Genomic DNA, 108735 nt, shown 5'->3' on the forward strand with positions numbered 1-108735 from the left:
CCGGCCTCGGTCACGGTATAGCCGGCACCGGTCAGCGCGATGCGGATCGCCATGCGCAGGCTGGCGGAATCATCTACGGCGAGAATGGAAGCGGTCATTGCAGCGGGACTCCGTGGAACCAGAAGGCGTTGTCGTCGGGGGTCATCGCGTCGGTGAACCCGCCGCGATGCAGAAGGGCGGTCAGCGCTTCGCCGGCGGGCGTGGACAGGCGGACCTCGCCGCCCTGCGCCGTGGCTTCGCTGCGGAGGCTATGGATCAGTTGCACGACGCTCAGGTCAGGCGCGGCAAGGGCGGAGACGTCGAGCAGCACATCGTCGCCGAGCGGCAGCGCGCGCAGGTCGTCCGCCACGGCAGCGACCGATGTCATGCTGAGGTCAGCAGGCAGGGAAAAGGTACACGTCATACGAATTCGACCCCGAAAAACCGGAGTCTTCGTCGCACGTAGCGATTAATATCGATTTAAATGCGCAATTCGCCTGTGGAATCGTGGATTCGCGGTCGCAAATTACGTGGCCGGGAAAATCCGGGCATTAACCATGCGTTGCGGATCGAACGGCGGCGGTCGCGCTTGCCGCGGCGGAACCGTCGGAGGCTGAATCCCGCAATAAATCGGACCCGGTGGGCAAAACGTCGGCTGCCCGCATTCGGGCGGGGCTTGGCGCGGTCGTGGCGACTCGCGTCAGCGCCGCGGCAGGCGGCGGGCAATCAGGACCAGGAGCAGGCCCAGGGCCGCAATCACCGATCCGCTGACGACCCAGAGATACTGGTCGATCATGAACGAACTGGCGGGCCAGCGGATGATTCCCATCCCCTGACCCAGCCAGAACAGTCCGACGAACGCAAAGATCGCACCTACGATCATCAATGTGCGCCGGACGATGCGCATATCAGCGCTGACCCACGGGCACGTAGTCGCGCTGCGTTGGGCCGGTATAGAGCTGCCGCGGGCGGCCGATCTTCTGTTCGGGGTCCGAGATCATCTCGTTCCACTGCGCGACCCAGCCGACGGTGCGGGCGAGCGCGAACAGCGCGGTGAACATGGTGGTCGGGAACCCGATCGCCGACAGGATGACGCCCGAATAGAAGTCGACGTTCGGGAACAGCTTCTTCTCGCGGAAGTAATCGTCGTTGAGCGCAATTTCCTCCAGCTGCAGCGCGGTTTCGAACACCGGATCGTTGACGCCAAGCGAGTCGAACACTTCGCGCACGGTCTTCTGCATGACGGTCGCGCGCGGATCGTAATTCTTGTACACGCGGTGGCCGAAGCCCATCAGGCGGAACGGATCGTCCTTGTTCTTCGCACGGGCGATATATTCCGGGATGCGGTCGGGGGTGCCGATCTCGCGCAGCATGTTGAGCGCGGCTTCGTTGGCACCGCCATGTGCCGGACCCCACAGGCAGGCGATGCCCGCCGCGATGCAGGCGAACGGATTGGCACCCGACGACCCGGCCAGACGCACGGTCGAGGTCGATGCGTTCTGTTCATGGTCGGCGTGCAGGATGAAGATGCGGTCGAGCGCCTTTTCGACGACCGGGTTCACTTCATATTCCTCCGCCGGCACGCCGAAGGTCATGCGCAGGAAGTTGCCGGTGTAGCTCAGGTCGTTCTTCGGATAGATGAACGGCTGCCCCACGCTGTACTTGTACGCCATGGCGGCGATCGTCGGCATCTTCGCGATCAGGCGATGCGACGCGACCATCCGCTGGTGCGGATCGGTGATGTCGGTCGAATCGTGGTAGAAGGCCGACAGCGCGCCGACCACGCCGCACATCACCGCCATCGGGTGCGCGTCGCGACGGAAACCCCGATAAAAGCCCGCCAGCTGTTCGTGCAGCATGGTGTGGCGGGTGATCGTGCCGGTGAACTTGTTCAGTTCGTCGCCCGACGGCAGTTCGCCGTTCAGCAGCAGATAGGCGACTTCCATGAAGCTCGACTCTTCGGCCAGCTGCCCGATCGGATAGCCGCGGTGCAGCAGCACCCCTTCATCACCGTCGATATAGGTCAGCGCCGAGTCGCAGCTCGCGGTCGAGGTGAAGCCCGGATCGTAGGTGAAGGTGCCGGTCTGGGCATAGAGCTTGCGGATGTCGATCACGTCGGGACCGATGGTGCCCGACCGTACCGGATATTGGACGTCCTTGCCCGCAACGTGCAGCTTAGCGTCTTCGGCCATTCGGCGTCTCCTGTTACGTTATGCGGCCGATTTGGCCATCTGGTCTTCGATGCGGCCCAGGCTTTCGGCGCGGCCGAGCAGGGCCAGTACGTCGAAAATGCCCGGTGAGGTGCGCGAACCCGTCAGCGCGGCGCGAAGCGGTTGCGCGGCGGCACCCAGCTTCAACCCCGCCGCCTCCGCCACTTCGCGTACCGCAGCTTCGATCGCCTCCGTATCCCATGCTGCGAGTGCGTCAAGCTTGGCGTGCAGCTGCGTAAGGATCGCGCGTGCTTCGGGCGTCAGCAGCGTGGTTGCGCCGTCGTCCATCGCCAGCGGGCGCGAGCGGAAAAAGAACGCTGCATTGGCTGCCAGTTCGTTGATGTCCGCCGCACGGACCTTCAGCACCGGCATGGCGCGTTGCAGCAGATCGCGGTCGATCCCTTGCGGAAGACGCTGCACGACCAGTTCAGTCAGGCGGACATCGTCTGCCTCGCGGATATAGTGGCCGTTGAGGTTCAGCAGCTTCTTCGTATCGAAACGGGACGGGGAACGTCCGACGCCGGACAGGTCGAACACCTCGGTCGCGCGCTCGCGGCTGATGATCTCTTCATCGCCATGCCCCCAGCCGAGGCGCAGGAGATAGTTGTTGAGCGCCTCGGGCAGGACGCCCAGTTCGTCGCGATAGGCCTCGACGCCCAGCGCTCCGTGCCGTTTCGACAGCTTCGCTCCGTCGGCGCCGTGGATCAGCGGGACATGAGCATAGACCGGATCGGGCCAACCGCCCTCTACCGTGTCCATCGCGCGGATCAGCGCGAGCTGGCGGAAAGCATTGTTGAGGTGATCGTCACCGCGGATGACATGGGTCACGCCCATGTCGTGATCGTCGACGACGACCGCGAGCATATAGGTCGGCGTGCCGTCGGAACGCAGCAGCACGAAATCGTCCAGCTCGGCATTGGCGACGGTGACGTCACCCTGCACCTGGTCGGAGATCGTGACCGCTCCTTCCTTCGGTGCCTTCAACCGGACGACGAACGGCGCGCCTGTCGGGGCATCCTCGGGCGAACGGTCGCGCCAGCGGCCGTCATAACGGATCGGCTTGCCGGCGGCGCGCTGTTCGTCGCGTAGCGCCGTCAGCTCCTCAGGCGTCGCGTAGCAGCGATAGGCGTGGCCGGCGTCGAGCAACTGGTGCGCGACCGCGGCATGGCGGTCGGCGCGGGCGAACTGGAATACGGCGTCGCCGTCCCAGTCGAGGCCGAGCCAGCGCATTCCTTCCAGAATGGCGTCGATCGCCGGCTGGGTCGACCGCGCGCGATCGGTATCCTCGATGCGCAGCAGGAACCGGCCGCCGTGGCGACGGGCATAGAGCCAGTTGAACAGCGCGGTGCGCGCGCCGCCGATATGCAGAAAGCCCGTCGGGGACGGTGCGAAACGGGTGACGACAGGCGTCGCGGAATTGGTTGCGCCCAAGCGCGGATACCCCCAGACATCGGGTGAAACATGATGGCCCATTCAGCCGCGACCGCCCCTAGCATGGCACCCGGCACGCTTCAAACCGTGCGCCCCCCGCATCGGTTCCTTGGCGCGATGGAGGCGCTGGCGGAGGCGGAACGGGGGCAATTGCCGCTGTGGATGCCGGTCGCGCTGGGGGCGGGTATTGCGGCATGGTTCGTGTTGCCGGGGCAGGGGGCGTGGGTCGCGTTCCTGTTGCTGGCACTGTCGATCGTGCTGGCGGGGGCCGTGCTGCCCTGGGGCACGCGCACCGCGCGGGCGGTGACGATGGCCGGGACGCTAGCGATGCTGGGCTGTGCGCTGGTGTGGTGGCGCGCCGAACGGGTCGCCGCGCCGGTGCTGGCCCGGCCGGTGGTGGCAGCGTTCGAGGGCATGGTCGAGCGGGTTGAGCCACTGCCGGCACGTGAGGCGGTGCGGCTGACGCTCAGACCCGACGTCGCCGCCGCATTGCCGCCGCGGATCCGCGTCAACCTGGCCGAACAGGATGTGCCGAGAGGCGTGGTTCCGGGCGCGCGGATCGCGCTCAGGGCGCGGTTGATGCCGCCGCCGACCGCCGCCGTGCCGAGCGCCTATGACTTCGCGCGGGCGGCGTGGTTTCAGGGGCTGGGTGCGACCGGGCGGGGCTTTGCGCCGGTGCGGGTGGTCGCTGCGGGTGATCCGGGCAATACGGCGCTGCGCGACCGGCTGACCCACCATATCCTGTCGCGGGTGGAGGGCAGCACTGGCGGGATCGCCGCTGCCTTCGTCACCGGTGACCGGGGCGCGATTGCCGAGGACGATGCCGAGGCGATGCGGCGGTCGGGCCTCGCCCATCTGTTGTCGATCAGCGGGTTGCACGTCACGGCGGTCGTGGTGGCGACGATGACGCTGGTGCTGAAGCTGCTGGCGCTGTTCCCGCCACTGGCGCTCCGGGTGCGGTTGCCGGTCGTGGCGGCTGGGGCGGGGGCGTGCGCCGCGCTGTTCTATACCTGGCTGTCGGGGGCGGACGTGCCGACAGTGCGGTCGTGCATCGCGGCGCTGCTGGTGCTGGCGGCGCTGTCGCTGGGGCGGGAGGCGATAACGCTGCGGATGATCGCGACGGGCGCGTTGCTGGTGTTGCTGGTCCTGCCGGAATCGCTTGCCGGACCCAGTTTCCAGCTGAGCTTTGTCGCCGTCACCGCGATCGTCGCGCTGCACGAGCATCCGGCGGTGCGCGGCTGGTTCCTGAAGCGTGAGGAGGCGATCGGCTGGCGGCTGCTGCGCGAGCTGGGGTCGCTGCTGCTGACCGGTGTCGCGGTCGAGGCGGCGTTGATGCCGATCGGTCTGTATCACTTCCACACCGCCGGGCTGTACGGCGCGCTGGCCAATATCTTTGCGATCCCGCTGACGACCTTCGTCACCATGCCGTTGGAGGCGCTGGCGCTGCTGCTCGATCCGGTCGGGTTGGGCGCGCCGGCATGGTGGGCGGTCGAGCGGTCGCTGGCGTTGCTGTTGTGGATCGCGCACCTGGTATCGTCGGCGCCGGGGTCGGTCGCGGCGCTGCCGGCGATGCCCGACGGAGCGTTTGCGCTGATGGTCGCGGGCGGGTTGTGGATCGCGCTGTGGCGGACGCGATGGCGACGCTGGGGCGTCGTGCCGTTGATTGCGGGGGCGGTCTGGGCCTTGGCGACGCCTGCGCCCGATTTGCTGGTGACGGGGGACGGTCGGCATCTGGCGTTGGCGACCGACGATGGCGGCATGGCGATATTGCGCGACCGGGCGGGGGAGTATGTCCGATCGACGCTGGGCGAGGGCGGCGGCGTGATCGGCGAACTCCCGCCGCTGTCCGAACAGCCCGGCGCCCGGTGCAGCCCGGACCTGTGCATCGCGCGGCGGACGGCCGGTGGACGGATGTGGACGATCCTCGCCACACGGAGCGGCTATGCGGTGCCGTGGGCGGAGTTGATCGTCGCCTGTGCCCGTGCCGACATCGTGGTCAGCGAGCGGCGGCTGCCCGACAAATGTACCCCGCGCTGGCTGAAGCTCGACCGCGCGACGCTGGCGCGGACCGGCGGCGTGGCGGTGACGTTATCGGCCGGGCGAGTGACGACGGTGCGACGCGGCGGGCAGCATCCATGGGAAGCGCCGCCGACGATCGGGCCGCCGCGCCTGCCCTATCGCGAGCGGCGGAACGGGCGGAACGGTGGCGTCTCCGACGCCCGCCGATGATCGTTGATCGCAACCCGTGCGCAGACGAACGCGAACCATGCGATCAGCGCACTTCCGATCCCGAACGCCCAGGGCAGCGGTAACCGGGGGGCGAACAGCGCGAGGATCGGCAGCACCGCAACCGATCGCATGGCGCCGCTGCGCGCGGTCCAGTGGCGCCCGATCATCGTCAGAGCCGCGGCAGGGTCACGCCGCGCTGGCCCATATATTTCCCGGCACGGTCGGCATAGCTGGTGCCGCAGGGCTGGTCGCCCTTCAGGAACAGGAACTGGCACGCGCCTTCGTTGGCGTAGATTTTGGCGGGCAGCGGGGTGGTGTTGGAAAACTCCAGCGTCACATGACCTTCCCATTCCGGTTCCAGCGGGGTCACGTTCACGATGATGCCGCACCGGGCATAGGTCGACTTGCCGAGGCAGATGACCAGCACGTCGCGGGGCACGCGGAAATATTCGACGGTGCGGGCCAGCGCAAAACTGTTGGGCGGAATGATGCACACATCGGTCTTGCGATCGACGAAGCTGTTCTGGGCAAAGTCCTTGGGGTCGACCACCGCCGAATCGACATTGGTGAAGATCTTGAACTCGTCCGACACCCGCGCGTCATAGCCATAGGACGACAGGCCGTAGCTGATGCAGCCCTCGCGCCGCTGCGATTCGACGAAGGGTTCGATCATCCCCGTCGCCAGCGCCTGTTCGCGAATCCAATGGTCCGACAGGATGGTCATGCTTTTCCCCCAATGCCCAGATCGCCCGGCCCGAAGGCGTGCGGCAACAGATCGGCCAGCCGATGCGTCTCGATGTCGCCGCCGCCAAGGCCGGAACAGTAAACCGCCAGATCGCGCCCGCCCATCTGGGCCGCTTCGTTCAGCACCTGCCGGCAGCGGCCGCAGGGACGGATCGGCGCGGTATCCGCTTCGCCCATCCGCCCGCCGACGATGCCGACCGCGACGATCTGGTCGAGCTTGCCAGCACCGCTGGCGGTCGCGGTCGCGACCGTTTCGGCGCACAGCGACAGGCCGTAGCTGGCGTTTTCGAAATTGGTGCCGGTGACGATCGACCCGTCGGTCAGCAGCAGCGCGGCCCCGACGGCGAAGCGCGAATAGGGCGCGTGGGCATGGGCGGCGGCGGCGCGTGCCGCCTCGATCAATTGGGCGGGTTCGGTCATTGGGCGGCTACACTCCAGGCGACAGGATGGGCGACGCCATCGACGTTGCGCGCGGGGTTCGCCTGCCACATCCGCCACGGCCGCGCCAGATAGTCGGGTTCGAAGAAACGGCGCGTCGCCCATAGCGGCCGGACGATCGCCTCGCTCACCCGATATTCGCGTTCGAACGCGGGTGAAATGCGCAGCATCATCGGCCGCCCGTCATGATATTCGGCGGGGCCGAGAAACCCGCGGATGGCGGTCATCACCTGCGCACGGGTCGGCCGCACGTCGCAGTCATCGGCGAAGTCGAGCGCCAGGGTGGCGGGCAGCGCGTCGGCGGCACGCGGCACGGTGGTCAGATAGGCGGTCACCTGATCGGCGGTCGGTTCGCACAGCGAAAGGACGTGCAGCGCGCCGTGGCGCAGCCCGGCATCATGCGCGCCGTTCCAATTGGCCTCGAACGCCGGATCACGGGTCGCACCGTTCGAGGCGGTGACGAAGGCGAAGTCCGCTCCGCGCGCCCGCACCATGCCCCAATCGACCGGGCCGCTGCCGGCCGAAACCGTCAGGCCCTGCACGGGAAAGCGTTTCTGGTCCGGATGCCAGCCAAGTGCCCACCGCCACGCCATGATGAACAGCAGTGGGAGCAGGACCAGCAGGATCGCGATATTCCGGTTCTTGGTCATCCCTTGATATGCAGCACGCAGATCAGGGTGAACAGGCGGCGGGCGGTGTCGAAATCGATTTCGACCTTGCCGTCCAGCCGTGCGCGCAATGCCTCCGCCGCTTCGTTGTGGATGCCGCGACGGGCCATGTCGATCGTCTCGATCTCGTGCGGGGTCGCCTGGCGGATGGCTTTGTAATAGCTGTCGCAGATCGCGAAATAGTCGCGGATCGGACGGCGCAGCCGCGCCATGCCCAGTACCAGCGTTTCGACCAGCGTGCCGTCTTCGCGCGATATGTCGATCGCCAGCCGCCCCTCCGGCACCGACAGCGCGACGCGATAGGGACCGGCATAATTGTCCGGCGTCTCGCGTTGCGGGGCGAAGTGATTCGCCTCCAGCAGGTCGAAGATCGCGATGCGGCGTTCCTGTTCAATGTCGGCACTGCGCCACAGGATCGTGCGCTCGTCGAGGGTGACATCGATGATCCGCGGGTCGGCCATCCGCCGCACTTAGCGAGTTGTCGGTCGTTTCCCCAGCCCCTTTCGCTTGCCGCGAAACGCCGGGAATGGGAGAGGGGGATATGGCTACTGTTCACAGCATCGGCGGGGGTACTCCCCCGCAACCCCCGCGCGTGCCCCACAATGTCGATGCGGAGGCCGCCCTGCTGGGCGCGATGCTGATCGACAACGGCCTTGCCGACGACATGGTCGAGCGGCTGGACATCGAACATTTCTACGATCCCGCGCACGCCCGCATCTTCGAACGCATCCGCGACGTGCGCCGTACCGGCATGATCGCCAGTCCCGTGACGCTTCGGCCGATGTTCGATGGCGACGAATTGCTCGCGCCACGCGGCGGCACGCAATATCTGGTGGAGATTACCGGCAGCAACGCCAGCCTGATCGGCGCACGACAGTTCGCGCAGCAGATCTACGACCTGGCGCAGCTGCGCGCGCTCATCACCGTTGGCCGCACGCTGGTGGAAAATGCCACCGACACCTCGACCGAGGTCGATCCCAAGAAGCAGATCGAGGCGGCGGAAGAGGCGCTGTTCAAGGTCGCGGCGGAGGGGACGACCGCCAATGCGGTCAAGTCGTTCGCGCAGGCGACGACCATGGCGGTCCGCATGGCCGAACGGGCGATGAATTCGGGCGGCGGCCTGTCTGGCGTCACCACCGGCCTCGATTCGGTCAACGGCCGGATCGGCGGTATGCACCACAGCGATCTCATCATCCTGGCCGGCCGTCCCGGCATGGGGAAGACGTCGCTCGCCACCAACATCGCCTTCAATGCGGCGCAGCGGTACATGGACGACCAGCGCGCGGGCATGGAAAAGGGCAAGTCGGTCGGCGCGAAGGTCGCGTTCTTCAGCCTCGAAATGTCCGCCGACCAGCTCGCGACGCGTATCATGGCAGAGCAGGCGGCGATCAGTTCCGAAGCGCTCCGCATGGGCAAGATCCGCAAGGAGGATTTCACCCGTCTCGCCAATGCCGCCGCCGATCTGGAGCAGTTGCCGCTCTATATCGACGATACCGCCGGCCTTTCCATCTCCGGCCTGCATACCCGCGTTCGCCGGTTGCAGCGCAAGCTGGATGGCGAGCTGGGGCTGGTGGTCGTCGACTATCTTCAGCTGTTGCAGGGATCGGGCAAGGGCAGCGACAACCGCGTGCAGGAAATCTCGGAGATTTCCCGCGGATTGAAGACGCTGGCCAAGGACATCGGTGTGCCGGTGATGGCGCTGTCGCAGCTGTCGCGCGCGGTCGAACAGCGCGAGGACAAACGGCCGCAGCTGTCCGATCTACGCGAATCCGGCTCGATCGAGCAGGACGCCGACATGGTGTGGTTCGTGTACCGTGAGGATTATTACGTCGCGGCGAAGGAGCCGAAGCGCCCGCGTGACGGCGACGACGCAAAGATTTTCGAGGATCACGCCAAATGGGCGATGGATATGGAACGGGTCTATGGCCTGGCCGAGCTTATCATCGCCAAGCAGCGTCACGGCGCGACGGGGAAGGTCACCCTGAAGTTCGAGCCGCAGATCACCAAGTTCAGCGATTATGCCGGCGGCGGGTTCAGCGGGCTGGAGGAATAGGGGACTATCTCGTCATGCCAGCGAAGGCTGGCATCGCTTCGCGATAGTGCGCGGCAAGGCCGTTCGAGACCCCGGTCTGCTCTGGGGTGACGGCAGCAGGTCGGAACGCTGGAAAGCCCAAAAGAAATGGGGAGGCGCCGCGCGGGCACCTCCCCAGTCGTTCCGCTCCGGGGCTTAGATGCGGAACAGCACGCCGACCACGATACGACGGTCGTTCAGGAAGCTGAACCGGTCGTACAACTGGCCGCTGGCATCGATATAGGACCGCGCCTTGCTCTTGGTGTCGAGGATGTTGGCGATCGATCCGCGGATCTGCAGGTTGTCGATGTTGAACTTCAGCGAGGCGTCGAGGAAGCCGGCCGCCGAGTTGTAGATCGGGTTGCCCGTCACATAATCACGATATGTCGTCAGGTACGACGAACGCCAGTTATAGGCGAGCCGCGCCTCGACGATCTTGTCCTGATAGATGCCGACCGCGTTGGCGATGTGCTTCGACTGGCCCAGCAGGTCGTCGACGCCCCAGCGGAACACGGTGGTCACGTCGTCCGGCACGCCGTCGCCATCGCTGTCCACGCCATTGGCGGGCGGCGTCGTCTTGGCATCGATGAACGTGTAGTTCCCCTGGAACCCCAGATGCTTCAGCGGTCCGGGCAGGAAGTCGAAGAACTGCTGATAGCCGATCTCGACGCCCTTCACGGTCGCCTTCGCCTGGTTCACCGGACCGTTATAGATGATCGGCACCTGCCGCCCATCCAGCGTCACCGATCCCAGCGGCAGGTCGCCATTGGTAATGATGTTGCGCAGATCCTTGTAGAAGCCCGCGACCGACAGATAGCCGCCCTTGAAATACCATTCGTACGACAGGTCGAAGCTGTCGGCGGTGGTCGGTTTCAGGAACGGGTTGCCGCGGCTGACGCGGATTTCGGCCGGCGTGATGCTCTGCGCACCGCGATCGATGCCGAACAGCGGATCGTTGCGATCGGTGATCTGCGGGAACGCGATACGGGTGACCGTGGGCACATATTCCTGCGACGCGCGCAGGTCCTGCACGTTCGGCCGGCTCAACCCCTTGCTATAGGCGGCGCGGAACAGCATCTCGCGGTTCAGGTTCCATTTCAGGTTGAACGACGGCAGCCAATGCTCGTCCTTCAGCTTGAGGGTGCGCGGGATGGCGTTCTGTGCGGCATAGGCCACCGTCTGTGGCAGGAAGTCGCGTGGATCGTCGCGGCTTTCCGCATCGTCGGTGCGGGTACGTACGCCGTTGGTGACCGCCGGCGTCTGGATGTCTTCGACGAACGGGCGGAACGCCTGGAAACCCGAGGAGTCGAGATCGGTGCGAACGTAGCGGACGCCGATATTGCCATCGACCGACATGTCGTTGTCGAACTCATGCTTGAAATCGACGCGGACATAGGCGTTGCGCGTCTTTTCGGCGATGTTCGACGTGTCTTCCGGACGGAAGATCGGATTGCCGAAGCGCGAACCGTCCGACGTGCCGCGCGGAACCCAGCCGTAGTTGTTGTTCGCCAGCTGTGGTTCGCTGTTCAGATAGTTGCGGAAGTTCGCATAGCTCGACAACAGGTCTTGGTTCACGAACACGAACGAATTGTTCGCGCCCTGCACAACGCCGCCACGGAAGAAGTCGTTGAAGCTGACCGCCTCGAACCCCTTTGACGGGTTCTGGAAGGTGCCGGCCACCGCGAAGCCGCCGCGGCCGTCCCATGCCGGCGCGATCGAGCCCCAGTTGAGTGCCATTTCCGAGTTGACCTGGCTGCGTTCCGAATAACGCGCGCCGAATTTCACGCTGTCGAACCAGCTGGCCAGACCTTCGCCGCCCGACACGTCATAGGCGAGGTCGCCACGGAAGGCCTTCAGGTCGCCGGTGCCGACCTGGAACTGATCGGCGGCGAACTGCCACGTCGACCCGTTGAAGTCGGCGGTGCTGGTCGGCGTCGGGATGAATACGCCGGCGGTGGTCCCGCTGGCGGCGCTATCGCCGGTGAAGCGAGTATTGCCCGGATTGAACCGGTGCTGCGGGTCGATCAGGAATTCGATCGACGGATTGTCGAGGTCGTGCCGGATTTTCCAGTTGAGATAGGTGTTCATCCCGCCCCAGATCGAGCGCTGGCGCGCGTCGGCCTTGGTGTACTGACCGTCGAGGGTGATGAACAGGCGGTCGGTCGCGTTCCATTTCAGGTTGAGGCTGAAATCCTCGGTCGTCGCTTCCTCGATCTTGCCGATGCCGAGCGAACCGACCGGCGAACCGCGCGCGCCGGTCCACGAATCGGCGTTGTTGGTGACATAGCCCGATTCCATCAGGCCGCCGCGCACCGGGATCAGCCGTTCGCAGTCACCGGGATTGGACGGGAAGCCACCGGGGCCGCTGCACATCGGGGTGCCGGCCGAACCCCAATTCTTGTTGATGACGATATCCGACACGCCGGCGGTGGTGCCGGTGTCGTGTTCGGGGAACCATTCGAAGGTGCGTTCGATGCTGTTGATCTTGTTTTCGGCGCGAATGTACTTGCCGGTCAGCTGAAGGCCATCGGTCTTCCACTGGGCCGCGACGTAATAGCTGATGCGTTCGCGATCGACATCGTTCGTGCGCAGCTGGAAACCGGGGGTGATGCCGACGATCTGCGACGGATCGACACCGGTGAACTCGTTGACCTTGTTCGCGCCCGTGAAAGTCGTTTCAGGCACCTGGCCCGCGGCGTTCAGCACGCGCGGCATCGGCGCGTTCTGCTGCCAGCCATGGATGCGCGAATCGAGGCGCGAGCGCGAATAGGAGCCGAGGATGCCGAATTCGCCGATCCCGGTGTTCCAGCGCTTGCCCGCGGTGATGCTGGCCTGTGGCGACCATTTCTTGCGCAGGTCGGAATAGGTGCCGTCGACCGCGACGACGAACAGGTCCTTCTTGCTGTCGAACGGTTCCAGCGTGCGCAGGTTGATCGACCCGCCGATGCCGCCTTCGATCAGGTCGGCGCTCTGATTCTTGTACACGTCGACGCCGCCGACCAGTTCGGGCGGGATGCTGGAGAAGTCGAGGCTGCGGCCGCCATTTGCCGAAAAGGCGTCACGCCCGTTGAATTCCGACCGTACGAAGCCGAGGCCGCGCACGAGGTTGCCGCGACCTTCGGGTGAGGGGAAGTCGGGGCTGGCGCCGCCGGTGGGGAAGCGCGAGATGGTGACGCCGGGAATACGGCCGATCGCTTCGGCGACCGACAGATCGGGCAGGGTCGCGATGTCCGATGCGGTGATCGAATCGACGAAGGTCGACGACTTGCGCTTGATTTCCTTGGCCGATTCCAGCGCGGCCCGAATACCGGTGACCACGATTTCGGTGTCGGTGGTCGTCTGCGGCCCCTGCGAGGTGACGGCCGGTTCGCCTTCCGGATCGGTCGCGGCGGTCTGTGCCGCGGCGATCGATGGCGTCAGTGCCAAGGTCAGCGCCGACGTCGCCATCAGCAGGCACTTGGCCGAGCCGGAGCGCAAGCGGAATCCCTGTGTTCTCATCGCAATATCCCCTCCCTGAAGCGGTCCGTTGTTCCGGCCGTCCTGGTTTCCCCTGTGTCCGGTCCCTTTCGGTCGAATATCGTGGCGTGACACGACGTCGACCGACAGGATCGGCTACGATTCACCGCATAACTGATCCAATTTAGTCGGACAAGATAGCGGTAACATTTTTCATGACTACGTTGACAATTTCGTACGAAACCGCCCTTTCATAAGGGAGGAACATTGATCTCAACTGTGACTATTGTTGCGATGCGGCAAATTATTCCGGTTGTAATTGAAATCGACATGTATTGTTAAAGGGACGGCTGGGGGTCGAGTGATGCGGGTGGAGGCATTTGTCGGGGTTGATGCCATATGACCAGCGACCGGATCGCTTCGGTCTGCATCGTCGGTGGCGGCACGGCGGGGTGGATGACCGCCGCTGCGCTTGCGAACAGGTTGGCAGGTCTGAACGTCGCGGTTCGGCTGATCGAATCGGAGGAGATCGGCACGGTCGGCGTCGGTGAAGCCACGCTGCCGCATATCCGGGCGTTCAATACGACGCTGGGCATCGCCGAACCGGAACTGATGCGCGCGACCGAAGCGACCTACAAGCTAGGTATCGAGTTCCGCGACTGGGGCCGAATCGGCGACCGCTATATCCATCCGTTCGGCAATTACGGGCCGAGCGACGACGCCATCCCCTTCTATCACCAATGGCTGCGGCTGCGTGGCCTGGGAGATGCCGGTCGGCTGGACGATTATTCGTATCCGATCGTCGCCGCCGAACAGAACCGCTTCCGTCATCCTGCCAGCGTGCCCGGACGGGTCGAATCGAGCTTCGGCTATGCCTATCAGTTCGACGCCGCGCTCTACGCCAGGTTCCTGCGCCACTATGCCGAAGCGCGGGGTGTCGAGCGGATCGAGGGGAAGGTGGTGGATGTCGCACTGGATGGCGAGAGCGGCTTCGTCCGCACCGTCACGCTGGCCGATGGGCGCGTGACCGGTGGTGAGCTGTTCATCGATTGTTCGGGGTTTCGCGGCCTGTTGATCGAGGGCGCGTTGCAGTCGGGCTATGACGACTGGAGCCGGTGGCTGCCGTGCAACCGTGCCGTGGCGGTGCCGACCGAGAGCCGTGGGCCGCTCGGCCCCTATACGCGGGCGACGGCGCGGACGGCGGGGTGGCAATGGCGCATCCCGTTGCAGCACCGGGTCGGCAACGGCCATGTCTATTGCAGCGACTTCATCTCGGACGACGATGCGCAGCAGCAGCTGGTCGATAATCTCGACGCGCCGATGCAGGCGGAGCCACGCCGGTTGCGTTTCACGACGGGGCGGCGGCGCGATTTCTGGAAACGCAACGTCGTGGCGATCGGACTGGCCGGCGGGTTCCTCGAACCGCTCGAATCGACGTCCATCCATCTGATCCAGGACGGGATCACCGAGTTGCTGGCGCTGTTCCCCGATCAGGGATTCGCGGCGGAGGATGTCGACGAATATAACCGGCGGATGGCGCTGCATTACGAACGGGTCCGCGACTTCCTGCTGCTGCACTATGTCGCGACGCAGCGTGACGACAGCCCGATGTGGCGCCATTTCCGCGCGCTGGCCCTGCCCGACAGTCTGCAGCACAAGATCGATCTGTGGCGGACGCGGGGCTATATCGTACCCTATCAGTTCGGACTGTTCCTGCCGCCCAGCTGGGTCGCGGTGATGGTGGGGCAGGGGCTGGTGCCCGATGCCCATGACCCGCGGGTCGCAGGAATCGACGCCGGCGCGCTGGCGAAGCGGGCGGCGGCGCTCAGGGCGGAGGTCGCGGACGCGGTACGCGCGACCCCGGATCATGCCGACTATATCCGGCGATCGCCCGCCGCCGCCGGGTTGGCCGCGTAATGGCTGACATGGACGCTGGTGCGTCGATTGGGCGGGTGCTGGTCTGTGGCGATGGGTTGGCGGCGCGGATGACGCTGGCGGCGCTGGCGCGGCAATTGCCGGCTTCGACCGCGATCGCATGGGTACGCGCCGGCGAGCAGGAGGCGAACGACCTGTTCTATGGCAACGTCACCGGGCCGTCGGCCTATGCCTTCAACCTGTCGGCGGGGGTGGATGAGCGGCAGGTGATGCTCGACAGCGCGACGGCCTTTTCCTGGGGCACGCGCTATGCCGGCTGGGGCGCGGGGCAGGCGTGGATGCAGTCGTTCGCGCTGCCCTTTCCGGTCGTCGATGGCGTGCAGTTCCACCAATATCTGGGGTTGGCCGGCGCGGGAGGGATCGATCCGTTCGTCGCCGGATTGCAGGCGGCGCGGCGGGGCGTGTTCGTGCATCCGCCGCGCGCCGCCGCCGACGGTACGCCGCACCCGCTGTCGCGCGCCGAATATGGCTATCAGTTCGATCCGGCGGACTATGCGCGATTGTTCGCGGTAGCGGACCGGGTAGAGCGGGTCACCGGTCGCTTGGCCGTGGTCGAGGTGACGGACGGCCGGATCGCGGGCGTGGCCATGGACGACGGGCGCGTCGTGACCGCCGACCTCTATCTCGACGTATCGGGGCCGGATGCGCGGCTGCTGTCCGCGGTGGCCGACGACGCCCCGGCCGGACGCCGGATCGCGATCGCGACAAGCGACCTGCCATCCGATGATCAGGCACCGCTCAGGACGGTGCGCGCCACGGACCGGGGATGGGAAAGCGATACCCCGCTGAAAGGACGCACCCGGCGGACGGTCGTCGGCGCAGCCGGCGATGTGGCGGGGGCGGAGGCGATCGTCGGACGACGCCGCCATGGGTGGATCGGCAACTGCGTGGCACTGGGGCAGGCGGCGGCTGTGATCGAACCGCTGACGCCCGCGCCGATGCTGCTGCTGGAGCGGGATATCGAGCGGTTGCTGACGCTGATCCCGGTATCGGCGGCGAAGGTTGTCGAGGCGGCGGAATATAATCGCCGCTTCGTCGAGGATTACGACCATGCCGCGCTGTTCCAGCAGGCGTTCTTTGTTGCGGACGGACTGCCGGATGGTGCCTATTGGCAGGCGGCACGCGGCGAACCCGTTGCCGAGAAGCTGGCGCGCAAGCTGACCATGTTCGAACGGCGTGGGGTGCTGGTCGCCTATGATCTCGAACCCTTTCATCCGGAGGACTGGTTGATCCTGCAGATGGGCATGGGCCGTCGTCCGGCACGGCACGACCCGCTGGCGGCCCGTGCGGACAAGGCGCAGGTCGCGGCGTTCCTGTCCAACATGGCGCGGGAGATCGAACAGGGGGTGGCGACGCTGCCCCCGGCGCGCGTCTATCGCACGCAGCTGGAGCAATATCTGCGAAAGGCCGCATCGTGAGCGCGCCGCTGCTCCGCCGGATCGTGATCGTCGGCGGCGGGTCGGCGGGATGGATGACCGCTGCCGCACTGTCGAGCCTGCTGGACCCGAAGGACGTCGCGATAACGCTGGTCGAATCGGATGCGATCGGCACGATCGGCGTAGGTGAGGCGACGATCCCCGACATCCTGGCCTTCAACCAGATGCTTGGCGTGAACGAGGCCGAGTTCATGGCCGCGACGCAGGCGACGTTCAAGCTGGGGATCGAGTTCGTCGACTGGGGCGCGATGGGCGACCGCTATATCCATCCGTTCGGCCAGCATGGCGTCGACATGCAGGGGATCGATTTCCATCAATATTGGCTGCGCGCGCGCGAGGACGGCGCAACCGATCCCATCGAGGCATACAGCCTGTGCGCGGTGGCGGCACAGGCCGGGCGGTTCGCGTTGCCCGATCCCAATCCACGGTCGGTTCTGTCGCAGATCCGCTATGCCTATCATTTCGACGCGACGCTCTATGCCGCCTTCCTGCGGCGTTATGCCGAGGCGCGCGGCGTCGTGCGGTTCGAGGGGATCGTGGGGCAGGTTCGGCAGGATGCGCGCGGCGACATTGCCGGGCTGACGCTGAACGCCGGGCAGACGGTCGATGGCGATTTCTTCTTCGACTGTACCGGGTTCCGTGCGCTGTTGAGCGGCGACACGCTCGGCGCCGGGTTCGTCGACTGGAGCCAGTGGCTGCCCTGCGATACCGCGCTGGCGGTGCCGAGCGGCCATGCCGCGCCGCCGGCGCCCTATACCCGGTCGACCGCGCGCGACGCCGGGTGGCAATGGCGCATCCCGACGCAGCGCCGGGTCGGCAACGGCCATATCTTTGCGAGCTCCTTCCAGTCGGAAGAGGCGGCGCGCGACGTGCTGCTCGCCAATCTCGACGCGCCGCCGCTCGCCGATCCGCGCCGCATCGCGTTCAAGGCTGGATGCCGCGAGGCGTTCTGGCAGGGCAACTGCATCGCGATCGGGCTGGCGGCCGGGTTCCTTGAACCGCTGGAATCGACGTCGATCTATCTCATCCAAGAGGGGATCAGCCGCTTCATCTCGCTGTTCCCGCGCGGCGACATTCCCGACATCCTGCGTACCGAATATAATCGCCATATGCGGACCGAGTTCGAGCAGGTGCGCGACTTCATCATTCTGCATTATGCGGCGACGACCCGCGACGACACGCCGTTCTGGAACTATTGCCGGACCATGACCCTGCCCGATACGCTGCTGCACAAGATCGCGTTGTTCCGCGAAACCGGGCGCGTGTTCCGCTATAATGACGAACTGTTCGCTCGGCCGAGCTGGGTCGCGGTGATGCTGGGGCAGGGGATCGTGCCCGTCGCGTCCGACCCGATCGTCGCCAACCTGCCGCGCAACGATGTCGCGCACAGCCTGGCGTCGATGCGGAGCGCCATGGCGGCAGCGGTGCAGCGGATGCCGACCCATGCCGAGTTCCTGTCACGCTATTGCCCGGCGGCGGCGGCATGAAGGACGGCAATATCCGCAGCATCACCATCGTCGGCGGCGGCACCGCCGGGTGGATGGCGGCCGCTGCCTTCTCGCGCATCCTGTCGGGCAGCGGCATCGCGATCCGCGTGGTCGAATCCGAAGCGATCGGAACGGTCGGCGTGGGCGAGGCGACGATCCCGCATATCCAGTATTTCAACCGTCTGCTGGGCATCGACGAGGACGAGTTCGTCCGACGGACCTGCGCCACCTTCAAGCTCGGCATCGAGTTCGTCGACTGGGGTCGGATTGGCGAACGCTATATCCACCCGTTCGGCAGCTATGGGCAGGAGATGGAGGGCCTGCACTTCCATCATTTCTGGTACCGGCAGGCACAGATGGGCGGGGCGTTGCCGCTCGACCGCTACAGCATCGGCGTCGGCGCGGCGCGGGCGGGCAAGTTCCAGCGTCCCGACCATAGCCGGCCGGGATCGCCGCTGGGCGGCATCTCCTACGCGTTCCAGTTCGATGCCGCGCTCTATGCCCGGTTCCTGCGCGAACGGGCCGAGGCGGCGGGTGTGGAGCGGATTGAGGGACGGATCGTCGATGTCGCGCTGAACGGCGCGAACGGCCATGTCGATCATGTGATGCTGGACGATGGCCGCAGCGTGGGCGGCGATCTGTTCATCGACTGCTCGGGCTTTCGCGGGCTGCTGATCGAAGGGGCGCTGAAGGCCGGCTATGACGACTGGCGCGCATGGTTGCCATGCGACCGCGCGGTGGCGCGGCCGTGCGTGCGGGTGGCCGATCCGACGCCCTACACCCGCGCGACAGCGACCAGCGTCGGGTGGCGCTGGCGCATCCCGCTCCAGTCGCGCACCGGCAACGGTCATGTCTATTGTTCGGACCACGTCGATGACGAAACCGCGCTGGCGATGCTCGACGCGGGGCTGGACGGCGCGCCGCTGGCCGGGCCGAATTTCCTGCGCTTCACTGCGGGCGTGCGGCGCAAGGCGTGGGACCGCAACGTCGTCGCGCTGGGGCTGGCGTCGGGATTCCTCGAACCACTCGAGTCGACCTCGATCCACCTGATCCAGTCAGGGATTGCCCGGCTGCTGACCAACTTTCCCGACCGCTCGTTCAACCAGCCCGACATCGATTATTACAACCGGCGGACGCGCGCGGAATATGAACAGATCCGCGACTTCCTGATCCTGCATTACAAGGCGACCGCGCGCGACGACAGCCCGTTCTGGCGCCGGTGCCGCGACATGGTGATCCCCGAATCGCTGGCGGAGCGGATCGCGATCTTTCGCGAGAATGCACGGCTGTACCGCCACGATAACGAACTGTTCAGCGAGACGAGCTGGCTGGCGGTGCTGCATGGGCAGAACATTGCGCCCAAGCGCCACCATCCCATCGCCGACCTGCTGAGCGATGCCGAACTGGACGACCGCATGACCCGGATCGCGGCGGCGATGGATTCGGGGGTGCGGGCGATGCCGGACCATATGGCGTTCATCGATCGCCACTGCCGCAGCATGGATCAGTGAACGTTATCAACGTCAGGTACGTGCCGCTGGCCATCGAATACCGTAAAAGCTGTGGAACCGGTTACATTGGCCTTTACAGCGCTGTCATATCTACTTAGCCTCCGCGTCAATTAAGCAGACAAAACCGCGGAGGGGATGGTGCATGGCCATAGCGGAGGGTGTTGGACGTCGCAGTCGCGCGTCGGTCGATGGCGGGATGACCGTCCGGCTGAGCGCATTGATGTTCATGCAGTTTTTCATCTGGGGGGCGTGGCAGGTCACGCTCGGTCTGGTGATGCAGACGGTCGGTATCGGCAACCTGATCGGTGACGCGTTCTCGATGGGGCCGATCGCGTCGATCGTCGGATCGCTGCTGCTGGGCATGGTCGCCACGCGCTATGTCGCGCCCAAGATGCTGATGGTGATCCTGCATCTGGTCGGTGGCGTGCTGCTGTTCCTGATGCCCTCGCTCATCACGCCCGAACGCGGCGGCACGTTCGTCTGGCTGCTGCTCGGCTATATGATCCTCTACATGCCGACCGTCGGCCTCGCGAACACGATCGCGCTGAAGAGCTTTGGCGAGCGGACGGATAATTTCCCGTTTGTGCGCGCGTTCGGTACGATCGGCTGGATCGCGTCGGGCCTCATCATCGGGTGGGCCGGACTGTCGGCCAGCCCGCAGATCTTTACCGTCGCGGCGGTCGTGTCGGTGGCGCTCGGCCTGTACAGCATCACCCTGCCGACGGTCGAAGCGGACAAGCCGCAGGGCGGCAGCGTGCTACGCCAGGTGTTCTGCGTCGAGGCGTTCGGCCTGATGAAGCAGAAGTCGTTCCTGATCTTCATCCTGTGCGCCACCCTGATCTCGGTGCCGCTGGCGATGTATTATGCCTATGCCTCGCCCTATGTTGGGGCGGCGGGGATCGAGAATGTCGGCGGTACGCTCGCCATCGGGCAGATGTCCGAACTGGTCTTCATGTTCTCGATGCCGTGGCTGTATCGCCGCTTCGGGGTGAAGCCGCTGCTGCTGGTCGGCATGGCCGCATGGGCGCTGCGCTATGCGCTGTTCGCGATCGGAGACGGCGGGTCGGGCCTCTGGGCGGTGTATCTGGGCGTCGCCCTGCATGGCGTGTGCTACGATTTCTTCTTCGTCGCCGGCGCCATCTACACCGGCATCATCGCCGCGCCGAAGGGCGTGAATGCGCAGGCGCAGGGGATGCTGACGCTGTTCACCTATGGCGTCGGGATGTTGCTCGGATCGCAGATCGGCGCCCTGCTCTATGCGCAGCTGCCGGCCACCCCGACCATCGCCGACTGGCAGGGCATGTGGGTCTATCCCGCCGTCGCCGCCGCCGCGATCGCGCTGCTGTTTCAACTGACCTTCCGTGACGACCGCAAGGAGACGCTGGCATGACGGGAATGAAGGGACCGGGCATCTTCCTCGCCCAGTTCATGGGCAACGAAGCCCCGTTCGACAGCCTTGAGAACATGGCCGAATGGGCCGCCGGGCTTGGCTATGTCGGGGTGCAGATTCCGTGCGACAGCCGGCTGATCGACCTGAAGACCGCATCGGAAAGCCAGGATTATTGCGACGAGCTGACCGGCAAGCTGGCCGAGCACGGCATCGAGGTGACCGAGCTGTCGACCCATTTGCAGGGGCAGCTGGTGGCGGTCCATCCCGCCTATGACACGCTGTTCGACGGCTTTGCGCCGGCGCAAGTCCATGGCAAGCCTGCCGAGCGGCAAATCTGGGCGGTCGATCAGGTCAAGATGGCGGCAAAGGCCAGCGCGAAGCTGGGCCTGAAGGCGCACGCGACCTTTTCCGGCGCGCTTGCCTGGCCCTATGTCTATCCATGGCCGCAGCGTCCGGCGGGACTGGTCGAGGAAGCGTTCGCCGAACTGGCGCGGCGCTGGACCCCGATCCTCGACGTGTTCGAGGAGAATGGCGTGCATTGCGCGTTCGAGGTCCATGCTGGCGAGGACCTGCACGACGGCGCCACCTGGGAGCGCTTTCTCGAGGCGGTTAAGGGCCATAATGCCGCGCGGCTGCTGTTCGACCCGTCGCATTATGTGCTGCAACAGCTCGACTATCTCGACTTCATCGACCGCTATCACGACCGCATCTCGTGCTTCCATGTGAAGGATGCGGAGTTCAATCCGACCGGCCGGTCGGGCGTCTATGGCGGGTACCAGAACTGGGTCGATCGCGCCGGGCGCTTCCGCTCGCTGGGCGATGGGCAGGTCGATTTCTCGGGCGTGTTCAGCCGCATGGCGCAATATGGCTATGACGGCTGGGCGGTGCTGGAATGGGAATGCGCGCTGAAGAATTCGGCGGACGGCGCGGTCGAAGGGGCGCCGTTCATCGAGGCGCACATGATTCGCCTGACCGAGCATCCGTTCGATGATTTCGCCGCGAGCGGTGTCGATCGCGCCGCGATCCGCACGCTGATGGGACTGTCGCCGGAATGAGCGCGAAGCGACCCCTGAAGCTCGGCATGGCCGGTGGTGGCGAAGGTGCGTTCATCGGCGCGATCCACCGTCATGCGGCGGCGATGGACGGTGACTGGCAACTGGTCGCGGGTACGTTCAGCAGCGATGCCGGCCGCAACGCGCGCAGCGGCGATGCGCTCAATCTCGATCCCGCACGGGTCTATGGCGACATACACGCGCTGATCGCGGGCGAACTGGCCCTGCCGGCGGGCCAGCGGATCGACGCGCTGGCGATCGTGACGCCCAACCACCTGCACGCACCGATGGCGATCGCCGCGCTGGAAGCCGGGATCAACGTCTTCTGCGAAAAGCCGATGGCGATGAGCAGCGACGAAGCGCGTGCCATCGCCGCCGCCGCACGGGCGAGCGGCGCGAAATTCGCGCTGGCCTTCACCTATAGCGGCTATCCGCTGGTCGAGGAGGCACGTGCGCGGGTCGCGCGCGGCGATCTGGGCAAGATCCGAGTCGTGCAGGTCGAATATCTTCAGGGCTGGCTGAGCCTGCCGATTGATGGCGATGGCAACAAGCAGGCTGAATGGCGGACCGATCCGGCCAAGGCGGGGCTGGGTGGGTGCCTGGGCGACATCGGCACCCATGCCTTCCACCTTGCCGAGCATGTCGCGGGCGTCCGGGTCGACACGCTGTCGGCCGATCTGACGGCGCATGTCCCCGGCCGGCGGCTGGACGATGACGTCAGCGCGCTGCTGCGCTTCGATGGCGGGGCGCGGGGCACGCTGAAGGCCAGCCAGGTCGCGGCGGGCGAGGAGAACGGCCTGAAGCTGCGCGTGTCGGGGGAACGCGGCACGCTCGAATGGGCGCAGATGGAGCCGAACACGCTGACGTTGCGCTGGCTCGACCGGCCGATCGAGGTCGTGCGTGCCGGGGGGCCGGGGCTGGGGGCGTCGACGCAGGCGCTGCTGCGTACACCTTCGGGTCATCCGGAGGGCTATATCGAGGCATTTGCCAATCTGTATCAAGGCTTTGCCGCACAGATTCGGGGTGACGACACGCGGTTCGTGCCGGGGCTGACCGACGGCCTGCGCACCATGGCCTTTATCGAGGCGATGATCGCGAACGCCGCGTCCGACGCCAAATGGACCCATGTATCGGGAGAGAGTCGATGAAATATCTGATGGGAATTGCCATCGCCGGGGCCGGCGCGACCGTCGCGCTGCTCGCCACCGTCACGCCGACGACCGCGCAGACGCCGGCACCGGCCGCGTTCAACGCGTGCAAGGCATGTCATACGGTCAACAAGGGCGGGCGCAACGGCATCGGCCCGAACCTGAACGGCGTGGTCGGCCGGCCCGCCGCATCGGTCGCGGGCTTCAACTATTCGCCGGCGTTGAAGGCGTCGAAGCTGCGCTGGGACGCGAAGACGCTGGATGAATATCTGACGGCCCCGACCAAGAAGGTGCCGGGCACGCGGATGCCGATCGCGACGCCCGACGCGGCGAAGCGCGCGGCGATCATCGCCTATCTGACGTCTGCCAAATGAACGGCGTGTCGCGACGCACGGTGATGGCGGGCGGCGCGGCGGCGACGCTGGCGGTCGGCGTCGGCGCGGCACAACGACCGCCGTCGAACGCGGCGCGCTTCTCGCTCAAGTTCGCGCCGCACGAGGGCAGCTTCGCCAGCAGGGGCGGGCGGATCGAACAGATCGCCTATGCCGCCGATCAGGGCTTTACCGCGTGGGAGGATAACGAGGCGGGCCTGCGCAGCGTTGCCGAGCAGACCGCGATGGCCAAGGCGCTGCAGCAGCGCGGCATGACGATGGGGGTATTCGTCGCCTCCATGCCGAAATGGGCGCAGTCGCGACCGATCCTGGGCGCGACCGATGGTGCGGAGCGCGAGGCGTTCCTCAACGACATCCGCGCCTCGATCGACGTCGCCAAGCGGCTGTCGGCAACGCGAATGACGGTGGTGACCGGCTTCCTCGATCCGCGCGTGCCGCTGGACATCCAGACCGCGCGGGTGATCGACGTGATGCGCCGCGCGGGCGAAATCGTCGCGCCGCACGGCATCGCGATGGTCATGGAGCCGCTCAATACGCGCACCAACCATCCCGGCGTCTATATGCAGACCGTCGCGCAGGGCTATGCCGTCGCGCGCGGTGCAAACAGTCCGGGCGTAAAGGTGCTGGCCGATCTGTATCACGAACAGATTCAGTCGGGAAATTTGATCCCGACGCTCGACGCGTGCTGGGACGAGATCGGCTATATCCAGTTCGGCGACACTCCGGGCCGCAACGAGCCGGGCACGGGCGAGATCAACTATGCGACGATCGTCCGCTGGCTGCGCGACAAGCGTTATGCCGGGGTGATCGGCATGGAACACGGCAATTCTATCAAAGGTCGCGCGGGCGAGGAGGCGCTGGTCGCCGCCTATCGCCGGATCGATCAGGCTTAACAGGGGGAGGGACGGATGACGCTCCGCACGATGGTTGCGCTTGGCGCGACATTGATAACGCTCTCAACGTCCGGCATCGCGCAGGACAAGCCGGGGTTCAAGGATACGCCGATGCTGCCCGGCGGGCAGTGGCGGGTACATGACGCCGACCGGCCTGCGCCGGTGGTGGTAACCCCTGCGAAACAGGTGGGCGGTGCGCCGTCCGATGCAGTGGTGCTGTTCGATGGGCGCTCGCTCGACGCGTGGACGCCGCAGCGCATGGCGTGGCCGATCAAGGACGGCGCGATGACGGTGCCGGCCCGCGCCACCGCCGGGGGTGAGAACGCGCTGGTGACGAAGCAGAGCTTCGGCGACGTGCAGCTCCATCTGGAGTTTCGCAGCCCTAACCCGCCGACCAAATCGTCGCAGGATCGCGGCAATAGCGGCATATGGTTCATGCAGCGCTATGAGGTGCAGATCCTCGATGGCTATCGCAACCCGACCTATGCCGATGGCACGGTCGGGGCGGTGTACGGCTTCAAGCCGCCACTCGCGAACGCGTCGCGTGCGCCCGGCGAGTGGCAGAGCTACGACATCGTCTTCGAACGGCCGCGTTTCGGCGCCGACGGGTCGCTGGTGCGTCCGGCCTATGTCACCGCGTTCCTGAACGGGGTGCTGGTGCAGAATCATCAGGCGATGCTGGGCACGACCGTATGGCGGCAGGTCGCGAAATATACGGCGCATGGCGACGCCGCGCCGATCCAGTTGCAGGACCATGATTCGCCGGTGTCGTTCCGCAACATCTGGGTCCGTCCCTTGCCCGAAGCCGCGATCGCGCAGGATCTGAAGGAGAATATGAAATGATCGATCGCAGGACGGCGCTGGCCGGCGTCGCGGCGATGTTCGGTACCGCGCTCTATGCCCCGCTCGCACGCGCGGCGGGGGCGAGCGGGCCGGTCACGACGCCGGTGCCCGCCATCAGCGAAGGGCCGCCGAGCGCGGCGGTATTCACCGGCGCACAGCGTGCGGCGATGACGGCGCTCACCGAACGCATATTGCCGACCACCGACACGCCGGGCGCGATCGCCGCCGGGGTACCGCAATATATCGAAAAGCTGCTGGCAGACTGGTCCTATCCCGCCGAACGCGTGCCGATCATCGCCGGGCTGGACGCGATCGAGGCGAAGTCGATGGCCGACTATCGCGTATCGACCGCCAAGGCGACGCCGGCGCAGCAGGACGCGCTCCTGACGCTGGCGATGAACGGGCAGATCACGGGGGGCAAGACCTTCTTCGAAGCGTTCCGCCAGCTGGTCATCGCCGGTTATTATACGTCGGAAATCGGCATGACGCAGGAACGCGAATATCTGCCGGTGCCCGGCGAATATGACGGCGCCTTTCCCTATTCCAAGGTCAACAAGGTCTATAGCGCATGATGATCGATCGCAGGAACCTCCTGATCGGGGCGGGCGGCGTTGCCGCGCTCGCCGCCACCCGTACCGCCTCGGCCGCACAGATCGGCGCGGTGGGCATCCAGCTCTATACTGTGCGCGACCTGTTCCAGAAGGACCCGGTCGCCACGCTGACCTCGATCGCGAAGATCGGCTATCGCGAGGTCGAATATGGCGGTGGCGGTTATGACTCGATGGACCACAAGATGCTTCGCCGGACGATGGACCGGCTGAAGCTGAAGTCGCCGTCGGTCCATATCGGCTATGACGCGCTGCTGGGGTCGTTCGATAAGCAGGTCGCGATGGCAAAGACGCTGGGCGCCGACACGGTGATCCTGCCGTACATGACCGATCAGTATCGCAACGAAGCCGGTTGGACGCAGGCGCTGCCCAACATCAACCGCTTCGCCCGCGACCTGCGCCAGGCGGGCTTGGGCTTTGCCTATCACAATCACGATTTCGAATTCACGGTGAAGCCGGGCGGGATCAGCCTGTACGAACGGCTGTTGAAGGAAACCGACCCGTCGCTGGTGAAGGTCGAACTCGATCTCTACTGGGTCGGCCATGCCGGCGAGGATGTCGGCGGCTGGATCGACCGGCTCGGCCCGCGCCTTTATGCCTATCACGTCAAGGACATGCGCGCCGATGGCAGCATGTGTGCGGTGGGCGCCGGCAAGACCGATTTCGCCGCGCTGTTCCGCCGCCCCGGCAGCAAGGGCGTGCGCCATTTCTATGTCGAGAACGACCAGGCGCCCGCGCCCTATCTGCCCGATATCACGACCAGCTACCGGACGCTCCGCGCCCTGCGCTACTGAATAGAATCAAGACCCTGGGAGGGGGAATATGGCTGTCACCAACAGGTTCGACGCGATCGTCATCGGGTCCGGCGTCAGCGGCGGGTTCGCCGCGAAGGAACTGACCGAAAAGGGCCTGCGCGTTCTGATGCTCGACCGTGGCCGCATGGTCGAACATATCGAAGGCTATCCCTATGACGGGAAACCCGCATATGAAGTGCCGGCGCGCAACATGATGCCCAAGCCGCTGATGGACAGCGACTATTTTATCGCCAAGAACGGCTATGTCGCACCCAGCAGCCGGCAATTCTACAATGACGACCGGCTGAACCCCTATGCCTATGACGAGGGCGAGAAGTTCTACTGGATCCGCCCCGGCGCGGTCGGCGGCAAGTCGCTGATCTGGGGTCGCTGGTCGTTCCGCTGGAGCGCGGACGACTTCGCGGCGAACAAGCGCGAGGGGATCGATGGTGCCTGGCCGATCGGCTATGATGACGTTGCGCCATGGTACAGCTATGTCGAGAAATATATCGGCGTATCGGGTTCGCGCGAGAACCTGCCGTACCTGCCCGACAGCGAATTCCAGCCGCCGATGCCGATGAACGTCGCGGAGAAGTGGCTGAAGACGCGACTGGAGACGCAGTTTCCGGGCCGCAAGCTGATTCATACCCGCCTGTCGAACATGACGGAAGACAAGCCGGATCAGAACCGCAGCAAGTGCCAGTTCCGCAACCAGTGCGGCAATGGCTGTTCGTTCGGGGCCTATTTCTCGACACAGGCAGTGACGCTGCCCGCCGCGCGCGCGACCGGGCGGTTGACGCTGCAATCCGATGCGGTGGTCACCAACCTCGAATATGATGCGAGCGCCAAGAAGGTGACCGGGGTCCGCTTCATCGATGCGAAGACCGGGCAGGCACAGGTGGTGCAGGCCGGTATGGTGTTCCTGTGCGCGTCCGCGATGGCGTCAACGCAGATCCTGATGAATTCGCGGATGGCAGGCGGTGGCCGCAGCCATTTCGACAGCAGCGGGACGCTCGGCCGCTATGTCATGGATCATATCTTCCGCGTCGGGGCGGAGGGTGAGATTCCGGGCATGACCGACCTTATCGAATTGGGACGGCGGCCGGGCGGGGTCTATGTCCCCCGTTTCCGCAACCTGAATGGCGAAGAGGGCGTCGGCTTCCGCCGCGGCTATGGCTATCAGGGCAGCGCGCGGCGCGATCCGGCCGCACCGGTCGGCTTCGGCAAGGACATGAAGCACGGGATGCGCCAGTACGGGCCGTGGAAGTTCGGCATGGGCGCGTTCGGCGAATGCCTGCCCTATGCCGACAACCACGTGTCGCTGCACGCCAACAAGGTTGACCGGTTCGGTGTGCCGTTGATGCGGTTCGACGTCACCTTCCGCGACAACGAGTTGAAGATGATGGCCGATGCCCGGATCGAGGGCGAGAAGATGCTGAAGGCCGCCGGGCTGATGAACGTCCGCAGCTACGAAGGGGCGCATGTCCCCGGCGATGCGATCCACGAAATGGGCGGCGCGCGCATGGGGGCGGACCCGCGCAAGTCGGTGCTGAACCAGTGGAGCCAGGCGCATGACGCGTCGAACCTGTACGTCACCGATGGCGCGCAGATGGCGTCGGTATCGTGCGTCAATCCGTCGCTGACCTTCATGGCACTGACCGCGCGTGCGGCGGACCATGCGGTGCGGACGAAGGCCTGGGCCTGACGGTGTTCGGGTGACATGGGCAGGCGCGGTGCTGCGCTCTCCCGTGTCACCTACGGGTCCACCGTACCCCCGCGCAGGCGGGGGCCCAGGGTTACATACGCAACTGCTTGCCCTACTTGGCCCTGGCCCCCCGCCTGCGCGGGGGTGCGGTGGAGGCGCTTCGAAGGTCGGTTGCCTTGACGATCAGGCTGCGTCGTTCGTCACCGCGACGCGGCCATCGGGCCGCAGTCCGAGCAGGACCAGCAGTGCCCCTGCCACACCCTCGCTATCGTGCGCTTGCACCGTTCGCGCATCGCCGTCACGCGCCTCGAAGCCGTTGTTCGTGCCCAGATTGTCGAACGGCGTCAGCGTAAACGCCTCGCCGATCCGGTCGAGATCGACCCGCCGGGCATCGCGCATGAACGTCTTGAAGTTCTTGACCGCTGCCGCATCCTGAAACGGGATGAACTGGCGCTTCCATTGCTCGGGCGTCGGATCGGCCACGCCTTCGCGCGACGCTGCCAGCGCCTCGCCGATCGCCTGCGCGATCACCGCCTTCTTTGCCGACTTGCCGAACCATTTCGGATCGGTGGCGATGGTGTCGCCCGATGCGGTACGCGATACGGCGGCGAGGATGATCCGGCCGTTGGTGAAATAGGCGACTGCCGATTGCTGCATCGCGCCGCTTTGCCCCCGAACGCCGACGGGAACAAGCTGTCGTCAGAAGCTTGGCAGGTTCGGATCGCCGTCGGGCAGCGGCTTGTGAATCCCGCATTCGACCTTGTCCCAACCGGCCCAGCGCCCCGAACGGGGGTCTTCACCCGGCTTCACGCGATTGGTGCAGGGAGCGCAGCCGATCGACGGGAACCCCTGTTCGACCAGCGGGTGGCGCGGCAAATCATGTTCGGCGAAATAGGCGTCGATGTCCGCCGGGGTCCAGGTGATGAGCGGATTGACCTTCAACCGGCCGACCGCGTCCGACGTATCGAGTTCGAAGCGGGGCAGGGTAGTGCGGGTCGCCGACTGGAACGCCTTGCGCCCGGTAAAGCTGGCGTCGAAGCCGATCAGCCCGCGCGCGAGGGGTTCGACCTTGCGCAGGTCGCAGCAGCCATCGGGGTCGTAGGACCAGCGCAGGCCGGTCGCATCCTTCGCCGCCAGCAGATCGGCGTCGGGCGTCAGGTTGCGGAAATCGGTCAGGCCGAGCCTGTGAACAAGCAGGTCGCGATAGGCCAGCGTTTCGGGAAAGTGCTTGCCCGTTTCGAGGAACAGCACCGGCACCGATCGATCGACCGAGGCGATCAGATGGAGCAGCACCGCCGATTCCGCGCCGAACGACGACACGGCGGCGATGCGGCCGAGCAGCCCTTCGCGAAGCGCCGTGGCCAGCATCTCCTGCGTCGACACGCCGTCGAAGCGGGCGTTCAGCGCCTCGGCATCGGCGACGGTGAAGCGCGGGGCGGCGGCGATCCGGTCGCGGATGCGCAGGTCTGGGTCGGCCTCAGCCATGGCGCAGTTTCCACACCGGGACGTGCCCGTCGGCGGCCGATTGATAGACGTGATCGTAGCGGTCGAGCGCGCGGGTCAGCGCGGCGGAATCGACCGGCGCAGCGGGTGCGAAGCTGTCGAAGCCGCAGCGGCGCATGAGCGGAATCTGGTCCACCAGCACGTCGCCCTCGGCGCGCAATTCGCCGGTATATCCCGCTTCGCGCAGGATGCTTGCCGATGAATAGCCGCGGCCGTCGCGGAACTTGGGAAAGCTGACCTCGACCAGTGCCAGCCGGTCGATATGCGGGAGCAGCAGCCGGGCATCGTCGCCCGCTTCGATCCGCACGGCGGTCGCGTTCGACTGACCAAGGAACGCGTCGAGCGTCACGGCGGGTTCGTCATGCGCGGCATCGTCGCGCAGGCGCAGGGCCTCAACCATAAATGGCCTCCTTGAACGGTTCCATGCCGATCCGGCGATAGGTGTCGACGAAGCGTTCACCCTCGGTCCGCTCGGCGAGATAGCGGTCGGTCACACGCTCGATCGCATCGACCACGCCGTCTTCGGAAAAGCCGGGGCCGGTGATCTTGCCGAGCGACACGTCCTGCGCGCCCGATCCGCCCAGCAGCAGCTGGAAATTCTCGGTCCCCTTCCGGTCGACGCCGAGGATGCCGATGTGGCCGGCATGATGGTGGCCGCAGGCGTTGATGCAGCCGCTGATCTTGAGCTTCAGTTCGCCGAGGTCCCGTTGGCGCTCCGGATCGGCGAAGCGGGTGGCGATCTTCTGCGCCAGCGGGATCGAGCGCGCATTGGCGAGGCTGCAGTAATCGAGGCCGGGGCAGGCGATGATGTCGGTGATGAGGTCGAGGTTCGCCTCGGCAAGCCCGATCGCGACCAGCCGGTCGTACACGGCGCGCAGGTCGGCCGAGCGGACATGCGGCAGGACGATGTTCTGCGCATGGGTTACGCGCAGCTCGGCGAAGCTGTACGCTTCGGCGAGGTCGGCCATCGCATCGATCTGGTCGGCCGACGCATCGCCGGGGATGCCGCCGGCGGGCTTCAGGCTGATCGTGACGATGGTGTAGCCGGAGCGCTTGTGCGCGTGGGTGTTCTGGTCGAGCCAGGCCGCGAAGCCGGCGTCGCTGCGATCGACCGGTGCGTCCGCCGACGTATCGGTAAAGGGGGGATCGGCGAAGAAGGCGGCGATGCGGTCGAACTCCGCCTGGGGCGGGTCGATTCCCAGCGTCTTGATATGGGCAAATTCTTCCGCGACCTCGGCGCGATATTTGTCGACGCCGATCTCGTGGATCAGGATCTTGATCCGCGCCTTGTACATGTTGTCGCGCCGGCCATAGCGATTATAGACGCGCAGGCACGCCTCCAGATAGCTCATCAGGTCCGACAGCGGCACGAAGTCGTTGACCAGCGGCGCGATCATCGGCGTGCGGCCCATCCCGCCGCCGACATAGACCTGCGCACCCGCCACGCCGTCCCGTTCGACGATGCGCAGGCCGATATCGTGGAGGCGCATCGCCGCGCGATCCTCATCCGCCGCGATCACCGCGATCTTGAACTTGCGCGGCAGGTAGCTGAATTCGGGGTGGAAGGTCGACCATTGCCGCAGCAGTTCGGCCCACGGACGCGGGTCGGTCGTCTCGTCGGCGGCGGCGCCGGCGAACTGGTCGGAGCTGATGTTGCGGATGCAGTTGCCGCTGGTCTGGATGGCATGCATCTCGACCTTGGCCAGCTTTTCCAGGATGTCGGGCGTGTCGGCCAGCTTGATCCAGTTGAACTGGAGGTTCTGTCGCGTGGTGAAATGACCATAGTCGCGGTCATAGGTGCGCGCGATATCGGCCAGCACCCGCATCTGCGTCGACGACAGCGTGCCATAGGGGATGGCGACGCGCAGCATGTACGCGTGCAGCTGGAGGTAGAGGCCGTTCATCAGCCGGAGCGGCTTGAACTGATCCTCGGTCAGATGGCCCGACAGGCGGCGCTCGACCTGATCGCGGAACTCCGCGACGCGGGCGTCGACGATCGACTGGTCGTAGGTGTCGTATTGGTACACTTAACATTCCTCCCCGGCACGGGGAGGGGGACCATGCGGAGCATGGTGGAGGGGGCTCTCCACCGGTACTGCGCGTGGGGACACCCCCCTCCACCAGCCTGCGGCTGGTCCCCCTCCCCATGCTGGGGAGGAGCTTGATCAGATCACCCACGCCCCGGCATCGGGGTCGGCGGGCTTTAGCGTCAGGTCGGTTCGCACCGTCGGGCCAAGCGCCCGGATGCGGTCCTTGATGTGTGCCGGGCGCGGGCCTTCAGGGGTCGCTACCGCGTCGATCACATAGGGCACGTTGACCCGGCGGGCGGCTTCCTCGACCAGCGCGATGCGTTCGCCGTCCGCGCCGACGTCCGCCGCGTCCTCGACATGGCGCGACCAGTCGCTGCCGGTCCACCACGTCACGTCGCCGCTGGCAAGGTCGTTTCCGGTCAGCAGCTTCATGCCAGTACCTCCGCCGCCTTGGCCCATTGACCGAGCTTGTCCTGGGCATCGGCCAGTTGCACCACTTCGCCCACGACGATCACCGCCGGGCTTTTGACATCCTCGCGCGCGACCATCGGCCCGAGATCGGCGAGCAGGGTGCGCAGCGCACGGGCATCGGCATAGGTGCCGCGCTCCAGCACCGCGACCGGCATGTCCGGGGCGACGCCATCGGCCATCAGCTTGTCGGCAATCGCTTCCGCGGTCGCGACGCCCATGTAGATCACCAGCGTCCGCCCCTGTCCGGCAAGGCCCGACCAGTCCTGTTCGCTCAAGCCCTTGCACTGCCCGGCAACGAAGCTGACCGCCGACGACCAGTCGCGGTGGGTCAGCGGCAGCATGGCGCCCGCCGCACAGCCGAGCGCGGCCGAGACACCGGGAATGACCTCTACGGTCAGGCCGGCGGCGCGCACCGCCTCCACTTCCTCTCCGCCACGGCCGAAGATGAATGGGTCACCGCCCTTCAGCCGGACGACGATCGCGCCGGTCTTCACATGCGCGACGATCAGCGCGTTGATCGATTCCTGCGGCAGGGTGTGGCGCGCGCGCTGCTTCGCGACCGAGATACGCTGGGCCGCGGCAGGGGCGATGTCGAGGACGCGCGGGTCGATCAGTCCGTCATGGACGACGACATCGGCGGTCTTCAGCGCTTCCACGGCGCGCACGGTCAGCAGTCCCGGATCGCCCGGACCTGCGCCGACGAGGATGACGCGCCCGCGCGCGGTCGGATCGAGTAACGTAGCCATGCAGGCGTAGATGCGACCGCTACCCCGTTCAGGCAACCGACGCTTGCTTGGGGGACGGGAAGGGATTGTTTAGGACGGGACGCTATTCGTTGCGCAGCCCGATGCCGATCGACGCGCGCGCCTGTTCGGCTTCGGCCGACACCACCGGATAGGCGCAGTAATCGGCGGCGTAATAGGCCGAGGGGCGGTGGTTGCCCGACAGGCCGATACCACCGAACGGCGCACCCGAAGAGGCGCCGTTGGTCGGGCGGTTCCAGTTGACGATGCCGGCGCGGATATTGGCCCAGAACCGGTCGTAGAGTTGCGGGTCGTGCGACACGAGCGAGGCGGACAGGCCGTAGCGGGTGTTGTTCGCCTCCGCGATGGCATCGTCGAAACTGTCGACGCGGAATATCTGCAGCAGCGGTCCGAACAGTTCGATATCGGCGCGTTCGCTGGTATCCGACATGTCGATGATGCCGGGCGTCAGGAACGGCCGCCCCTCGACCAGCCGCTGCATGAAGCGCAGCGGACGGCCGCCGCGCGCCGACAACGACAGGAAACTTTCGGTCAGCTGGTCGGCGGCCTCGTTGTCGATCACGGGGCCCATGAACGGGGCGGGGTCGGCATGGGGCTCGCCGATGATCAGCCGTTCGCACAGCCGGTTGATTTCGGTTAGCAGCGGCTCCGCCAGCCGCCGCTCGACGATCAGCCGCCGGGCGGCGGTGCAACGCTGTCCGGCGGAGGTGAAGGCCGACTGCACCACCAGCACGGCGGCGGCGTACAGGTCGGGCGTGTTCCATACGATGATCGGATTGTTGCCGCCCATCTCGAGCGCGAGGATCTTGTCCGGCGTCTCGGCGAACTGCCGGTTGAGCGCGATGCCGGTGCGCGACGATCCGGTGAACAACAGGCCATCGATATCGGGATGCGCGGCGAGCGCCCGCCCCTCCTCCGCACCGCCGATCAACAGGCGAACGCAATCCTCCGGCACGCCGCTTGCCTGGTAGCAGTCGACCAGGAACGCGCCGCTGGCCGGCGTCTTCTCGGACGGCTTGAATACCACCGCGTTGCCGGCGATCAGTGCGGGTACGATATGGCCGTTGGGCAGGTGGGCCGGGAAATTATATGGCCCCAGCACCGCCAGCACGCCATGCGGTTTGTGGCGCAGCGCGGTGCGCGCGTTCATCGGCGATTCCAGCCGACGCTGGCTGGTGCGTTCGGCATAGGCGCTGATCGAGATGTCGACCTTGCTGACGACGGTTTCGACTTCGGTCCGCGCTTCCCACAATGGCTTCCCGGTTTCGCGGGCGATGATGTCGGCAAAGGGTTCCGACCGGCTGCGTACGACATTGGCGAAGCGGCGCATCGCTTCGACGCGGTAAGCGAGCGGGCGCGACGCCCATCCGGCCCATCCGGCACGGGCGGCGGCGATTTCGGTGTCGACATTGCCGACCGGGCCGCGCCACAGCGTCGCGCCGGTGGCGGGTTCGGTCGAAACGAGTTCGGGCATAGGTCAGTCGTCCGGTTCCAGCTTGGCCGCCTCCTTGAACCAGAATGCGGCACGATGCCAGTTTGCGGCGGCAGGGGTTGAGATCAGGTAAGCGCCGCACCCATGCGGCGGATCGCCGCGACCTTCGCATCGAACAGCGACCAGTCGTCCTGCTCGGCGATCCCCGCCCAGATCGCCTCCACTTCATCGATCAGCATCGAACAGGGGCGGGCGTCGGACCAATAGGGGTGGCCGCGGTCAGCGCGCGGGCGATAGTCGGACAGGCGGGCGCGGACCTCTTCGAACGCGGCCCATTCCACTCCCTCGGGCAGCCAGCCGCCAAAGGCGTGGTAGTAGAAGGCGTCGATCGACATTCCCGACGTCGCGAGCGCAGTGGTGACCGCATCGGCCAGAGCGCGGTCTTCGGCATCGGCGTGGGGTTTGACGCCCAGGCGCCACAGCACCGCATCCGCCGCTGCCCTGGCATAGCGATCGGGAAAGGTTTCGAGGACGGCGATCAGCGGCGGGGCATCGACGACCGTGCGCAGCGCGACGGCCAGCTGCATCGCGTTCCAATGCATCGCATCGGGCTGCCGGCCATAGGCGTACAGGCCGTGATGGTCGAAATAGGCGGCGGTGAACCCGGCATCCCACGTCGGCGCGAACCGCCAGGGGCCATAGTCGAAGCTCTCACCCGTCAGGTTGATGTTGTCGGTGTTGAGGACGCCGTGGACGAACCCCGCCGCCATGAACCGCGCGGCGAGCGTGGCGATGCGCCCGACCGCTTCGTCGAACAGTTCAACCGCCGGATCGCTGCCGGGGATGCGGTGGTAGAGGCGGGTCAGGACGTAATCGACCAGCCGGCGCATCGCCTCCGCGTCGCGTTCATAGGCCAGCCGCTGGAAGGTGCCGATACGGACATGGCTATGGTTCAGCCGGACCAGCACCGCCGAGCGCGTGGGCGAAGGCTCGTCGCCGCGCGTCAATGCCTCGCCCGTTTCGATCAGCGAGAAGCTGCGCGAGGTCGGGACGTTCAGCGCCTCCAGCATCTCGGTCGCCAGCACCTCGCGTACGCCGCCCTTCAGCGTCAGGCGCCCGTCGCCGAAGCGGCTGTACGGGGTCTGGCCCGACCCCTTGGTACCGAGGTCCAGCAGCCGGTCGCGGTGGTCGGTCGCCTGCGCGTAGAGGAACCCGCGCCCGTCGCCGATGTCCGGGTTATAGGATTGGAACTGATGGCCGTGATAGCGCAGCGCCAGTGGCTTGGGCAGGCTGCCGGGAAGGGGGGCGAAGCGACCGAAATAGTCGATCCAGGCGGCGTCGGAGAGCGGGAAAGGACCGCCATCAGCGTCCTGATCGCCGCGCACGTCACCCCAGCGCAGGCTGGGGTCTCCCGGTTGGGAAACGTCGCGCTCGCCATCGGGAGACCGCAGCCTGCGCTGGGGTGACGATTGGGGATCGCGTGCGGAGTCAGCCGGCACGATCCCGATCTCGCCCGCCGCGCGGTCGTTCCGAAACCGCAGGAGATGCTGCGGAAACGTCGCCGCCGGAACGGCGTCGTAGAAGGCGTCTCCCAATTCGAGAATATCGGTACGGGGACGGTAGCGAGCGGGTTGCGGGTTTTCGGCCATGCGGCGATATGGGGTGCGATGGCGCTTTTGGACAAGCAACGCTTCACCGATGGCTATTGGTGGTCGAACGACGGCCTCCGACTGCATTATCGCGACTATGGCGGGCAGGGGGGCGGCCCGGCGGATCGTCCCGCGATCCTGTGCCTGCATGGGCTGACGCGGAACGCCCGCGACTGGGAGGATGTCGCCGACCGGCTGGCGGGGCAGTGGCGGCTGATCGTGCCGGAAATGCGCGGGCGGGGCGAAAGCGGCTATGCCCGCGATCCGATGACCTATGTGCCCCTGGTCTATCTGCAGGATGTCGAGGCGCTGCTGAACCAGCTGGAGCTGCCGCGCGTCGTCGCGTTCGGCACGTCGCTGGGCGGTATCCTGACCATGTTGCTCGCGGCGACCGATCGCGACCGGATCGCGGCGGCGCTGCTCAACGATGTCGGACCGGAACTGGACCCGGCGGGGCTGGGGCGGATTCGGGGTTATGTCGGCAAGCAGGTCAGCCACCCGACCTGGATGCACGCCGCCCGCGCGCTGGCCGAGGGGAATGGCGATGCCTATCCAACCTATGCCGTGCAGGACTGGCTGCACATGGCCAAGCGGCTGCACCGGCTGAATTCCGCCGGGCGGATCATCCTCGATTACGACATGAAGATCGCCGAACCGTTCCGCGTGCCGGGCAACGAAGCCGGGCCGGACATGTGGCGCGCGTATGAGGCATTGGCCGGCAAGCCGGTCGCGATCCTGCGTGGCGACCTGTCCGACATCCTGCCCGCCCGCGTGGCCGAAGCGATGGTCGAGCGGGTCGCGGGGGCGGAACTGACGACGGTCGACGATGTCGGCCATGCCCCGATCCTGACCGAACCGGCGTCCGTCGCGGCGATCGACCGGCTGCTGGCGCGGGTGGCAGCTGCGTGAGCGCGCCGGTCCGCATCCTCCACCTCCATTCCTCCTTCGCCTATGGCGGCAAGGAGGCGCGCGCGATCCGGCTGATGCACGCCTGGGGCGACCGCGCGGTCCATACCATCGTGTCGGGCGTGCCGGAGCGGACCGAGGCGCGCGCCGCGATCGGGGGCCACATCCGGTATGAGATCGCGCAGAACCCGCCGCCGCTGACCGGCAAGCCGTCGGTCGCGCGGTACGAGGCGATCGCGAAGTTCATGCGCCGCTTCGACCTGGTGCTGACCTATAACTGGGGCGCGATCGACGGGGTGATGGCGAAGCGCGTCTTCGCCAAGGCCACGCCGCCGGTCGTCCATCACGAAGACGGCTTCAACGAGGACGAGGCGACCCGGCTGAACCCGATGCGCAATATCTACCGCCGCTTCGCATTGGGCGCGGCGGAGGCGCTGGTGGTGCCGTCGCAGCGGCTGATGCAGGTCGCGCGCGGGCCGTGGAAGCAGCCCGAACACCGCCTGCACCTGATCGGCAACGGCATTCCGGTCGAACGCTATGCCGAACCGGTCGCGGCGGATGCGATACCGGGTTTGAAGTGCAAGCCGGGCGAGGTGGTGATCGGCACCGTCGCGGGCCTGCGCGAGGTGAAGGACCTGCCGCTGCTGGTGCGCGCCGTTGGCGGGATCGCGGTGAAGGTCCGTTTGGTCATCGTCGGCGAAGGACCGGAGCGGCAGGCGATTCTCGACGCGGCGGAGGCAATGGGCATCGACGACCGGGTCGTGCTGCCCGGCTTCCTGCCCGAACCGTACCGCTATATGGGGCTGTTCGACATCTTCGCGCTGTCATCGCGCAGCGAACAGCAGCCGATTTCGGTGATGGAAGCGATGGCGACCGGCCTGCCGGTGGTGGCGCCCCCGGTCGGCGACGTCATGGCGATGGTGGCCGAAGAGAACCGCCCCTATATGGGTATCGACCGGCACGAGGTACACTTGCGCGACCGCCTCCAGATGCTGGCGGTCGACGCGGACGCCCGGCGGCGGGTCGGCGAGGCGAACCTTGCCAAGGCGCGCGCCGAGTTCGATGAGGCGAGGATGATCGCGGCGTACAAGGCGCTGTACGAGCGCGCGCTGGGCCGACCCGGAGCGTTGGGATAGCGGGTCATAAGGCCCTCGTCGCCGTTGGTCGCGCTGCCCGAAACCGGGCACGCCGACGCGCCCCACGCAATTTGCTCGCGTTCGGGCGCAGGTGGGATTAATGACGGCCTGATGCGGTGGCACGCTACGCCTGTCCCGCTGCGAAGTTCCCGTTGGAGGTCATGTTGTTCAAAGGTCTGTCGCCCATCGTCTATAACGGCCGCGAAGTCTGGCCGCTGATCGAAGGGGGCAAGGGCGTTGCCGCTACCAACCACGCCTCGGCCGGGGCCTGGGCCGCGGCGGGTGGCATCGGCACCGTGTCGGCGGTCAATGCCGACAGCTATGATGCCGACGGCAAGATCATTCCGCAGGTGTACAAGGCGCTGACCCGCCGCGAACGTCATGAAGAGCTGATCGACTATGCGATCGAGGGCGCGGTGCAGCAGGTACGGCGCGCATGGGAGATTGCGGGCGGCAAGGGTGCGATCAACATCAACGTCCTGTGGGAAATGGGCGGCGCCCAGCGCATCCTGCACGGCGTGCTGGAGCGGACGCGCGGCCTCGTCTCCGGCGTGACGTGCGGCGCGGGGATGCCGTACAAGCTGTCGGAAATCACCGCGTCCTACGGCGTCAGCTATCTGCCGATCGTGTCGTCGGGCCGCGCGTTCCGGGCACTGTGGAAGCGGGCCTATTCGAAGGCGGCGGAATGGCTGGCGGCCGTCGTGTATGAGGACCCGTGGCTGGCCGGCGGGCATAACGGCCTGTCCAATGCCGAGAACCCGCTGGAGCCGCAGGACCCCTATCCCCGCGTCCGCGACCTGCGCGCGACGATGCGCGAGGGCGGCATTTCGGACGACGTGCCGATCGTGATGGCCGGCGGCGTATGGTATCTGCGCGACTGGAACGACTGGATCGACAATCCGGAGCTGGGCAAGATCGCATTCCAGTTCGGCACCCGTCCGCTGCTGACGCAGGAAAGCCCGATCCCTGAGGAGTGGAAGGCGAAGTTGATGGAGATCGAGGAGGGCGAGGTGCTGCTGCACCGGTTCAGCCCGACCGGTTTCTATTCGTCGGCCGTCCGCAATCCGTTCCTGCGCAGCCTGGAAGCGCGGTCGGAACGGCAGATCGCCTTTTCGACGCAGGAAGCGGGCGACCACGTATTCCAGCTGGATGTCGGCGTGAAGGGCAAGAATTTCTGGGTGACACAGGGCGATTTGTTGCGCGCGCGCGAATGGTTCGGCGCGGGCTTCACCGATGCGCTGAAGACCCCGGACAACACGCTGGTGTTCGTGACGCCCGAGGAAAAGGGCATCATCCGCAAGGATCAGGCGGACTGCATGGGCTGCCTGTCGCAGTGCAGCTTTTCGAGCTGGGCCGATAGCGAGACCAACTCCACCGGGCGGCTGGCCGATCCGCGCAGCTTCTGCATCCAGAAGACGTTGCAGGATATTGCCCATGGCGGTCCGACCGACCAGAACCTGATGTTTGCGGGCCATGCCGCGTATAACTTCAAGCGTGATCCGTTCTATTCCAACGGCTTCGTGCCGAATGTGAAGCAGCTGGTCGATCGCATCCTGACCGGCGACTGATCGTCGTTGCCGGTATGACGCGAGGGTAACAGGCCGGGGTGGCGAACGCGCCGCCCCGGCCTTTCCGTATCAGTCGCCGGCGACGGTGCCGACCACTGCGCCGCCGACGCCGCCGACCGCCGCGCCCTTTTCGACACTGCCGCCGGTGGCCGCCGCGATGCCGGCACCGCCCGCTGCGCCAATCGCGCCGCCGCGGAGCGTCGAACAGGCGGCCAGCGAGCTGCCGGCGGCGAGGGCGAGGACGATGGTTGCGAGCTTCTTCATGGGGTTACTCCTGTTTACGCTACGGCGGGCCAATGATTTTCGGGCGGACAGGGTTCCAAAGTGTCGCCACTGCAACACAAAGAAACATTGCAGGTGCCATTCAGCTTGCGCGCGATAGACTGTGCCGATGAAGTCCGCGCTGATCGTCCGCCACGTCCCCTATGAAGGCTGCGCCGGATACCGTGCGCCGGTGGAGGCGGCGGGCTATGCCATCGACCGGATCGACGTGACCGACCCGGCCTTCGCCACCGCCGACCTGACGGAACCTGACCTGCTGATCGTGATGGGCGGGCCGATGGGCGTCTATGACGTGGCCGACCATCCGTGGATACCGGGTGAGATCGCGGCGCTGTCGCGGCGGCTGGCCGCGGACCTGCCGACGCTGGGCATCTGTCTGGGCGCGCAGATGATGGCGGCGGCGCTAGGATCGTCGGTCTATAAGGGGACCGGGTGCGAGATCGGATTCGGCGCGATCGACCTGACGCCGGGCGTTCGGTCGCCGCTCGACCATGTTGCCGGGGTGCCGGTGCTGCACTGGCATGGCGACACGTTCGACCTGCCCGCAGGGACCGAGCTGCTGGCGACGACGACGCGCTATCGGCAGGGGTTCCGGCGGGGCAGCAATCTGCTGGCGCTGCAATTCCACGCCGAAATGGGGGAGGATGCGCGGTTCGAGGCGTGGCTCGATTACCTCGATTGCCCGAAGCATCGGGACACGCTGACCGAGGAATATCGCACGCTGGGCCCGGCGGCGGTGCGCGCGGGACAGGCGATGATCGGCGAATGGCTAAGTGGTTTGGAAAATTGAGGTTTTCGGCCAAAGTTCACTAAGTTCACACTCGTGCGCGTTTTGCGTGGCGTTTGGAGCGGCGATGTCAAAGAGCGGGGACCTGGCGGGTCGGCGCGGAGATTGGCAGGGCATGGCACGGTAGGAAAGTGCCGCCTCTCGATCGCTATTTCGGCAAGCAGGTTCGATGCCCATCGTCGATCGGCTGCGGCGGCGGATGACTTACGGCACCTTAACGCCGCACATTAACTTCGAACGACATGTTTTTGTTAGCTCGCATCACGGTACCAACCACCGGTCACATGTTGGGCTGGAGGTTCTTTTGTCATTTCAAACCATACGGTTGGCAGCAAAGATCGCTGCAACCTGCCTGTCAGTCACCGTTGCCGGAGGCGCGCAGGCCCAGGCCAGCCCGAATGCGCCGCTCCCGCGGCTATTGAACAAGCTGTTCTGGCCGGAAAAGAAGCCAACATGGTCGCCGGTTTCGACCGTCGATGTCGCTGGCGTCAAGCTGGGCATGTCGCCCGAACAGGTACGTGCCGCGCTGAAGGCGGGCGGCTTTACCCCGCGCGCCACCGATCCCGATCAGAGTTCCTGGTCGGCCATGGTGGCGGACAAGCTGGCGGAACGTGGCGTAGCGGTGACCGATCGGACGAAGGTTCCGATGTTCACGATGGCAAGCGGTCCGCAGGGCGAGCATGTCGAGGTCTGGTACGCCGCCACCAGGCAGGGTGCGCAGGTTAGCAGCGTCAAATATCTGTTACCGACGAACCGGATGGAGCGCGCCGCCTTTCTGACCGGCGTGAAGAACAAATATGGCCAGCCGACCACCGAAGACCGGGTGAACAGCCTGTATTGCTCGGCCGGGGAGCAAAGCTGCGTCACCTATCAGAACAAGCAGCTTCCGCATTTGATGGCGAGCGTCGGATATTCGAACTACGAAGTCTTTCTGCGGAACGGCACGAAATTCTCGGATGATTATCGGGCGGAAATGGCATCGGCGATCGAGGCCGGGGCACCCAAGCGCGCCAAGGCCACGTTCTAAAAGGAACCTCCCATGCTGAAATATCATGTGCTGCCATCGGTCGTGCTTGCCTGTGCCTTGCTGGGTGCGTGTTCCGATCCGAAGGCCGTCAGCGAAGACAATTTCCGTGCCGCGATCGAGCCGACCGTGAAGGACGCGTTCTGCCGGCAGGTCGGTCTGCCGCGCTATCGACTGACGGAGAAAGCGGTTACCGATGCACCGGCGTTCCCGCTCGTCATCGCGGCTACGCCTTCGCAATGGTCGGGGTCGTCCGAAACGGCGATGCGGACCATGCTGGATGCCGCCGCCAAGGAAGGCCTGCTGACCCGCACCGCGAAGACGGAGCCGGCTGCGACCGAATTTTCGTCGGATCCGTTGAAGCCGACGCCGGTGCTCGTCTTCGAACCGACCAGCAAGGGGAAGAACGTCTTTCGGGGCGTTGGCGGCAAGCGGGGCGGTGCGGAACAGCCGAACGTCTGTCTCGGCGACGGCAAGGTCGATCAGATCGTCCGCTGGACCGAGCCGGGCGACGCCTTTGGACAGACGATGACGCAGGTGACCTATACCTACAGCGCCACCAACCTTGCCGACGACCTTCCGAAGGAGATGATCGAGCAGGCATCGAAGCCGCGTGAAGCGAAGGTCACGCTGGTCAAGATGAGCGATGGTTGGCAGGTAATGAAATAGCGGGATTGCCGGGCGGGGTGCGTATCAGCGCAACCCGTCCAGCACCTGGTCCGGCGGGCGGTGGCCGTCCGACCATACCCGGATGTTGGTGATGACCTTCTCCCCCATCGCCACGCGGCCCTCCAAGGTCGCCGATCCCATATGCGGCGTCATCACGACGTTCGGCAGTGCGAGCAGGCGAGGGTCGATCGCCGGTTCGTGCGCCCAGACGTCGAGCCCGGCGCCGGCCAGCCGCCCGCGTTCCAAAGCGTCGACCAGCGCCTCTTCGTCGACGATGCCACCGCGCGAGGCGTTGATGAGATAGACGTGACGGCGCAACCGGGCGAGGCGGTTCGCGTCGAGCAGGTTTTCGCTGTCGGCGTTACGCGGGGTGTGGATCGTCAGCAGGTCGATGACGCCCAGCATCGCGTCCAGATCGTCGTGCCATGTCGCGCCGAGTTCCGCCTCGATGGTGTCGGGCAGGCGGTGGCGGTTGTGATAGTGGATCGACAGGCCGAACGCGCTGGCGCGGCGGGCGACGGCCTGTCCGATGCGGCCCATGCCGATGATCCCCAGCGCCTTGCCGCCGATGCGGTGGCCGAGCATCCCGCTGGGGCTCCACCCCTTCCACTCGCCCGAACGGACCAGCTTTTCGCCCTCGGCCAGCCGGCGGGGAACCGCCAGGATCAGCGCCATCACCATGTCGGCGGTGTCCTCGGTCAGGACGCCGGGGGTGTTGGTGACCAGGATACGGCGGGCGTGCGCGGCCTTCAGGTCGATATGGTTCACGCCGGCGCCGTAATTGGCGATCAGGCGCAGGCGGTCGGGCGCGGCGGCGATCAGGTCGGCGTCGATGACGTCGGTGACGGCGGGAACCAGCACGTCGCAATCCGCCATCGCGGCGGCCAGTTCGTCGCGGGTGCAGGCATGGTCGTCCGCGCTGAACACCGTGTCGAACAGCGTCGCCATTCGTCCCTCGGTCGCCGCCGGCAGCCGCCGGGTCACCTGAACGCGGGGGGTGCGGGGCGGGGGAGTGCGGGCTGCCATGTCATACGGATTGGCGAAGGGTGCGCGCGGCGTCAACGGCTTGCGGCGGGGTGGTGCTTGCCGATACAGGCAAGGGGCAGACTTATGGGGACAATATCATGCGCTTGGGCGGACGATCGATCGCGGCGGCGATGGTGCTGACGACGGTTGCGGTGGGGGTTGCGGGCGGACCGGCCGAGGCGCAGCGCCGCAAGACGCCCTATTATGCGTCGATCGCCGCCGGAGAGGCGCGGATGCGCAGCGGGCCGGGCAAGAATTACCCGACGCAATGGGTCTATCGCCGCGCCGACATGCCGATCAAGGTGGTGGACATCTATCAGGACTGGCGCCGGGTGGAGGACCCCGACGGCACGCGAGGATGGTTGCAGGTCGGGCTGCTCAGCGACCGGCGCACCGCCTTTGTCGGGCGGGAAGTGGTCGAACTGCGCGCATCGCCGCAATCGGGCGCGGCGGTGGTGTGGCGCGCCGCGCCGGGCGTGGTCGGGCGGCTGTCGCGGTGCAACGGCGCGTGGTGCTTCTTCGATGTGAAGGGGCGTGGCGGCTATGTCGAGCAGGCGCGGCTGTGGGGCGTCGATCCGGGCGAGACGATGTAGGTTCTGCGCTTCCTATCGAACCGCGTATCCCCGCGCAGGCGGGGATCCAGAGCCAAGCCAACCAGCGGTAGCGGGTTTGACCCTGGCCCCCCGCCTCCGCGGGGGTACGGCGCGCTGCTTGTTTGAAGGGTCGGCAACCTCCAACTCAACCATTGTCCTCCGCCGTCCCCCAAGCGATAACAACGGTTACTACCGGCGCGACGTGGCCGGACGAGGATACGGGGCACTATGGTAAAATGGTTGATGGGCGCAGCATTGCTGGCGATGGGAACGGCCGGGATGGCGAGTGAAGCGGTCCAGCCGGCAGGCGCCGGCAATCCGGCACAGTCGGGCGAGCTGACGCTGGAGCGGGTGTTCGCCAGCCCCGACCTGAACGGCAGCCAGCCGCAGAGCCTGAAGCTGTCGCCCGATGGCAAACATGTGACCCTGCTGCGCAACCGTGCGGACGAGCGGGAGCGGTTCGACCTGTGGGCGATGGACACGACCAGCCGCGAATGGCGGATGCTGGTGGATTCGAAGAAGGTCGGCACCGGCGCCGCATTGTCCGAAGCGGAAAAGATGCAGCGCGAGCGAGACCGGTCGCTGACCGGCAAGCGCGGCATCCTCGCCTATGACTGGGCGCCCGACGGGAAATCGATCCTCGTGCCGCTCGATGGCGACCTGTATCTCGCATCGATCGAAGGCGAGGTGCGTCGCCTGACCAACAGCGACAGCGGCGAGCTGAACCCGGTGGTCAGTCCGGACGGCAATTATGTCAGCTTCGTCCGCGACCAGAACCTCGTCGCGCTGAACCTGAAGAGCGGCAAGGAAATCGCGCTCACCACCGAGGGCAAGGACACGGTCCATTTCGGCGAGGCGGAGTTCGTTGCGCAGGAAGAGATGAGCCGTCGCACCGGCTATTGGTGGTCGCCGAACGACAAGCTGGTCGCGGTCGAGCGGTTCGACGAAGCGCCGGTCGGCATCGTCACCCGGTCGGCGATCGGCGCCGAAGGGACGAGCATCTACCAGCAGCGCTATCCGAAGGCGGGCACGCCCAACGTGCTGGTCGAGCTGTATGTGATGAAGCCGGACGGGTCGGGCAAGGTGAAGGTCGATCTCGGCCCCGATCCCGACATCTATCTGGCGCGGGTCGACTGGACCTCCGATGGCAAGGCGCTGCTGGTCCAGCGACAGGACCGGGCGCAGACGAAGCTCGACATGCTGACGGTCGATCCGGCGACCGGCAAGGCGAGCGTGCTGTTCACCGAGGAATCGGGTCCGAAGAGCTGGGTCAACCTGTCCGACGCCTATCACCTGATGAAGGACGGCAGCCTGATCTGGTGGTCGGAGCGTGACGGATATGGCCATCTGTACCGCTGGCAGGCGGGCAAGTGGACGCAGCTGACCAAGGGACCGTGGATGGTCGCCGACCTGGCGGGGGTCGACGAGGCGAAGGGGCGCGTCTATTTTCTGGCGAACAAGGACGATGCGCTGGAGCGGCAGCTGTACCGGGTCGACCTGTCCAAGCCGGGTAATGTCACGCGGATGACCGAGGCGGGCTGGACCTATGGCGCGTCGATGGACGGCAAGGCGTCGCGGCTGATCGTCACCCGCTCCAATCCCGACCAGCCGGCGCAGACCTATCTGGCCGATACCAGCGCCAGGCGGATCGCGTGGATCAACGAGAATGCGCTGACCGGCGATCACCCCTATGCGCCCTATGTCGCCAGCCATCGCCCGACCCAGTTCGGCGAGATCAAGGCCGCCGACGGATCGGTGCTGCACTGGAACATGATTACGCCGAAGCTGGAGCCGGGGAAGCGCTATCCGGTGTTCTTCTCGCACTATGGCGGGCCGGGCAGCCAGGTCGTGCGCCGGGCATGGGGCGGGGCGCTCCGGCAGTATCTGGTCGATCAGGGCTGGATTTGGTTCGAGATCGACAATCGCGGGTCGCCCGAACGCGGCAAGGCGTTCGAGAACCAGATCTGGCACGCGATGGGGTCGGTCGAGGTCGAGGACCAGATCGCCGGCGCCAATTACCTGAAGACGCTGCCCTTCGTCGCGTCGGACAAGATCGCGACCTATGGCTGGTCCTATGGCGGCTATATGACGCTGAAGATGCTCGAAAAGGCGCCGGGCGTGTTCGCGGCGGGCGTGGCGGGCGCGCCGGTGTCGCGCTGGGAACTGTACGACACCCATTATACCGAGCGGTACATGGGCGATCCGCGCACCGTGCCCGAAGCCTATGCCACGTCGGCGGCGGTGGCGGACGCGGCGAAGATCACCGATCCGTTGCTGCTGATCCACGGCATGGCCGACGATAACGTCGTGCTGGAGCATTCGACCGCGATGATGGCGGCGATGCAGAAATCGGCGACGCCGTTCGAACTGATGCTCTATCCGGGGCAGACCCACCGCGTCGGCGGACCGGGCGTCAGCGAGCATCTGTGGAAGACGATCCTGAACTTCCTCGACCGGCAGGTGAAGGACGGAAAGTGACCTGTCCGCCGCCCGGCCGATCCGGTCGGGCGGCGGCCGCGACTTTACAAAAGCTGCGAAAGGGCTATTCCGCGCGCAAGATTTGATCGCGGAGTAAGCAAGTGGGTTATCGGGTAGTCGTCGCGGGCGCCACCGGCAATGTCGGGCGCGAAATGCTGAACATCCTGGCGGAGCGCGAGTTTCCGATCGACGACCTGGCGGTGCTGGCCTCGTCGCGCTCGGCGGGCGAGATGGCCGACTTCGGCGAGACTGGCAAGCAGTACAAAATCCAGAACATCGAGCATTTCGATCCAGCGGGCTGGGACATGGCGCTGTTCGCGATCGGCAGCGAGGCGACCGCGGTCTATGCCCCGAAGTTCGCCGCCGCCGGCTGTACCGTGATCGACAATTCGTCGCTGTACCGCATGGACCCCGACGTGCCGCTGATCGTGCCGGAAGTGAACCCGGAGGCGATCGACGGATACCGCGCCAAGAACATCATCGCGAACCCGAACTGCTCGACCGCGCAGATGGTCGTCGCGCTCAAGCCGATCCACGATGCCGCGAAGATCACGCGCGTCGTCGTCGCGACGTACCAGTCGGTGTCGGGCGCGGGCAAGGCGGGGATGGACGAGCTGTTCGAACAGAGCCGCAACATCTTCGTCGGTGACTCGGCGGAGCCAAAGAAGTTCACCAAGCAGATCGCGTTCAACGTGATCCCGCACATCGACAGCTTCCTCGACGACGGGTCGACCAAGGAAGAGTGGAAGATGGTGGTCGAGACCAAGAAGATCCTCGATCCGAAGATCAAGGTGACCGCGACCTGTGTCCGCGTGCCGGTGTTCGTCGGCCATTCCGAAGCGATCAATATCGAAATGGAAAACGAACTGTCGGCAGAGGACGCGCAGAAGATCTTGCGTGAAGCCCCCGGCATCATGCTGGTCGACAAGCGCGAGGACGGCGGATACGCGACGCCGATTGAATGCGTCGGCGACTTCGCGACCTATGTCAGCCGCGTGCGCGAGGACTCGACCGTCGAGAACGGGCTGGCGCTGTGGTGCGTGTCGGATAACCTGCGCAAGGGTGCGGCGCTGAACGCGGTGCAGATCGCCGAACTGCTGGGCCGGCGGCATTTGAAGAAGGACTGATCCCGGTCGATGCGCTGTCCCCCGGACCGGTTCCGGGGGACCCATCGGAAGCGGTGCGACGCGGCCCGTGTCGATCGGTACGATGGCGTACCCCGAACGACGGTCGGCACCCTCGTTTCCTAAGACGGTCTTAACCGTGCGCGCGTAATGTTTGCGCATGGACACGCAGAGTATCCGGGATGGCGCGCTATACCTTGGCGCGTGGGAAGCGATCTGCCGGTCGCAGGCCGTGGTCGAGTTCGCGCTGGACGGCACCGTGCTGTGGGCGAACGACCTGTTCCTCGAAACGATGGGCTATGCGCTGGCGCAGGTGCGCGGGCACCACCACCGCATCTTCTGTCGCCCGATCGACAGCAATTCCGCGGACTATGCGCAATTCTGGCGCAAGCTTGGGCAGGGCGCGTTCGACAGCGGGCTGTACCGCCGGGTCGACCGGCAAGGCCATGATATCTGGTTGCAGGCGACCTATAATCCCATCCTCGATCCCGATGGCAAGCCGTCGTCCATCGTCAAGATCGCGACCGACCTGACCCGGCAGGTGCTGCTGGAACGCGAGGTGCAGACGCGCCTCGACGAGGGGCAGCGGTTCCGGACGCGACTGGAGGGACAGGCGGATGCGCTGCGCACGGTGATGACGCAGCTGGCGGCGATCGTGACGTCGATCGGCGACATCACCGCGCAGACCCGCCTCGTCGCGCTGAACGCGGCGATCGAGGCGGCGCGGGCGGGCGAGGCCGGGACCGGCTTTGCGGTCGTCGCGCGCGAGGTGAAGTCGCTGGCCGAGGATATTCGCCGCGCGACCGAACGCGCATCGACGATGTTGCGCGACAACGAAATGGCCGGCGCGATCGCGGCCTGACCGATCAATAGCCGGTGTAGCGCCCCGGCCGATGCCATGCGATCAGGATGCCGCTGATCGCCGCCGCGCTGAGTGCCGACCACGCGACCCTGGTCGGGGCGACGACCGCGAACGACGCGGCGAGGATGGCGAGGTCGATCGCGATCTGCGTCCGCCCGGCATTCCATCCACGCGTCCGTTGCAGCCACAAGGTGACGACGCCCGTGCCGCCGACGCCGGCGTCATGCCGGGCGAGCGCGAGGATGCCCATGCCGATTACCGTGCCGCCGGCGATGGCGGCAAAGGCGGGGTGCACCTCGACAATGCGAAAGCCATAGCGGGCCATGGTCGAGAACACGGCGATGCCGGCATTGACCGCGATGGTGCGCCACATGAAGCGCGATCCCATCGCACGCTTCGCGAACAGGAAGAAGGGCACGTTGATCAGCGTGAACAGCACGCCGGTCGGCAACGGGACCAGATAGGATACCAACAGCGCCACCCCGGCGATGCCGCCCGTCACCAGCCCGGCCGCGTGGAGCATCGCCAGGCCAAGCGCGATCATCACGCACCCGACGATGATCGCATAGACATCTTCGGAACGGCTGTGCGGCACGGCGCTGTGGGGCAAGGCGGGGGCGATGGCGTGGTCTCCGGGCTGGCCGACATCCTCTCCCGCTTGTTCTTTTGTTGCTTCGGATACTAACTTGATTTCGTGCGCCGGTGAAGTGGCAAATGGCGGGGCAGCGGCTCGACAGGTGCGATCGGTCCGCGCATAGCCCCTTTCCGCAACCCCAATCCAAGGACCGCATGATCGTGAGCCAGCCCCCTGTCACTACCCATCGTTTCGCGAGCTTCGACGGGGTCGAGATCGCTTGGGCTGAGATGGGCGAGGGGCGGCCGGTCGTGCTGATCCACGGCTATTTCAGCGATGCCGCGACCAACTGGATCAAATATGGCCATGCGGCGAAGGTTGCGGCACTGGGCCGACGGGTCATCATGCCCGACCTGCGCGCGCACGGAAACAGCGCGCGGCCGCATGATGCGGCGGCCTATCCGCCCGATGCACTGGCCCGTGACGGGATGGCGCTGCTCGCCCATCTGGGGCTGAGCGACTATGATCTGGGCGGCTATTCGCTGGGCGCCCGGACCGTCGTGCGGATGGTCACGATGGGCGCGGCGCCGGGGAAGATCGTGCTGAGCGGCATGGGGCTGGAAGGGTTGCTCGACACCGGGCGGCGCGCGGCGCATTTCCGCCGCATCCTGACCAACCTCGGCAGTTTCGAACGCGGATCGCCGGAGTGGATGGCGGAAGCGTTCCTGAAGACGACTGGCGGTGACCCGGTGGCATTGCTCGGCATCCTCGACACGTTCGTCGATACCTCGCGGGAGGCGCTGGCCGCCATTGCCCAGCCGGTGCTGGTGCTGGCGGGCGAGGAGGATGACGATAATGGCAGCCACCGCGCGCTGGCCGAACTGCTGGGCGATGCGCGGCTGGTCGAGACGCCGGGCAACCATATGAGCGCGGTGGTGAAGCGTGAGCTGGGCGACGCGATCGCGGCGTTTCTGGCGTAAATTTCCTCCCCGGAACGGGGAGGGGGACTGCCCCGCAGCGGTGGTGGAGGGGGCTGTCCCCGCAACGCAACCGGAGTGGATGCCGATACCCCCCTCCACCAGCTGCGCTGGTCCCCCTCCCCGTACCGGGGAGGATTACTTTACCGGCTGCTCATACTGCTCCAGCACCCATTCCTCTTCCTGCGCGCTGGCGATCCAGTCCTGCATCCACGGGTGCTGCAACAGGGTGATGATGTACCCCATCGCGAACCGCGGGCACGGGAGCGAATAGGTGACGATGCGCGTCGCGACCGGCGCGAACATGATGTCAGCCGCGCCGAATTCGCCGAACAGATAGTCGCCGCCCTGGCCGAAGCGGGCGCGGGCCTGCGCCCACAGTTCGTAAATGCGTGACAGGTCGGCGGCGACGTCGGCGTCGGGCTGGGTCGGATCATAGACCTGGCGGACGTTCATGCTGTGCTTGCGGCGGAGCGCTGCGAAGCCCGAATGCATTTCCGCCGCCATCGACCGCGCCATCGCGCGTGCCGCCGGATCGGCCGGCCAGAACTTCTCGCCGCCCGATTTCTCGTTCAGATATTCGACGATCGCTAGGCTGTCCCATACGACGATGTCGTCGCCATCCCAGAGGATCGGCACCTTGCCCGACGACGGCGCGAATTCGTCGCCCTCGCGGCGCTTGTCCCAGTCGGCATCGTAGAGCGGCACGACGACCTCCTCGAACGGCAGGCCCGACAGCTTGGCCGCCAGCCAGCCGCGCAGCGACCAGGAGGAATAGGCCTTATTCCCGATGATGAGCTTCAGCATGGGCCGGGTCGTGCCATGCGCGGGCGGCCATGTCGAGCGATTGGAACCTGGGCCGGAACGATCCGTTGGCAAGACCATGGCGGAGAACGAAAAAAGCGGCGATCCGCACAGCGTGGGGGAAGTCCTCGACCGATTGAAGGAACTGGGCGAGCAGGCCGGCGAGGACAAGGTGAAGCTGGGCGACACGCTGGAGGCGCTGGGCCAGCGGGCGTACGGCCCGTTCTTCATCATCTTCCCGCTGATCGACATCTCCCCGGTCGGCGGTATTCCCGGCCTGCCGACCGCGATGGCGGTGGTGATGATCCTGCTGGCGGTGCAACTGGTGCTGGGACGCCGGCATTTGTGGCTGCCGGGCTTCCTTGCCCATCGCGGGCTGAAGGGCGAAAAACTGGTCAGGGTTGCCGACAAGACGCGGCCGATCGCCCGGCGGATGGACCGGTGGTTTCACGGCCGCCTGCCCGCACTGACCAGTGGGCCGATGGTGAAGGTCGCAGGGGTCGCGGTGATCCTGCTGTGCCTGACGGTCCCGCCGCTGGAACTGCTGCCCTTCGCCAGCACCGCGCCGATGGCGGCGATCATGGCGTTCGGGATCGCGCTGCTGGTACGCGACGGGGTGTTGATGATCGTGGCGTGCGCGTTGTCGGTGGGGGCGGTGGCGCTGGGGGCGGGGTTGTTCGCGTCTAGGGACGGATAGAAACGCCAACATATCCCCGCGCAGGCGGGGATCCAGAGCCACGAACGTCACGCTCTATTACCCTGGATCCCCGCCTGCGCGGGGATACGTACCGGCCGTCGTCAGCCGATCGATTCGATCACCGCCGCGCGCAGTTCGGCGATGCCCATGCCCTTCTCGCTCGACGTCGAGATGACGTCCGGATGCGCCGCCGGACGCTTGCGAACTTCCTCGCCGACCGCCGCGTACACGTCTTCCAGCTCGGTCGCCTTGATCTTGTCGGTCTTGGTCAGGACGATGCGATAGCTGGTCGCGGCCTTGTCCAGCATCTCGAACACTTCGCGGTCGACATCCTTGATGCCGTGGCGCGAATCGATCAGCACGAGGGTGCGCTTCAGCACCTGCCGCCCGCGCAGATAGTCGTTCACCAGATAGCGCCACTTGCGGACCATGTCCTTGGGCGCCTTGGCGAAGCCGTATCCGGGCATGTCGACGAGGCGCAGCCGGAGCGGCGTGCCGATGTCGAAGAAGTTCAGCTCCTGCGTCCGCCCCGGTGTGACCGAGGTACGGGCGAGCGAGGTGCGACCGGTCAGCGCATTCAGCAGCGACGACTTGCCGACGTTCGACCGGCCGGCGAACGCGATTTCCGGTACGTCGGGTGCCGGCAGGTAATCGAGCGACGGCGCCGACTTCAGGAACTGGATCGGTCCCGCGAAAACCTTGCGCGCCGCTTCGATCTGGTCGGGATCGAAGCGGTCGTCGCCCGGCGGGGGAGGCGGCAGGTCGTTCACTTCGCCGGGGCCTGCTTGAGCGCCGGATGCCGCGAATAGAGCAGCTGCTGCTGCGCGATGGTCAGCAGGTTTGACGTGATCCAGTACACCTGCAGGCCGACCGCGAACGGGGCCATGATGAACATCAGCACCCACGGCATCAGCCCGAAGACCTGCTTCTGCATGTCATCCATCGGCGCCGGGTTCAGCTTGAACTGGAAGTACATCGAGATGCCGAGCAGCACCGGCACGATGCCGATCGCCAGGAAATGCGGCGGGGTGAAGTCGAGATAGCCGAACAGGTTCAGGATCGTCGCCGGATCGGGCGCGGACAGATCCTTGATCCAGCCGACGAAGGGCTGGTGTCGCATCTCGATGGTCAGCAGCAGCACCTTGTAGAGGGCGTAGAAGATCGGAATCTGGATCAGCGTCGGCAGGCAGCCGGCGACGGGGTTCACCTTCTCCGTCTTGTAGAGCGCCATCATCTCCTGCTGGAGGCGCGGCTTGTCGTCCTTGTAACGCTCCTGCAGCACCTTCAGCTTGGGCTGGATCGCGCGCATCGCGGCCATCGAGGCGAACTGGCGCTGGGCGATCGGGAACATCAGGCCGCGGATGGTCAGCGTCAGCAGGATGATCGCCACGCCGAAATTGCCGACCATGCGGAACAGCCAGTCGAGATAGACGAAGATCGGTTCCTCGACGACACGGAACCAGCCCCAGTCGATCGAACGCGAGAAATAGGGCACGCCCTGTTCCTCGTACGCATTCAGGACCTTGTTCTCCTTTGCGCCCGCAAAGAAGCGCGCGCTCTGCGTCATCGCCTGGCCGGGGTTCAGCGTGGCGAGGGTGGGCGAGCGGTAATCCGCCTGGTGCCGCTGGTCGCCGCCCTTCAGCGACAGGCCGTGCTGCACGTTCTGATCGGGGATCAGCGCGGTCATCCAATAATGGTCGGTGAAGCCCAGCCAGCCGCCCTTCGCGCTGAAGGTCGTGGGCGTGGCGTCAATGTCCTTATAGTCGACGTCGAACTTCACGCCGTTGCCCGCTTCGTAGATCGGGCCGACCTGGATGGTCATCGTGTCCTTGTCGACCGGCGAACCGCGGCGGCTGAGCAGCCCATAGGTCGCGACCTGCACCGGCTGCGTGCCCGTGTTCACGATGCTCTGGCGCACGGTGAACATGTAATTGGCGTCGACCGAAATCTGCATCAGATAACGCTGGCTGCCCGCCTGAGTCGTGAGCGTGACCGGCGTGGTCGGCGTCAGCTTGGTGCCGCTGGCGGTCCACAGCGCATCGGCGGGCGGCGGGGTGATGCCGGTGCCGCTCCAGCCGAACTGCGCGAAATAGGCGTCGGCCGTGCCTGACGGCGACAGCAGCCGGACCGGGGGCGAATCCTTGGCGATGGTTTCCTTGTGGCGCAGCAGCACCAGGTCATCGATCCGCCCGCCGCGCAGGTTGATCGACCCGCGCACCGCCGGGGTTTCGATCTGCACGCGGGGGCTGTCACGCAAGACCACCGCCCGGTCGCGAATCGCGTTCGCGGTGTCGGCGGCGGGATCGGTCGCGGGATTGGCGACGGGCTTGCTCTTGCCGTCCTCCAGCTTCGTTACCGGCGGGTTCGCGGCCGGGAAGAAATGGTTGGCGATATACGGCCAGCCGAACAGCACCAGCGCAGCCAGCACCGCGAACAGCAGGAAATTCTTCTGGTCGTTCTTCACGTACAATCCTTACGGCGCAGACTCAGGGCACCGGATCGTGGCCGTGCCCGCCCCAGGGGTGACAGCGCGCGATCCGTTTGGCGGCCAGCCACGCCCCCTTGATCGCGCCATAGCGGGCAAGGGCGGTGATTGCATAGGCCGAACAGGAGGGTTGATAGCGACACGACGGCGGCAGGATCAGCGACGGACCCAATTGCCACGCGCGAGCGACCAGCATCAGTGCGCGGGCGGCGATGCCCGGACGGAGGGGCCCCGGATGCGGCGGATCGCCGGCGTCGGTCACCGGCGAACCTTGCGCAAAGCCTTGGAAAGGTCCGATTTCAGGTCGTCGAACGGGCGTTCGATGCCGCTTGCCCGGCCGATCAGGACGTGATCGGCTCCAGCAATGCCCTGTTCAGGCAGCAGCTCTGCGGCAAGCGCGCGAAAACGCCGCTTCATCCGGTTGCGGACGACGGCGTTTCCGACCTTTTTCGATACGGTAATGCCGATTCGCATCGCCTGGGGCGGCGTATCGGCCAGTTCGTCCGGCTTGCGGTTGCGCACCAGCAGGACGAAGCCGGGCATGGGTGCCCGGCGTCCGCCATTCGCCGCCAGATAGTCCCGGCGGCGAAGCATTTTGATCAGGCCGACAGCTTCTTGCGGCCGCGGGCACGACGCGCGCGGATCACATTGCGGCCACCCGGAGTCGCCATGCGCGAGCGGAAGCCGTGACGACGTGCGCGCACCAGGTTGCTCGGCTGAAAAGTCCGCTTCATCACTCATTCCCCGGTATTCAAAACTGCCAGAACGTAAAAAGCCGCCAATGACGGCGGCCGCGTGGTGGGTCCCTTAGCCATGGCGGGCGTCCAAGTCAACGCCGGCCGTCACGCACCGGCCCGCATCCGCCGCCGTTTGGCACTGGCGCGGCGCAGTGCCCGGTCGGACAGGGCGCGCAGCCGTGGGTGCCGCCGGAGCAGCCGGGCGAAGCGATGGCGTGCCCAGCGCGAATTGCGCAGGATCAGGGCGGTACCGGCGGCGAAGGTGAAGATGCCGGCAGGTCCCGGCAGCACCGCGACCAACGGCGTCACCAGGATCAGCACCACACCGACGATCACCAGTGGAATCCGCATCACATGCCGCCATGCCAGTCGTGTGTTGCGGTGACAAGACGGTCGCGACGGACCGTTCCCTATCGGCGGAAAGCGGCTATGGACCGCACGAGGGAAACGGGGGCAGGGCAGCATGGTCGCGATCGTATCGACGGCGGCGTATCTCGGGCTGGAGGCGCGGCGGGTCGAGGTACAGGTGCAACTGGCCAGTGGCGTACCGGCCTTCGTCGTCGTCGGGCTGGCGGACAAGGCGGTGGGCGAAAGCCGCGAGCGGGTGCGCGCCGCGATCGCCGCCATCGGCCTGTCGCTGCCGCCCAAGCGGATCACGGTGAACCTCTCCCCCGCCGACCTGCCCAAGGAAGGGTCGCATTACGACCTGCCGATCGCGCTGGGCCTGCTGGCGGCGATGGGGGTGGTCGATGCGGAGGCGCTGTCCGACTATCTGATCGTCGGCGAACTGAGCCTCGACGGGCGAATCGCCGGGTCGCCGGGCGTGCTGCTGGCGGCGATGCTGGCGAGCGGGGAGGGGCGGGCGCTGATCTGTCCGGCGGTACAGGGGGCGGAGGCGGCGTGGGCCGGAACGTCGGTGGTGGCCGCGCCCGACCTGCTGTCGCTGCTCAACCACCTGAAGGGCGAGCAGCTCCTGTCGATGCCACAGCCCGGCGGCGCGGAGGACGCGTGGAGCGGCACCGACCTGAAACAGGTGAAGGGGCAGGAGACGGCGAAGCGTGCGCTGGAGATCGCGGCGGCAGGCAACCACAACCTGCTGATGGTCGGGCCGCCGGGCGCGGGCAAGTCGCTGCTCGCCTCCTGCCTGCCCGGTATCCTGCCGCCGCTCGATGCGGCCGAGGCGCTGGAGGTGTCGATGGTCCAGTCGGTCGCCGGCACGCTGGCCGGCGGGCGGATGACGCGGATGCGACCGTTCCGTTCGCCCCATCATTCGGCGTCGATGGCGGCGCTGACCGGCGGGGGGCTGAAGGTGAAGCCGGGCGAGATCAGCATGGCCCATCTGGGCGTGCTGTTCCTCGACGAGCTGCCCGAGTTCCAGCGCGCGGTCCTCGATTCGCTCCGCCAGCCGCTGGAAACCGGTGAGGTCAGCGTGGCGCGGGCGAATGCGCATGTCACCTTTCCGGCGCGAGTGCAGCTGATCGCGGCGATGAACCCGTGCCGCTGCGGCCATCTGGGCGATCCGGCGCTGGCCTGTGCCCGCGCGCCGCGCTGTGCCGCTGATTACCAGGCGAAGGTGTCGGGGCCGTTGCTGGACCGGATCGATCTGTCGATCGAGATGGCGGCGGTAAGCGCCGCCGATCTGGTGCTGCCGCCCCCCACCGAGGGATCGGCCGAGGTCGCCGCGCGGGTGGCGGCGGCGCGCGACGTGCAGCGGGCGCGCTACGCTGCCGATGGCGTGCGGACCAATGCCGAGGCGGACGGCGCGGTGCTGGAACGCGCCGCCGCACTCGACGAACCGGCCCGCGCGCTGCTGGCGCAGGCGGCGGAGGCGATGCGGCTGTCTGCGCGCAGCTTCCACCGGGTGTTGCGGGTCAGCCGGACCATCGCCGATCTGGGCGGTTTCGAGACGATCGGACGGGCGCAGGTGGCCGAGGCGCTCAGCTATCGTCGGCGCGCGCCGACCAATTGAGGGAGCGCAATGTGGCGGAATATTGTTGCGAGCAGATGCAGGACGATCTGGAGCGGCGCTGCTCCCTGCACGACGATCGGTCGGACTGTCCCGACGCGCTGATCGGACGGACGAATGGCGGTTACGGTTTGATGATCCATGACGGCGGATCGTCGATGATCGGCATCGCCTATTGCCCGTGGTGCGGCGCGCGGTTGCCGGAGCGGGAATGATCACGCCGGCCGATTGACCGGTTGCGTTCGTCGCTACGGATTGCGAGACATTACGCCAGGGTAACAAGGGGGGAAGCCGAAATGGAATGGATGATCCTGCCACTGCGGCGCTATTTCGAAGTGCGCGGCCGGTCACGGCGCATGGAATATTGGATGTTCACGCTGTTTTCGATGCTGGTCGGGATCGCGGCGACGTTTATCGACGCGGCGATCGGCTTCGGATGGGAAGACACCGGTCCCGTCGGCGGCCTGACCAGCCTCGCGCTGCTGATTCCGGGCTTTACCGTCTGGTTCCGCCGACTGCACGACACCGATCGTTCGGCATGGTGGCTGCTGCTTCTCCTCCTCCCGATCATCGGCTGGATCTGGCTGTTCGTCCTGTCGGTGACTGAAGGTACGCGTGGGGCCAACCGGTTCGGGCCGGACCCCAAGGACCCCTATGGCAGCGTCGATATCGATCGCGTGTTTTCGTAACGGTTGCGGGGGCACGTCGCTTCGGCTAACGCGCCCCTGCGTGCCCCTGTGGTGAAATTGGTAGACGCGTCCGACTCAAAATCGGATTCCGCAAGGAGTGCTGGTTCGAGCCCGGCCAGGGGCACCAATTTCCGCGCTTCGCCCGGTGCCTTAACCGGGCGTTAGCCTCTTTTCCGCTATCATCGCGCGCATGAGCGATTCGCCAGAAGGTCCGTTTCCTCCGCGTGCGCGCCGGGATAGCGTGTTCCTGAAGGCGCGGGTCGAATCCAGCACCATCGTTGTCGAATGCCGGGTGCGCAACCTGTCCGAATCGGGTGTCTGTATCGACAATCCGGTCGACCTGTCCCCCGGTAAGCGGGTGCTGGTGACGATGGGCGCGCTACACCATCTCGAAGGCTGGGTTCGCTGGGCGCATGACGGCCGGGCGGGGTTGGCGTTCGAAAACGGACATATCGATGTCGCAGAGGCGCGCCGTCCGCGCGGCACGGTAGAGGCGGTACCGCAGCATCTCGCGGGCTGGCTTTCGCAGATGCATAATCCCTATCAGCGGCGAGGCGGCTGAGCCTTTCGGCGCCTCACGCCGCGCTGCGGCAATAGCTGTCGATGAATTGCTGGTGCGTCGGCAGGCGCGCGACCGTGGCGGCGATGGTCGTGCGCAGTCCGTCCAGTACCGTGGCCAGCTCGCCCGGCGGCATCGCCCGCGCCAGCGGATGCCAGGCGGCGGGCGTCAGCCGCTGGCCCAGCATCACCTGCGTCCACGACCCGGTGCGGAACAGGTCGTCGGCGGATTGATAGGTGTGCGCACCTTCCGCGAACAACGCGATGCGTTCGGCCAAACTGTCGGGCAGCGCGATTTCGCGGCGTTCGCGCCAGAACGGTTCGGGCCGCTGGTTCAGATGGTAATGGAGCAGCACGAAGTCGCGCACTGCTTCGATCTCGCGCCGGGCCTGGTCGTTGAAGCGGGTGCGGGCCGCGGCACCCGGATGGCCGAAGGGGAGCAACTGCACCAGCCGGGTCAGTGCGATCATCACCAGGTGCAGGCTGGTCGATTCGAGCGGCTCGACGAAGCCGCTCGACAGGCTGAGCGCAACGCAGTTCCGCTCCCACATCGCCAGCCGCCGCCCGGTGCGGAATCGGATCAGGCGCGGTTCGGTCAATGCCTGTCCCTCGATCGACGCCATCAGCCGGTCGTGCGCGGCATCGTCGCCCAGATGACGGGAGCTGTAGACCAGCCCGTTGCCGATCCGGTGCTGCAGCGGGATCTGCCAGCGCCAGCCGGCATCATGGGCGATGGCGCGGGTATAGGGGACGGCGGGGCCGGTCGCGCGGGTCTGCACCGCCAGCGCCCGGTCGGTCGGCAGCCAGGCGCCCCAATCCTCGAACCCCACGCCCAGCGTCTGTTCGATCAGCAGCGCGTGGAAGCCGGTACAGTCGAGGAACAGGTCGCCCGCGATCCGTTGTCCATCGTCCAGCACCAGCGCAGCGATGTCGCCGCCGGCGCCGTCGCGTTCGACCCGCGCGATACGCCCTTCGATCCGCGTCAGTCCCTGCGCTTCGCTACGCGCGCGCAGATAGGCGGCATAGCGGCCGGCGTCGAAATGATAGGCGTAGTTGAGGGGGGTGTCGGGGCCGCCGAGGAAGCGCCCTGCCTCTGCGGCTTCATGTTCGAGGCAATAGGCGCCGATGTCCGCCGCCGCCCCCTGCGCGTGCGCCTCCAGCCAGAAATGCTGGAAATCACCCATCCAGGTCGAGCGCCCGACCTCTCCGAACGAATGGACGTAGCGGTCGGTCGCGCGCGCCCATCCTTCGAAGGAGATGCCCAGTTTGAAGCTGGCCCCGGTCGCGGCCATGAAATCGCGTTCGTCGAGGCCCAGCAGCGCGTGGAAGCTGCGGATGGTGGGGATAGTCGCTTCCCCCACGCCGACCGTGCCGATCGCGTCGGATTCGACCAACGTCACCTCGACCAGCCCGGCCAGCTGCCGCGTCAGCAGCGCCGCCGCCAGCCAACCGGCAGTGCCGCCGCCGGCAATCACGATCCGCTTGGGACTCATCGGTTCAGCCTTTGCAACAGCTTCGCGCGCAGCCGCCGGGCGGCGACGGGATCGAGCGGGGCGAGGTCGCCCTGCATGGCGGGTGGCAGATGGTCGCGCGCATCGTCGCCGCCGCTCCAGATATAATGGTCGAACATCGAGGCCCATGCCGCCCGCTCTGCCGCCGGGCGTTCCCGCAAGGCGAGCATTGCGTGGAGCAGGGTCGTCATCGGGCTGTCGGCAAAGGCGGGGGCGTCGTTCCACCAGTAATTGACCATGACGTTGAAGCGGCCCAGCGCCTCGACATTGTGCCACCAGAGGGCCGGATAGAAGAGGACGTCGCCCGACTCCAGTTCGGCGACCTGCGCATTGGCCAGCGCTTCGGCGAAGCGGGGATAACGCTCGAGGTCGGGCGCGCGCAGGTCGACCATGCTTACCACCTGTCCGCCGGGCGTCGGCTCCAGCGGGCCGGGATAGAGGTTTGCGACCTGATCGGGCGGGAACAGGGTGAAGCGGCGCCGTCCGACCAGACAAACCGCAAGGTTGTTCGACAGGTCGTAATGGGTCGCGGCGACGGTGCGGTTGCCGATCCAGATGCTCGCCAGCGGCGCGGCCCGGCCGGGGGACGGCGGCGGCAGCGACAGGTCGTTGTCGCGGCGCAGCCCCGGCAGATAGGTGTCGAGGTCGGTCGATCCGATATAGAAAGCGGGCGCATCGGGATCATCGAGATGGTCGGCAATCCGGTCGAGATAGGCCGACAGGCCGACCCGCGCGGCGTCGAAGTTCAGCCCCGACCAGTCGTCGCGGTAGAAGAAGCGTCCACCGATCGATGGCGCGCCGGTATAGCCGACGATGGGACGCCCGCCGTCAAATTGCTTGAGATAGGCGATGGCGTGGTCCGCACCCGCTTCGCCCGCCGCGGCCAGCGGCCAGGCGGCGGCGAGGCCGCGCAAAATGACCGGTTCGTTTGCGGCGAGGAGCGCCGGCAGGTCGACCCTTTGTGCGCCATCGATGCTGCGGACCGGACGCACCATGGTCAGTTGCCGTGACGCTGTTGCCGCCGGTCGATCAGCCGGGGAATATTGTCGAGCGACGCACTGGCCATGAAGGCGGCGCGCAGCGCCCCGCTGGCGTGCAACGATGCCAGCTGATCGGCGGTGAGCGCGTCCAGTGCATCGTCGGCGATGACGAGGATGTCGGTGATGGCGCACGTCCGCCCGTCGCCCAGGTCGAGTTCGATGGTGGTCGGGCGCAGCAGGTCGGCGGACTGCCATGCCGCGAACAGCGGGGCGTTGATCTGCTGCCCTTCCTGGATCACGTCCAGCACCGCTTCGACATGGGCGAGATAGGGAGCGGTGCCGCCCTGGGGTAGATAAAGTGGATTGCCGTCGCCGCCGCGTGCCACGCGCGGATCGTCGAGGTCGAGCGTAATGCCGCCGCTCTCCCGGTCACGCGCGAACGGTCCGCGCTGGCGGACGGCGGGGACGTAGCTGGCGTGCCAGCCGCCATCGTCGCCGAGGAAGAGATTGTCGTCGGGGTCGAGACCGAGCAGCGCCACGGCATAGATGCCGCCCCGGTCGTCGTGGCGGAACAGGATCGGATAGTCGCGCTGGGCCGCTTCGAATTCATTGGGGAACAGCAGCACCTGGTTGACGGCATCGCCATGCGCCGGGCCGTGCGCGACGACGACGGTCAGGTCGTGATGATCGACATTGTTGATGGGCATGGGGGGCATCGACACGCGGACCTTTCGTTGGGCGCGGCGCAGGGTAGGGCAATGCCGGACGATGGAAAGGGGCATCCTTCGCAAAAGGACGCCCCTTTCCAGTCGGTTGGCCGCGATCAGAAGCGGTAGCGCGCCCCGAGCAGGAAGCGCGGCTTCAGTTCCTGAGCAAAGACCAGTGCGTTGCGGTCGCGCCCATATTGCACCAGCGGCTCGCTGGTCAGGTTCACGCCTTCGATCGACAGCGCCATGCGGTCGTTCAGGTCATAGCTGATATTGAAGTCCAGCGTACCGAACGGCGCGACGAACAGCGGGTTGCGGCTGTCGCCCTGATTGGTCGCGGCAAGGAACTTGTCGCGCCAGTTATAGGTCACGCGGGCGGACAGGCCGCTCTTGTCGTAGATGATCGACCCGTTGGCACTGTCGCCCAGACCGGTCAGCGCGAACACGTTGACGCTGGGGTCGGCGGCGATGTCGGCATTCACGTCGCCATAGACCTTGGTGTACGACGCCTGCACGCCGAACCCGGTATTGCCGAAGAAATGCTGACCCGCGAGTTCGAAGCCATAGATATGGCCGTCGCGGTTGTTGACCGGCTGCGACACCGCGAAATTGTAGAGCGGGTCCTGCGCGTTGCCGTAGATGTCGACCGCCTGCAGGATCGAGTCGACAAAGCCCTGGTTCAGCGCACCGCCGGCGTTCCGGTTCGCTTGGAACGTCGCGTCGGCCTGGGCGGTGTTGCCGCCGTTCTGCTGGAGCAGCGCGGTGTAGGTGAACAGGTTGACGTCGCTCAGGTCCGCCGCCAGCGCGCGCAGGCGATCGGCTGCGGTACCCGACCGGGTGCCTGCCGCCCCCGACGACGGGTCGCGCAGGTCGAACAGGGTGCGGTTGAACACGCCCGTGCCGATGAAGTTGCGTACCCGCTTGTCGAAGAAGCCAAGCGAGACATAGCTCGACGGCTTATAATACCACTCCACCGACAGGTCGAAATTGTCGGAGACCAGCGGCAGCAGCCCGGCATTGCCCGAATTGCCGGTGGGACGACCGCCCAGCGCCGTCGGACGGCTTGGCGCACCAGCCGTCGTCGAGGCGAAGAGATTGCCGTAATCCGGCCGGGCGAGCGTGCGGCTGGCCGAGGCACGGGCGACGAAATTGTCGAACACCTCGATATTGAAGTCGATCGCCGGCAACAGGTTCTGGTAATGACCCCGCTGCGATACGGTCGATACCGAGTTGGAGATCACCGACGAGAAGTCGTTGTCGGCATCCCATTTGATCGCCGACGGGGTCGCCTGGAGCGCGGTCGAGCGGACCTTCGTTTCCTCATAGCGCGTGCCGAACAGCAGGTTGGCGGTGCGCCCGGCAATCTCGCCCTTCCACGTGATCTGTCCGTATACGCCCCACACGGTTTCGCCGACGCGGTCGTAATCGTTGGCGGTCGTGTTGATCGGGTTGGCGGCGTAGAATTTCGAGAAGATGTCGTTCAGCGCGACGGCGTTGCCGCGGAAGGCGGTGCGTTTTACGTCCGCCGTATTGAACCGGTCGAACTTGCAGTCGAGACAGAAGGTCTTGACCACGTTCGAGGCGAGCCGCTGGACGATGCCCGGATCGGTGATGCCCCAGTCGCCCAGCTGCTGCTGCGTCTGCACCCGCGCGCTGGTCATGACTGAATCGGTATAGGTGCCGCCGACATCGAACCGGCTGCCGCCGCCCAGATCCCAGCCGAGATCGGCGCGACCGCCGTTGATCCGCTGGCGCTGGGTCGCCGAGTTGGTGCGCGCGATCTGCGTGCCGAGATCGCCGATGTCGAGGACGCCGTTGCCGTTGCCGTTGATCCGGTCGTTGATCGTCTGCGTCACGCGGGGGAAGCCGCTGCTGTAATCGATCGCCTGGCTGTCGATGACCGGCGCGCCGAGTGAGATCAGCGTCGCCGAGGTGCCGTTCGGGGCATCCGGCGTCGAACGTGAGACGGCATGATAGCCATCGAGGTTCAGCGTCAGACGATCGGTCATCTGCCATTTGCCGTTCAGGCCATAGGACTGGAGCTGGGTCTTGGTCGCGCGGAACTGCTGTTCGAAGCCCTGGTCCTTCACGCCGTTGATCGATTCCGAAATGAAATCGGGCGTGGCGATGACGTCGTTGCCGTTGAAGACGATGCGGCCGAACGGGCGGTTGAACCAGTTGGTCTGTTCGCTGCGCTGCTCCTCCAGCCGGTTCTGCGCGAACAGCGCGTCGGCGGTGAAGGTCAGCCCTTCGGTCGGCGCGAACTGCAGCACGGCCTGGCCGTTGATGCGCTCGCGCTTGTTTTCCGAGAACTGGTAGCGGCTGTCGTTCGGGATCAGCGTGAACGGCGTGGTCGGCCGGTTCTCGATCTGGGTCTGCGCATTGACGTAGGGGCCGGCGGGATTCAGCACGGCCGAGGTCGGGACCACCGTGAAATAATTCGGCGCGCTCTGGGCCGAGGTGCTGTCGCGACGCTGGTAGCTGCCGAATACCGACAGGCCGAAGGTGCGGGCGTCGTTACGCCAGCTCATCAGGCCCGACACTTCGGGAAGGACGCGGGCGCCTTCGCCCTGCATGGTGCTGACGTCGTGCAGCGCCTTGACCCCGAATGATCCGGTCACGCCGTCTTCGCGCGCTTCCAGCGGCTTGCGGGTGACGACGTTGATCGCCGCGCCGATACCGCCCGATGGAATCGCAGCGCGCCCGGTCTTGTAGACCTCCAGTGCCGATACGCCTTCCGAGGCAAGGTTCTGGAAGTCGAACGAACGCCCGGTGCCGCGGGCGAAATCGCCGGCGCCGCTGGTGTCGACGTTCGAGGCGGGCAGCTGGCGTCCGTTCAGCGTGACGAGGTTGAAGCCGCCGGAGAAGCCGCGAACCGAAACCTGCGAACCTTCCCCGTTCACCCGGTTGATCGACACGCCGGTGATGCGCTGCAACGACTCGGCGAGGTTGGTGTCGGGGAACTTGCCGATGTCCTCTGCGCTGATCGCGTCGACGACGCCGGCCGAATTGCGCTTGATATCGATCGCGCGGTTCAGCGAAGCGCGGATGCCGGTGACGACGATCTCTTCGCCTTCCTGCACCGGATCCTGGCCGGTCGGTTGTACGGTGCTGCCGGTCGTGCCTTCGGTGGTGCCGGGTTGGGCATTGACGGCGGTGTCGCCGGTCTGCGCGGCGGCGATGCCGGGCGCTGCGAGCAAGGCGGCAAGCGTGATGCCCGAGGCGCTGCGCGCCAGCGTGCCGAGAAGATGACCCCTCATGCGAAAACTCCCCTGAAGCGTGGTGCGGTTCGGTCCGCCCATCGTGTCGCCGGAATGTCCGGTCGTGGTAACGCTATCATCTTGTCCAGCGCTGTCAATCAACCAAATCGGATAACATCCTGTGATAGCTCGATAATATCCGGTATCCGATCTTGGCGGGTTTGGGTCGGCTGCGATCACGTGAACGCGCTCGCTGCGGCGTTAACCAGAAATTATACGACCCGTACTAGCACGGACCGACGGAGAGAGCTGGGCAACCCAGGGGGGGGCGTTACGGCAATCGTTGGAGCTGTTGAATGCTGGGCTGGTTTCGCAAGAATGCCCCTATCCGGACGAAATTCGTCTTCATGGGGGGCATCTATACGCTCCTGACGGCGATCCCCGTTGTGGCAACGGTCGCAGCGGTCAACGGCCTGGCGTCGCCATCGCTGTTGATCGGCGTCGCGCTGGCCGCACTCGTGACGACCATCGTGCTTACCGCCGTATTCCGCAGCGCGGTCTGCGACCCCTATGTCGATTCGGTGGTCGGCATGGAAGCGATCGCCGCCGGCGACCTGTCGCGCCCGATCGACTATGTGGCGTATCAGGACTGCATCGGTCGCATGGCGCGCGCGATGCAGGTGTTCCAGGCCAATGGGCAGGCGGTCAAGGACGCTGCGCAGGGACAGCAACAGGTGGTCGGCCGGTTGGGCGAAGGCCTGTCGCGGCTGGCCGCAAGCGACGTCAGCTATCGCATCGCCGAAACCTTTCCCGCCGATTACGAACGGCTGCGCACCGATTTCAACGCGGCGATGGACGCGGTGTCGGAAGTGCTGGCGGCGGTGCGCGAAGCAACCAGCGGCATCAACGACGGTGCCAACGACATTCGTGAGGCATCCGACGATTTGTCGCAGCGGACCGAGCAGCAGGCCGCAAGCCTGGAAGAGACGGCCGCCGCGATGGACCAGATCACCGGAACCGTGCGCGAAACGGCGGCCGGGGCGACCCGCGCCCACACCGTGGTCAACGAAACCCGCGACGAGGCCGAACAATCGGGCGACGTCGTGCGCCGCGCCGTCGATGCGATGCACGGGATCGAGCGCGCGTCGGGCGAGATTGGCGACATCATCACCGTGATCGACGGCATCGCGTTCCAGACCAACCTGCTGGCGCTGAACGCCGGGGTCGAGGCCGCCCGTGCGGGTGATGCCGGCAAGGGCTTTGCCGTCGTCGCATCCGAAGTACGCGCGCTGGCGCAGCGGTCGGCCGATGCGGCCAAGGACGTGAAGACCAAGATCAACGCGTCGTCCGAACAGGTCGCGACCGGCGTCGAGCTGGTCAGCGAAACCGGCAAGGCGCTGCAACGGATCATCGGCCGCATTGGAGAGATCAGCGCGCTGGTCGGCACCATCGCGACCTCCGCCGATCAGCAGGCGACCGGGCTGCAACAGGTCAATACCGCCGTCAACGAGATGGACGGCGTGACGCAACAGAATGCCGCGATGGTCGAACAGGCCACCGCCGCTGCCCGCCGCCTGGCCGAAGAGGCACAGGAACTGACGCGGCAGGTGAACCGCTTCACGCTGGCCGCCGGGGCATCCGCCGGTGGCGGCATGTCGTCGTTCCGGGGCGCGCCGACGCAGAGCGCAGTCCATCGGCTGCAGGCCCGCGTGGCACAGGTCAGCCGCGACATGGCGCCGCCGCCGCGTCGAAAGGTCGCCGCCAGCGGCGGTCCTGCCGTCGCCGCTATGGTCGATGACGACGACTGGACCGAATTCTGACCCGAACGCCCGCCTGCGACCTCCTTCCACGGGACACTCCGATGACCATCGCCCTTCCTGCCATATTAGACACTCCCGCCGCCGCCCCGCTGCGCCAGACGCTGCGCGATGCGATCGGCACCGGCCGCCCGATCCAGCTCGACGCGTCGGGGGTGGAGCGGATCGGCCAGGCGTGCCTGCAGGTGCTGGCCGCCGCTGAAGTCGCGGCGGAAGAGGCCGGTCAGCCATTCCACATCACCGGCGCAAGCCCTGTGTTCGCTGATATGGCGACGCTGGCGGCGCTCGACACCCTCCTCGCCGCCTGATCCGGAGCGAAGCCCATGGACCTCGACGCAATCCAGCAGATCTTCTTCCAGGAATGTGAGGAAGGCCTTGCCGCGATGGAGGGCAACTTCACGTTGCTGCGCGACGGCGATCGCGATTCGGAAACGATCAACGCCGTGTTCCGCTGCGTCCATTCGATCAAGGGCGGGGCAGGGGCGTTCGGGCACGAGCGCCTGCAGGCCTATACCCATCAATATGAAACGCTGCTCGACCTGATCCGCAACGGTACGCTGGAGCTGACGCCCGCGCTGCTCGACGTGGTGGTGGGGGCGTTCGACGTGCTGTCCGACCATGTCGCGGCCGCGCGTGACCATGATACGCCGCCGTCCGATGCGGCGATGCTGGAACGGCTGGCCGCGGCGGCCGGGGGCGACACCGCTCCGAAGGCCGCCGCAACCCCCGCTCCCGACATCGCTCCGGCGGCCGCGGTGTCAGATGACTTCGACGACCTGATGTCGATGCTGGGCGATGTCGCGCAGTCGGAGGACGGCGCGGACGCGGCCAATGGCTGGCGCCTGCGCTACACGCCGGGGGCCAAGGCGTTCGAACATGGAGCCGAACCGCTGCTGCTGCTGCGCGAGCTGACGATGCTGGGGGGCAAGGTCACGCTTTGCGACCGGGCCGCGCTGCCCCCGCTCGACATGATGGAACCCGAGTGCGGCTATCTCGCATGGGACGTGGCATTGCCGGCCAGCGTAGCCGAGGACGATATCCGCGCGGTGTTCGAATTCGGCGATCCGACCGCGATCACGTTGATGCAGGGCGATGCCGCGCCGGCCATGGCTGAAGATAGCGTCGATGCGCTGTTCGACCTGTTGGATTCGTTCGACGTGGCTCCTGCGCCGGTCGCGGTCGTCGAGGAACCGGCTGTCGTGGCATCGCCGCCTCCGCCGCCGCCGCCTGCGCCGGCACTGGTCGTTGCGCCGGCGCCCACACCCGCTCCGGTTGCGGCGGAGCCGGCCGCGCCGCGTGCCGTGGCGCCGAGCGCACCGGCGGCACCGCCCGCACAGACCATCCGCGTCGACCTCGACAAGCTCGACCGGCTGGTCAACCTGGTCGGCGAGCTGGTGATTACCCAGGCGATGCTCGCGCAGCGGCTGGCCGAGAACCAGATGGGCGGCATTTCCGAACTCAGCGACCTCGAGCATCTGACGCGTGAGCTGCAGGAATCGACGATGGCGATCCGCGCGCAGCCGATGAAGACCGTGTTCAGCCGCGTGCCGCGCATCGTCCGCGAACTGGAGGGCGAAACCGGCAAGCGGGTCCGCCTCGAGGTGGATGGCGAGATGACCGAGGTCGACAAGACCGTGGTCGAGCGTATTGGCGAGCCGCTGACCCATCTGATCCGCAACGCGGTCGACCACGGCCTCGAAATGCCCGACGTTCGCGTCGCCGCGGGTAAGCCGGCCGAGGGCGTCGTTCGCCTGGCGGCGGCGCATCAGTCGGGGCGGATCGTCATCACCGTGTCCGACGATGGACAGGGCATCAACCGCGCGCGCGTGAAGGCGAAGGCGATCGAGAAGGGCATCATCATGCCCGATGCCGTGTTGAGCGATGAGGAGATCGACAATTTGATCTTCGCGCCCGGTTTTTCGACCGCGGCGGCGATCACCAACGTCTCCGGCCGGGGCGTCGGCATGGACGTGGTGCGCAAGAACATCCAGGCGCTGGGCGGTCGCATCGGCATCCAGTCGCGCGAGGGCTTCGGGTCCAGCTTTTCGCTCAGCCTGCCGCTGACGCTGGCGGTGCTGGACGGCATGATCGTGACCGTTGGCCAGCAGACCTTCGTCATTCCGCTCGGCCATATCGTCGAAAGCCTGCGCCCTGACGACGACACGCTCAGCCGGCTGGGTCCGGACGGGACGCTGCTCGACGTGCGCGGGTCGTACGTGCCGGTGCTGCGCATCGCCGACTATCTGGGCATCGAGGGGGCGGAGCGGAACCCGACCAATGCCGTGCTGATCGTGGTCGAGGGCGACCATGGCCAGGCCGCGCTGCTGGTCGACACGATCCAGGATCAGCGGCAGGTCGTGGTCAAGAGCCTCGAGGCGAATTACCAGGCGATCGACGGCGTAGCCGGGGCGACGATCCTTGGCGACGGGCGCGTCGCGCTGATCGCCGATGTCGATGCGCTGACCACCCGCGGCCGCTTCGCCAACCGTCCGTCGGCGGCGCTGGCGGCATGAGCCGGGCCGCCGCCCTCACCGACAATCGCGCGCGCGAATTCGCGTTCGATGCCGGCGACCACCGCGCCATCGCGGCGCTGGTGTATGACGAGGTCGGAATCCTGCTGCCCGATGGCAAGGCGCAATTGGTCTATGGCCGGATCGCCCCGCGCGTGCGGGCGTGCGGGCTGACCAGCTTTGCCGACTATGTGACCCGGATCGGCCGCGATGCCGAGGAACGCGGCCGCGCGATCGATGCGCTGACGACGAACCACACCAGCTTCTTTCGCGAAAACCATCATTTCGAGGATTTCGTGGAGCGGATCTGGCCGCCGCTGGCCGACCGGCTGGCAAAGGGGGGCCGGGTGCGGCTGTGGTCGGCGGCGTGTTCGAGCGGGGAAGAACCCTATTCGTGGCTGATGGCGATGTTCGGCACCGACCGCGCCGCCGCCCAACGACTTTTGAAGACCGACCTGCGGATGCTGGCGACCGATGTGTCGCCCAGCGTGCTGAACACCGCGCGCGCCGGCCGGTATTCGAAGGAAACGATGCGGACCGTACCCGCGTCGCTGCGTTCCGTGTGGACCGGGGGGGACGGCGACAGCCTTGTCGTCGATCCGGTCCTTCGCGACGCGATCGCGTTCAAGCCGCTAAACCTGCTCGGCGACTGGCCGTTCAAGGGGCGGTTCGACACGATCTTCTGTCGCAATGTGATGATCTATTTCGACGAGCCTACCAAAGAGCGCCTGCTGGCGCGGCTCGGCGAGCGGTTGGAGGTTGGGGGGATGCTCTATATTGGTCACTCGGAGCGGCTGATCGGCCCGGTGCAGGACAAGTTCCGCTGTATCGGCCGCACCGCCTATCAGAAGATCGCCGCATGAGCGTCCGGACCCTCATCGTCGATGATTCGATGGCGATGCAGGCGATCATCCGCCGCCGGCTACTCGCTGATCCGGGAATCGAAGTCGTCGGTACCGCCGCCAGCGCCGACGAGGCCCGCGCGCAGATCAAGGCGCTGGACCCCGATGTCGTGACGCTGGACATCGAAATGCCGGGGATGAGCGGCCTGGACTTCCTCGAACGGCTGATGCGCCTGCGCCCGACGCCGGTGGTCATGCTGTCGACGCTAACCGCACAAGGGGCGGAGGCGAGCCTGACCGCGCTGGAGCGCGGCGCGTTCGACTGTTTCGACAAGACCCGGCTGATGGCCGGGACCGACGCGGCCTGCACGTCGGAACTGACCGAACTGGTCCGCGCCGCCGCCACTGCGCGTCCCGCCGCACGCGCGACGCCGGTCCGCGCTGTGCCGGTGCAGGAACGGGCAGGCTATACCCCGCGTCCCGGCGCGATGATCGCGATCGGCGCGTCGACCGGCGGGGTCGAGGCGCTGATCGAGCTGTTGTCGAGCTTTCCGGCGAACTGCCCGCCGACCGTTATCGTCCAGCATATGCCCGCGACCTTCACCCCCAGCTTTGCCGCACGCCTCAACCGCCTGTGCGCGCCAAGTGTCGAGGAAGCGCGTGCGGGCGCACCGCTGACGGTGGGCAAGGTCTATCTGGCGCCCGGTGGCGAACGGCATATGGAGATCGGCGGATCGGGCGAGCGCCGCCATTGCCGCCTGGTCGAAGGCGACAAGGTGAACGGCCACCGCCCGTCGGTCGACCGGCTGTTCCATTCGGTCGCGCGCCTTGCAGGGCGCGATGCGACCGCCGCGATCCTGACCGGCATGGGCTGCGACGGGGCGGAGGGGATGAAGGCGATGCGCGGCTGCGGGTCGATGACCTTCGGCCAGGACAAGGCGACCAGCGTCGTTTACGGGATGCCCGCCATCGCCCATCAGATCGGCGCGGTCGCCGAACAGCTGCCGCTGCGTCGCATCGCCCAGCGGCTGCTGGCGGAATGTGCTGCATGAGCGCCTTGTCGGCCCGCGACGGTCTGCGCCGGCTGACGGTGGCGCAGGGCGAGATGAAGGTCAGCGACGAACGCGATGTCGTGTTGACGACGGTGCTGGGCAGCTGCGTCGCGGCGTGCTTCTATGATCCGGTCGCGCACATCGGCGGGATCAACCATTACCTGCTGGCCGATGGCAATGCGTCGGACCCCGCATCGATGCAGCGTTACGGCGTCTATGCGATGGAAGTGCTGATCAACGCGATGCTGGCGCGCGGCGCCGCGCGGTCGCGAATGCGTGCGCGCATCTTTGGCGGGGCGACGATGCGCGCGGGTTTCCGTGACATCGGCGGCGCGAACATCGCCTTTGCGCGGCAGTTCCTGCGCGACGAACGCATCGCGCTGGTCGGCGAGGATGTGGGGGGCACGCAGGCCCGCCGGGTCGAATTTCGCGCGGCGGTCGGCCTGGCGCGATGCCGGTCGGTCGTCGACACGGCGCCACCGCCGATCGTCGTGCGCACACCGCCACCGCCACCCGCCGCCGTCGGCGACGTGGAGTTTTTCTGATGACCGAATTTGCACCGAGGGAGCCTCTAGCCGTGGCCAAGACGATCATGACCGTGGACGATTCGCCCAGTATGCGGATGCTGCTGCGGGTCGCGCTGACCGATCTGGGATATAGCGTCGTGGAGGCCGAGGACGGCGTTCACGCACTGGAGAAGCTGGACGGGTTTCAGCCCGACCTGCTGATCACCGACATCAACATGCCGCGCATGGACGGGTTCGGCCTGATCGCCGAGGTCCGCGGGCAGGGGCGTCGCAGCCTGCCGATCCTCGTCCTAACTACCGAGAGTTCCGACGAAAAAAAGCAGCGCGCACGCGATGCCGGTGCTACCGGCTGGATCGTCAAGCCGTTCCACCCCGAAAAGCTGGCCGCCGCGATCCGGCGCGTCCTGCACTGATCCTGCTGCGCGATAAGGAGCTTCCCATGTCCCGCCAACTCATCACCTTTCAGCTGGGCGACCAGATCCTCGGCGTCGACATCATGGCGATCCGCGAGATTCGTGCCTGGTCGCCGGCCACCCCGCTGCCCAACGTGCCGCCCTATGTGCGCGGTGTCGTGAACCTGCGCGGTGTCGTGCTGCCGGTGTTCGACCTGCGCCACCGGCTGAACTGGGGCGTGACCGACCCGTCGGCGCGCCATGTCATCATCGTCGTGCGGATCGGCGAACAGCTGCAGGGGATCATCGTCGATGCGGTGAACGACATCGTGTCGATCCATCCCGACGCCATGCAGCCGGTGCCCGACATCGGCGACGCCGAAGCGTCGCGATTCCTGGAAGGGTTGGCGACCATCGACAACCGCATGATCCTGGTGCTGGCGCTCGACCGACTGGTCGACCAGCCTGTCGCCGAAGCCGCTTGAAGTACCGCGTAACTTTTCTGGGACAATCACATCATGCCTGCTAGCACCAAGGTCCTCGTCGTCGACGACTCCCTGACCATGCGGGCGCTCATATCGGGCGCGCTCGAACGGATTCCGGGTGTCGAGGTCGTCGGACTGGCCGATGGCGCCGAGGAAGCGCGCTCGATGGTGGCGTCGCTCAAGCCGCATGTCATGACGCTCGACGTCGAGATGCCGGGCATGAGCGGCATCGAATATCTGGCCGAGATCATGGAATCGAAGCCGATGCCGGTCATCATGTTCTCGACCCGCACGACCGATGGCGCGGGCGAGACGATCGAGGCGCTGCGCCTGGGGGCGATCGACTGCCTGCCCAAGCCGCGCGTGGCGGCCCCGGCCGAACTGAACGCGATCATCGCCAAGCTCGGCAAGCGCATCAAGTCGGCGCGCAACGCGCCGGTGAAGGTTCCCAAGGTCGCCAGCGCCGCGCGGCCGATCGACTGGAACGGCCGCCTGCTGGTGGTCGGCGGCGATGCGTCCAGCACCGCATCGATGTTCCACCTGTTCGGCCAGTTCCCGCCGAACTGCCCGCCGACGATCGTCGTCCAGCATCTGGGACCGGGCCTGGTCGAGGGCATGGTGGAAAAGCTGGGATCGCAGGTCGCGCCAAAGGTCGTGGTGGCGCAGGACGGCATGGCGATCGAACAGGGCACGATCTATTTCGCGCCGCAGGGTGACCATCACCTCGTTGTCGATGCTTGGCCCTCAGGCAAGCTGCGGTTGCTGGCGCGCGATCCGGTGGCGGGTGAGCGGCCGTCGATCTCGCTGCTGTTCGCCGCAGCCGCCAAGGCGGCCGGATCGAACGCGGCGGGCGTGCTGTTCCTCGATGGCAGCGAAGATGGCGGCGGCGGGTTGAAGGCGATGCTGGGCGCGGGCGGCTATGCCTTTGCCCCGGCGGAGACCGGCGGCGGGCATACGCTGTCGCGCGGCATGGTGACGCAGCCGGTGCCGGCCGATGGTCTCGCCGCCGGCGTGCTGAAGCTGTGTTCGAAATGAGCGGGGTCGCGTTCCCCGCCGCCTCGCCCGCGCTGGGCGAGGCGCTGGCCGGCGAGCTGGAGCGGGCTTCGCGCCTGCTCGGCGAGCTGGCGTTCGAGCTGGGCAGCGACGAAACGACGCTGCGCCGGCACCTGACCGGCCTGCAGTCGATCGACCATGTGACGCAGATCTTGCTGAACATCGCGACCGTGCTGCGCGCGGGCGAGGGAACGGATCAGCTGGCCGGGGTTACGCTGGAGGATGTCGCGGGACGATTGCGCGCGAGCCTGAATTGATCGGCTGGTGCCCCGTGCAGGAATCGAACCCGCGTCTCTTCGTTACAAAGGAAGCCGTTTACCATTAACGTAACGGGGCACGCCGCGTGCCATCTACCAAGCGGCGGGTCGGACCACAATCTCAAACCACACTGAAGGTCCAGCCCTCGGTCCGCGCGACATGGGCCGTCAGCGCGGGCGGCGACCAGAGCGCCGGATCCTGCGCGACCGCCCGCAACCAGGCGGCGCTCAGCAACGCGTCGGTGGCATGATCGTCATAGCGCGGCGACGGTTCATGCGGCGGGCTGCCCAGCACCTTGAGCGCCTCGTCCAGTTGATCTGCGTCCCGCAGCTTGCTCCGCCCGGCGCGTATGCCAGCGGCCCGTGCGGCGATGGTGGTATAGAGTTCGACGATGACCGGCCCCGATGCCGGCAGCGGATCGAACGGCCATACCGGTATCCGTCCGCCCAGCCGGTGCAGGACCCGCATTCCCGTCAGGCTAGATTTGCCGACCTGCGCCGCGCCGACCAGGTTGAAGCAGCTGGTGGGGGAGAATCCCGCCGCCCGCTGCCGTTCCTCGCACAGCCGCAACCGGCCGCGTCCCTGTCCGAAACGGTCGCCGCACGCCTGGTGACGGCGGAAATGGCGCGACAATTCGGCATCGTTGACCACCGACGTCGCCGCCAGATGCGGATCGTCCGCCGCCACCGCGTCGACCATCGCCCAGAGCGCGCGCGCATCGTCCGGCGAGTCCGCCCAGCCGGGAAAATAGCTGCCGGCGTCGACGAAGGGCAGGGCGGGCGACAGGTCCAGCCCGATCAACATGTCGGCGCCTGTGTCGGCCAGCATCGTCATCCAGTCGAGAACGGCCTGCCGCGACCATCCGCCCTGCTGCGCCATCAGCACCGGGCCGCCACGGCCGGCCTCCGCTACCGCCACCGCCAGCCCCGCCGGACGCGCGACCGCCTGTCCCGACCAGTCGATCGCGGCGAAACGGGCAAAGCGCCGGGTCAGGGCCGCTCGCCGCGGTCGAGGCGCTGCCGCGCCGTCGCCCGGTCCCACCATGCCCGTTCCAGCAACCGTGCGATCCGATCGCCCGCACCCGTGCCGTATCGCACCAGGATTGCCGGCCAGTCGCGATAATGATCGGTCTGCCAGAAGGTCGCGGGGTCGGTGTCGAGCAGCACCTCCTTCTCCGCCGGGGGGACGTGCAGCACGAAACTGCCGGGATCGGGCGCGGTCGTCCCGGCGAGTGTCCGTCCGCGAAAGCGCAGCGCCGGCTGACCATAGCTGGTACCCAGTTCGACGCCCGGCAGCATCAACCCGACCCCGACGACCTCCACCCAATCCTTCACGATGTCTGCCGCCGTTCGTCCCACCACGCCATGCGCTCGGCGATGCGCTGTTCGAACCCGCGTCTGGTCGGTTCGTAGAAGCGCGCCGGGGTCATCTCCTCGGGCCAGTAATTCGCGCCCGAAAATCCGTCCTGATGGTCATGGTCATAGGCATAGCCCTTGCCATAGCCGATATCCTTCATCAGCCGGGTCGGCGCGTTGAGGATCGAGGGCGGCGGCATCAACGACCCAGTTTCGCGCGCCGATTTGAACGCGGCCTTCTGCGCCGTGTACGCCGCGTTCGATTTGGGCGCGGTGGCGAGGTACAGGCACGCCTGCACGATCGCCAGTTCGCCCTCCGGACTGCCGAGAAATTCATAGGCGTCCTTGGCGGCGAGGCACTGGACCAGCGCCTGCGGATCGGCGAGGCCGATGTCTTCGCTGGCAAAGCGGGTCAGCCGCCGCAGGACATAGAGCGGTTCCTCGCCCGCGGTCAGCATCCGCGCCATGTAATAGAGCGCGGCCTGCGGGTCCGATCCGCGCAGCGATTTGTGGAGCGCGGAGATCAGGTTGTAATGCCCCTCGCGATCCTTGTCATAGACCGCGACCCGCCGTTGCAGCAGTGCCGACAGCCCGGCGGGATCGAGGGGTTCGGGCAGGTCAATCGAAAACAGCGTCTCGGCCTGATTGAGCAGAAACCGGCCATCGCCGTCAGCACTCGCCACCAATGCCGCGCGGGCGGCATCGTCGAGGGGGAGGGGCCGCTCCTCCAATGCTTCGCCGCGCGCCAGCAATTCGTTCAGCGCGTCGGCGCCCAGCCGGTGGAGGATCAGCACCTGCGACCGGCTGAGCAACGCGGCGTTGAGTTCGAACGACGGGTTTTCGGTCGTCGCGCCGACCAGCGTAACGGTGCCGTCCTCGACATAGGGCAGGAAACCGTCCTGCTGCGCGCGGTTGAAGCGGTGGATTTCGTCCACGAACAGCAACGTGCGGCGCCCCAGCCGGCCATGTTCACGGGCCTCCGCGAACACCTTCTTCAGGTCGGCGACGCCGGAAAAGACCGCCGAAATCTGGGCATAGCGCAGGCCCACCGCATCGGCGAGCAGTCGGGCGATCGTCGTCTTCCCCGTACCGGGCGGTCCCCACAGGATCATCGACGACAGCTTTCCCGCCGCAACCATTCGTCCGATCGCCCCCTCCGGCCCGGTCAGGTGATCCTGTCCGACGACCTCGGCCAGCGTGGTCGGACGGAGGCGATCGGCAAGCGGCCCACCAATGGGAGTGTCGGGCGCGGGCGCGGGCGGGGCGAAGTCGGCGAACAGGTCGGACATGGCCCTGCATATAGGGCGCGCGAAAAAACCGCGAAACACCTCTTGCAACAACCTGTTTAAGATATATCTTCTCTACCAAGATATATCGGAGAATGAATATGCGATTTGGAATGGGATATGCTTCGTGGACCGGCGCGCCGGGGCCGGGTGGTCGGGGACGACATGGCGGCGGCCCGCGTGGCCGGGTGCTGGGCGGTGACGAACTGAAGCTGGTGCTGCTGGCGTTGATCGCGGAGGCGCCGCGCCACGGATACGACCTGATCCGCGCGGTCGAGGCACGCACCGGCGGTGCCTATGCGCCCAGCCCCGGCGTGGTCTATCCGACGCTGACGCTGCTGACCGACATGGGATTGATCGAGGAACAGGCGAGCGACGGTGCCCGCAAGCTGTTCGCCGCGACCGAAGTCGGCACCGCGCAGCTGGCGCAGGATGCCGAACGGGTCGGCGACCTGTTCGCGCGGCTGGAGGCGCTGGGCGAACATCGTGCCCGCACCGATGCCGGTCCGATCCACCGCGCCCGCGCCAATCTGCGCGCCGCGCTCCACCACCGGCTCGCCGGGCCGGATGTCGACACCGATACCCTCCACGCCATTGCCGCCATCCTCGACGAAGCGGCCCAGAAGGTTGAACGTCTATGACCGATCACACTACCCGCGCGGCGGTGCCGACCGCGAACGCCAGCCGCTACCTCCAGCAGCTGTGCAAGCACTGGCAGCACAACCTGACCGTCGAGTTCGACGCGAACCACGGCACCGTCACGTTTCCGCGCGATGCGCGCGGGGCCAGCCATCCCGGCGAAGCCATGGTGACGTTCGACGCTGCGGCGGACGCCCTCGACGTCCGGATCGATGCGACTTCGGCAGAACAGCTAGACGGGCTGAAGGACGCGGTGGCACGGCATCTCGATCGCTTTGCGTTTCGCGAGGCGCCGCTTCGCTTCGACTGGCAATGATCCGGGGCGGGGTGTCGTGCGTTCGGTCGGTATGACCGATACGATCGACACTCTGCGCGCCCGGATGGAGGCAGCCGCCGCCGCGATGGATTTCGAAACCGCGTCGCGGTTGCGCGACCGGATCAACCTGTTGCGCGGCGGTGCCGATCCCGACGCGGTACAGGCAGCCGATACCAGCGGGCTGACGCGACAGCAGCCGGGTGCGATGGGTCTGGGCACCAGTCGGCAGCGGGTCGATCCGCCCGCCGGCTGGACGCCGCCCAGGAAACCGGACTTGATGGTCACGCGCAAACGCTGAGGTACCGACTAATTTTCACCGCCATCGAACCGAACCGCGCCGGCAGCGTTCGTCCGGTATGAAGCGATATGTTGTAACTTCGCGCGAATCCGGGCATAGGGTCGCGATGCGCAGTTCCGTCGCCCGTTCCTGGTTGCACGAAGGTCGACTCGACCGGTTCGGCATGATGCTGTCCGGCCTGTGCGCGGTGCATTGCGTCACGACCATTGCAGTAATGGCGATGCTGGCATCGGTCGGTGGGACGCTGCTGCATCCTGCGATCCATGAAATCGGGCTGTTGCTGGCGGTATTGCTCGGCATCGTTGCGCTGGGGGCGGGCTATCTGCGCCATGGGCGGAAGCTGCCGACGATGATCGGTGGCGTGGGTCTTGCCGTGATGGCGTTGGCGCTGACGCTGCCGCATGGCGTGCCGGAAGCGATCGCGACCCTGACCGGAGTCGGCCTGCTGGCGTTCGGTCATCACCTGAACCGCCGGGCCGGTTGCTGACCTGCTTGCCGCTGGGCCGCCATGCGCCTATCTCGCTGACATGGCGCACGAACATCACGAACATCACGGGGCCGCTTGGAACAAGGCGGCGGAAGCCGCGCTGATCCGCGCCGGCGAACAATGGACCGCGATGCGCGCGAGCATCTTCGACGTGCTGGCATCGTTCGAAAAGCCTGCTTCCGCCTATGACATCGCCGATGCCGTGTCGAAGGCGCAGGGACGCCGCGTCGCACCCAACAGCGTCTATCGCATCCTCGACCTGTTCGTGAACGCGAACCTGGCGCGACGGGTCGAAAGTGCCAATGCCTATCTGGCGAACACCCATCCCGATTGCGTCCACGACTGTATCTTCCTGGTCTGCGACAAATGTGGACAGACCACGCATATCGACGATGACAAGATCACCGGGACCGTCCGTGCCGCAGCGTCGGGGGCAGGGTTCAAGCCGGTGCGGCCGGTGATCGAGGTGCGCGGAACCTGTGCAGATTGCGACCAGAACTGAGCCTTTCCTGAAGCATGGGCGTGGTTTGTCCGGACGGGCGGGCGCCGGCAATCGACAGTCGGTTCCACCTGCGCTAGTCAGGCCGGATGGCCGACCCACTTAGCACGCCGCTGCTCGACACCGTTCAAACGCCCGCCGACCTCCGCAAGCTGGCCCCCGGTGACCTGCGGCAACTCGCCGACGAATTGCGGCAGGAAACGATCAGTGCGGTCGGCACCACCGGTGGGCATCTGGGGTCCGGCCTTGGCGTCGTCGAACTGACCGTCGCGATCCATTATGTGTTCGACACGCCGGCCGACCGGCTGGTGTGGGACGTCGGCCACCAATGCTATCCGCACAAGATACTGACCGGCCGCCGCGACCGTATCCGCACGCTGCGCCAGGGCGGCGGGCTGTCGGGCTTCACCAAGCGGTCGGAAAGCGAATACGACCCGTTCGGTGCGGCGCACAGCTCGACCTCGATCTCGGCAGCCTTGGGCTTTGCCGTCGCCAACAAGATCGCGGGCACGCCGGGCAAGGGCATCGCCGTGATCGGCGACGGCGCGATGTCGGCCGGTATGGCGTATGAGGCGATGAACAACGCCGAACAGGCGGGCAACCGGCTGGTCGTGATCCTGAACGACAACGACATGTCGATCGCGCCACCGGTGGGTGGCCTGTCCGCCTATCTGTCGCGCATCGTGTCGAGCCGCGAGTTTCTGGGCCTGCGTGAGGCGTTCAAGAAGATCGCCCGCAAGCTTCCGCGCCCGCTGCACACCGCCGCGCGCAAGACCGACGAGTTCGCCCGCGGCATGGCGACCGGCGGTACGTTGTTCGAAGAGCTTGGCTTCTACTATGTCGGCCCGATCGACGGTCATAATCTCGACCACCTGATCCCCGTCCTCGAAAACGTCCGCGATGCGGAGGAAGGCCCGATCCTGGTCCATGTCGTGACCAAGAAGGGCAAGGGCTATGCCCCGGCCGAGGCGGCGGCCGACAAATATCACGGCGTCCAGAAGTTCGACGTGATCACCGGCACGCAGGTGAAGGCCCCCGCCGGCCCGCCGCAATATCAGAACGTGTTCGGGCATACGTTGAGCAAGCTGGCCGAAACCGATCACCGCATCTGCGCGATCACTGCGGCGATGCCGTCGGGCACCGGGCTGGACCGCTTTGCCAAGGAGCATGGCGACCGCTTCTTCGACGTCGGCATCGCCGAACAGCACGCGGTGACCTTTGCCGCCGGTCTGGCGGCGCAGGGAATGCGCCCGTTCTGTGCGATCTATTCGACCTTCCTGCAACGCGCCTACGACCAGGTCGTGCATGACGTGTGCATCCAGAACCTGCCCGTCCGCTTCGCGATCGATCGCGCCGGGCTGGTCGGGGCGGACGGTGCGACCCATGCCGGCAGCTTCGACGTGACCTATCTCGCGACCCTGCCCAACATGGTGGTGATGGCCCCGGCGGATGAGGCGGAACTGGTCCACATGACCTATACCGCCGCCGAATATGACGCCGGCCCGATCGCGGTACGCTACCCGCGCGGCAACGGCGTCGGCGTGGCGCTGCCGGAGGTTCCGCAGAAGCTGGAGATCGGCAAGGGGCGGCTGGTCCGCGAGGGCGCCAAGATCGCGATCCTGTCGCTCGGTACCCGGCTGGAAGAGGCGCTGAAGGCCGCCGATGCGCTGGAGGCGAAGGGACTGTCGACCACCGTCGCCGACCTGCGCTTTGCCAAGCCGCTGGACGAAGCGATGATCCGCCGCCTGCTGACCACGCATGAAGTGGCGGTGACGGTCGAGGAGGGCGCGGTCGGTGGCCTCGGTGCGCACGTCCTGACCTTTGCCAGCGACAACGGCCTGATCGATGCGGGGCTGAAGCTGCGCACGATGCGCCTGCCCGACAGTTTCCAGGACCAGGACAGCCCGCAGAAGCAGTATGACGAAGCCGGCCTGAACGCGCCGCAGATCGTCGACACCGTGTTGCAGGCGTTGCGCTGGAACGATAGCGGAGCCGCCGAAGTCCGCGCATGACCGGCGGACAGAAGGCGGCGGCGATCATCGCGCTGGCGGTGGTCGCGCTTGCCTGGTTCAACTGGCGGATGTGGCGACAGTTTCGCGCAGCCAAGGCGTATCGCGCCGGGTGGAGCGCGGCCGATTTCGACGCGATGGTCGCGGGCAACGGCGTATCGCCCGGCGTCGCTGCGCTCACTCGCGAACTGGTCGCGCCCTGTTATGGCGAAGGCGTCGTGCCGCATCCCGACGACGACTTTGCTCGTTTCCTGATGATCGACGACGAAGAGGTCGCCGATCTGGTCGAGGCGGCGTGGGGGCGGCTGGGGCTGACCATGCCGACCCCGGCCGATCCGGTCGAACTGCCACCGATGAAGGACGTTCGCGACCTCGCGGTGTATCTCCAATCAGTGGTCTGAGCGTTACCGCAGGAACTGCCCTTGTGCCGCATCGGTGGCGTTGACCGCCAGCACCGACCGCGCGTCGCTGGGCAGCCGGACATGGCCGTGCCCGTCGCCCGATGCCGCGATCACCCGGTCGAGCAATTCTTGGCCTTCCTCCCACCAGCCGATGCCGCTGGCGGCGTTCAGATGCCCCTGCGCCCCGGCATCGACGAAATGGCTGCCCCAATCGACCGCCATCGAATGGGCGCGTTCGATCGACACCCACGGATCGTCGGTCGAAGCGACCACCAGCGAGGGAAAGGGCAGGGCGAAGCGCGGCGTCGGGGCAAACCCCTGCAACTCCACCGGTGCGCCCGCCCGATCGACATCCGCGGGTGCGACCAGCAGTGCGCCCGCGACCGGCCATCCATAGGGCTGACCCGATAGCTGTGCCCACCACGCTACCGCGAGACAGCCGAGCGAGTGAGCCGCCAATACCACCGGTGCCTGCGCCTGCCGGATGGCTTGGTCCAGCTTCGTCACCCACGCATTGCGCAACGGCCGCGACCACAGGCCCAGTTCGACCCGTGCGGTGTCGGGCCGCGACTGCTCCCAGAGCGTCTGCCAATGCGACGGGCCAGAACCGTTCAGGCCGGGCACGGTCAACACCGTGGGCAGGCCGGTCAGGGGAGTCGAAAACTGTGCCATCGTCACGCTCCTGCACTTTTTGGGGTTCGACAGGGTGGAAGCCGCCGGCCAGGCTCAGGGACAGGGATTGGGTCCGGGCAGCTTCCTGCGATCAATCTATCCCTACTTATTCGATAGGCAATAGCCAATCGACCAGTCGATCAAGGGTTGCGACGGGCGGAAAGCCGCGCCATGCGGGGCCATGGCAAAGCAACGTGCGGACCAGATGCTCGTCGATCGCGGCCTGGCCGAAAGCCGGACGCGGGCGCAGGCGCTCATCATGGCGGGGCTGGTGTTCGTCGGCGATCGCAAGGTCGACAAGCCAGGGCAGCAGCTGGGCGCCGACGTCGCGCTCGACGTGCGTGGGCGCGATCATCCATGGGTGTCGCGCGGCGGGATCAAGCTGGCCCATGGCCTCGACCATTTCGGCTGGGATGTGCGCGACACGGTGGCGATCGATGTCGGGTCGTCAACCGGCGGCTTTACCGACGTGCTGCTGACGCGCGGCGCGGCGCGGGTCTATGCGGTCGACAGCGGCACGAACCAGCTGGCGTGGAAGCTGCGGCAGGACCCGCGCGTCGTCGTCCACGAACAGTTGAGCGCCCGGCTGCTGACCGACGCGCATGTCCCCGAACCGGTCGATCTGGTCGTGTGCGACGCCAGCTTCATCGCGCTGGCAAAGGTGCTGGCCGTGCCGCTGACCTTCGTCAGGCCCGGCGGCCGGTTGCTGGCGCTCATCAAGCCGCAGTTCGAGGCAGGCCGTGAGGAGGTCGGCAAGGGCGGCGTGGTGCGCGATCCGGCGATCCATACGCGCGTATGCGATGCCGTTGCCGACTGGCTGACCGGGCTTGGCTGGCGGGTCGAAGGGGTCGATCCCAGCCCGATTACCGGTCCGGAGGGCAATATCGAGTTCCTGATCGGCGCTCATGCGCCCGAATCGGCCGCTTTGGCTTGCAATGATGCACCGCACACAGCAAGCGTCACGCGCTGAACGGCGGCGCAGCGGGCGCGGCCGGTACTGGGGTGCGGGATGAACGAGATCGCGTCGAAGTGGCAGTTGCGATCGGGGTTTCTGCGGCGTGCGGTGGTTTGCGTGCCATTGATCCTGCTGCTGGGCTTCACATCGGGACAGCTGGTCGTCGCCGGCGATGCGAACGGTTGGTACCGGATGCTGGACCTGCCGGCGATCCGGCCGCCCAACTGGGCGTTTCCGATCGTATGGACGATCCTGTACCTGATGCTCGGTATCGCGCTTGCCGTCGTCCTGAACGCGCGCGGGGCGCGGGGGCGGGGGCTGGCGATCGCGTTGTTCGTCGCGCAGCTGGCGATGAACCTCGTCTGGTCGCCGCTGTTCTTCGGCGCGCATCGCGTGACACTCGCACTGTACCTGATCGTGGCGCTGTTCTTCACCGCGCTCGCCACCACCTTTGCCTTTGGTCGTATCCGGCCGCTGGCGGCATGGCTGCTGGTGCCGTATCTGGCGTGGCTGGTGATCGCGTCGGCGCTCAACTGGCAGATCGACCGGCGCAATCCGAATGCGGAAACCCTTGTGCCGCCGGCTCATTCCACCCAAATCACGCTTTAGAGACGGTCGGCGCGACGGGCGCCCGACCAACCGGAAGGAATTTCCATGCAGTCCGACAATCGCCTGTTCGACGATTTCGCCAAGTTCGTGAACGGTGCGGCCGGCACTATCGCCGGCATGGCGCGTGAGGGTGAGGCCGCCGCACGCGAACGGGCCAAGACGTTCCTCGGCGGCATGGATTTCGTCAGCCGCGACGAATTCGAAGTGGTCAAGGCGATGGCCGTCGCCGCCCGTGACGAGGCCGATGGGCTGCGCGCCCGGCTGGACGCACTGGAGGGCAAGACCGTTACCGCCGCCGCGCCGTCGATCGACAGCACGGGCGCTGGCGAAGGCGCGCTCTGATCCGTTGCCCCGCGCCTCACGCCGTACCGCGTGACGCCGGGCACGCGAACGGCTAAAGACGTGGGGATGATATTGGACGAAGTGGAAGAGGACGGCGACGACGCCGTACCGATCGATACGCTGGAGCGCTATTTCGCAGCGCACGGCTGGAAACACGAGCGCGACGGCGACGAGATCGTCGCGCATGTAAAAGGCAGCTGGACCGAATTCGAACTGCGCGCGATCTGGCGTGGCGAGGATGGCGTGCTGCAATTCCTGGCGTTGCCCGATGTTCGCGTCGCCGACGAACGGCGCGCGGCGATCTATGAAACCATCGGCTTGATCAACGAACAGCTGTGGATCGGCCATTTCGAACTCTGGTCGTCGAGCGGCATCCTGCTCTATCGCCACGCCGCGATGCTGCCGGAGGAGCCGGTGCTGACGATCGACCAGGCCGAGATGATGATCGACGCCGCGATCGACGAATGCGAACGCTTCTACCCGGTGTTCCAGTTCGTGTTGTGGGGCGGCAAGTCGCCGAAGGAAGCGATCGCCGCCTCGATGATCGAGACGCAGGGCGAGGCATGAGCGCACTGGCCGGACCGTTGTGGCTGATCGGTTGCGGCAATATGGGCGGCGCGATGCTGGAGCGGTGGATCGCCGATGGCGTCGATCCGGCGGCGATCACCGTCGTCACCCGCTCACCCCGCGACGTGCCGGCCGGCGTGACCCACGCGACCTCGATCCCACAGGACGGCCCGCCGACGATCGTCATGCTGGCGATCAAGCCGCAACAACTGGATGAGGTCGCGCCCGACCTGGCCCCCTGCATCGCCGGCGTACCGTTGCTGATCTCGATCCTCGCCGGGGTCGAGGAGGCGGCGCTGGCGCGAAGGTTGGATGCCGGCACCATCGTTCGCGCCATGCCGAACCTGCCGGTCGCGATCGGGCAGGGGGTGGTCGCGCTCCATTCACACGGACAGGACGATGCCGCCCGCGCTACCGCAGCCGGGCTGATGGCGCCATTGGGGCTGGTCGAATGGATCGATGATGCCGCGCTGTTCGATGCGGTGACTTCGCTGTCGGGCTGTGGTCCGGGTTTCGTGTTCCGCTTCATCGACGCGCTGGCTGCAGCCGGTGCCGGGCTCGGCCTGCCCGCCGATCAGGCGCAGCGTCTTGCCATCGCGACGGTCCAGGGCTCGGCGACGATGGCTGCCGGATCGGACGTCTCGCCTGCGACCTTGGCGGATCAGGTCGCAAGTCCGGGCGGATCGACGCGACAGGGGCTGAATGTGCTGGACGACGGCGATACCCTGAAGCGCCTGCTGGCGGCAACGCTCGCGGCGTCCGAACGGCGCAACGCGGAAATGGCGGCTGCGGCGCGGGGCTGAGGCTTTGCCCTCTACGTCCATCGCAGCGAGGGCTGCGATGACGGGTGGTTCGAAGGTGGAGGCTACCTCCCCAGTGCCGCCACCGCCGCCTTGTCCCCCGCCGGGATAAGGCCCTCCAGCACCGCCCAGAAGCCGCTGACCGCATCCTGCCCCGCGCCCGAATAGGCGCGCGACAGTTTCGCGTTGAGCATCTCGTACAGCCGCGCTTCCAGCGCCTGCCCCTCGGACGTCAGCTTCAACAGCCGCTGGCGCGCGTCGCGATCGCCCGCCCTGCTTTCGACCAGCCCGCGTCCCGACAGGTCGTTCAGCACGCGCCCGAGCGACTGTTTGGTGATTGCCAGCAACCGCAACAGCTCGCTGACCGACAGGTCCGGCCGACGCGCGATGAAATACAGTGCGCGATGATGCGCCCTGCCCAGATTTTGCGCCGCCAGTTCCTCGTCGATGCTGCGGGTCAGGTGGCTATAGCCGAAATAGAGCAGCTCGATCCCGCGTCGCACCTCGGCCTCGCGCAGGAAGAGGGCGGAGGCGGTCATGGGTTGTGCGGAAGATGGGGCAGTCATGTTGACCATTTGTGCCATCCGGCCTACGCCACCGCAAGCATTCATCCAAGAGGACGCCATGACGCAGCCGAGCTTCGCCTTCGAACCCCATGCGACCCCGGTCGCGGCGAGCGAGCGGGCCGCGCGGATCGTAAACCCCGGCTTCGGCCGCGTCTTTACCGACCATATGGCGACGATCCGCTGGTCGGAGGACAAGGGCTGGCACGACGCGAAGATCACTGCGCGCGCGCCGATCGTCATGGATCCGGCCGCTGCCGTCCTTCACTATGCGCAGGAAATCTTTGAAGGGCTGAAGGCGTATACGCTGCCCGATGGCGGCGTCGCACTGTTCCGCGCCGAACAGAATGCCGCGCGCTTCCGGCGTTCGGCGAAGCGCCTCGCCATGGCCGAACTGCCCGAGGACCTGTTCGTCGCTTCGTGCCGCGAACTGACGCTCGCCGAGCGTGACTGGATTCCGGCCGGGGAGGGCAGCGCGCTCTATCTCCGCCCGTTCATGATCGCCAGCGAGACGTTCCTCGGCGTGAAGCCGTCGGCCGAATATCTCTACTGCGTCATCGCCTCGGCGGTCGGCAATTACTGGCCGGGCGGTGCGAAGAGCGTGTCGCTTTGGGTGTCGAAGGAGTTCACCCGCGCCGCGCCGGGCGGCACCGGCGACGCCAAGTGCGGCGGCAATTATGCCGCCAGCCTGCTCGCCCAGTCGGAAGCGATCCGGCAGGGCTGCGATCAGGTCGTGTTCCTCGATGCGGCCGAGCGTCGCTGGGTCGAGGAACTGGGCGGCATGAACATCTTCTTCGTGTTCGATGACGGCACGATGCTGACCCCGCCGCTGACCGGCACGATCCTGCCCGGCATCACTCGTGATTCGATCCTGACGCTGGCGCGCGATGCCGGGATCACGGTGCGCGAGGAGCGCTATTCGATCGACCAGTGGCAGGCCGATGCCGCCAGCGGCCGTCTGGTCGAGGCATTCGCCTGCGGCACCGCCGCCGTCGTCACGCCGATCGGCAAGGTGTCGTCGGCGGACTTCAGCTTCCAGATCGGCGATGGTCAACCAGGCGAGCGTACGCAGGCGCTGCTGAAGCAGCTGACGGACATTCAGCGGGGACGGAGCAACGACCCGCATGGCTGGATGCAACGCATCGGGTGAGCCACAGCCCTTTCCCTTCAGGGGAGAGGGTTGGGAGAGGGGCTGGCCGCCGGCCGCGGCTTATGGGGAAGCGACGAGCGCCAGGGCCTTCCGTTCTTTGCCCCATTCGTTTGCTTCGGAAGGCTGTAGAGAACCGAAGTCGCGAAGGCGTCGCCCCAAGCGACCAGTTCTCGACTGCCGCTTCTCGACAAGCTCGAAGCTGCTCGAACCGAACGGGGTGGCATGGAATCCGTCCTCCCGGCCGGCGCCGGGACGACTGGCGTGCTGCGTTACAAGACCTCGAACAATCCCGCCGCGCCCATGCCGCCGCCGACGCACATCGTGATGACGACGTACTTCACCCCGCGCCGCTTGCCTTCGATCAGCGCGTGGCCGGTCATCCGCGCACCCGACATGCCGTACGGGTGCCCGATCGAAATCGCGCCGCCATTGACGTTCAACCGATCGTTCGGGATGCCCAGCACGTCCTGGCAATGCAGCACCTGCATCGCGAACGCCTCGTTCAGTTCCCACAAACCGATATCGTCGGTCTTCAGCCCGAAGCGTTCAAGCAGCTTCGGCACGGCATAGACCGGACCGATCCCCATCTCGTCGGGCCGGGTGCCCGCCACCGCCATGCCGACATAGCGGCCGAGCGGTTGCAGCCCGTGCGCGTCGGCGATTGATTCCTCCATCAACACACAGGCCGATGACCCGTCCGACAGCTGGCTGGCATTGCCGGCAGTGATGACCGCCTGTTCGCCCATGACGGGTTTCAGCGCCCGCAACCCCTCGATCGTCGTATCGGCGCGGTTGCCTTCGTCCCTGGTCAGCGTGACCTCACGGGTCGATACTTCCTTGGTCACCTTGTCCACCAGGTTCATCGTCGCGGTTATGGGCACCAGTTCGGCATCGAACCGCCCGGCAGCCTGCGCGGCGGCAGTGCGCTGTTGCGACTGCAGCGCATAGGCGTCCTGCCGTTCGCGCGAGATGCCGTAGCGCTGCGCGACGATCTCTGCGGTCTGGAGCATCGGCATGTAGATGTCGCCATGCATCGCCAGCAATTCCGGGTCGGGCGCCACGCGCATCTGGGGCGTCTGGACGAGGCTGATCGACTCCACGCCCCCGGCGACGCATATGTCCATCCGGTCATGGACGATCTGCTTGGCGGCGGTGGCGATCGCCATCAGTCCGCTGGCGCATTGCCGGTCGATCGACATGCCCGACACACTGATCGGCAGGCCGGCGCGCAGGGCCGCGGTGCGGGCGATGTTGTTCGCCTGATGCCCCTGTTGCAGCGCCGCGCCGATCAGCACGTCGTCGACCTCCGCCCCTTCGATGCCCGCGCGCTCCACGGCGGCGCGGATCGAATGGGCGGCCAGCGTTGGCGCGGGCAGGTTGTTGAACGCCCCGCGATAGGCGCGGCCGATCGGCGTGCGGGCGGTCGAGACGATGACGGCAGAGCGCATGGGAAATCCTCGGGGCTTCAGGTGAAGAACTGGCTGATCCATTCGGCGATCAGCGCGGGTTTGTCGGTGCCGTCGACTTCCACGGCATATTCGGTCGTCCGCTGCCACTGGCCGGGGCGCTTTTCCTCCAGGGTCAGCAGGGTGAAGCGGCCGCGGATGCGCGATCCGGACCGGACGGGGTTCAGGAAGCGGGTGCGGTTGCCGCCGTAATTGACTTCTATCCGTGCGCTAGAGATTCGGGGCTGGTCGCTCAGTGCGGCCAGCCGGGGCATCAGCGACAGCAGCAGGAAGCCGTGCGCGATGGTCCCGCCAAACGGCGTCGCGGCGGCGGCGATGGGGTCGACATGGATGAACTGCCGATCGCCGGTCGCATCGGCAAAGGCATCGATCATCGCCTGATCCAGCACGATCCAGTCGGATCGCCACACGGCGCCGATCTGCGATGCCAGTACCTGTGCCGTGATGTCGGCCACTGCGATCCTCTCCCGATCTTTCGGGTGATCATAGTGACGGTGGAATGCGTCGCAAGCCGAAACGCACCAGTAAATCTAAAAGTGGCCTGATGCCGTAGGGTTTTGGCAGACCTGATCTTCTAAATCATGGCTGCGCCGGCTCTGGATCGATGATGCTGCCGTCCGCCCGCGCGGCAAGATTGACCTGCGTCGGATAGGCGATCTCGATCCCTTCGGCAGCAAAGCGGCGCAGGATCGCGACGCCGACCGCCGTCCGTCCCTCGTAGAAAGCGGCGTAATCCGCTCCGGCTGAATCGAACAGCAGTTCGAAATCGATGCTCGACGCGCCGAAGCCGATCAGGCCGCAGCGGACGAAGGCGCGATCCTGCGCTTCGACCACCTCGCGCAGCATGGCGGGGATGCGTGCGCAGGTTTCGGCGTCGGTCTGATAGGTGACGCCGATCACGAACGACGCCCGGCGGTGGGCGCGGCGGGTATTGTTGGTGATTTCCTTGTCGAGCAGGTTCTTGTTCGAAATGATCCGCTCTTCGCCGGTGACCGAGCGGATGCGTGTCGATTTCAGCCCGATTTCGGCGATTGATCCGTTGGTCTGGTCATAGCTGACATTGTCGCCGCGCCGGAACGGCTTGTCGAAGATGATCGACAGCGCCGCGAACAGGTCGGCAAAGATGCCCTGCGCCGCCAGGCCGATGGCGATGCCGCCGACGCCCAGCCCCGCGACCAACCCCGTGACGTTCACGCCAAGATTGTCCAGCACGACGATCAGCGCGATGGCGAACAGCGCGAACGTCACCAGCAGCCGGATCAGTCCCATGGCGGATGCCAGCGCCTCGCCATGATAGCTGTCACTGGCGGTCCGCCGTTCGACCGCGCCCAATATGACCTCGCGCGCCCAGATCGCGGCCTGAAATACGGCGGCGACGGTGAAGAGGAACTCGATCGTCGCGGTGACCATCGGCGGCGCGCTGGCATAGCCATCCACCAGTTTCGCGGCGAGCATCACCATGAAGAACAGCCCGGTTCGCCCGATGGCCCGGCCCACGACGCTGCCCCATCCGGTACGATTGTCCTGTGCCAGCTTCATGCCCCAGCGGCGCAGCAGCAACAGGACCACGACGATCAACGCGCCTATACCCAGCGCCACGAGGACCTGCAGCCAATTCTCGGCGATCCACCGCGCGGCGTCCTGCAACAACAGCCGGGCCTGCGCCTGCGCCTGTTCGGCGTTGAATCCCCGTTCGACCGTCGCGGCGGGTGACGCGCTGTTCTTGACGCTCATATTGTCCTTTCAGGCAGCTGCGGCGAGGCTCTCTTGCCCCTCCAGCAGCGCGATCAGCCCGCGTTCGTGGCGGCTGAGATATTTGGCGGTGCGCGGCAGGCGCAACGCGTTGCGAAACGCGCCTTGCCCATCCTTCACCAGATCGATCAGCAAGGGATGGACATAGGATTTGCGCGCGATCGCCGGGGTATTGCCCAGTGCATCGACCACCGGACCCAGCATCGTCTTCAGGCTGATGTCCGCATCGGCCTCCGCCAGCGTCGTGAAGGCGAGGACGCTCGCCCCCCAGGTCCGGAAATGCTTGGCGGTGAAGTCGCCCCCCATCGCGTCGCGGATATAGGCGTTGACGTCGCTGGAGGTGACCGGATGCGCTTCCCCCTCGGCATCGACCCAGCGGAACAGATGCTGGCCTGGCAGGTCCTGGCACTTGCGCACGAAGCTGGCGAGCGAGCGATCGGTGATGGTCAGCAGGCGCATCTTGCCCGACTTGGCGCGGTATTGCAGTTTCAGCCGGGTGCCGGTCAGCTTTGCGTGCCGCTTGCGCAGCGTCGTCGCGCCGAAGCTCTTGTTGACGCGTGCATAGCCTTCGTTCCCCACGCGCACCCGGCCCAGATCGAGCAGCCGCACCACCGCCGCGACCGCCCGGTCCCGCGACAGCGCACGCCTGGCAAGATCGCGTTCGACCCGCGCACGAAGCTTCGGCAGGGCATGGCCGAACGCGGCGCAGCGGTCGTATTTCGCGCTTTCCTGCGCCGCGCGGAAATCGGCGTGGTAGCGATATTGCTTGCGGCCCTTCTCGTCCCAGCCGATCGCCTGGATATGGCCGGCGGGGTCGGGACAGAACCATGCGTCGCGATAGGCGGGGGGCAGGCCGACGGCATTCAATCGATCGATCTCGTCGCGATCGGTGATGCGGTTGCCATCGGCATCGTAGTAGCCCCAGCCACGCGTCAACTTGCGCCGCGTGATGCCCGGCGCCTCGCAATCGGAAAAGACGCAGCCGGCGGGGCAGGGTAGGTCGTCGTCGGCTGGTTCCATCGGGCTGTCCCTGCGTATGTCCCGATCAATGTTCGGCTCGTCGCTTCGTTCCGGAACCCGCGCAGGAGCAACCGGTTACGACGGGACCACCCCGCACAGGAGTTTCCCCATGGCCGACCTCGCCAATGCCCGCGTGCTGATCCTCGCCACCGACGGGTTCGAGGAATCCGAACTGTTCGATCCGCGTCAGGCGCTGCTGGATGCCGGCGCGACCGTGACGCTCGCATCGATCAAGACCGACCCGATCCAGGGCGTCGTCAACGACAGCGAAAAGGCGCGGAAGATCACCCCCGACCTGACGCTGGACGCGGTCGATACCGAGGCGTTCGACATGCTGCTGCTGCCCGGCGGCGTCGGCAATCCTGATGCGCTGCGTATTCAGGAACGCGCGGTCGAGATCGTCAGCGAGTTCATGGACGACGACAAGATCGTTGCCGCCATCTGCCATGCGCCATGGCTTCTGGTCGAAGCCGATGTGGTCGATGGGCGTCGCGTGACGAGCTGGCCGTCGGTGCGCACCGACCTGGAAAATGCCGGCGCCGATGTCGTGGATGAAGAGGTCGTGATCGACGGCAACCTCATCACCAGCCGCAAGCCCGACGACATCCCCGCCTTTTCGAAGGCCGTGATCGAGGCGTTGCAGAACGAACTGACCGAGGCGTGAGACGAGGGGGCGGGTTGCGGCCCGCCCCTAAGTCGCGACTGCCACGCGCCGTCGATCCCCCCGCCGGTTGAGCCAGATCTGCGCCGGCCGTTCGACCCCGCGATACAGCAGCTCCGACGACGCGATCACTGCGATGACATACAGCGCCAGCACCCATAGCGGCGCATCGGTCGCGTCCTGTACCAGTATCAGCTTGAACACGAACCACAGCAGGAAGTGGCCGAGATAGGTCGCATAGCTGATTTCACCCAGCCGATAGATCGGCCGCCATTCCAGGGGGTTACCGCGGCGGTTCGACGTTATGCCGGCGGCCAGCAACAGGCAGGCGAGCGCGGCCGGCAACGACTGTGCCTCCGACAGCAGCTTCAGCCCCCATGCCGCCACCAGCCCCAGCGCAAGCGTCACCGCGATCACCGCGATCCGGTCGCGCCCCTGCCAGCGCAGCCACAGCGCCCCGATCGCGGTACCGGCGGCGAACTGGATCACGCAGCGCGCGACGGCAAAGCGTTGCAGCTCGCTGCCCAGGCCATCCTGCCCGCACAGCGGCAGGATGCCGAACAACAGGATCGCGACGAAGCCGATCAGCACGATGCTTGGCAGCTTTCGCCAGTCCAATGCGACCGCCAGCAGCGGGAACAACAGATACGCGGCGGATTCGGCGGAGATCGACCAGGCGGGATCGTTCCACTTCAGCGGATCGACGAACCCCCAGCTTTGCAGCAGCACGAAATGCAGCGGCAGTTCGGCAAAGGGAAAGCGATCGATATTGCGGCCGGTCGCCGCCAGCACGCTTGCGAGCAGCACCGCGCAGGCCAGCACGAACAGATGCAGCGGCCAGATGCGCGCCATCCGTTTCCACAGGAACCGCCCCGCGACCGGGAGACCTCCCTCGGCAAAGCGTCGCCCCCACGACAGCCAGATGACGAAGCCCGACAGCAGGAAGAAGAAATCGACCGCCAGATAGCCCTTGGCGATCGCCGATTCGACGACCGGATGCATCTCCGCCATCGATCCGCGCAGGTGGAACAGCACGACCCACCATGCGGCCAGCCCCCGCGCACCGGTCAGCGCCTTCAACTCGTTCATGCGGTCACCGCCCCCTTCTTGCGCCGCTGGATCGGCACCCACGCCTGATCGGCCCGTTTGCGCGCCAGATAGGTGTCGAGGCCGATCTGTGCGCCGATCAACATGAACACGAACGGCTGGAACGCGATCGCCACGAAATTCGCGCCGAACAGATACACGATGTGCCCGTTCTGCAGCGCGGCGGCCAGCGGCACCACCCACGCTTCGTCGTCAGCGGCCTTGGCATAGCGGCGCCGCAGCACCTCCATGCGGAACAGTCCGCCCAGATTGATCAGCAGCCAGAGCGCCAACCCCGGATAGCCCTGTTCGCCCAGCATCTCGAAATAGGCGGAGTGATAGGCGCGCCCGGCATCGACCTCCAGGCTGCGCTCGACCGTCTTGTTGCCCGCCTCGCCGACCACCGCGACCTTTTCATAGCGGATGCGGTTCTGGAGATAGGCGACGAAGCCCCCGCCGAACGGGTTCTGCTTTACGTAATCGAGCGTCCACATCCACACCGCTAAGCGCGTCGATGCCGACGCGTCGGACTGATAGGTCCCGATCGTCTCCATCCGCTGGGTAAAGGCAGAGGGCAGGAACGGCACCGCCATCATCCCCGCTGCACCGGCCAGCGCCAGATAGGTCAGCCGCCGCTTCACATCGCGCAGCATCAGCACGCCCAGCAGTACGATGCACAGCAATCCCGTGCGCGTCGATGTGCCGACGGGGATCAACATGCAGGAAAAGATCAGCGCATAGCAAAAGGCGCGCACCCGCCAGTCGGGCGGGAATACCGTGCCGAATTTGCTGAACCACAGGATCAGCGGGATGATCGCGATCGCGACCGTCGAGATCGTCGACCCTTCGTACAGGCCGGCATTGTTCGACACCATCAGGTTCAATTCGCCGTATCCGCCACCCGACCCCAGCGTCTTGATCCCGCCGACGATGATGATCGACGCGGCCGACAGCACCATGAACAGCAGCAGCGATTCGATGCGCAGCTTGGTCCTGAGCGTCAGCGGCAGGAAGATGGCGAAGGCCAGCGCCTTCCACACCCATTCCCATTTGAACTGCGCCTCGACCGGAAAGTCCGCAGTTTTCGTCGTCCAGAAACAGTAAAGGAGCAGCGCGAGCATCAGGAACTGGCGCGGCGCCATGCGCGTATCGCGCTTGTCGTCCACCGCGACCCACGCCAGCACGGCAAGGCCGCACGCGATCAACGATATCGGGATCGAATTGAGCAGCAGATAGGTCAACCGCTGCGGCGACACGATGTCGATATAGACATAGGTCAGTACGAACACGAACGGCTTGCGAAAGCCGGCGGCGAACAACAGTCCCAGGAATGCGACGAAGACGAGGTCACGCACCGAAGCGATCCCGTCCTTTGCGTGGGCTATCGCCCCGCACGCGTTCGTCGTCGAGGTCCGGCCGCCGCAGCAGTCGCCACGCCGCGAACAGCATCAGCAAATGGGTCAGCCCCAGCGAGAAATTGTCGATCATCGGCGTGGGGCCCCTAACGTCACCCGCAGTGATAACGGATACGGGTTGATGCGACGTTAAGCGATCGGCCAGGCGGGGGTCGAGGGGGCGATCCGTCCGCCCCAAGCTGGAGGATACCCCTGCTATCCCCGAACGATCTTCAGATATGCGTCCAGCACCGACTGGCTCGCCGTATCCCAGCGATAGCCCTTCGCAGCCTCATGCCCCACTAGCCCCATGCGCCAGCGCAGGTCGGCATCTTCGCACAGCCGCGCGATCGCATCGGCATACGCGGGGACGTCGCGCGGCGGCACCAGGAAGCCGGTCGTCCGGTCCTCGACCATGCCCACCGCACCGGTCGCGCGGGCGGCGACGACGGGCACGCCGGCGGCCATCGCCTCCAGCGTGACGTTGCCGAACGTTTCGGTGATCGAGGGATTGAAGAACACGTCCATCGACGCGACTGCACGGCCCAGATCGTCGCCCGCCTGGAACCCGGCGAATACCGCGTGCGGGACGCGTTCGGCGAACCAGTCGCGCGCCGGGCCTTCGCCGATCACCAGGATGCGGTGCTTGGTGCCGCGCCGCTGCAATTCGGTCGCAACCTCCGAGAAGACGTCGAGACCCTTTTCCAATACCAGTCGCCCGAGAAAGCTGACCGCCACCTCGTCGTCGCCGATGCCGAGCGAGCGCCGCCAGTCGAGATCGCGCATCGCCGGGCTGAACCGTTGGTGATCGACCCCGCGCGACCAGATGCCGATGGGCGAGGTCACGCCCCATTCGCGCAGCAGGTCGGCCATGCCGCGGCCGGGTACCATCACCTGGTCGGCGCGATTGTAGAACCGCTTCGACAGCGCGACCGCCATCGGCTCCAGAAACCCGATGCCGTAATATTGCGGATAGGTTTCGAAGCGCGTGTGAAGCGAGGCGAGTGTCGCAATCCCGTTGTCGCGGCCCCAGCTAAGCGCACGATGCCCGAGGATGTCGGGGGCGGAGACATGGACGATGTTCGGCGCGAAAGCCGTCAGGTCGGCGCGCGTCTTCGCGGTCAGCCCGCGTGCCAGCTTATATTCGCCACGTCCGCCGGGCATCCCGTACGCCGGCACGCTGACCAGATCACCGGTCGGCGGAAACGCCGGCCTGTCGGTCGTCGGCGAATAGACGCGTAAGGTGACGCCATGGTCGAGCAGGTGACGTGCAAGGCGGTTGAGCGCCTGGTTGGCGCCGTCACGGACATAGTTATAGTTTCCGCTGAACATCGCGACGCGGAGCTGGGAAGGCTTCATCCGCGTGCCCATAGCGCCGGAACGCTCCGTACGCCACCGGAACGCTTGGCCGCTGCAACGGGTTGACCCGCCTGTCAAACAGGAGCGGACAGGATGAGCGACAGCTACAAGAAGGGCCAGAAGGTCAAATGGTCGTGGGGCAACGGTACGGCGGAGGGCAAGGTCGAGGAGCGCTTCGACCGCCGTGTGCAGCGGACGATCAAGGGGAGCAAGATCACGAAGAACGGCACCAAGGACAATCCCGCCTATCTGATCGAGCAGGATGACGGGACGAAGGTCCTGAAGAGAGGCAGCGAACTCGACTGATATTCCCCTTTCGTTCCGCATCTGCTAAGGGCGCGCGCATGGCAAAACCCCAGAAGCGCTATGTCTGCCAGCAATGCGGATCGGTATCCTCGAAATGGGCGGGACAATGCGCCGATTGCGGCGACTGGAACACGCTGGTCGAGGATGCCGGCGCGGTCGTCACCCCGTTTTCGGCGCGGCATAATCTGCAAAGCGGCGGACGGCCGATCCTGTTGTCGGGGCTCGATACCGACATCGCGCTGCCCGACCGGCTGAAGACCGAGATTACCGAACTCGACCGGGCGTTGGGCGGCGGCTTCGTGGAAGGATCGGCGACGCTGATCGGCGGCGATCCCGGCATCGGCAAATCGACCCTGCTGTTGCAGGCGGCGGCCAAGCTCGCGCTGGCGGGCAAGGGCGTTGCCTACGTCTCGGGCGAAGAGGCCGCCGATCAGGTCCGGCTGCGCGCCCGCCGCCTCGGCCTCGGCAACGCGCCGGTGCAGCTGGCGGCGGCGACGTCGGTGCGCGACATCCTGACCACGTTCGGGGGATCGGCCGCGCCGGACCTGCTCATCATCGATTCGATCCAGACGATGCACAGCGACCTGATCGAAGGGGCGCCGGGTACCGTCAGCCAGGTGCGCGCCTCCTCGGGCGAACTGATCCGCTTCGCCAAGGAACGCGGCACCGCCGTCGTGCTGGTCGGCCATGTGACCAAGGACGGGTCGATCGCCGGCCCACGCGTCCTCGAACACATGGTCGATACCGTGCTGGCGTTCGAGGGGGAGCGCAGCCACCAGTATCGTATCCTGCGCGCGATGAAGAACCGCTTCGGTGGCACCGACGAAATCGGCGTCTTCGCGATGGAAAGCGAAGGATTATCGGAAGTTTCAAACCCTTCGTCGCTGTTCCTGACAAGCCGTGACGAGAATGTCACCGGCACCGTCGTCTTCCCCGCACTGGAGGGGACCCGCCCAGTGCTGGTCGAGGTGCAGGCGCTGACCGTCCGCTTGGCATCCGGCGCGACGCCGCGGCGTGCGGTGGTCGGCTGGGACTCGGGGCGGTTGGCGATGATCCTCGCGGTATTGGAGGCACGCTGCGGCCTGGCGTTTGCGACCGCCGAAGTCTATCTCAACATCGCTGGCGGCTACCGCGTGACCGACCCCGCCGCCGATCTGGCCGTGGCGGCAGCGCTGGTGTCGGCGCTGTCCGAACGACCGGTCCCGTCCGATGCGATCGTGTTCGGCGAAATCGCGCTGTCGGGGGAGGTCCGCCCCGTGGCGCATGGCGCGCTCAGGCTGAAGGAAGCCGGCAAGCTCGGCTTTTCACGCGCGCTTGCCCCCGCGGCCCAGGCGGAGGGCGGGGCAGTCAAGCTGTCCGGGTTCAAGGACCTGCCGAGGTTCGTCGACTACATGCTTGGCCGCTAATTCCTCCCCGGCACGGGGAGGATCAGTGATGCGATCGACACCATCACCTCGACAATTCCCCCACCGCCCGGCATAGCCGCCCCATGGGCCTGACTTCGCTCGACATCGCCGTCCTCTGCACCGTTGGCGGCGCTGCGGTGCTGGGCTTTTTGCGCGGCTTCGTCACCGAAGTCCTGTCGCTGGCTGCCTGGGCGCTGGTCGTGTTGCTGCTGAAACTGTTCCACACGCCCGTTGCCGCCGCGCTGGTCGGACCGACCGGGACGGCGGGCGGTGCGGCGACCCTGGCCTTCGCGCTGATCGCCGGTACAGGCTATTTCGCCGGGCGGCTCGTCGCCAACGGCATTGGTGCGCGCACCCGTGCCTCGGTCCTGGGGCCCGTCGACCGTGCGCTCGGCTTCGGCTTTGGTGCGCTGAAAGGGTTGATCCTCGTCAGCCTCGCATTCCTGCTGCTGCTGCTCGCGGCCGACTTCATCGGCGGCGGTTCGACCCGCCGGCCGCTTTGGATCAAGAACGCGCGTACTTATCCGCTGCTCAATGCCACCAGCACCAGCGCCGTCGACTTCATCGACCGTCGCCGCCGGGGCGAACCGGTGTTCGGGGAATAGAAAAAGCCGGGCATCGACTCGCCACCGTCACGATTGCGCCCTACATCCGACGGGTGAGCGCAAACCTGTACAACACCGACATCCTCCGCCTTGCTGCCGAAACCGCGCAGGCCGTCCGCCTTTCCGATCCGCACGCTTCCGTCGAAAAGCGCTCGCCCATCTGCGGCAGCCGGGTGACGGTCGATATCGCGGTGGGCGATGATGGACGTGTCGCTGCGGTCGGGATGCTGGTGCGCGCCTGCGCGCTGGGGCAGGCATCGTCGGCGTTGCTGGCGCGCGCGATCGTCGGCAAGTCGCCGGCGGACCTCGCCGCCGCGAGCGAGGCATTGGCCGCCTGGCTGGCGGGGGAGGGCGACCTGCCCGACTGGCCTGGCCTGGCATTGTTCGAACCGGCCCGTCCGCACAGCGCCCGTCACGCTTCGATCCGGCTCGCCTTCGAAGCCGCTGCCGAAGCCGCACGCCATGCCGCCGACCAACGGGCCGCCGCCTGATGGAACATGGCACCGCGTCGCTGCTCCATGATTTCGCGCCGCTCTTGGGCGCGGCGCTGGTGTTCGTCCTGATCTTCCGCAAGCTGGGTTTGGGTGCGACGCTTGGCTATCTCGTCGCCGGCTCGGTCGTCGGGCCGCAGGTGCTGGGGCTGGTCGGCAACGCCGAATCGAAGCTCGCCATTGCGGAACTCGGCATCACGCTGCTCCTGTTCCTCGTCGGCCTAGAGCTGTCGCCGTCGCGCCTGTGGCAGATGAAGCGCGACATTTTCGGCCTCGGCCTGATGCAGGTCGTGCTGTGCGGCGTCGCGATCACCGGAGTCGTATGGCTGGCGACCCATTTCAGCTGGGCCGCCGCGCTGGCGCTCGGCCTGCCGCTCGCCCTGTCGTCGACGGCGCAGGTCCTGCCGATGCTGCAATCGGCGGGGCGCATGAAGACGCCGTTCGGCGAACGGGCCTTTGCGATCCTGTTGTTCCAGGACCTGTCGATCGTTCCGCTCATCACCATCGTCGCCGCCCTGTCGCGCAATCCCGCGGATGCCGGTGGTCCGCCGGGATGGCAGCTGGCACTGTGGACGGTCGGCGCGGTCGTCGGGCTGATCCTTGCCGGCCGCTTCCTGTTGCGCCCGCTCTTCCGCCTGATCGGCAATATGGGCGAGCGCGAAATGTTCGTGTTCGCCGGCCTGTTCACCGTGATTGCCAGTGCGGCGGTGATGCAGGCGCTGGGCCTGTCCACCGCGCTCGGCGCGTTCATCGCCGGCGTGATGCTGGCCGACAGCCCGTATCGCCACGAGCTGGAGGCCGACGTCGAACCGTTCCGGTCGATCCTGCTCGGCCTGTTCTTCCTCGCGGTCGGGATGATGCTCGATCTGGGCGCGATCGTCGAGCGACCGGTGTTCGTCGTCGGCATGGCGATTGCGCTGATCGCGACCAAGGGGCTGGTGATCTTCGGCCTTGGCCGGCTGTTCGGAATGCCGTGGCGCGGGGCGCTCGCGCTGGGACTGCTGCTCAGCCAGGGGGGCGAATTCGGCTTCGTGCTGTTCGCACAGGCGCAGAACGCGCTGCTGATCGCGCCCGAAGCCGCAAGCGTGTTCGGCGCGATCGTCACCCTGTCGATGGCGACCACCCCGTTCCTGATGATGGCGACGCGCAAGTTCCGCGCGGACCCCGACAAGAAGCATGGCGACACGCCGGAAGGGCCGCGCCATGACGGCGCCAGCGCAGTCGTCGCCGGCTATGGCCGTTTTGGACAGACGGTCGCGCAGATGCTGCTGGCGCAGGGGATCAGCGTCACGGTCATCGATCGCGATGTGGAAATGATAGAAGTCGCCGATAGCTTCGGCATGAAGGTCTATTATGGCGATGGCACCCGCATCGACCTGCTACGCCTCGCCGGGGCGCAGGACGCCGCGCTGCTGCTGTTCTGCGTCGATGGCGATCCGTTCGAAATCGACACGATCGAGGCGATCCATCAGGCGTTTCCCGATGCCGGCATCTTCGTGCGCGCCTATGACCGCCGATCGGTCGTGAAGTTGGCCGGCGCCCCGGTACAGGGCGTGTTCCGCGAAGTCCTCGATTCCGCCGTCACCATGGCCCGTGCGGCGATGGTCAGTGTCGGGGTCGACGATGGCGAGATCGACCGGACCGAGGACCTGTACCGCAAGACCGATGCGAAGCGTCTGTCGCAGCAGTCCGAAACCGGCGATCTTCGCGAAGGACGCGACATGATATTTACCCATGCCCGTGTCGCCGCCGCATCGGGTACGGTGCCGGACGACGCGGCATGAAGGGACGGCCGCTCGGTGGGCGGCCGGGTTTCGCGTTCGCCGCATTGTGCGCGGCCGTTCGGCGTGAAGCCAGCTTCCGGACCCAACTCGCCTTCGCCGCTTCGACCGGTATCGCGCTGGAGGGGGTGGTCGATCTGCTGCACCCCGGCCACCATCCCGAAATTGGCGTCGGGAAGGATATCGCGGCAGGCGCGGTGCTGGTGGCTGCCATGTCTGCCGTGATCGTCGCAGCGGCGATGGTGGTCGACACATTGGAGTTGTTGCGATGAACTTCCTGCTCCTCGCCGCTGCGCTGTCGGGCGCGATGGCGGTCGCGGCTGGTGCGTTCGGGGCGCATGGTGCCTCCGGACTCGCTGCCGACTGGTTGAAGACCGGCGGGCAGTATCAGCTGGCCCATGCCATCGCCGCGCTGGTCGCGATGAACCTCGCCGCGCGCGGGCCGGGCTGGTTGTTCGTCGCCGGTGGCTTGCTGTTCGGCGGGTCGCTTTACGCGATGGCGCTAGGCGGACCGCGCGGCCTGCTGGGGCCGATAACACCGCTCGGCGGTCTGGCGATGATTCTCGGCTGGCTGTGGCTCGGCTGGATCGCCCTGCGGCGCTGAGCGTGGCGACTGGCGCCGACGGCTTTTCCGCAAGTGCGGCGTCGGCGCACGCTACGGCCGTCCTCTCCACGACCCGCCGCGCTTAATCGACCGCTATGCCATAGGTGTGGAATTGCGCGTCGCGTTCCCAACCGGCGCGGACATACAGCGCGTGTGCGGCGCTGTTGTCGACGGCCGTCGATAATGTCATCCGCGCCGCGCCGATCGACCGGGCATGGTCGCACGCCGCCGCCAGCAATGCTTCTCCAACCCCGCGTCCGCGTGCTTCCGGCGCGACGAACAGGTCGTTCAGGATCAGGGTCGATCGCATCCGGACGGACGAGAAGCAGGGGTATAGCTGCACGAAGCCCGCGCCGTCGTCGGCCAGCAGGATCACCGATTGATCGCGCTCGATCCGGGCGGTCAGGAACGCCCGCGCGCCGTCGAGGTCACCGTTCTGGCCATAGAATTGGCGATAGGCGTCGAACAACGGCACGAGCCGATCGAGATGCTGCAACGTCGCACGGCAGATAGTCACCATGGCCTTCCTCGCTCACCGGGACGGAAGTGCCAGCTTCCGCCCGTCCGTGGGATGTTCGCGCAACGACCGAATCGAGCGATTTCCAACGCTCGACCGTACACCGTCGCGCGTCATCCTACCGCTGCTACATGAACGTACCGCAAATTTCGCCGCTGGCGGGCTATTGTCCGAAGCGACCCTTGCTGGCCTGCGACACCGCTTCGCGCGCGGCGGCGAGCAGCGCGCCGGCCTTCGCCTCGCATTCGCGCTGTTCATAGGCGGGGTCGCTGTCGGCGACGATGCCTGCACCCGACTGGACGTGCATCATCCCGTCCTTGACCACCGCGGTGCGCAGCACGATGCACGAGTCCATCGACCCGTCGGGGCTGAAATAGCCGACGCCGCCTGCATAGGCGCCGCGCCGTTCCTGCTCCAGTTCGGCGATGATCTGGCACGCCCGGACCTTGGGCGCCCCCGACACCGTACCCGCCGGAAATCCGGCGAACAGCGCGTCGAGGGCATCGGCATCGGACCGTAACGTGCCGACCACGTTCGACACGATGTGCATGACATGGCTGTAGAATTCGACGGTATAGCTGTCGGTCACCCGCACGCTGCCGGTCGATGCCACCCGTCCGACATCGTTGCGGCCAAGGTCCAGCAGCATCAGATGTTCGGCGCGTTCCTTGGGATCGGCGAGCAGGCTGGTGCGGTTCGCCTCGTCTTCCGCCGCCGTGGCGCCGCGGGGGCGGGTCCCGGCGATCGGCCGGATCGTCACCTCGCCATCGCGCAGCCGCACGAGAATTTCCGGGCTGGACCCGGTGAGTGCGAAGCCGGGCAGGTCGAGGTGATAGAGGAACGGCGACGGGTTGATCCGTCGCAATGCCCGGTACAATTCGAACGGTTGCAGCGGAAACGGCGTGGTAAAACGCTGTGCCAGGACGACCTGAAAAATGTCACCGGCCGCGATATATTCCTTCGCCGCCGCGACCATCTCGCCATAACGGCCGGCGGGCAGGACGGGGGTCAGCGCCAGGTCCGGGACTTCGGACAGCCGGGCCGGCGCGGGCAGGGCGGCGGCGTCGAGCGCGGCTTCGGTCGCTTCGATCCGCTCCGCCGCCGCCTCGATGCTGGCGCCGGGCCATACCGGTGCGACGACGAACAGCGTGTCGGACAGCCGGTCGAACACCAGCAGCACGGTCGGCCGCACGAACATCATGTCGGGCAGGCCCAGGGCATCCTCCGCCACCTGCGGCAGCGTTTCGACCAGTCCGACCGTCTCGTAACCGAAATAGCCGACCAGACAGGCCAGCGCGCGCGGCAGGGCGGCCGGCACGTCCATCCGGCACTGTCCGACCAGCGTCCGCAGCGCGGCGAGCGTCGGCTCTTCGCACGCAACGAACGCGGCGCGATCGGTCAGCCAGTGGCCATTGATCGCTGCATCATTTCCGTTGCCCCGGAACACTAGGTCGGGGGCCAGCCCCAACAGGCTGTAACGGCCCCGCACCGACCCGCCTTCGACCGATTCCAGCAGAAAATCGCCCCGCCCCGGCTGGATCAGTTTCAGCGCGGCGGCGACCGGCGTTTCGGTATCGGCCACCCGTGTCGTCCACAGCAGCGCCGGTTGCCCGCTGGACAGCGCGGCGCGGGCGGCCTCTACCCCCTCGATCCCGCTCATTGTGCCGGCGCGGGGGTGGCCCCGCCGACCAGCTCGTTCCGGACGCGGTTGATCGCCTGCTCGTTGCGCTTCACCCCGACCTGACGGCGCACCGCCTCGACGAATTGCTCGGCATATTCGCCACCGGTCATGCGACTCAGTTCGCGTCCGACACCGGTAATCGCCGCCTTGTCGTTCGTCGCATCGCCGCGCTGGATGTCGTCGAGATAGACGATCAGCCAGCCTTCGCCGTTCGGTGCCGCGGTCAGCTTGGCCTTTTTCGGCGCCATCGAGAACATCAGCTGGAGTGCGGCGGGCACCTGCTGTCCCAGCTGCGACAGCTGCGCGCGCGATGCGGTAACCGGACGCGGAGCGGGCAGGCGCGTACCCGACTGGGCAACGGCGGTGCCGATCGGCATCCCGCCATTCACCTTGGTCAGGATTTGCTGCGCCACCGCGCGGGCTGCCTTCAGTGCCTGGTCCTGCTTGTACTGGCCGATCACCTGCTCGCGAATTTCCGCAAGCGGGCGCGGGGCGGCGCGGGTCACGTCACCGGTCGACACGAGGGCGAAGGTGCCATCGGCGGCGGTCTGTACGATCTGGGGCGCATCGCCGGATTCGGCGGCGAAGCCGGCTTCGATGATCGGGGCCAGCGCAGGGTCGGGCTGTGCCGGCTTCAGCGGGTCGATGCCCTGCGCCGTAACCGGGGCGGTCGCCTGTGCCGACAGCTTGGAGTCCTTCACGATTTCATCGAACGTCGCGCCATCGGTGATGCCGCCGTCGATCTTTTCCTGGACGGCTCCCAGCGCGGTCGCGCCCTTGGTCTTGGTCAATTCGGCGACCAGTTCCGGACGGGCCTGTTCAAGGGTCTTGCCCGGCACCTGCGTGACCGCGTCGACCTTCAGCACCACGAAGCCCAGCGGCGACTGGATCGGCCCGGCGACCGCACCCTGCTGTGCACCGAACGCTGCGTCCGCGACGGCAGGCGAGGTCTTTCCGGCCAGCTGCCCCTTGGTCTGCCCGGTGAAGTTGGTCGCTTCGAGGCCGATCGCACCGGCAGCGGCGGTCAGCGCCTGTCCGCCGCGGACGGCCTGCGCCAGCTTGTTGGCAGCGGCCTGATCGGCAACGACCACCTGCGACACACTCCGCGTCTGCGACGGTGCGAATCGAGCCGCGTTGGTGCGATAGGCGGCCTGGATTTCCGCATCGGTCGGCGCCGATTGCGCCAGGACGCTGGCCGGGGTGACGATCGCATAGCGGATCACCCGGCGTTCCGGCACGGTATAGCGCGCGCGATTGGCGGTGTAATAGGCCTGCAACTGCTGGTCGGTCGGTGCCGCCGGCGCCGGGAAGGCGGCGGTCGGCACGATCGCGACCTGCCCGCTACGCGCCTCCTTGGCGAGCGAGGCATAGGGCAGGGCCAGCTGCTGCGGCAGGTAGCTGCTCTCCAGCGTGCGGGCGAGCATCAGGCGGGTAAGCGTGGCACGGCGGATATCGTCGCGCAACTGCTGCGGCGTGATGCGGGCACGGGCCAGCGCCTGTTCGAACGTGCGTTGGTCGAACTTGCCGTCCAGCCCCTGAAACGCCGGCAGGCTGGCGATCTGTCCGTCTACATAGCGGTCGGACACGACCAGCCCGTGATCCTGCGCGAACTGGCGCAGCGCGAGATCGGAAATGGCCCGGTTCAGCGACCCTTCGAACCCGCCGCGCGCGATGTATTGCGCGGTATCCAGCCCCGGCTGCCGCTGCGCCGCCTGCTGCACGTCGCCGCGGATGCGCTCGGTCAGCACCGTGTCGGTCAGCTTGTCATCGCCCACGGTCGCAACGGTCGCCCCGTTGCCGCCCAGCGCCGACGGACGCAGCCCGTTGAGGTCGGCCATGGCAAAGCCGATGGCGATGACCGCCAGCAACAGCAGGCCGACAAAGATGCCGACCTTCGACTTGGTCATGCGCCTGAAGAAACCGAGCATCCGTGCAACCGATCGAAAGGAATGAAAGGATGCTGCTTTAGAAGGCGGTCGCGCCCGCTTCAAGGTTGCGTAGGCCGCCACATGCGCTATCGGCTGTAGAACATGTAAAACGCGCTGGGAGCCGTGGGTATGAGTCGTCGCAAGCTGGTGGCTGGCAATTGGAAGATGCACGGGCTTCGCGGGCAATTGGCCGAGGTCGCGGCGATCGATGCCGCCGCCGCCGCCGCGCCGGGCGTGGATGTCGCGCTGTGCGTGCCCGCAACGCTGGTCCATGCGGCGTCGGACATCGCGGGAACGATGCAGATCGGCGGGCAGGACGTCCACGCCAATGATCGCGGTGCGCATACCGGGTGCGTTTCCGCGGAGATGCTGGTCGAAGCCGGGGCGACCATCGTGATCGTCGGCCATAGCGAGCGCCGTGCCGACCAGAACGAAACCAGCCACGACGCCTGGGCGAAGGCCGCCGCCGGGCGCCGCCACGGCTTGAATGTCATCCTGTGTTGCGGCGAAACCGAGGCGGAGCGCGATGCTGGCCGTGCCGAACGCGTCGTGCAGGCGCAGATCGAGAAGTCGGTGCCGGAAGGAGCCAGCGGCGACTGGTTCACGCTTGCCTATGAGCCGCGCTGGGCGATCGGCACGGGGCGCACGCCATCCGCCGACGAAATCGCGCAGGTCCATGCGATCGCCCGTGCCAAGCTGCGTCAGATGGTCGGCGATGCCGCGGACGGCATCCGCATCCTGTATGGCGGATCGGTGACCGGCGCCAACGCCGCCTCGATCCTGTCGATCGACGATGTCGACGGCGCACTGGTCGGCGGGGCGAGTCTGACCGCCGAAAAGTTCGTGCCGATCATCGAAGCGGCGGCCCGGCTGTAACCAGCGCCTGCGGAACGGCCAGCGTCAGTGTCGGTTCATCCCTGATATGCTAGGCACCGACTTTGCTCCAACCGGGAAGACGATCATGCGAATCCTCAGTTTGTTGTCGATCGCGCTGCTTGCCGCCAGCACGGCACCCGTGACGGCGCGCGAACGTGACAACGCGGCGGGAGAGGCCGCATTGTCGCGGATCACCGATCGGCGCGATGTCGGCAAGGCGGTCGACTGCATCAACCTGCGCGATATCCGGTCTAGCGAGATCGTGCCGAACACGGCCATCGTCTATCGGATGAACAACGGGACCCTGTTCGTGAATCGGCCGCAGGGTGGCGCCTTTCTCGACCGGGACGACATTCTGGTGACGCGCACGATCGGCACGCAGCTGTGCCGGATCGATATCGTAAACCTGCTCGACCGCAATTCGCGCATGATGAGCGGGTCGCTGTCGCTTGGCGACTTCGTACCCTATTCGCGATTGCCGGCACGCAACTGATCCTCTTGCGCCCGGCGTCCGCTTCGCCCATATGGCGCGCGGGAGTCGGGCGGACGATGCCGTCGCCAACCCGGTCAGGTCCGGAAGGAAGCAGCCGCAACGATTTCGCAGCGGGTCGTCCGGCTCCCACCTCTAACGCGGCGCGGCAAGGTCCAGCGCGCGGGTCATCAGCCCGGTAAATTGCAACGTGTCGACGTCCTTCGCAGGATCGTTGACGCCGTTCGCCATCGCATACCATCTGCCGTCCTTGCCCTGCAGCAGGAAGGCCATGGTAAGGACGCCGGGTTCCGACCCCCCCTTGTAGCCGACATAGCGCCAGTGCGCCGTCGCGTCGGGAATGCCCGGATTCTTCGACAGGATCGCCCGCAACTCCGCACCCGCCGGGCCGTCCATATGCCGTCGCAGCCAGTCCATCGCCCGGATCAGGTCGTTCGGACTGGCGAACCATTCCAGTTCGGCAATGCGTAGCGGCTTTCCGTTCTGAAACAGGTCGCGCGGGATCGCGGCGATCGGGGTATCGCGCACCGCGCCGTCGAGGAACGCCCGTCGCGCAGCCGGTGTCAGCGAGAGATAGCGCGCGCCGAGCGCGCCGCCGTCCACGCCTTTCAGCTTGAACAGCTCCAGCGCGCCCAGAAACGGCACGTTGCGCGCGCCACCATCGGTAAAGCCGATGACGGGCAGCATCGCTTCCACCTTCGCCCGACCGAGCTGGAACAGCAGGATGTCGGTCGCGCTGTTGTCGCTGACCGAAATCATCCGCTCGGCGAGTTCCTTTAGTGCGATGCGCGTACCCTTGGGCTGCTGCGCATAGCCGCCGCCGGGCAGCGCCGACCCGTCGAGCGTGACGACATCGCTCCACTTGCGCTCGCCTGCCTCGATCGAGCGAACCAGTTCGGCGAGGATGACCAGCTTGAACGCCGACCCGATCGCAACCGGTGCAGAGGCGTTGCGGGCCTTGCTCAATTGCGGCGGCCCATCCCCCAGTCGCGCCAGCGCGAAAACGCTGGTGCCGGGTTGGGCGGCGAGGCGTTCGACTACGGCGTCCAGCGTAGGCGCTGCCGGACCGCGCGGTTCCACGCCCCGTGTGAGAAGGCCGGTGATCAAATGATCGCCGCCGGGGTCGAGCGCAACATCCGCCTTCAAGGTGCCGCGTTCATAGGCGAAGCGCACATGTGCCGCCCAGGGACCGGTTGACTCGATCGCCTCCACCCCGGTCGGTTTGCCGAGTGCGGTCGTCAGTTGCCGGGCGATGGCGTCGAAACGCGCGCGGGGTACGGCAGCGCGAAACGACGGGGCGAAGGTCGCATCATAGTCGCCCGCCCCGGACAACACTGCCACGACCTCCCGCGTGCGGCTGTCCATCGTTGCGTCCGCCGGTTGCGCCTGAACCGATGGCGGTGCCATCGCAGCGAGCAACATCAGCATGGCGACCATCGGCATCTTCCCCAAAGCTCCTGTCGATCGACAGGCTGCGGCATCGGACAAAGGGCGTCAATCGCCGTATGTCAGGCGTCGATCACCTCATCGTCCAGGCGCGCGGCGTTTTCCTGGATGAAGGCGAAACGATGTGCCGGGTTGGTGCCCATCAGCCGATCGACCAGGTCCTTCACCGCCGCGCGTTCCTCATATTCCTGAGGCAGGGTAATGCGGATCATGCTGCGGCTTTTGGGGTCCATCGTCGTCTCGCGCAGCTGGCCCGGATTCATCTCGCCCAGTCCCTTGAACCGGCCGACCTCGACCTTCTTGCCCCGGAATGCGGTGCGTTCCAGCTCGGCACGGTGGGCATCGTCGCGGGCATAGAGCGACTTGGCGCCGACCGTCAGGCGATAAAGTGGCGGCTGCGCAAGATACAGGTGCCCCCGCCGGACGATTTCCGGCATCTCCTGAAAGAAGAAGGTCATCAGCAGCGTTGCGATATGCGCGCCATCGACATCCGCGTCGGTCATGATGACGATGCGTTCGTAGCGCAGCGCATCGGGCTGACAATCCTTGCGCGTGCCGCACCCCGTGGCGAGGATCAGGTCGGCGATTTCCTGATTGGCAAGGATTTTCGCGCTGGTCGCGGAGGCGACGTTCAGGATCTTGCCCCGGATCGGCAGGATGGCCTGCGTCTTGCGATCGCGCGCCTGTTTCGCCGACCCGCCGGCCGAATCGCCTTCGACGATGAACAGCTCGGTGCCGGCCGGATCGTCCGACGCACAATCGGTCAGCTTGCCCGGCAGGCGGAGCTTGCGCGACGACGTCGCGGTCTTGCGCTTGACCTCGCGCTCCGCCTTGCGGCGCAGGCGTTCGTCCATCCGGTCCAAGACGAGGCCCAGCAGCGCCTTGCCCCGGTCCATATTGTGGCTGAGGAAATGGTCGAAATGGTCGCGCACCGCCTTTTCGACGAGGCTGGCGGCCTCGACGCTGGTCAGGCGGTCCTTGGTCTGGCTCTGGAACTGCGGGTCGCGGATGAACACCGACAGCATCAGTTCGCAACCGACGGTCACGTCGTCAGCGGTCATGTCCTTGGCGCGCTTGTTGCCGACCAGATCGGCGAACCCGCGCAGGCCGCGAACCAGCGCCTGTCGCAGGCCCTGCTCATGGGTCCCGCCATCGGGGGTCGGGATGGTATTGCAGTAATAGCTGTAGCTGCCGTCACTCCACAGCGGCCATGCCACCGCCCATTCGACGCGTCCCTGTTCGCCCGGAAAATCCTGGCGGCCGGTGAAGAAATCCGCCGTCGCGCATTCGCGGCCACCGACCTGTTCGCGTAGGTGGTCGGCAAGACCGCCGGGGAACTGGAACACGGCTTCGGCCGGCACATCGGTTCCAGC

Annotated in this window: 114 protein-coding genes, 2 tRNA genes, 1 other RNA gene and 1 pseudogene; 66 read left to right on the forward strand and 52 right to left on the reverse strand. The window is 66.5% G+C overall.

The window, feature by feature from the left end; translation table 11 throughout:
• The 5 genes and pseudogenes from QZ755_RS00005 to gltX all read right to left on the reverse strand — a co-directional run.
• Window positions 1–98, reverse strand: a pseudogene (locus QZ755_RS00005) (response regulator); the annotation flags it as partial.
• Window positions 95–403: an STAS domain-containing protein gene (locus QZ755_RS00010; protein WP_294318110.1), complete on the reverse strand. Its 309-nt coding sequence runs from the start codon at window positions 401–403 to the stop codon at window positions 95–97. The pseudogene QZ755_RS00005 and the gene QZ755_RS00010, both read right to left, overlap by 4 nt.
• A 276-nt stretch (window positions 404–679) precedes the next feature.
• Window positions 680–862: a hypothetical protein gene (locus QZ755_RS00015; protein WP_294318113.1), complete on the reverse strand. Its 183-nt coding sequence runs from the start codon at window positions 860–862 to the stop codon at window positions 680–682.
• Window positions 863–887: 25 nt separating this feature from the next.
• Window positions 888–2171, reverse strand: a complete 1284-nt coding sequence (locus tag QZ755_RS00020) for a citrate synthase (RefSeq protein WP_294318116.1) — start codon at window positions 2169–2171, stop codon at window positions 888–890.
• Between the two features lie 18 nt (window positions 2172–2189).
• The gene (gene gltX / locus QZ755_RS00025; RefSeq protein WP_294318119.1) at window positions 2190–3620 is read right to left on the reverse strand and encodes a glutamate--tRNA ligase; all 1431 of its coding nucleotides are present in this window, start codon (window positions 3618–3620) and stop codon (window positions 2190–2192) included.
• Between the two features lie 63 nt (window positions 3621–3683).
• On the opposite strand from gltX, the gene QZ755_RS00030 reads away from it, so the two are divergent.
• Window positions 3684–5849, forward strand: a complete 2166-nt coding sequence (locus QZ755_RS00030) for a ComEC/Rec2 family competence protein (RefSeq protein WP_294318121.1) — start codon at window positions 3684–3686, stop codon at window positions 5847–5849.
• Here the strand turns inward: QZ755_RS00030 and QZ755_RS00035 are convergent.
• Genes QZ755_RS00035 through QZ755_RS00055 form a run of 5 tightly spaced genes read right to left on the reverse strand, consistent with a single transcriptional unit; the run spans window position 5795 to window position 8160 of the window.
• The gene (locus tag QZ755_RS00035; protein ID WP_294318122.1) at window positions 5795–6016 is read right to left on the reverse strand and encodes a hypothetical protein; all 222 of its coding nucleotides are present in this window, start codon (window positions 6014–6016) and stop codon (window positions 5795–5797) included. The genes QZ755_RS00030 and QZ755_RS00035 overlap by 55 nt on opposite strands.
• Before the next feature lie 2 nt (window positions 6017–6018).
• The gene (gene dcd, locus QZ755_RS00040) at window positions 6019–6573 is read right to left on the reverse strand and encodes a dCTP deaminase (RefSeq protein ID WP_056450640.1); all 555 of its coding nucleotides are present in this window, start codon (window positions 6571–6573) and stop codon (window positions 6019–6021) included.
• Window positions 6570–7013, reverse strand: a complete 444-nt coding sequence (locus tag QZ755_RS00045; RefSeq protein WP_294318136.1) for a cytidine deaminase — start codon at window positions 7011–7013, stop codon at window positions 6570–6572. The genes dcd and QZ755_RS00045 overlap by 4 nt, the downstream gene beginning before the upstream one ends.
• Entirely contained in the window at window positions 7010–7681 is a 672-nt protein-coding gene (locus QZ755_RS00050; RefSeq protein ID WP_294318139.1) for a GH25 family lysozyme, read from the reverse strand. The genes QZ755_RS00045 and QZ755_RS00050 overlap by 4 nt, the downstream gene beginning before the upstream one ends.
• Window positions 7678–8160: a UPF0262 family protein gene (locus QZ755_RS00055; RefSeq protein ID WP_294318142.1), complete on the reverse strand. Its 483-nt coding sequence runs from the start codon at window positions 8158–8160 to the stop codon at window positions 7678–7680. The genes QZ755_RS00050 and QZ755_RS00055 overlap by 4 nt, the downstream gene beginning before the upstream one ends.
• An 80-nt stretch (window positions 8161–8240) precedes the next feature.
• On the opposite strand from QZ755_RS00055, the gene QZ755_RS00060 reads away from it, so the two are divergent.
• Window positions 8241–9752, forward strand: a complete 1512-nt coding sequence (locus tag QZ755_RS00060) for a replicative DNA helicase (RefSeq protein ID WP_294318144.1) — start codon at window positions 8241–8243, stop codon at window positions 9750–9752.
• A 174-nt stretch (window positions 9753–9926) separates the two neighbouring features.
• Here the strand turns inward: QZ755_RS00060 and QZ755_RS00065 are convergent, their stop codons facing one another.
• Window positions 9927–13268, reverse strand: coding sequence for a TonB-dependent receptor (locus tag QZ755_RS00065; RefSeq protein WP_294318147.1), 3342 nt, complete (start codon window positions 13266–13268; stop codon window positions 9927–9929).
• 357 nt (window positions 13269–13625) lie between these two features.
• On the opposite strand from QZ755_RS00065, the gene QZ755_RS00070 reads away from it, so the two are divergent.
• The 13 genes from QZ755_RS00070 (at window position 13626) to QZ755_RS00130 (ending at window position 28420) form a co-directional block, all read left to right on the forward strand.
• Window positions 13626–15143 (forward strand): tryptophan halogenase family protein, encoded by a 1518-nt coding sequence (locus QZ755_RS00070; protein ID WP_294318150.1) that lies wholly within the window; start codon window positions 13626–13628, stop codon window positions 15141–15143.
• A gap of 8 nt (window positions 15144–15151) precedes the next feature.
• Window positions 15152–16579 carry a tryptophan 7-halogenase gene (locus QZ755_RS00075; RefSeq protein WP_294318153.1) on the forward strand — a complete coding sequence of 476 codons (1428 nt, stop codon included), beginning with the start codon at window positions 15152–15154 and terminating at the stop codon, window positions 16577–16579.
• Window positions 16576–18084 (forward strand): tryptophan halogenase family protein, encoded by a 1509-nt coding sequence (locus QZ755_RS00080; RefSeq protein ID WP_294318155.1) that lies wholly within the window; start codon window positions 16576–16578, stop codon window positions 18082–18084. The genes QZ755_RS00075 and QZ755_RS00080 overlap by 4 nt, the downstream gene beginning before the upstream one ends.
• Window positions 18081–19595, forward strand: coding sequence for a tryptophan halogenase family protein (locus QZ755_RS00085; RefSeq protein WP_294318157.1), 1515 nt, complete (start codon window positions 18081–18083; stop codon window positions 19593–19595). The genes QZ755_RS00080 and QZ755_RS00085 overlap by 4 nt, the downstream gene beginning before the upstream one ends.
• A gap of 142 nt (window positions 19596–19737) precedes the next feature.
• Window positions 19738–20985 carry an MFS transporter gene (locus tag QZ755_RS00090; protein WP_294318159.1) on the forward strand — a complete coding sequence of 416 codons (1248 nt, stop codon included), beginning with the start codon at window positions 19738–19740 and terminating at the stop codon, window positions 20983–20985.
• Complete coding sequence (locus QZ755_RS00095) at window positions 20982–22040, forward strand: sugar phosphate isomerase/epimerase (RefSeq protein WP_294318161.1); 1059 nt, start codon at window positions 20982–20984, stop codon at window positions 22038–22040. Before QZ755_RS00090 ends, QZ755_RS00095 begins: the two co-directional genes overlap by 4 nt.
• Window positions 22037–23185: a Gfo/Idh/MocA family oxidoreductase gene (locus tag QZ755_RS00100; protein WP_294318164.1), complete on the forward strand. Its 1149-nt coding sequence runs from the start codon at window positions 22037–22039 to the stop codon at window positions 23183–23185. Before QZ755_RS00095 ends, QZ755_RS00100 begins: the two co-directional genes overlap by 4 nt.
• Window positions 23182–23559 carry a c-type cytochrome gene (locus QZ755_RS00105; protein ID WP_294318167.1) on the forward strand — a complete coding sequence of 126 codons (378 nt, stop codon included), beginning with the start codon at window positions 23182–23184 and terminating at the stop codon, window positions 23557–23559. Before QZ755_RS00100 ends, QZ755_RS00105 begins: the two co-directional genes overlap by 4 nt.
• A gap of 5 nt (window positions 23560–23564) precedes the next feature.
• The gene (locus tag QZ755_RS00110; RefSeq protein WP_294318169.1) at window positions 23565–24470 is read left to right on the forward strand and encodes a TIM barrel protein; all 906 of its coding nucleotides are present in this window, start codon (window positions 23565–23567) and stop codon (window positions 24468–24470) included.
• A 15-nt stretch (window positions 24471–24485) separates the two neighbouring features.
• Complete coding sequence (locus tag QZ755_RS00115) at window positions 24486–25313, forward strand: DUF1080 domain-containing protein (RefSeq protein ID WP_294318172.1); 828 nt, start codon at window positions 24486–24488, stop codon at window positions 25311–25313.
• On the forward strand, window positions 25310–25885 hold the full coding sequence (locus tag QZ755_RS00120; RefSeq protein ID WP_294318174.1) for a gluconate 2-dehydrogenase subunit 3 family protein: 576 nt from the start codon (window positions 25310–25312) through the stop codon (window positions 25883–25885). Before QZ755_RS00115 ends, QZ755_RS00120 begins: the two co-directional genes overlap by 4 nt.
• A complete protein-coding gene (locus tag QZ755_RS00125; protein WP_294318177.1) occupies window positions 25885–26715 on the forward strand; it encodes a sugar phosphate isomerase/epimerase in 831 nt (276 codons plus the stop codon). Before QZ755_RS00120 ends, QZ755_RS00125 begins: the two co-directional genes overlap by 1 nt.
• A 28-nt stretch (window positions 26716–26743) precedes the next feature.
• A complete protein-coding gene (locus QZ755_RS00130) occupies window positions 26744–28420 on the forward strand; it encodes a GMC family oxidoreductase (RefSeq protein ID WP_294318179.1) in 1677 nt (558 codons plus the stop codon).
• 183 nt (window positions 28421–28603) lie between these two features.
• On the opposite strand, the gene QZ755_RS00135 is transcribed toward QZ755_RS00130, so the two are convergent.
• The 8 genes from QZ755_RS00135 to QZ755_RS00170 form a co-directional block, all read right to left on the reverse strand.
• Window positions 28604–29077, reverse strand: coding sequence for a hypothetical protein (locus QZ755_RS00135; RefSeq protein WP_294318181.1), 474 nt, complete (start codon window positions 29075–29077; stop codon window positions 28604–28606).
• A gap of 42 nt (window positions 29078–29119) precedes the next feature.
• Window positions 29120–29905 (reverse strand): phosphoadenylyl-sulfate reductase, encoded by a 786-nt coding sequence (locus QZ755_RS00140; protein ID WP_294318183.1) that lies wholly within the window; start codon window positions 29903–29905, stop codon window positions 29120–29122.
• Window positions 29898–30323 carry a DUF934 domain-containing protein gene (locus tag QZ755_RS00145; RefSeq protein WP_294318189.1) on the reverse strand — a complete coding sequence of 142 codons (426 nt, stop codon included), beginning with the start codon at window positions 30321–30323 and terminating at the stop codon, window positions 29898–29900. The genes QZ755_RS00140 and QZ755_RS00145 overlap by 8 nt, the downstream gene beginning before the upstream one ends.
• Window positions 30316–31950 carry a nitrite/sulfite reductase gene (locus QZ755_RS00150; protein WP_294318192.1) on the reverse strand — a complete coding sequence of 545 codons (1635 nt, stop codon included), beginning with the start codon at window positions 31948–31950 and terminating at the stop codon, window positions 30316–30318. Before QZ755_RS00150 ends, QZ755_RS00145 begins: the two co-directional genes overlap by 8 nt.
• A 138-nt stretch (window positions 31951–32088) precedes the next feature.
• The gene (locus QZ755_RS00155; RefSeq protein WP_294318194.1) at window positions 32089–32385 is read right to left on the reverse strand and encodes a DUF2849 domain-containing protein; all 297 of its coding nucleotides are present in this window, start codon (window positions 32383–32385) and stop codon (window positions 32089–32091) included.
• Entirely contained in the window at window positions 32382–33170 is a 789-nt protein-coding gene (cobA, locus tag QZ755_RS00160) for a uroporphyrinogen-III C-methyltransferase (protein ID WP_294318197.1), read from the reverse strand. The genes QZ755_RS00155 and cobA overlap by 4 nt, the downstream gene beginning before the upstream one ends.
• Before the next feature lie 82 nt (window positions 33171–33252).
• Window positions 33253–34662, reverse strand: coding sequence for a succinylglutamate-semialdehyde dehydrogenase (gene astD / locus QZ755_RS00165; protein WP_294318200.1), 1410 nt, complete (start codon window positions 34660–34662; stop codon window positions 33253–33255).
• Window positions 34663–34745: 83 nt separating this feature from the next.
• Entirely contained in the window at window positions 34746–36269 is a 1524-nt protein-coding gene (locus tag QZ755_RS00170) for a protein adenylyltransferase SelO family protein (RefSeq protein WP_294318202.1), read from the reverse strand.
• Window positions 36270–36287: 18 nt separating this feature from the next.
• Between QZ755_RS00170 and QZ755_RS00175 the strand changes: the two genes are divergently transcribed.
• The 3 genes from QZ755_RS00175 (at window position 36288) to QZ755_RS00185 (ending at window position 39879) form a co-directional block, all read left to right on the forward strand.
• A complete protein-coding gene (locus QZ755_RS00175) occupies window positions 36288–37178 on the forward strand; it encodes an alpha/beta hydrolase (protein ID WP_294318205.1) in 891 nt (296 codons plus the stop codon).
• Entirely contained in the window at window positions 37175–38311 is a 1137-nt protein-coding gene (locus QZ755_RS00180; protein ID WP_294318208.1) for a glycosyltransferase, read from the forward strand. Before QZ755_RS00175 ends, QZ755_RS00180 begins: the two co-directional genes overlap by 4 nt.
• 164 nt (window positions 38312–38475) lie before the next feature.
• Window positions 38476–39879, forward strand: a complete 1404-nt coding sequence (locus tag QZ755_RS00185) for a nitronate monooxygenase (RefSeq protein WP_294318398.1) — start codon at window positions 38476–38478, stop codon at window positions 39877–39879.
• A 69-nt stretch (window positions 39880–39948) separates the two neighbouring features.
• Here the strand turns inward: QZ755_RS00185 and QZ755_RS00190 are convergent, their stop codons facing one another.
• The gene (locus tag QZ755_RS00190) at window positions 39949–40143 is read right to left on the reverse strand and encodes a hypothetical protein (RefSeq protein WP_294318210.1); all 195 of its coding nucleotides are present in this window, start codon (window positions 40141–40143) and stop codon (window positions 39949–39951) included.
• A gap of 127 nt (window positions 40144–40270) precedes the next feature.
• Between QZ755_RS00190 and QZ755_RS00195 the strand changes: the two genes are divergently transcribed.
• The 3 genes from QZ755_RS00195 to QZ755_RS00205 all read left to right on the forward strand — a co-directional run bounded on the left by QZ755_RS00195 (window position 40271) and on the right by QZ755_RS00205 (window position 42641).
• Window positions 40271–40951 (forward strand): glutamine amidotransferase, encoded by a 681-nt coding sequence (locus QZ755_RS00195; protein WP_294318212.1) that lies wholly within the window; start codon window positions 40271–40273, stop codon window positions 40949–40951.
• Between the two features lie 166 nt (window positions 40952–41117).
• Entirely contained in the window at window positions 41118–41975 is an 858-nt protein-coding gene (locus tag QZ755_RS00200) for a hypothetical protein (protein WP_294318217.1), read from the forward strand.
• Between the two features lie 12 nt (window positions 41976–41987).
• Window positions 41988–42641 (forward strand): hypothetical protein, encoded by a 654-nt coding sequence (locus tag QZ755_RS00205; protein WP_294318219.1) that lies wholly within the window; start codon window positions 41988–41990, stop codon window positions 42639–42641.
• Window positions 42642–42665: 24 nt separating this feature from the next.
• Here QZ755_RS00205 and QZ755_RS00210 read toward each other — a convergent pair whose 3' ends face one another.
• Window positions 42666–43667 (reverse strand): D-glycerate dehydrogenase, encoded by a 1002-nt coding sequence (locus tag QZ755_RS00210; protein ID WP_294318222.1) that lies wholly within the window; start codon window positions 43665–43667, stop codon window positions 42666–42668.
• 98 nt (window positions 43668–43765) lie between these two features.
• On the opposite strand from QZ755_RS00210, the gene QZ755_RS00215 reads away from it, so the two are divergent.
• The 4 genes from QZ755_RS00215 (at window position 43766) to QZ755_RS00230 (ending at window position 48724) form a co-directional block, all read left to right on the forward strand.
• Complete coding sequence (locus tag QZ755_RS00215) at window positions 43766–44260, forward strand: SH3 domain-containing protein (protein WP_294318225.1); 495 nt, start codon at window positions 43766–43768, stop codon at window positions 44258–44260.
• A 279-nt stretch (window positions 44261–44539) separates the two neighbouring features.
• Complete coding sequence (locus tag QZ755_RS00220; RefSeq protein ID WP_294318401.1) at window positions 44540–46738, forward strand: DPP IV N-terminal domain-containing protein; 2199 nt, start codon at window positions 44540–44542, stop codon at window positions 46736–46738.
• A 101-nt stretch (window positions 46739–46839) separates the two neighbouring features.
• Window positions 46840–47865 carry an aspartate-semialdehyde dehydrogenase gene (locus QZ755_RS00225; protein ID WP_294318227.1) on the forward strand — a complete coding sequence of 342 codons (1026 nt, stop codon included), beginning with the start codon at window positions 46840–46842 and terminating at the stop codon, window positions 47863–47865.
• A 157-nt stretch (window positions 47866–48022) separates the two neighbouring features.
• The gene (locus tag QZ755_RS00230) at window positions 48023–48724 is read left to right on the forward strand and encodes a methyl-accepting chemotaxis protein (protein ID WP_294318230.1); all 702 of its coding nucleotides are present in this window, start codon (window positions 48023–48025) and stop codon (window positions 48722–48724) included.
• A gap of 4 nt (window positions 48725–48728) precedes the next feature.
• Here the strand turns inward: QZ755_RS00230 and QZ755_RS00235 are convergent, their stop codons facing one another.
• A complete protein-coding gene (locus QZ755_RS00235; protein WP_294318235.1) occupies window positions 48729–49334 on the reverse strand; it encodes a YitT family protein in 606 nt (201 codons plus the stop codon).
• Between the two features lie 254 nt (window positions 49335–49588).
• Here QZ755_RS00235 and QZ755_RS00240 point away from each other — a divergent pair, with 254 nt between their 5' ends.
• Entirely contained in the window at window positions 49589–50278 is a 690-nt protein-coding gene (locus QZ755_RS00240) for an alpha/beta fold hydrolase (RefSeq protein ID WP_294318403.1), read from the forward strand.
• A 135-nt stretch (window positions 50279–50413) separates the two neighbouring features.
• Here the strand turns inward: QZ755_RS00240 and QZ755_RS00245 are convergent, their stop codons facing one another.
• Complete coding sequence (locus QZ755_RS00245; protein WP_294318407.1) at window positions 50414–51079, reverse strand: glutathione S-transferase family protein; 666 nt, start codon at window positions 51077–51079, stop codon at window positions 50414–50416.
• A 79-nt stretch (window positions 51080–51158) separates the two neighbouring features.
• Here QZ755_RS00245 and QZ755_RS00250 point away from each other — a divergent pair, with 79 nt between their 5' ends.
• On the forward strand, window positions 51159–51776 hold the full coding sequence (locus QZ755_RS00250) for an exopolysaccharide biosynthesis protein (protein WP_294318237.1): 618 nt from the start codon (window positions 51159–51161) through the stop codon (window positions 51774–51776).
• A gap of 101 nt (window positions 51777–51877) precedes the next feature.
• Here QZ755_RS00250 and yihA read toward each other — a convergent pair whose 3' ends face one another.
• From yihA to QZ755_RS00280, 6 genes are all read right to left on the reverse strand, one after another.
• Window positions 51878–52546: a ribosome biogenesis GTP-binding protein YihA/YsxC gene (yihA, locus tag QZ755_RS00255; protein WP_294318239.1), complete on the reverse strand. Its 669-nt coding sequence runs from the start codon at window positions 52544–52546 to the stop codon at window positions 51878–51880.
• Window positions 52543–54240 (reverse strand): membrane protein insertase YidC, encoded by a 1698-nt coding sequence (gene yidC / locus QZ755_RS00260; RefSeq protein ID WP_294318241.1) that lies wholly within the window; start codon window positions 54238–54240, stop codon window positions 52543–52545. Before yidC ends, yihA begins: the two co-directional genes overlap by 4 nt.
• A gap of 22 nt (window positions 54241–54262) precedes the next feature.
• On the reverse strand, window positions 54263–54475 hold the full coding sequence (gene yidD / locus QZ755_RS00265) for a membrane protein insertion efficiency factor YidD (RefSeq protein ID WP_055818097.1): 213 nt from the start codon (window positions 54473–54475) through the stop codon (window positions 54263–54265).
• A gap of 44 nt (window positions 54476–54519) precedes the next feature.
• The gene (gene rnpA / locus QZ755_RS00270; RefSeq protein WP_294318244.1) at window positions 54520–54855 is read right to left on the reverse strand and encodes a ribonuclease P protein component; all 336 of its coding nucleotides are present in this window, start codon (window positions 54853–54855) and stop codon (window positions 54520–54522) included.
• A 5-nt stretch (window positions 54856–54860) separates the two neighbouring features.
• Window positions 54861–54995: a 50S ribosomal protein L34 gene (rpmH, locus tag QZ755_RS00275; RefSeq protein ID WP_055760664.1), complete on the reverse strand. Its 135-nt coding sequence runs from the start codon at window positions 54993–54995 to the stop codon at window positions 54861–54863.
• A gap of 108 nt (window positions 54996–55103) precedes the next feature.
• Window positions 55104–55349: a hypothetical protein gene (locus tag QZ755_RS00280; RefSeq protein ID WP_294318247.1), complete on the reverse strand. Its 246-nt coding sequence runs from the start codon at window positions 55347–55349 to the stop codon at window positions 55104–55106.
• Window positions 55350–55461: 112 nt separating this feature from the next.
• Here QZ755_RS00280 and QZ755_RS00285 point away from each other — a divergent pair, with 112 nt between their 5' ends.
• The 5 genes from QZ755_RS00285 (at window position 55462) to QZ755_RS00305 (ending at window position 58215) form a co-directional block, all read left to right on the forward strand.
• Complete coding sequence (locus QZ755_RS00285) at window positions 55462–56967, forward strand: YifB family Mg chelatase-like AAA ATPase (RefSeq protein WP_294318250.1); 1506 nt, start codon at window positions 55462–55464, stop codon at window positions 56965–56967.
• Between the two features lie 11 nt (window positions 56968–56978).
• Window positions 56979–57179: a hypothetical protein gene (locus QZ755_RS00290; RefSeq protein ID WP_294318252.1), complete on the forward strand. Its 201-nt coding sequence runs from the start codon at window positions 56979–56981 to the stop codon at window positions 57177–57179.
• A 90-nt stretch (window positions 57180–57269) separates the two neighbouring features.
• Window positions 57270–57653 (forward strand): DUF805 domain-containing protein, encoded by a 384-nt coding sequence (locus tag QZ755_RS00295; protein ID WP_366509150.1) that lies wholly within the window; start codon window positions 57270–57272, stop codon window positions 57651–57653.
• A gap of 42 nt (window positions 57654–57695) precedes the next feature.
• Window positions 57696–57780, forward strand: a tRNA-Leu gene (locus QZ755_RS00300).
• Window positions 57781–57843: 63 nt separating this feature from the next.
• Entirely contained in the window at window positions 57844–58215 is a 372-nt protein-coding gene (locus tag QZ755_RS00305) for a PilZ domain-containing protein (RefSeq protein ID WP_294318257.1), read from the forward strand.
• Window positions 58216–58228: 13 nt separating this feature from the next.
• On the opposite strand, the gene QZ755_RS00310 is transcribed toward QZ755_RS00305, so the two are convergent.
• The 4 genes from QZ755_RS00310 to QZ755_RS00325 all read right to left on the reverse strand — a co-directional run bounded on the left by QZ755_RS00310 (window position 58229) and on the right by QZ755_RS00325 (window position 64669).
• Complete coding sequence (locus QZ755_RS00310) at window positions 58229–59704, reverse strand: tryptophan halogenase family protein (RefSeq protein WP_294318260.1); 1476 nt, start codon at window positions 59702–59704, stop codon at window positions 58229–58231.
• Window positions 59701–60717, reverse strand: coding sequence for a cupin-like domain-containing protein (locus QZ755_RS00315; RefSeq protein ID WP_294318262.1), 1017 nt, complete (start codon window positions 60715–60717; stop codon window positions 59701–59703). The genes QZ755_RS00310 and QZ755_RS00315 overlap by 4 nt, the downstream gene beginning before the upstream one ends.
• A 2-nt stretch (window positions 60718–60719) precedes the next feature.
• On the reverse strand, window positions 60720–61418 hold the full coding sequence (locus tag QZ755_RS00320) for a SapC family protein (protein WP_294318264.1): 699 nt from the start codon (window positions 61416–61418) through the stop codon (window positions 60720–60722).
• 107 nt (window positions 61419–61525) lie between these two features.
• Window positions 61526–64669: a TonB-dependent receptor gene (locus tag QZ755_RS00325; protein ID WP_294318266.1), complete on the reverse strand. Its 3144-nt coding sequence runs from the start codon at window positions 64667–64669 to the stop codon at window positions 61526–61528.
• Window positions 64670–64965: 296 nt separating this feature from the next.
• Between QZ755_RS00325 and QZ755_RS00330 the strand changes: the two genes are divergently transcribed.
• Genes QZ755_RS00330 through QZ755_RS00375 form a run of 10 tightly spaced genes read left to right on the forward strand, consistent with a single transcriptional unit; the run spans window position 64966 to window position 73544 of the window.
• Complete coding sequence (locus QZ755_RS00330) at window positions 64966–66429, forward strand: methyl-accepting chemotaxis protein (RefSeq protein ID WP_294318269.1); 1464 nt, start codon at window positions 64966–64968, stop codon at window positions 66427–66429.
• Window positions 66430–66470: 41 nt separating this feature from the next.
• Window positions 66471–66734, forward strand: coding sequence for an STAS domain-containing protein (locus QZ755_RS00335; RefSeq protein WP_294318272.1), 264 nt, complete (start codon window positions 66471–66473; stop codon window positions 66732–66734).
• Window positions 66735–66749: 15 nt separating this feature from the next.
• Complete coding sequence (locus QZ755_RS00340; RefSeq protein WP_294318275.1) at window positions 66750–68939, forward strand: chemotaxis protein CheA; 2190 nt, start codon at window positions 66750–66752, stop codon at window positions 68937–68939.
• Window positions 68936–69799, forward strand: a complete 864-nt coding sequence (locus QZ755_RS00345; RefSeq protein ID WP_294318277.1) for a CheR family methyltransferase — start codon at window positions 68936–68938, stop codon at window positions 69797–69799. The genes QZ755_RS00340 and QZ755_RS00345 overlap by 4 nt, the downstream gene beginning before the upstream one ends.
• Entirely contained in the window at window positions 69796–70830 is a 1035-nt protein-coding gene (locus tag QZ755_RS00350; RefSeq protein WP_294318279.1) for a chemotaxis response regulator protein-glutamate methylesterase, read from the forward strand. Before QZ755_RS00345 ends, QZ755_RS00350 begins: the two co-directional genes overlap by 4 nt.
• On the forward strand, window positions 70827–71375 hold the full coding sequence (locus tag QZ755_RS00355; RefSeq protein WP_294318281.1) for a chemotaxis protein CheD: 549 nt from the start codon (window positions 70827–70829) through the stop codon (window positions 71373–71375). Before QZ755_RS00350 ends, QZ755_RS00355 begins: the two co-directional genes overlap by 4 nt.
• Before the next feature lie 32 nt (window positions 71376–71407).
• The gene (locus QZ755_RS00360) at window positions 71408–71770 is read left to right on the forward strand and encodes a response regulator (RefSeq protein WP_055760704.1); all 363 of its coding nucleotides are present in this window, start codon (window positions 71408–71410) and stop codon (window positions 71768–71770) included.
• A gap of 26 nt (window positions 71771–71796) precedes the next feature.
• Complete coding sequence (locus QZ755_RS00365) at window positions 71797–72234, forward strand: chemotaxis protein CheW (protein ID WP_294318287.1); 438 nt, start codon at window positions 71797–71799, stop codon at window positions 72232–72234.
• A 33-nt stretch (window positions 72235–72267) separates the two neighbouring features.
• Window positions 72268–73269 (forward strand): chemotaxis protein CheB, encoded by a 1002-nt coding sequence (locus QZ755_RS00370; protein ID WP_294318289.1) that lies wholly within the window; start codon window positions 72268–72270, stop codon window positions 73267–73269.
• Window positions 73266–73544, forward strand: a complete 279-nt coding sequence (locus tag QZ755_RS00375; RefSeq protein WP_294318290.1) for a hypothetical protein — start codon at window positions 73266–73268, stop codon at window positions 73542–73544. Before QZ755_RS00370 ends, QZ755_RS00375 begins: the two co-directional genes overlap by 4 nt.
• 5 nt (window positions 73545–73549) lie before the next feature.
• On the opposite strand, the gene QZ755_RS00380 is transcribed toward QZ755_RS00375, so the two are convergent.
• The 4 genes from QZ755_RS00380 to QZ755_RS00395 all read right to left on the reverse strand — a co-directional run bounded on the left by QZ755_RS00380 (window position 73550) and on the right by QZ755_RS00395 (window position 76189).
• Window positions 73550–73623, reverse strand: a tRNA-Thr gene (locus QZ755_RS00380).
• Between the two features lie 42 nt (window positions 73624–73665).
• Window positions 73666–74589, reverse strand: a complete 924-nt coding sequence (locus QZ755_RS00385; RefSeq protein WP_294318293.1) for a hypothetical protein — start codon at window positions 74587–74589, stop codon at window positions 73666–73668.
• Window positions 74535–74879 carry a hypothetical protein gene (locus QZ755_RS00390; RefSeq protein ID WP_294318296.1) on the reverse strand — a complete coding sequence of 115 codons (345 nt, stop codon included), beginning with the start codon at window positions 74877–74879 and terminating at the stop codon, window positions 74535–74537. Before QZ755_RS00390 ends, QZ755_RS00385 begins: the two co-directional genes overlap by 55 nt.
• Window positions 74876–76189 carry a replication-associated recombination protein A gene (locus QZ755_RS00395; RefSeq protein WP_294318298.1) on the reverse strand — a complete coding sequence of 438 codons (1314 nt, stop codon included), beginning with the start codon at window positions 76187–76189 and terminating at the stop codon, window positions 74876–74878. Before QZ755_RS00395 ends, QZ755_RS00390 begins: the two co-directional genes overlap by 4 nt.
• Before the next feature lie 98 nt (window positions 76190–76287).
• On the opposite strand from QZ755_RS00395, the gene QZ755_RS00400 reads away from it, so the two are divergent.
• From QZ755_RS00400 to QZ755_RS00430, 7 genes are all read left to right on the forward strand, one after another.
• Window positions 76288–76827, forward strand: coding sequence for a PadR family transcriptional regulator (locus tag QZ755_RS00400; protein WP_294318301.1), 540 nt, complete (start codon window positions 76288–76290; stop codon window positions 76825–76827).
• Window positions 76824–77141 carry a DUF2218 domain-containing protein gene (locus QZ755_RS00405; protein WP_294318304.1) on the forward strand — a complete coding sequence of 106 codons (318 nt, stop codon included), beginning with the start codon at window positions 76824–76826 and terminating at the stop codon, window positions 77139–77141. Before QZ755_RS00400 ends, QZ755_RS00405 begins: the two co-directional genes overlap by 4 nt.
• Before the next feature lie 31 nt (window positions 77142–77172).
• Entirely contained in the window at window positions 77173–77439 is a 267-nt protein-coding gene (locus QZ755_RS00410; protein WP_294318308.1) for a UvrB/UvrC motif-containing protein, read from the forward strand.
• Window positions 77440–77545: 106 nt separating this feature from the next.
• A complete protein-coding gene (locus QZ755_RS00415) occupies window positions 77546–77926 on the forward strand; it encodes a MerC domain-containing protein (RefSeq protein WP_294318311.1) in 381 nt (126 codons plus the stop codon).
• A gap of 40 nt (window positions 77927–77966) precedes the next feature.
• Window positions 77967–78428, forward strand: a complete 462-nt coding sequence (locus tag QZ755_RS00420; protein ID WP_294318313.1) for a Fur family transcriptional regulator — start codon at window positions 77967–77969, stop codon at window positions 78426–78428.
• 86 nt (window positions 78429–78514) lie between these two features.
• A complete protein-coding gene (dxs, locus tag QZ755_RS00425; protein ID WP_294318316.1) occupies window positions 78515–80437 on the forward strand; it encodes a 1-deoxy-D-xylulose-5-phosphate synthase in 1923 nt (640 codons plus the stop codon).
• Window positions 80434–80835 carry a hypothetical protein gene (locus QZ755_RS00430; protein WP_294318318.1) on the forward strand — a complete coding sequence of 134 codons (402 nt, stop codon included), beginning with the start codon at window positions 80434–80436 and terminating at the stop codon, window positions 80833–80835. Before dxs ends, QZ755_RS00430 begins: the two co-directional genes overlap by 4 nt.
• 3 nt (window positions 80836–80838) lie before the next feature.
• Here QZ755_RS00430 and QZ755_RS00435 read toward each other — a convergent pair whose 3' ends face one another.
• Window positions 80839–81507 carry an alpha/beta hydrolase gene (locus QZ755_RS00435; protein WP_294318321.1) on the reverse strand — a complete coding sequence of 223 codons (669 nt, stop codon included), beginning with the start codon at window positions 81505–81507 and terminating at the stop codon, window positions 80839–80841.
• A 181-nt stretch (window positions 81508–81688) separates the two neighbouring features.
• Here QZ755_RS00435 and QZ755_RS00440 point away from each other — a divergent pair, with 181 nt between their 5' ends.
• The 5 genes from QZ755_RS00440 (at window position 81689) to proC (ending at window position 84783) form a co-directional block, all read left to right on the forward strand.
• Entirely contained in the window at window positions 81689–82477 is a 789-nt protein-coding gene (locus QZ755_RS00440) for a TlyA family RNA methyltransferase (RefSeq protein ID WP_294318323.1), read from the forward strand.
• Between the two features lie 39 nt (window positions 82478–82516).
• A complete protein-coding gene (locus tag QZ755_RS00445) occupies window positions 82517–83071 on the forward strand; it encodes a TspO/MBR family protein (RefSeq protein ID WP_294318324.1) in 555 nt (184 codons plus the stop codon).
• A gap of 45 nt (window positions 83072–83116) precedes the next feature.
• Complete coding sequence (locus tag QZ755_RS00450) at window positions 83117–83413, forward strand: accessory factor UbiK family protein (protein WP_294318327.1); 297 nt, start codon at window positions 83117–83119, stop codon at window positions 83411–83413.
• Between the two features lie 66 nt (window positions 83414–83479).
• Window positions 83480–83980: a YbjN domain-containing protein gene (locus QZ755_RS00455; RefSeq protein ID WP_055760750.1), complete on the forward strand. Its 501-nt coding sequence runs from the start codon at window positions 83480–83482 to the stop codon at window positions 83978–83980.
• Window positions 83977–84783: a pyrroline-5-carboxylate reductase gene (gene proC / locus QZ755_RS00460; protein ID WP_294318330.1), complete on the forward strand. Its 807-nt coding sequence runs from the start codon at window positions 83977–83979 to the stop codon at window positions 84781–84783. Before QZ755_RS00455 ends, proC begins: the two co-directional genes overlap by 4 nt.
• A gap of 62 nt (window positions 84784–84845) precedes the next feature.
• On the opposite strand, the gene QZ755_RS00465 is transcribed toward proC, so the two are convergent.
• Window positions 84846–85319: a MarR family transcriptional regulator gene (locus QZ755_RS00465; RefSeq protein WP_294318333.1), complete on the reverse strand. Its 474-nt coding sequence runs from the start codon at window positions 85317–85319 to the stop codon at window positions 84846–84848.
• An 85-nt stretch (window positions 85320–85404) separates the two neighbouring features.
• Between QZ755_RS00465 and QZ755_RS00470 the strand changes: the two genes are divergently transcribed.
• Window positions 85405–86493 carry a branched-chain amino acid aminotransferase gene (locus tag QZ755_RS00470; RefSeq protein WP_294318336.1) on the forward strand — a complete coding sequence of 363 codons (1089 nt, stop codon included), beginning with the start codon at window positions 85405–85407 and terminating at the stop codon, window positions 86491–86493.
• A 269-nt stretch (window positions 86494–86762) separates the two neighbouring features.
• On the opposite strand, the gene QZ755_RS00475 is transcribed toward QZ755_RS00470, so the two are convergent.
• The 4 genes from QZ755_RS00475 to QZ755_RS00490 all read right to left on the reverse strand — a co-directional run bounded on the left by QZ755_RS00475 (window position 86763) and on the right by QZ755_RS00490 (window position 90731).
• Window positions 86763–87941, reverse strand: a complete 1179-nt coding sequence (locus QZ755_RS00475) for an acetyl-CoA C-acyltransferase (RefSeq protein WP_294318338.1) — start codon at window positions 87939–87941, stop codon at window positions 86763–86765.
• 17 nt (window positions 87942–87958) lie between these two features.
• Window positions 87959–88414 (reverse strand): MaoC family dehydratase, encoded by a 456-nt coding sequence (locus QZ755_RS00480; RefSeq protein ID WP_294318341.1) that lies wholly within the window; start codon window positions 88412–88414, stop codon window positions 87959–87961.
• 124 nt (window positions 88415–88538) lie between these two features.
• Window positions 88539–89693 (reverse strand): mechanosensitive ion channel family protein, encoded by a 1155-nt coding sequence (locus QZ755_RS00485; RefSeq protein WP_294318345.1) that lies wholly within the window; start codon window positions 89691–89693, stop codon window positions 88539–88541.
• A 9-nt stretch (window positions 89694–89702) separates the two neighbouring features.
• Entirely contained in the window at window positions 89703–90731 is a 1029-nt protein-coding gene (locus QZ755_RS00490) for a DNA topoisomerase IB (RefSeq protein WP_294318347.1), read from the reverse strand.
• A gap of 109 nt (window positions 90732–90840) precedes the next feature.
• Here QZ755_RS00490 and QZ755_RS00495 point away from each other — a divergent pair, with 109 nt between their 5' ends.
• On the forward strand, window positions 90841–91395 hold the full coding sequence (locus tag QZ755_RS00495) for a type 1 glutamine amidotransferase domain-containing protein (protein ID WP_294318350.1): 555 nt from the start codon (window positions 90841–90843) through the stop codon (window positions 91393–91395).
• A gap of 27 nt (window positions 91396–91422) precedes the next feature.
• Here QZ755_RS00495 and QZ755_RS00500 read toward each other — a convergent pair whose 3' ends face one another.
• The 4 genes from QZ755_RS00500 to QZ755_RS00515 form a co-directional block, all read right to left on the reverse strand.
• Window positions 91423–92481, reverse strand: a complete 1059-nt coding sequence (locus tag QZ755_RS00500; RefSeq protein WP_294318352.1) for an acyltransferase — start codon at window positions 92479–92481, stop codon at window positions 91423–91425.
• Window positions 92478–93833 (reverse strand): DUF5935 domain-containing protein, encoded by a 1356-nt coding sequence (locus QZ755_RS00505; RefSeq protein ID WP_294318355.1) that lies wholly within the window; start codon window positions 93831–93833, stop codon window positions 92478–92480. Before QZ755_RS00505 ends, QZ755_RS00500 begins: the two co-directional genes overlap by 4 nt.
• A complete protein-coding gene (locus tag QZ755_RS00510) occupies window positions 93826–93966 on the reverse strand; it encodes a hypothetical protein (protein WP_294318357.1) in 141 nt (46 codons plus the stop codon). Before QZ755_RS00510 ends, QZ755_RS00505 begins: the two co-directional genes overlap by 8 nt.
• A gap of 122 nt (window positions 93967–94088) precedes the next feature.
• Window positions 94089–95231 carry a glycosyltransferase family 1 protein gene (locus tag QZ755_RS00515; protein ID WP_294318360.1) on the reverse strand — a complete coding sequence of 381 codons (1143 nt, stop codon included), beginning with the start codon at window positions 95229–95231 and terminating at the stop codon, window positions 94089–94091.
• A 93-nt stretch (window positions 95232–95324) separates the two neighbouring features.
• On the opposite strand from QZ755_RS00515, the gene QZ755_RS00520 reads away from it, so the two are divergent.
• The 7 genes from QZ755_RS00520 to QZ755_RS00550 all read left to right on the forward strand — a co-directional run bounded on the left by QZ755_RS00520 (window position 95325) and on the right by QZ755_RS00550 (window position 100424).
• Window positions 95325–95537, forward strand: a complete 213-nt coding sequence (locus QZ755_RS00520) for a DUF2945 domain-containing protein (protein WP_294318364.1) — start codon at window positions 95325–95327, stop codon at window positions 95535–95537.
• Window positions 95538–95575: 38 nt separating this feature from the next.
• Window positions 95576–96943, forward strand: a complete 1368-nt coding sequence (gene radA / locus QZ755_RS00525) for a DNA repair protein RadA (protein ID WP_294318366.1) — start codon at window positions 95576–95578, stop codon at window positions 96941–96943.
• Between the two features lie 83 nt (window positions 96944–97026).
• The gene (locus QZ755_RS00530; RefSeq protein ID WP_294318368.1) at window positions 97027–97548 is read left to right on the forward strand and encodes a CvpA family protein; all 522 of its coding nucleotides are present in this window, start codon (window positions 97027–97029) and stop codon (window positions 97546–97548) included.
• Between the two features lie 53 nt (window positions 97549–97601).
• Window positions 97602–98039: an iron-sulfur cluster assembly scaffold protein gene (locus tag QZ755_RS00535; protein WP_294318370.1), complete on the forward strand. Its 438-nt coding sequence runs from the start codon at window positions 97602–97604 to the stop codon at window positions 98037–98039.
• Window positions 98039–99823, forward strand: a complete 1785-nt coding sequence (locus QZ755_RS00540) for a cation:proton antiporter (RefSeq protein ID WP_294318371.1) — start codon at window positions 98039–98041, stop codon at window positions 99821–99823. Before QZ755_RS00535 ends, QZ755_RS00540 begins: the two co-directional genes overlap by 1 nt.
• The gene (locus QZ755_RS00545) at window positions 99820–100092 is read left to right on the forward strand and encodes a diacylglycerol kinase (protein ID WP_294318374.1); all 273 of its coding nucleotides are present in this window, start codon (window positions 99820–99822) and stop codon (window positions 100090–100092) included. The genes QZ755_RS00540 and QZ755_RS00545 overlap by 4 nt, the downstream gene beginning before the upstream one ends.
• Window positions 100089–100424 (forward strand): DUF423 domain-containing protein, encoded by a 336-nt coding sequence (locus QZ755_RS00550; protein ID WP_294318377.1) that lies wholly within the window; start codon window positions 100089–100091, stop codon window positions 100422–100424. Before QZ755_RS00545 ends, QZ755_RS00550 begins: the two co-directional genes overlap by 4 nt.
• A gap of 82 nt (window positions 100425–100506) precedes the next feature.
• On the opposite strand, the gene QZ755_RS00555 is transcribed toward QZ755_RS00550, so the two are convergent.
• The 3 genes from QZ755_RS00555 to QZ755_RS00565 form a co-directional block, all read right to left on the reverse strand.
• The gene (locus QZ755_RS00555) at window positions 100507–100941 is read right to left on the reverse strand and encodes a GNAT family N-acetyltransferase (protein ID WP_294318379.1); all 435 of its coding nucleotides are present in this window, start codon (window positions 100939–100941) and stop codon (window positions 100507–100509) included.
• A 163-nt stretch (window positions 100942–101104) separates the two neighbouring features.
• Window positions 101105–102601 carry an anthranilate synthase component I gene (trpE, locus tag QZ755_RS00560; protein WP_294318381.1) on the reverse strand — a complete coding sequence of 499 codons (1497 nt, stop codon included), beginning with the start codon at window positions 102599–102601 and terminating at the stop codon, window positions 101105–101107.
• Window positions 102598–104550, reverse strand: coding sequence for a peptidylprolyl isomerase (locus QZ755_RS00565; RefSeq protein WP_294318383.1), 1953 nt, complete (start codon window positions 104548–104550; stop codon window positions 102598–102600). The genes trpE and QZ755_RS00565 overlap by 4 nt, the downstream gene beginning before the upstream one ends.
• A gap of 129 nt (window positions 104551–104679) precedes the next feature.
• Here QZ755_RS00565 and tpiA point away from each other — a divergent pair, with 129 nt between their 5' ends.
• The 3 genes from tpiA (at window position 104680) to ffs (ending at window position 106053) form a co-directional block, all read left to right on the forward strand.
• Window positions 104680–105426 carry a triose-phosphate isomerase gene (gene tpiA, locus QZ755_RS00570; protein WP_294318385.1) on the forward strand — a complete coding sequence of 249 codons (747 nt, stop codon included), beginning with the start codon at window positions 104680–104682 and terminating at the stop codon, window positions 105424–105426.
• An 85-nt stretch (window positions 105427–105511) separates the two neighbouring features.
• Window positions 105512–105919, forward strand: coding sequence for a hypothetical protein (locus QZ755_RS00575; protein WP_294318388.1), 408 nt, complete (start codon window positions 105512–105514; stop codon window positions 105917–105919).
• Between the two features lie 37 nt (window positions 105920–105956).
• Window positions 105957–106053: signal recognition particle sRNA small type (ffs, locus tag QZ755_RS00580), an RNA gene on the forward strand.
• Here ffs and QZ755_RS00585 read toward each other — a convergent pair.
• A complete protein-coding gene (locus tag QZ755_RS00585; RefSeq protein WP_294318392.1) occupies window positions 106052–107359 on the reverse strand; it encodes a serine hydrolase in 1308 nt (435 codons plus the stop codon). The genes ffs and QZ755_RS00585 overlap by 2 nt on opposite strands.
• Window positions 107360–107424: 65 nt before the next feature.
• On the reverse strand, window positions 107425–108735 hold a 1311-nt coding region (locus QZ755_RS00590; RefSeq protein WP_294318395.1), incomplete at its 5' end, for a toprim domain-containing protein.

The sequence above is a fragment of the uncultured Sphingomonas sp. genome (assembly GCF_913776855.1).
GTDB lineage: Bacteria > Pseudomonadota > Alphaproteobacteria > Sphingomonadales > Sphingomonadaceae > Sphingomonas.

Excerpts from the sequence above, each read along its gene's own strand:
- QZ755_RS00010 (WP_294318110.1), bottom strand. The coding sequence starts at position 403 with ATGACGTGTACCTTTTCCCTGCCTGCTGACCTCAGCATGACATCGGTC.
- QZ755_RS00015 (WP_294318113.1), bottom strand. The coding sequence starts at position 862 with ATGATCGTAGGTGCGATCTTTGCGTTCGTCGGACTGTTCTGGCTGGGT.
- QZ755_RS00020 (WP_294318116.1), bottom strand. The coding sequence starts at position 2,171 with ATGGCCGAAGACGCTAAGCTGCACGTTGCGGGCAAGGACGTCCAATAT.
- QZ755_RS00030 (WP_294318121.1), top strand. The coding sequence starts at position 3,684 with ATGGCACCCGGCACGCTTCAAACCGTGCGCCCCCCGCATCGGTTCCTT.
- QZ755_RS00035 (WP_294318122.1), bottom strand. The coding sequence starts at position 6,016 with ATGATCGGGCGCCACTGGACCGCGCGCAGCGGCGCCATGCGATCGGTT.
- dcd (WP_056450640.1), bottom strand. The coding sequence starts at position 6,573 with ATGACCATCCTGTCGGACCATTGGATTCGCGAACAGGCGCTGGCGACG.
- QZ755_RS00045 (WP_294318136.1), bottom strand. The coding sequence starts at position 7,013 with ATGACCGAACCCGCCCAATTGATCGAGGCGGCACGCGCCGCCGCCGCC.
- QZ755_RS00050 (WP_294318139.1), bottom strand. The coding sequence starts at position 7,681 with ATGACCAAGAACCGGAATATCGCGATCCTGCTGGTCCTGCTCCCACTG.
- QZ755_RS00055 (WP_294318142.1), bottom strand. The coding sequence starts at position 8,160 with ATGGCCGACCCGCGGATCATCGATGTCACCCTCGACGAGCGCACGATC.
- QZ755_RS00060 (WP_294318144.1), top strand. The coding sequence starts at position 8,241 with ATGGCTACTGTTCACAGCATCGGCGGGGGTACTCCCCCGCAACCCCCG.
- QZ755_RS00065 (WP_294318147.1), bottom strand. The coding sequence starts at position 13,268 with ATGAGAACACAGGGATTCCGCTTGCGCTCCGGCTCGGCCAAGTGCCTG.
- QZ755_RS00070 (WP_294318150.1), top strand. The coding sequence starts at position 13,626 with ATGACCAGCGACCGGATCGCTTCGGTCTGCATCGTCGGTGGCGGCACG.
- QZ755_RS00075 (WP_294318153.1), top strand. The coding sequence starts at position 15,152 with ATGGACGCTGGTGCGTCGATTGGGCGGGTGCTGGTCTGTGGCGATGGG.
- QZ755_RS00085 (WP_294318157.1), top strand. The coding sequence starts at position 18,081 with ATGAAGGACGGCAATATCCGCAGCATCACCATCGTCGGCGGCGGCACC.
- QZ755_RS00090 (WP_294318159.1), top strand. The coding sequence starts at position 19,738 with ATGGCCATAGCGGAGGGTGTTGGACGTCGCAGTCGCGCGTCGGTCGAT.
- QZ755_RS00095 (WP_294318161.1), top strand. The coding sequence starts at position 20,982 with ATGACGGGAATGAAGGGACCGGGCATCTTCCTCGCCCAGTTCATGGGC.
- QZ755_RS00100 (WP_294318164.1), top strand. The coding sequence starts at position 22,037 with ATGAGCGCGAAGCGACCCCTGAAGCTCGGCATGGCCGGTGGTGGCGAA.
- QZ755_RS00105 (WP_294318167.1), top strand. The coding sequence starts at position 23,182 with ATGAAATATCTGATGGGAATTGCCATCGCCGGGGCCGGCGCGACCGTC.
- QZ755_RS00115 (WP_294318172.1), top strand. The coding sequence starts at position 24,486 with ATGACGCTCCGCACGATGGTTGCGCTTGGCGCGACATTGATAACGCTC.
- QZ755_RS00120 (WP_294318174.1), top strand. The coding sequence starts at position 25,310 with ATGATCGATCGCAGGACGGCGCTGGCCGGCGTCGCGGCGATGTTCGGT.
- QZ755_RS00125 (WP_294318177.1), top strand. The coding sequence starts at position 25,885 with ATGATCGATCGCAGGAACCTCCTGATCGGGGCGGGCGGCGTTGCCGCG.
- QZ755_RS00130 (WP_294318179.1), top strand. The coding sequence starts at position 26,744 with ATGGCTGTCACCAACAGGTTCGACGCGATCGTCATCGGGTCCGGCGTC.
- QZ755_RS00135 (WP_294318181.1), bottom strand. The coding sequence starts at position 29,077 with ATGCAGCAATCGGCAGTCGCCTATTTCACCAACGGCCGGATCATCCTC.
- QZ755_RS00140 (WP_294318183.1), bottom strand. The coding sequence starts at position 29,905 with ATGGCTGAGGCCGACCCAGACCTGCGCATCCGCGACCGGATCGCCGCC.
- QZ755_RS00145 (WP_294318189.1), bottom strand. The coding sequence starts at position 30,323 with ATGGTTGAGGCCCTGCGCCTGCGCGACGATGCCGCGCATGACGAACCC.
- QZ755_RS00155 (WP_294318194.1), bottom strand. The coding sequence starts at position 32,385 with ATGAAGCTGCTGACCGGAAACGACCTTGCCAGCGGCGACGTGACGTGG.
- cobA (WP_294318197.1), bottom strand. The coding sequence starts at position 33,170 with ATGGCTACGTTACTCGATCCGACCGCGCGCGGGCGCGTCATCCTCGTC.
- astD (WP_294318200.1), bottom strand. The coding sequence starts at position 34,662 with ATGCCCGAACTCGTTTCGACCGAACCCGCCACCGGCGCGACGCTGTGG.
- QZ755_RS00170 (WP_294318202.1), bottom strand. The coding sequence starts at position 36,269 with ATGGCCGAAAACCCGCAACCCGCTCGCTACCGTCCCCGTACCGATATT.
- QZ755_RS00175 (WP_294318205.1), top strand. The coding sequence starts at position 36,288 with ATGGCGCTTTTGGACAAGCAACGCTTCACCGATGGCTATTGGTGGTCG.
- QZ755_RS00190 (WP_294318210.1), bottom strand. The coding sequence starts at position 40,143 with ATGAAGAAGCTCGCAACCATCGTCCTCGCCCTCGCCGCCGGCAGCTCG.
- QZ755_RS00195 (WP_294318212.1), top strand. The coding sequence starts at position 40,271 with ATGAAGTCCGCGCTGATCGTCCGCCACGTCCCCTATGAAGGCTGCGCC.
- QZ755_RS00200 (WP_294318217.1), top strand. The coding sequence starts at position 41,118 with ATGCCCATCGTCGATCGGCTGCGGCGGCGGATGACTTACGGCACCTTA.
- QZ755_RS00205 (WP_294318219.1), top strand. The coding sequence starts at position 41,988 with ATGCTGAAATATCATGTGCTGCCATCGGTCGTGCTTGCCTGTGCCTTG.
- QZ755_RS00210 (WP_294318222.1), bottom strand. The coding sequence starts at position 43,667 with ATGGCAGCCCGCACTCCCCCGCCCCGCACCCCCCGCGTTCAGGTGACC.
- QZ755_RS00215 (WP_294318225.1), top strand. The coding sequence starts at position 43,766 with ATGCGCTTGGGCGGACGATCGATCGCGGCGGCGATGGTGCTGACGACG.
- QZ755_RS00220 (WP_294318401.1), top strand. The coding sequence starts at position 44,540 with ATGGCGAGTGAAGCGGTCCAGCCGGCAGGCGCCGGCAATCCGGCACAG.
- QZ755_RS00230 (WP_294318230.1), top strand. The coding sequence starts at position 48,023 with ATGGACACGCAGAGTATCCGGGATGGCGCGCTATACCTTGGCGCGTGG.
- QZ755_RS00240 (WP_294318403.1), top strand. The coding sequence starts at position 49,589 with ATGGGCGAGGGGCGGCCGGTCGTGCTGATCCACGGCTATTTCAGCGAT.
- QZ755_RS00250 (WP_294318237.1), top strand. The coding sequence starts at position 51,159 with ATGGCGGAGAACGAAAAAAGCGGCGATCCGCACAGCGTGGGGGAAGTC.
- rnpA (WP_294318244.1), bottom strand. The coding sequence starts at position 54,855 with ATGCTTCGCCGCCGGGACTATCTGGCGGCGAATGGCGGACGCCGGGCA.
- rpmH (WP_055760664.1), bottom strand. The coding sequence starts at position 54,995 with ATGAAGCGGACTTTTCAGCCGAGCAACCTGGTGCGCGCACGTCGTCAC.
- QZ755_RS00280 (WP_294318247.1), bottom strand. The coding sequence starts at position 55,349 with ATGCGGATTCCACTGGTGATCGTCGGTGTGGTGCTGATCCTGGTGACG.
- QZ755_RS00285 (WP_294318250.1), top strand. The coding sequence starts at position 55,462 with ATGGTCGCGATCGTATCGACGGCGGCGTATCTCGGGCTGGAGGCGCGG.
- QZ755_RS00295 (WP_366509150.1), top strand. The coding sequence starts at position 57,270 with ATGATCCTGCCACTGCGGCGCTATTTCGAAGTGCGCGGCCGGTCACGG.
- QZ755_RS00305 (WP_294318257.1), top strand. The coding sequence starts at position 57,844 with ATGAGCGATTCGCCAGAAGGTCCGTTTCCTCCGCGTGCGCGCCGGGAT.
- QZ755_RS00310 (WP_294318260.1), bottom strand. The coding sequence starts at position 59,704 with ATGAGTCCCAAGCGGATCGTGATTGCCGGCGGCGGCACTGCCGGTTGG.
- QZ755_RS00315 (WP_294318262.1), bottom strand. The coding sequence starts at position 60,717 with ATGGTGCGTCCGGTCCGCAGCATCGATGGCGCACAAAGGGTCGACCTG.
- QZ755_RS00320 (WP_294318264.1), bottom strand. The coding sequence starts at position 61,418 with ATGCCCCCCATGCCCATCAACAATGTCGATCATCACGACCTGACCGTC.
- QZ755_RS00325 (WP_294318266.1), bottom strand. The coding sequence starts at position 64,669 with ATGAGGGGTCATCTTCTCGGCACGCTGGCGCGCAGCGCCTCGGGCATC.
- QZ755_RS00330 (WP_294318269.1), top strand. The coding sequence starts at position 64,966 with ATGCTGGGCTGGTTTCGCAAGAATGCCCCTATCCGGACGAAATTCGTC.
- QZ755_RS00335 (WP_294318272.1), top strand. The coding sequence starts at position 66,471 with ATGACCATCGCCCTTCCTGCCATATTAGACACTCCCGCCGCCGCCCCG.
- QZ755_RS00340 (WP_294318275.1), top strand. The coding sequence starts at position 66,750 with ATGGACCTCGACGCAATCCAGCAGATCTTCTTCCAGGAATGTGAGGAA.
- QZ755_RS00345 (WP_294318277.1), top strand. The coding sequence starts at position 68,936 with ATGAGCCGGGCCGCCGCCCTCACCGACAATCGCGCGCGCGAATTCGCG.
- QZ755_RS00350 (WP_294318279.1), top strand. The coding sequence starts at position 69,796 with ATGAGCGTCCGGACCCTCATCGTCGATGATTCGATGGCGATGCAGGCG.
- QZ755_RS00355 (WP_294318281.1), top strand. The coding sequence starts at position 70,827 with ATGAGCGCCTTGTCGGCCCGCGACGGTCTGCGCCGGCTGACGGTGGCG.
- QZ755_RS00365 (WP_294318287.1), top strand. The coding sequence starts at position 71,797 with ATGTCCCGCCAACTCATCACCTTTCAGCTGGGCGACCAGATCCTCGGC.
- QZ755_RS00370 (WP_294318289.1), top strand. The coding sequence starts at position 72,268 with ATGCCTGCTAGCACCAAGGTCCTCGTCGTCGACGACTCCCTGACCATG.
- QZ755_RS00375 (WP_294318290.1), top strand. The coding sequence starts at position 73,266 with ATGAGCGGGGTCGCGTTCCCCGCCGCCTCGCCCGCGCTGGGCGAGGCG.
- QZ755_RS00385 (WP_294318293.1), bottom strand. The coding sequence starts at position 74,589 with ATGGTGGGACCGGGCGACGGCGCGGCAGCGCCTCGACCGCGGCGAGCG.
- QZ755_RS00395 (WP_294318298.1), bottom strand. The coding sequence starts at position 76,189 with ATGTCCGACCTGTTCGCCGACTTCGCCCCGCCCGCGCCCGCGCCCGAC.
- QZ755_RS00400 (WP_294318301.1), top strand. The coding sequence starts at position 76,288 with ATGCGATTTGGAATGGGATATGCTTCGTGGACCGGCGCGCCGGGGCCG.
- QZ755_RS00405 (WP_294318304.1), top strand. The coding sequence starts at position 76,824 with ATGACCGATCACACTACCCGCGCGGCGGTGCCGACCGCGAACGCCAGC.
- QZ755_RS00410 (WP_294318308.1), top strand. The coding sequence starts at position 77,173 with ATGACCGATACGATCGACACTCTGCGCGCCCGGATGGAGGCAGCCGCC.
- QZ755_RS00415 (WP_294318311.1), top strand. The coding sequence starts at position 77,546 with ATGCGCAGTTCCGTCGCCCGTTCCTGGTTGCACGAAGGTCGACTCGAC.
- QZ755_RS00420 (WP_294318313.1), top strand. The coding sequence starts at position 77,967 with ATGGCGCACGAACATCACGAACATCACGGGGCCGCTTGGAACAAGGCG.
- dxs (WP_294318316.1), top strand. The coding sequence starts at position 78,515 with ATGGCCGACCCACTTAGCACGCCGCTGCTCGACACCGTTCAAACGCCC.
- QZ755_RS00430 (WP_294318318.1), top strand. The coding sequence starts at position 80,434 with ATGACCGGCGGACAGAAGGCGGCGGCGATCATCGCGCTGGCGGTGGTC.
- QZ755_RS00435 (WP_294318321.1), bottom strand. The coding sequence starts at position 81,507 with ATGGCACAGTTTTCGACTCCCCTGACCGGCCTGCCCACGGTGTTGACC.
- QZ755_RS00440 (WP_294318323.1), top strand. The coding sequence starts at position 81,689 with ATGGCAAAGCAACGTGCGGACCAGATGCTCGTCGATCGCGGCCTGGCC.
- QZ755_RS00445 (WP_294318324.1), top strand. The coding sequence starts at position 82,517 with ATGAACGAGATCGCGTCGAAGTGGCAGTTGCGATCGGGGTTTCTGCGG.
- QZ755_RS00450 (WP_294318327.1), top strand. The coding sequence starts at position 83,117 with ATGCAGTCCGACAATCGCCTGTTCGACGATTTCGCCAAGTTCGTGAAC.
- QZ755_RS00455 (WP_055760750.1), top strand. The coding sequence starts at position 83,480 with ATGATATTGGACGAAGTGGAAGAGGACGGCGACGACGCCGTACCGATC.
- proC (WP_294318330.1), top strand. The coding sequence starts at position 83,977 with ATGAGCGCACTGGCCGGACCGTTGTGGCTGATCGGTTGCGGCAATATG.
- QZ755_RS00465 (WP_294318333.1), bottom strand. The coding sequence starts at position 85,319 with ATGACCGCCTCCGCCCTCTTCCTGCGCGAGGCCGAGGTGCGACGCGGG.
- QZ755_RS00470 (WP_294318336.1), top strand. The coding sequence starts at position 85,405 with ATGACGCAGCCGAGCTTCGCCTTCGAACCCCATGCGACCCCGGTCGCG.
- QZ755_RS00475 (WP_294318338.1), bottom strand. The coding sequence starts at position 87,941 with ATGCGCTCTGCCGTCATCGTCTCGACCGCCCGCACGCCGATCGGCCGC.
- QZ755_RS00485 (WP_294318345.1), bottom strand. The coding sequence starts at position 89,693 with ATGAGCGTCAAGAACAGCGCGTCACCCGCCGCGACGGTCGAACGGGGA.
- QZ755_RS00490 (WP_294318347.1), bottom strand. The coding sequence starts at position 90,731 with ATGGAACCAGCCGACGACGACCTACCCTGCCCCGCCGGCTGCGTCTTT.
- QZ755_RS00495 (WP_294318350.1), top strand. The coding sequence starts at position 90,841 with ATGGCCGACCTCGCCAATGCCCGCGTGCTGATCCTCGCCACCGACGGG.
- QZ755_RS00500 (WP_294318352.1), bottom strand. The coding sequence starts at position 92,481 with ATGAACGAGTTGAAGGCGCTGACCGGTGCGCGGGGGCTGGCCGCATGG.
- QZ755_RS00510 (WP_294318357.1), bottom strand. The coding sequence starts at position 93,966 with ATGATCGACAATTTCTCGCTGGGGCTGACCCATTTGCTGATGCTGTTC.
- QZ755_RS00515 (WP_294318360.1), bottom strand. The coding sequence starts at position 95,231 with ATGAAGCCTTCCCAGCTCCGCGTCGCGATGTTCAGCGGAAACTATAAC.
- QZ755_RS00520 (WP_294318364.1), top strand. The coding sequence starts at position 95,325 with ATGAGCGACAGCTACAAGAAGGGCCAGAAGGTCAAATGGTCGTGGGGC.
- radA (WP_294318366.1), top strand. The coding sequence starts at position 95,576 with ATGGCAAAACCCCAGAAGCGCTATGTCTGCCAGCAATGCGGATCGGTA.
- QZ755_RS00530 (WP_294318368.1), top strand. The coding sequence starts at position 97,027 with ATGGGCCTGACTTCGCTCGACATCGCCGTCCTCTGCACCGTTGGCGGC.
- QZ755_RS00540 (WP_294318371.1), top strand. The coding sequence starts at position 98,039 with ATGGAACATGGCACCGCGTCGCTGCTCCATGATTTCGCGCCGCTCTTG.
- QZ755_RS00545 (WP_294318374.1), top strand. The coding sequence starts at position 99,820 with ATGAAGGGACGGCCGCTCGGTGGGCGGCCGGGTTTCGCGTTCGCCGCA.
- QZ755_RS00550 (WP_294318377.1), top strand. The coding sequence starts at position 100,089 with ATGAACTTCCTGCTCCTCGCCGCTGCGCTGTCGGGCGCGATGGCGGTC.
- trpE (WP_294318381.1), bottom strand. The coding sequence starts at position 102,601 with ATGAGCGGGATCGAGGGGGTAGAGGCCGCCCGCGCCGCGCTGTCCAGC.
- QZ755_RS00565 (WP_294318383.1), bottom strand. The coding sequence starts at position 104,550 with ATGCTCGGTTTCTTCAGGCGCATGACCAAGTCGAAGGTCGGCATCTTT.
- tpiA (WP_294318385.1), top strand. The coding sequence starts at position 104,680 with ATGAGTCGTCGCAAGCTGGTGGCTGGCAATTGGAAGATGCACGGGCTT.
- QZ755_RS00575 (WP_294318388.1), top strand. The coding sequence starts at position 105,512 with ATGCGAATCCTCAGTTTGTTGTCGATCGCGCTGCTTGCCGCCAGCACG.
- QZ755_RS00585 (WP_294318392.1), bottom strand. The coding sequence starts at position 107,359 with ATGCCGATGGTCGCCATGCTGATGTTGCTCGCTGCGATGGCACCGCCA.